Consider the following 113232-nt stretch of genomic DNA (forward strand, 5'->3'; position numbering starts at 1 on the left):
GATGTGGTCGGCATCTTCCCGGATCGGGCGGCGATCATCCGCCTCGTGGGCGCAGTGCTGGCCGAGCAGACGGATGAGTGGGTGGAAGGGCGTCGTTACATGGGCCTGGACGTGCTGGCCAAGGCCCGGCTCCGGGTAATCGACGGCGACACGCCCGCTCAAGACCCACTGCCGCGAACCCTTACCGCTTAACCTGGCGGGCAGGATCACGCGCAGGCTGTTTCATACACCACCTCCGTGGACGTGACCTGGTCCGGTGGCAATGGTGCCGAGCAGGCCGAGCAGCGTGTGGGCTCCGTGGCTGGAAGATCAGGGGCGTCTTACGCGCGTGTGCCCCGACGATGCCGGGCATTTGTGGCGGCGATGCGGGAGTGGGACCTGCCGCGACGTTGTCGCGGCGCGGCCATCACGACAAGCAATGTGATCGCGGCCAGGACGACTACGGGGAAGATCAGTACGGGTACGCCTCCGGCGGCCAGGCCCACGACGGTGGCGGAGAAGAGCAGTGCCCAACCATGCATGATCATTACAGTGCGTCGGTGGGAGTGGCCGATGTCGAGGAGGCGGTGATGGAGGTGCCCGCGGTCGGCCGCGAACGGCGACATGCCGTGGGATGTGCGGCGTACCAGTGCGGTGAACAGGTCGATGAGGGGGACGGCCATTACGCCGACCGGCAGCAGAAGTGGCAGGACGACCGGGAATCGGTTCATGCTGTCGATCGCGTAAGGGTCCACTCCCGAGGTCACCGAAATCGTGGCGGTCGCGAGGACCATGGCGATGAGCATCGACCCGGTGTCGCCCATGAAGATTCTGGCGGGGTGTGTGTTGTGGGGCAGGAATCCGGCGCACACGCCGATCAGCACGGCGGAGATGATCGCGGCGGTGGCAATTCTCTGCCCGGTGAGGTGCTGGGACAGGATGATCGAGTAGCTCCACATCGCCATCGCGGCGATGCCGACGATGCCGACGGCCAAGCCGTCCAGACCGTCGATGAAGTTGATGGCATTGATGACGATGACGACCACCAGAATCGTGATCACCGTGCTGAGCCCGCTGTCCATGCTGGCAGCGGCGCCGTTCGGGAGTGGGAGCCAGGGCAGTGCGACGCCAAGATTGACGAGCACTCCGGCTGCGGCCACCTGGCCGCCTAGTTTGATCAGGGGATCGATTCCCCACCAGTCATCGAAGAAGCCGATGATGACGAGGATTCCGCCGGAAAGGATCACGGCGATGACGGTGTCGCTGTGCGCGAGCAGTCCGCCCGTGTGCGGAAGGGAGTTCGCGAACAACAGTGAGGCGACGAGTCCCACGTAGATGGCGAGTCCGCCGAGACGGGGGGTGGGAACGGTGTGCACATCGCGTTCGCGGACTTCCGGTGCCGCGCCGATCTTGATGGCGAAGTACCGTGCGATCGGGACGAACAGGTATGTCACGGCCGCGGCGATGAGTGCGGTGATCAGGTACTCGCGCAAGAGACCTCCGGGCACCGTGTGCGCCCCGCGATATGGCGAGGTCAGGTGTGGCACTACTTTGCCACACCTGACCTCGTTCGTCGGTTAATGCAGTTGATTCGAGTAAGCTATGTGAGTTGTTCCGCTGGCGGGCCCGTGATCCTATGGTGATTGCTGGAGAAACCGCCTGGCCGGATGCTTCAGAAGACCGTTTTTGTGCAGCCCGCTCCGGTCCTCACACCAGCCCAGGAGCGGAAGCCGAGTGAGACCCTAATGGTGGAGGTCTGGGCTGGCGAGGAGTTGAAGTTGAACGATCGGCCGGTGTGTTCCTGGCGGTGTACCGCCCCGGAGGAGCGGGCGAACTGCACGATGGTTCCTACGTCCGGGTCCCCACTCATATTGCCGGTTATGTAGACCCTCCCTCCGTTGGTTGAGACATTTCCTGAGCCGCGCAGCGTGATTCCGTCCAGGCGGCAGCGGTGACTCCATTCAGCGAGTACGGGAGGCGCGCTCAGCATGATCAGGGCTGACGCCCATAGCATGCCGATGAGCAAGCTTTTGAGTCGGCCGATCATGTAGACGCCTTCGGCATCACAGATGTGGCCACGGGTGGGGAGAGCCCTGCGAAAAGCCCCCCGCCCGTGGCTCATGACAGTTGAGTACACTGCCATGCCGCCGTTTGGTAATTCAAGTACTTGACATGCGTGGCAGCCCCGTTTAAGCGGTAATAAAGATTTTCTCCGGCATGTTCTGTAGTGGCGGAAATACGCCTGCCAGTGGAAATCCAGCGGCAGTCGCATAACCGCTGGTAAGCGAGTCTCAGGTACGCTTGCCTGGGGCTGCTGAAGGGGTGCGGCCAAAGCTACGGATCGCTGTGGGTGCTCTGCGGGCCACTAATTGTGGCAATTCTGGAGTGTGTTGCGGCGAAGAATATCGGTAAGCATCCCCAGTCTGTTGTGATCGTTGACCGTTGCTGACGATCTCGCGGTGGGTGCAGGGTCGGGACAGACCTGTCCCCCCGTCTGACTGGGAGATCGCCATGCCCGAGCTTCCGGTCGATCCCGCCCCCGGCGCCCTGGAGGACCCTCGCCGCGCCGGCCGACGCCGAGCCGGTCACCGGCTTCACGCCCGCGCAGGAGTGATCAACTCATGCGGCGGCGAGCTCGGCACCCTCAACATCGCCCTGACCAAGGGCGTCGGAGTCAACCTCTGCCTACCGCCCTAAGTCCCGGATCAACGATCACAACAGATGAAGGATGCTTACGAAACCCAGTGAGGATGCTCATGGTGTCGCGAGAAACAGGGCGGTAGCCGCTCGCTTCGCCGGCCGTTTGTGCGATGGTATCGCGCTAAGATCGCGTCCCGTGCTTTCGGGTAATTTATGGCGGTTTGTTAGGGCCGGAGTAGTCGGCCTGGTTCTTGTCGCGGTGGTCGTGGGGCTGGTGCTGGGGGACCCCTGGCTCTGGGTGGCCGTCGAATGGTCGTCGCCGGGCTTTATGAAGTTCTATATGCCCGACGGGCTGGACGGTCCGACGGTCGTGGTGTTGCTCATGGCCGCCGTGGTGAAGGCGGCGTTTCTGTGGGTGATTCTGCGCCGGCCCGCGCCGGGGGCGCTGGATCGCCGGGCGAAAATGTTGCGTCGGCTGCTGTATCTGGCGGTGGCGTACACGCTGGTGCTGTGGTTCCCGCTGGGCCTGGTTCCCGATGAGGTCGGGGCGGCGTTCTTGCTCGGGCTGTGGACCGCGATCGACGTCCTCTACCTGCTCGTCATCCGCTGGCGGTCGCGCGGGCTGCGGGTGGTGGCCGGGGTGCTGTTCGGCGTCGAGCTGGCCGGGATGGTCGGCGAGCTGCTCGACGAGCTGGACGTGCTGGAGTTCGACCTGGGCGGCGTCCTCGAATTGGGCCTGAGCCTGGGCGGGGTGGCGGTGACCCTCATCACGGTGGTCGGGCAGTCGCGCGACGGCCGGTGGAGCCGGGGCACGCTGGCCGCTGGGTGGGCGTCGGTCGGTGTGCACATGCTGGTGCTCCCGCTCAACATCTTCTTCGGGACGATCCCCAGCGGCGGTCTGGTGATAGAGATCGTGATGGACGCGGTGGGGCTCGTCGGCGTCGTGTGGATGGCGGCGACCGCCCGTGAAATGCCCATCGAGAACCGCTTGGCGGACCCTTCGCCCGCGCGGCAGCGGGTGGCCCGCGTCGGGGTGGTGGCCGTGGTCGTGGTGCCGGTCATCGCGTTGATCCAGCCGGAGCAGTCTCCGCGCGTCGCCTACACCGGCTGGTCGGGGAACTGCTACGACCGGCCCGCCTTCGGCGACCTGAAGCCGGCCGAACGCGACGCCACGTTCCTGTGCCTGGCGCGGAGCACGTCGGACGGGGTGCCGCCGATGTTCCCGGACGAGCTGTCGGACGAGGCGATCCTCGCGTACGCGCGGACGCTGTGCCGGGCGAAGGACCGCGAGGAGCGGCAGGCGATCCTGATGCGGGCCGGAAGCACACGGGCCCTCTCGGGCGTGGACTCGTCGGACCTCGTCTACGTGTGCCCGGAGATCATCGGCGCGACCCAGCCGGAGCTGCTGTACTCGACGAAGGAGGCGAATGAGGCGGGCGCCGCCTACCTCGCCGAGGAGAACGCGAAGTGCCGCGATCCGTGGCCCCGGACGAAGGGCGTCGTCCAGGCCACGGCCGTGTACTACCTGTTCCCCGACGGCGATCCCGGCTATTCGGTCCACGACCCCGACGACGAGGCGCCGGTGCGGGAGGAGGAGTACGACGGAAGTACCCTCACCCGGCTGTCCCGCAGTTCGGTGCTCGTCGGGCACATCGAGGACATCATCGATCTGTGCCTCACCGTGAAGGCCTTCCGCACCGCGCCGCCACGGCGGGCGGCCGGGTGGGATCTGGTCGACGAGGTGCCGATCGTCAGCCGCAGCGGCCGGCTCACCGTGCCGGAGCTGACCGAGGGCGATGGCGTGGGCGCCGGCGCCCCCATGCCGAACCTGGCGATCGCCGGAAAGGGCCACTACCGGCTCCGCGTGTACGTCCGGACCGACGACGCGGCGGAGGAGCACCTGGTCGTCGTGTTCCCGGGCGCGTCCCGGAAGAGACTCAGCCTGAAGCCTTGAGAAGGCTTTCGAGCTGGCCCATCTTGGCCACTTCCAGCGCATTCTTCCGTGCTCTCCGCTGCGTTAGTCTTCATCCAGCGGCCGGATTTCACGGCACCCTCGCCGGAATCAATGGAGTCGATTAGCGACAGCTGCTCTCGACTGAGTGCGTACCTTTTTACCGGCCGATCTGATCTGTAAATCAGTCAGCGAAAGAAGCTACTCACGCGGAGGGACCAAATGAATTCCCGAAAGAACGCCATGCGCTTATCCGTCCTGGTGGCGATGATCTGCGCGCTGTGCGCCGGTCTCATCGCCGGGCCGGCCGGCGCGGACCGCGCCCCGTCCACGCCGTTCACCCCCGAAGGCAAGAGCAGCCCCTGGAAGGGCTACAAGCGCACGTTCAGCGCAACCCTCCGCCGGACGGCCGCGGCCGTGTCGAAGGACGGCCAGGCCCTTCCGGATGTCATCTACTGCAGCGGGGGCATCACCAACCCGAGGGTGGACGGCGGATACATCGTCGCCGACGCCATCGCGCAGTGCGACAAGCTCGTCGACAAGATCGACCTCGCCGGCACCTTCACCGTCAACGGGACCGGGCAGCCCTGGCAGATCGTCTCGGCGCTCAATGTCCTGCAGCTCGGAATGTCCGCGACCTACGCGTGTCCGGGAGGGGCGCGCACCTACCGGTCTCTCGGCGCCGCTCAATTCACCAAGGCCGGTTATGAGAATTCACCGCTCGTGATGAGCGGCGGGTCCGGGGATCACTCACTCTCCTGCTGATTCTCATTCGACGTGCCTTGACGGGGCGATGGCCGCGGTGTTCCCCTTTTAAGCGAGAAGCAGGAGGGGAGGTGACCGAAATGACCATCGAGCGTGTGTACGAGGAGGGCCTCGTTCAGGAGTGGCACGGTAACGTCATCTGATGGCGTGGCCAGGCGTTTGGTCCGTGGCGGGAGTGCGTATTGGCTCCCGCCGCGGACGATACGGACGAAACGGGCGGCGGGGAAGGGAGGAATAGGTGCAGAGGCCCAGAGTCAAGGAATTTCTCCGTATCTACCACATTGCGGATGAGCCGCATCTCTATATCGGGATCGGGCCGGAAAAGTTCAGGATCATGAATCCCACCGGGGAAATGGTGTCGTTCGTGATGGCCCTGGACGGGTCGGCCACCCGGCAGGAGTTGCGCGGGCGGTTTCCGGAGACGGATTCCTGGCTGGAGGTCCTCGCGGCCGAGGGCGTCCTGGACGACGCCGCCGACATCCCGCCGCTGGACGCCGAAGACCTGCGGCGGTGGAGCAGGCAGATCAACCACCTGCGGCTGTACGACCGCGAGGGCTGGGACGGCTACCAGGGCATGAAACGCCTGCGTGACGCCCGAGTCGTGATCATCGGGACGGGGGCGGGCGGCACCACGCTGCTGCGGCTGCTGAACGCGGCCGGGATCGGCACGCTGGAGGCGGTGGACTTCGACACCTTCGCCGAGGAGAACTTGCCGACCCATCCGACGTTCGACGAGCAGGACGTCGGGATGCCGAAGCTGGACGCGCTGAAACGGCACCTGGAGCTACAGAATTCGCGGTCGAAGTTCGTCGCGCACCACACCCGGATCGAGTCCGCCGACGATATCGTCGAGCTCGTGCGGGGGGCCGACTTCTTCTTCAACGCCTATGACCGGCCGCGCAACCACGCGATCCGCTGGTCGAACGAGGCGAGCCTGCGCACCGGCGTGCCGTTCGGGCAGATCGGCATCACCAACAAGGGCGCCAGGGTCGGCCCGACGATGATTCCCGGCCGGACTCCCTGCATGGAATGCGTGGGCATTCGCGACCTGGACGTATTGCGCCCGGAGACATCCGGCAGCCTCACCGGGACCCTGGTCGCGATGGTCGCCGGAATCGCCGTGAACGAGGTCATCGGCCTGGTCTCCGGTGCGAAAGAGACATCGCGTACGGCCGGGCAGAGCCTTTATGTCAACGCCGACACCCTCACCTTCGAATTCACCCCCTTCGAGTTCCGGAAGGACTGCCCCTGCCGGACGTGAGCGCGACGCGCGAGGACGACCTGAGCGGGGGAGCGCGAGTCCGGGCCCTCGCCCGCTCCTGGGTCCCGACCGCCTTCGGCTCCTCGCTGCTGGCGTGGGAGATCCCCGTGGTCGCGGCCGTCGTGACGAGGATGCCGCAGGGGCCTTCCGCGCTGGCCGCCCTGGGGGCCGGGCTGTCGGTGCTGTTCGTCGTCAACTCCCCGGCCCTGGCCCTGGCCCCGCTGGTCGTCGTGGCCCGCGCGGGGCACGGCCTGCCGGCGCTGCTGCGGCACGCGCTGCTGACCGGGATCGTGGGCAGTGCGGTGATGCTCGGGCTGGCGGCCCTGCCGGCCGTCCCGGCGGTGATCGGCCTGCCGACCGGCCTGCACGACCTGTTCCAGGTGTGCCTGCTGTCCTTCTGCACGGCCCCACTGGCCGTGGCGCTCCGCCGCTACCTGCACGGACGCCTGATCGAACGAGACCGCACCCGCCCGATCGCGGTCGCCACCGGGGTCCGCATCGTCGTGACGATCGCCGCCGCCCTTGGACTGTGGCGGGCCGGACTCTCCTCGGCCGCGGTCGGCGGAGTCGCGCTGTCGGCGGGCGCGTGGGCGGAGGCGGCGTACCTGAGCACCGCGGTCCGCCGCCTGGCGGTCACCGACGACGTCCGCGGGAGCGCGGGGCGGCTGCTCGCCCAGCACGCCCGGCTGACCGTGACCATCCTGCTCAACATGAGCCCCGCCCTGATCACGACGGTCGTGCTCGCCCGTTCCGGCGCGGCCGAAGAGTCCCTGATCGTCTGGCCCGCCCTCTACGGGCTGCTGTCCCTGGGCACGATCCCGCTGTCCGACTTCGAGACGGTCGGCGCGGCCCTCCTGCGGCGCACCGGTGACGTCGCCGTGCTGCGCCGCTTCACCGTCCTGCTGGCCGGGACCCTCCTCGCGGCCGGTCTGCTGGTCGCCTGCACACCCCTGACCCATCTGTACCTCACCGGCTTCAGCAACGTCCCACCCGGCCCGGCGTACCTGGGCGAGTCGTGGGCGGCGGTCCTCGTGGCGGTCCCGGCCCTGTGGGCGGTACGCGGGCAGGCCCGCGCGTGGATCATCGCCGCCGACCGCACCCCGTTGCTGCTCCGCGCGGCCCTCGCGCACGTGGCCGGGATGCTGGCCTTCGGCCTGCTCCTGCCGCTGACCCGGCTCCCCGGGGTGGCCTGCGCGTCCATCGCGCTGCTCGGCGCGCTCGCCGCCGAGATCGTCGTGCTGCGCGCCGGCGGTCAGCCCGCGAGAGGCGGCCGGAAGGTGCGGCGGTAGGTCGCGGGGGAGACGCCGATCGCCGCGTTCAGGTGCTGCCGCAGCGAGGCGGCGGTGCCGAACCCCACCTCGGACGCGATCCGGTCCACCGGCAGGTCGGTGGATTCGAGCAGCCGCCGGGCGCGTTCGATCCGCTGCTGGATGAGCCACCGCCCCGGGCTCATGCCGGTCTCCGCGCGGAACCGGCGGGCGAAGGTCCGGCTGCTCATTCGCGCCTCCGCCGCGAGTTCGGCGAGCGTGACGGGCAGGTGCAGGTGTTCCAGCGCCCACGCGCGGGCCCTGGCCGGGCCGCCGGACGAGGGGGCCGGGACCGGCCGCTCGATGTACTGGGCCTGGCCGCCGTCCCGCCAGGGCGGGACCACGCACCTGCGGGCCACCTGGTTGGCGACCTCGCTGCCGTGGTCCCTGCGCACCAGGTGGAGGCACACATCGACCCCGGAGGCGGCCCCCGCCGAGGTCAGGATGTCGCCGTCGTCCACGAAGAGCACGTCCGGATCGACCCTGACGCGGGGGAACAGCCGCCGCAGGAGGTCGGCCTGACGCCAGTGCGTGGTCACCGGCCGCCCGTCCAGCCAGCCGGCGGCGGCCAGGACGAAGGCGCCCGTGCAGATCGACACGATGCGGGTGCCCGGGATGATCTGCGCGAGCGCCTTGGCCGCCTCGGGGGAGAGCCGGCCGTCCGGCGTGACCGGCCCCGGGATCGCGAACGGCGGGATGATCACCGTGTCGGCGGTGGCCAGCGCCTCGGGCCCGTGCTGTACGTGGACGGCGAAGTCGGCGGTGGTCGCCACCGGCCCGCCGTCGGCGCTGCACGTGATGACCTCGTACCGGTCACCGGCCGCGCCGAAGATGCGGGTCGGGATGCCCAGCTCGAACGGATAGACCCTGCCGAGCGCGAGGACGACGACGCGATGCATGGCACGATTCTATCGAGGAGCCGCCATCAGGCCATCAGAGCGGGAGGGCGTCACCGAGCATCCGCCAGTACGGCATCGCGGACGCGCCCGGCTCGACCCCGAGCACCTGCACCGCCACATGGTCGGCGCCGGCCTCGACATGGGCGTGCAGCCGCGCCGTGATCGTGTCCAGGTCGCCCCAGACGACGAGATCATCGACGATCCGATCCGCGCCGCCGCCCCCGATCTCCTCCTCCGAGTAGCCCAGCCGCCGGAACTTCGCGATGTTGTAGGGGCTGTTCAGGTACAGGCGCAGGTGCTCGCGCGCGATGGCCCGCGCCTTCGCGGGGTCCGGCTCGAACAGCACCGCCTGTTCGACGCCGAGGAAGACGTCCGGCCCGATGATCTCCCGCGCGTTCGCGGTGTGCTCCACGTTGACATGGTACGTGTGCGCCCCGTCGGTCCGCTCCCCGGCGAGGGCCAGCATCTTGGGCCCGTACGCGGCCAGGATCCGGCGCACCGGCACGTCCGGCGCGGGGTTGGGGGTCTCCAGCGAGTCCAGCTCGTCCAGGTAGTCGCTCATGGCCGTCAGGAGCTTGGTCCCCGGCTTCGGCCGGCCGCCGACGCCCAGGCCGAAGACGTACCGCCCGGGGTAGGCGTCCCCGAGCAGCCGCGCCGCGCCGTGCGCCGCCCACGCGCCCCGGAGCCAGATGTTCGCGATGGCGTTGACGATCCGCATCCGCCGGGTGGCGGCCAGCAGGAGACCGGCGTGGGTGAACGCCTCGCGCCCGAAGACCTCCGGGAACCAGAACGAGCGCCACCCCAGGTCCTCAAGCTCCTGGACCGCGTCCCGCATCCGCGCGGCCGGCAGGTGTTCGAAGTCGAAGGTGTAGATCCCGAACCTTCCCAGGTCCGTGAATGATCGCTGAGTCTCGGCCATACCCTCAGTCTGCCTGCGGAATCACCGAGGGAAAATGGCCGGATTGCCACTTAGCGATGGGATCAGGCCACGAGTCAGCCCGGACCGCGCATCCGCTGCCCGACCAGTTCGGCGAACTCGATGACCGGCGGATCCAGGTCGGCCCACGAGCGGGCCGCCCACCCCGCGGTCGGCGCGGGCAGGTCCGGGATCGGCACCAGCCGCAGCCCGGGGTGGATCGAGGACGCGAAATGCGGGACCGTCGCCACGACCGCCCGGTTCACCCCCAGCTCGGCGAGCAGCAGCGCGGTGTCCCAGTCCGAGACGGCCTGGGTGGGCAGCGCGCTCTCGCCGAGCACCGCGGTGAGCCGCCCACGCGAACTCGACGACGTCGGCAGCACGATGTCCGGGATGTCGGCGAGTTCGGCCGCGCTCAGGCTCGCCCGCGAGGCCAGCGGATCGTGCTGGTTGACCGCCAGCGCCCAGCGCAGCTCGATCAGCGGGCGCAGCTCGACGTCCGGGATCGGGCCGCTGATCGAGATCAGCGCGATGTCGGCGCGGTTCGCGGCCAGGTCGGTCAGGCAGGCCCGGCTGGTCGGCTGGGTGCGCAGCGCGATCTGCACGCCCGGGTACCGGCGGCGCAGCGTGACGATCGCCTCGGGCATGAAGTGCCGGACGGTGGCGGCCCCCGAGCTGATCCGTACCTCGCCCGCGCCGCCCGCCGCCAGCGCGCGCAACTGCTGCGCCGCCGCGTCGATCCGGCCCACTCCCGTGAGCGCCGCGTCCCGCAGCAACCGCCCGGCCGCCGTGGGCGACACGCCGCGCGGACGCCGTTCGAGCAGGCTGAGCCCGAACTCCCGCTCCAGCCGGCGCACGTGCTGGCTCACCGCCGACTGACTGCACGACAGGGCCCGTGCCACCGCGGTGAAGCTGCCCCGCTCGCACACCTCGATGAACACACGCAGGTCGTCCAGGGTCACAGCTAGAAGCTAACACTTATGGGTCTGCAACAAAACCCGAGAATTGACTTCTCCCAAACGAGAGATGACGATTCTGAACCACGCCGCGTACCTCTCCTCCGCGGCCGGCTCTCCCCCCGCCGCTCAGGACGCGGGCCGGAGCACCGCCCCCTGGGCTATGGCGACGGAAGGAGACCGCCATGTCCGAAATCCCCACCCGCACCGACGAACCCCCACAGCACTTCCACCGCGTGATGACCTGGCGAGACGCGTTCTCGCTGGCCATCACGCTGCCCGCCAGCGCGTTCGCCGTGGTCGGCTACTGGACCGGCGCGCTCGGCGCGTGGGCGGCCGTCACGCTGCTCGCCGTGTCCGGGCTGCTGGCGATCTGCCAGAACTTCGTGTACGCCGAGATGGCCGCGATGTTCCCCGACAAACCCGGAGGCATCGCCCTGTACGCCTCGGCCGCCTGGCGCGGCCGTGCCCGCCCGCTCGGCGCGCTCGCCTCCGCGGGCTACTGGATCGGCTGGTCGTTCGGCCTGGCCGGGAACGCCCTGGTGATCGGCGAGCTGGTCGCCGCGCAGTGGTTCCCCGGAGCGGGGGCCCTGCGGGTCGGCCCGCTGCACCTGGGCGGCGCGCACGCCGTCGCGGTGGCCTCGCTCGTCCTGGTGTGGCTGCTCAACACGGCCGGCATCCGCCCCGCGGTCCGGCTCAGCACGCTGGTCAACACCCTGGTGCTGGTCCTGCTCGTGGTGGCCGCCGCGACCGCGCTGTTCACCGGCAACCTGCGCCTGGACCGCCTGACGTGGGGACTCGGCGGCGACGGCCAGTCCGCGTTCGTGGTCGCGTGCGTGTGGCTGTTCCTGATGGGCTGGACCGTGTACGGCACCGAGATCGCCGCCACCTTCACCCCCGAGTACCGCAACCCGCGCACGGACGCCCCCCGGGCGCTCGTCTCCTCGGGCATCGCCGGGCTGGGCGTGTTCGTGCTGATGCCGATCCTCGCCGCGGGCACCACCGGCGAGGAGGCCATCACCGCCGAACCGCTCGGGTTCACCGTCCTGATGTTCAAGAACCTGTTCGGCGACGCGGGCTGGCTCGCCGTGGTCGTGCTGTGCCTGGCCATGCTCAACCTCATGTCGGTGGCGACCGCCGACAGCGGGCGGGCCCTGCACGGCATGGCGGTCGAGGGGCTGACCGTGCGCGGGCTCGGCGTACTGAACTCCGCGGGCATGCCCGCCCGCGCCATGACCGCCGGGCTGCTGGTCAACATCGGCCTGGTCGTGTTCATCGGCAACCTGCTCGGCGTGGTGTTCGCCTCGAACATCGGCTACATGATCGCCGTCGTGATCGCGCTCAGCGGCTACGTACTGCTGCGGCGCGCGGACACGACCCCCGGCCGGGCGTTCCGGCTGCCCGGGTACTGGCTGCCGATCGCCGTCGTCCTGGCCGCGATCAACCTGCTGCTGCTGGTGGTCGCCGTGCTCAACCCGGAACTGACCGGCTACGGCGGCTGGCGGGACGAACTCATCGGGTTCGGCGTGCTGGCCCTCGCCATGACCCTCTACGCCGCTCGCCGCCTCGGCGATCGGTCCCCGACCCACAAGAACCCGAGGTGATGAGCATGTGGCAACCGTCCATCGCACCCGGCGCAGTCGATCGGATCGCCTGCGTGGGAGCCGGCGTGATCGGCGGCGGCTGGGTGGCCCACTTCCTGGCCCGCGGCCACCGGGTCACCGCCTGGGACCCCGCGCCCGACGCCGAAGAGCGGCTGCGCCGGATCGTCGGCGCCGCGTGGCCCGCGCTGGAGTCGCTGGGCCTCGCCGAAGGGGCCTCACCGGACCGCCTCACGGTCGCGGCCACGCTCGAAGAGGCCGTCGCCGACGCCGAGTTCGTGCAGGAGAGCGCGCCGGAGAACCTGGAGCTGAAGTCGGACCTGCTGGCCCGCATCGACGCCGCCGCGCCCATCGGCGTGGTGGTCGGCTCCTCGACGTCCGGCTACCGGATGACCGACATGCAGGCCGCCGCCGCGCACCCGGAACGGCTCGTCGTCGGCCACCCGTTCAACCCGCCCTACCTGGTGCCGCTGGTCGAGGTCGTCGGCGGGGAGCGCACCGATCGGGCGGCGGTCGAGTGGGCCGCCGAGTTCTACACGCTGACCGGCAAGAGGGTGGTCCTGATGGACCGCGAGGTGACCGGGTTCATCGCCAACCGGCTGCAGGAGGCGCTGTGGCGGGAGGCGCTGCACATGATCGCGGAGGGCGAGGCCACCGTCGCCCAGATCGAGACCGCCGTGACCGCCGGGCCCGGACTGCGCTGGCCGTTCCACGGCCCGTCCACCACCTTCCACCTGGCGGGCGGTGAGGGCGGCATCGCGCACGCGCTCGACCACTTCGGCGTGGACGGCCCCTGGACCCGGCTGGACAGCCCGCCGCTCACCGACGAACTGCGCAAGGCGCTGGTCACGGGCGCGGCGGAGGTCACCGGCGGCCGGCCCGCCGCCGAACTGATCGCCGAACGCGACCGCCGCCTGATCGCGGTCCTGCGCGCGCTGCGGGAGGCCGGGGCATGACGGCCGTGCCCGCTCTGCACCGGCCGGTGCGGGACGAGTGGATCGACGCCAACGGGCACCTCAGCGAGGCGTACTACGTGCTGGTGTTCGGCGAGGCCACCGAGCACGCGCTGGCGCACCTGGGGATGACGCCGGCCTACCGCACCGAGACCGGCTGCATGGTGTTCACCGTCGAGGCCCACCTGCGCTATCTCGACCAGGTGCTCCCGGGCGAGCGGCTTGAGGTGCGCACGCAGGTGATCGGCGTGGACGCCAAGCGGCTGCTGCTGTGGCACGAGATGTCCGCCGGGGGGCGGCTGCGGGCCACGGCGGAGGTGCTGGGCGTGCACGTGTACATCCCGGGCGGCCGGTCGCGTCCCTTCACGGACGACGTACGCGCCGCCGCCGAAGCGCTGCTGCGGCCTGTGCCGCCGGACGCGGGCCGGACGGGCCGCCGATGAGACTGCTCACCGCGACCGACGTGCACGCCCTGCTCGACCCGGACGCCGCCATCGCGACCCAGCGGGCCGCGTTCACGGCCCTGGCCACGGGCGACGCCTGGCAGCCCGACAAGATCGGCGGCGGCCCCGGCGGCGTGGACTCCACCGTCTTCTGCTACGCCGCCCGCCTGGGCGCGGCGACCGGGCCGGTGTCGAAGTTCGGCAGCGTCAACCCCGGCAACGCCGCGCTGGGCCTGCCCTCGATCCACGCGGTGCTGGTGGCGCTGCACCCGGAGACCGGCGTGCCCGTCGCGGTACTGGACGGCGGAGCCGTCACCACCGTGCGGACGTCGGCGGCCAGCGCGGTGGCGGTCGCGGCGCTGGCCCGGCCGGGCGCGTCCCGGCTCGCGGTGCTGGGCGCGGGCACCCAGGGACGCGCGCACGTCCGCGCCATCTCGCGGGTGCTCGCCGTGAAGGACGTGGCCATCTGGTCGCCGATCCCGGAGGAACGCGAGTCGGCCGCCCGTGAGCTGGACGTCCGCGCCGTCGCCGACGTGGCGGACGCGGTGGCCGGGGCCGACGTCGTGGTCTGCGCGACGCTCGCCACCGAACCGATCCTCACGCCGGACCTGCTGCGCCCGGGGGCCACGGTGGTGAGCATCGGCTCGTTCGAGGAGCACCGCCGCGAGATCGGCACGGACCTGCTGGCGGCGAGCGCCGCGGTCGTCGTCGATCACGTGCCGACCGCCCGCGCCCACTCCGGGCCGGTGGTCGCCGCCCGGCGGCCGATGGAGCTGCTGGCGCTCGGCGACGTACTGACCGGGCGCGCGACCGCCCGCCGCGACCCGGACGACCTGGTGACCTACCTGAGCGTCGGCCTCGGCGTACAGGACGCCGCCGCCGCGTGGCACGTCGTCGAACGCGCCGAGGCCCTGGACATCGGCCAGGAGATCGCCTGGTGATCCGGGCGCACCGGCCACCACGAAATCGGGGAAGGACACGATGGACGAACTGCACCACCTCTCGGCGACGGAAGCGCTGCGCGCCTTCCGCGCCCGGCGGCTGTCGCCGGTCGAGCTGACCGAGGCGGTGATCGCCCGGGCCGAGCGTACCGAGCCGGTCGTCAACGCGCTGTGCCACCGCTTCTTCGAGGAGGCGCTGCGGCAGGCCGAGCTGGCCGAACGCCGCTACGCGGGCCAGGGCGAGCCGCCGCGGCCACTGGAGGGGCTGCCCACCGTCGTCAAGGAGGACGAACCGGTCACGGGCCAGCCCTGGACCCAGGGCTCGGTGCGCTACCGCGACGCCGTCGCCGGGCACACCTCGGTGTTCGTGCAGCGCGTGCTGGACGCGGGCGCGATCGTGCACGCCCGAAGCACGGCGTCGGAGTTCGCGTCCGCCGCGTTCACGCACTCGGAGCTGTGGGGCGTCACCCGCAACCCGTGGAACCCGGAGTTCTCGCCCGGCGGCTCGTCGGGCGGCTCGGCGGCGGCGCTGGCCGCCGGTTCGACGGTGCTGGCCACCGGATCGGACACCGCGGGCTCGATCCGCGTGCCCGCCTCGTTCAGCGGGGTGGTCGGCTTCAAGCCGCCGCACGGCCGGGTACCGGTGGACCCGCCCTACCACCTGGACACCTACGTCCACTCCGGGGTGCTGGCCCGGACCGTCGCCGATGTGGCGCTGATGCAGAACGTCGTGGCCGGGCCGCACCCGGCGGACGTCGGCTCGCTGCGGCCCCGGCACGTCCTGCCCGACCCCGCCGAGCCGGGCCGCGACCTGCGCGGGATGCGGATCGCGCTGTCCGCGGATCTCGGCTGGGCGGTCGATCCGGAGGTCCGCCGCAACACGCGGGAGTACGGCGAGCGGCTGCGGGCGGCGGGGGCCCAGGTCGAGGAGGTCGGGATCAGCGTGCCGCGCGCGCAGGTGATGCGCGCGGCGGCGATCCACTTCCACTACGGGTTCGGCGCGGTCATCGCGGCCGAGGGGCCCGGCATCACCCCGTACGCGGAGGCGTTCGCGCGGTGGGCGGCCGAGGAGGCCGCCGGGGCCGGAGTTCTGGACGGGTACGCCATCGAGACCGAGCTGTACCGGCCGGTCGGCGAGCTGTTCGAGCGGTTCGACGCGCTGGTCTGCCCGACGGCGGCCACCCGCGGGCTGGTGGCGGGCGAGGACTACGTCGGCCACGGCCCTGAGGTGGACGGCGAACGCCTCGGGCACTACCTGGAGTCGCTGCTCGCGCTGCCGTTCAACATCATGAGCCGCTGCCCGGTACTGGCCGTGCCGTCCGGTTTCGCCCGCAACGGGGTGCCCACCGGGGTGCAGATCGTCGGGCGCCCGTTCGACGACGACACGCCGTTCCGGATCGGCGCGGCGGCCGAGCGGCCGCAGCACTGGCCGGAGGTCACGCCATGAGCCCGCGCAACGCCGACGCGGCCCGGGTCGCCGGTCGCCCGTTCGGTGAGGACACACCGTTCCGGATCGGCGCGGCGGCCGAGCAGGCGCGGCGCTGGGTGGGGGGTGTGGCGTGAGCGGGCGGGAGGCCGATGTGGTGATCGTCGGCGCGGGTGTGATCGGCGCGTTCGCCGCGTACTACCTGGCCCGCGCGGGCGAGCGGGTCGTCGTGCTCGACCCCGACCCGGGCGGCGGCGCGTCCGCCGGGAACGCCGGGCTGCTGGTCCCCAGCTACAGCCGCCCGATGGCGCACCCGCAGGCGCTGGCCGAGGGGGTGCGGGCGGTCCTGGGCGGGGGCCACGACATCACGCTGCGCCGCCCGCTGCGGGCCGGGACGCTGGCCTGGATGGCCCGGTTCGCGCTCGCCGCCCGGCCCGGCCGGGCCTGGCGCACGGCCCCCCGGCTGGCCGCGATGGCCGCCCGCAGCCTGCGGCTTTACACCGAGTTCGCGGACGCCGAGCGCCTGGACATCGGCCTGCGCGACGCCGGGCTGCTCGCGGTGAGCCGCGACCGCCGCACCCTGGACGCCCAGCGGCGTACCGCCGAACGGCTCGCCCGCCTCGGCGTCGCCGCAGAAGTCCTGGACCCGGCCGCCGTCGCGGACGCCGAACCGGGCCTCGGCCCGGTGGCCGGCGGCGTCCGGTTCCCCGGCGACGCGCTCCTGGACCCGCTGGACGCCACCCGGGCCGCGCTGACCGCGGCCGAGCGGCACGGCGCGGTCCTGGTACGCACCGCCGCCCGGCGGATCCGGCACGTCAACGGCCAGGTCACCGGCGTGGACACCGAGGCCGGGCCGGTCGCCGCCACCACCGTGGTCCTGGCCGCCGGTACGTCGAGCGTGGCGCTGGCCCGCTCGGCGGGCGTCCGGCTGCCGGTGGAACCCGGCCACGGCTGGAGCCTCACCCTGCCCGTCGCCGAGCCGCTGCTGCGCCACGCCGTACTGGACCTGGACGCGCACGTCGTACTCGCCCAGCGCGCCGACCGGTTGCGCCTGACCGGCGGCATGGAACTCGGCGGCCCGCCCGCGCCGCCCACGCCCGAGCGGTTCGCGTCGCTGCGCCGGACCGCGGCGGGCCTCCTCCCCGGGGCCGCCCTCGGCGAACCAGGCGACCAGTGGCACGGGGCCCGCCCCATGACCCCCGACGGCCTGCCCATCGTCCGCAGGACCAGGCCCGGACTCGTCGTCGCCACCGGCCACGGGCAACTCGGCATGACACTCGCCCCCGCGACCGGCGAACTGATCGCCGCCGACCTCACCGCAAGGAGCCGAGGATGAGCCCCCCACTGCACGGCGTCCGTGTCCTGGACTTCGGCCAGTACGTCGCCGGCCCCGCCGTCGCCCTGCTGCTCGCCGACCTGGGCGCCGAAGTGATCCGCATCGACCCTCCCGGCGGCCCCCGATGGGACTCGCCCGCCGCCGCCGCGCTCAACTCCGGCAAGAAGAGCATCGTGCTGGACCTCACCGACCCGGCCGACGCGGCGACCGCCCGCCGCCTGGTGGCCACCGCCGACGTCGTGGTGGAGAACTTCCGGCCCGGCGTGATGGCCCGGTTCGGGCTCGGACCCGAGGACACGCTCGCGCTCAACCCGCGTGTGATCCACCTGTCCATGCCCGGCTTCTCCGCCACCGACCCCCGCGCCGGCCTGCCCGCCTGGGAGGGCATCGTGCTGGCCGCCACCGGCGGCTTCACCGACATGGGGCTGAACCGGATCTTGATGGGCGTCGATCCGTCGTACACGCCGCTGCCGCTGGCCTCGGCGTACGCGGCGGCGCTCGGCGCGCTCTCGGTGGCGACCGGGCTGGTCGCCCGGCGGCGTACCGGCCGGGGCGACGCCTTCGAGGTGCCGCTGGCCGAGGCCGTGCTGGAGGGGCTGGCGTTCAACTCGCTGGCCGTCTCCGGCCTGCCGCCGCGCTACCTGTCGCTGCGCGAGCACGAGATCGCCCGGCGGCGGGCCGCCGGCGAGCCGATGGACCTCACGTACGAACGGTTGCAGGAACTCCTCGACCCGTTCTACCGCAGCTACCCCTGCCAGGACGGCCGGCTTTTCTACCACTGCTGCCCCGCCCACCGCACCCACGCGATCCGGTCGCTGAAGGTGCTCGGCCTCTGGGAGACCGTACGCGCCGAGGGCATTCCGACGTTCGACCCCTACCTGTCCACCGACCACTGGCCCGAGGACGCCGACTGCACGCTGCTCGCGTACCCGCTGTCCGAACACTGGACGCAGCGGCTGTCGAAGCTGATCGCGGAAGCCTTCCTGCGGCACCCGGCGGAGGAGTGGGAACGGCGGTTCGACGCGGCGGGCATCCCGGGGGCCGCCCACCGCAGCACGCTGGAGTGGCTGCGTTCTGAGCATCCGCGCGCGGCCGGGCTGCTCGCCACCGTCGACGATCCGGTCCACGGCGAGCTGACCGTCCCCGGACCCGTGGTGTGGACCGAGGAGACGAAGCCCGGCCGCAGGCCCGCGCCCGCGCCCGACGCCGACCGGGCCGCGATCCTCGCGGACCTGCCCGGGGAGCCGTCGCCGGTCGCCCCCGCGGCGACGCCCGGCGGGCTGCCGCTGGACGGGGTCCGCATCCTGGACCTCACCAACGTCATCGCCGGGCCGATGATCGGCGCGACGCTCGCGCGGTTCGGGGCCGAGGTCATCAAGATCGATCCGCCGACGCCGGGCTTCGACCCGTACCACGCCGTGGTCATCGGCACCCACGCCCAGCGCGGCAAGCGCAGCGTGCTCGCCGACCTGCGCACTCCCGCCGGGCGCGACGTGCTCGACCGGCTGCTGCCCACCGTGGACGTCGTCACGTTCAATGGCAGCGAACGCCAGCTCGGCGCGCTCGGCCTGGACCCTGAGCGGCTGCGGTCCATGCGGCCGGAGATCGTGCTGGTCCGGGTGGACGCCTACGGCGGGCCGGGCGAGGGGCCGCGCAGCCACGCGGCCGGTTACGACGACAACGTGCAGGCGTGCACCGGGATCATGACCAGGTTCGGCGGCGGCCCGGACACCCCCGAGGAGCACGCGCACCTGGGCACGATCGACGCCCTCGCCGGGTTCTGCGGGGCCTTCGCCGTCGTCGCGGCGCTGGCCGGGCGTGGCGAGCAGGCCCCGGTGATGCGCACGTCCCTCACCGCCGCCGGGCAGTTGCTCCAGATCCCGTTCCTGTACGACGGCGCGGGCCGCGATGACCTGCGGGAACCGTCCGGGCGCGAGGTGCTGGGCGAGCACCCGGGGTACCACTGCTACCAGGCCGCGGACGGCTGGTTCTTCCTCGCGGGCCCGGCCGGCGCGGCACAGGAGCGGTTCCAGGAGCACACGATCGAGGAGTGGGCCGAACTGCTCGGCCCGCGCGGAGTCGCCGTCCACCGCATCGAGCACATCGCCGACCTGCGCGCCCGCGGGCTGGTACGGGAGAGCGCCGGGCCCGTCCCGCTGCGCGACTCGGCGGTGTTCGTCCGCCACGACCGGCACCCCAGCGGCCGGGAGGTGGACCTGATCGCCCCGCAGGCCGTCCGGCCCCGGAACGCGCGGGTGCGGATGCCGTCCGACGCTCCGCGCTACGGCGCGCACACCCGCGAAGTGCTGGCCGAACTCGGCTTCACGCCCGCCGAGATCGACGCGATGGCCGCCGACGGCTCGATCGCCGACTCCTGGACCGCCGACCACGGCTACCTGCCCACCTGAATCACCCTTTGTTAGGAAAGGAGCGCCCGATGCGCGCGCCGTACGACCCCATCGCCATCACCGCCGCCGTCACCGGAGGCGACGTACTCCCCAGCCAGAGCCCCGCCGTCCCGTGCGGCCCGGAGGCGATCACCGAGGCGGCCGTGGCCGCCGCCCGCGCCGGGGCCACCGCCGTCCACCTGCACGCCCGGGAACTCGACGGCCGCCCCACGGGCTCGGCCGCGATGTTCAAGGAGATCGTCACCGGCGTGCGCGAGCAGTGCGACGTCGTGATCAACGTCACCACGGGCGGGTCCGTGGACATGACGCCCGACCAGCGCCTTGAGGGCGTCGTCGCGGTCGCCCCGGACATCGCGACGCTCAACCTCGGCACCATGAACTTCGAGGGCTTCCCGACGCGTTCCCGCTGGCCAGAGGTGCGGCACGACTGGGAGCGCAGGGTCTTGGAGCAGTCGGGTACGGTGGTCTTCACCAACACGCTCGCCATGATGCGCCGGTTCGCCACGACGTTCCGCGAGCTCGGGGTGACCCCGGAGTTGGAGGTGTACGACCTGAGCCACCTGTCGATGGCCCGCTTCCTGATCGATGAGGGCACGCTCGCCGCCCCGGTGCGCGTGCAGTTCGTCCTGGGCGTGCTCGGCGGCGCCGGGAGCAGCCCGCACGACCTGTTCGCGCTGCGCGAGGCCGCCGGCCGCATCCTCGGGCCCGACCTCGCCGCCGTCAGCGTCGCCGGTGTCGGCTACCCCGCCGAACTGCGGCTCGCCGCCATCGCCGCCGCCTCCGGCATGGACGTCCGGGTGGGCATCGAGGACAACCTGCGCATCCGCCGCCGTCGCCAGGCCGCCGACTCGGCCGAGCTGGTCGCGGCGGCGGTGACGATCGCCGACCAGTTGGAGCGCCCGATCGCCACCCCGGCGCAGCTTCGCGCCGAACTCGCCGCGGCGCACCGATCATGAGCTCGTTGCGGATCGCCTGCCTGCAGAGCGCGGGCCACGGCCGGGACGTCGAGGCCAACCTGGCCGAACTCGGCTCGGCCGCGGCCACCGCGGCGCAGGCGGGCGCGGAGCTGCTGATCACCCCGGAGATGTTCGTGACCGGGTACGACGTCGGCGACCTCGCCGACCTCGCCGCCCTGCCGCTGACCGAGCGGGTCGCCGCCATCGCGGCGGCCCACCGGATCTCGCTGGTCGCGGGCCTGCCCGCCGTCCTGCCGGGCGGCGGCGTCGGCAACCTGGCGGTCGTCGTCGACGAGGCGGGCCGGCCGCTGGCGAGCCACGTCAAGGCCCACCTGTACGGCGAGATCGACGGCCGGTTCCGCGCCGGGGACGCTCCCATGACCGTGTTCGACCACCGCGGCGTGCGGTGTGCCGTCATGATCTGCTTCGACGCGGAGTTCCCCGAGTCCGTCCGGCTCGCGGCCCTCGCGGGGGCGCACGCGGTGCTGGTCCCGACCGGCAACATGCACCCGTACGGCGCGATCAACGAGCACATGATGTGGACCCGGGCCTGGGAGAACCAGGTCCACCTCGCCTATGTCAACCGCTGCGGCACCGAGCGCACCACCGCGTACGTCGGCCGCACCCGCGTCATCGCCCCCGACGGCACCGAACTCGCCGCCGCGGGCACCGACCCCGGCCTCGTCTACGCCACCATCGACACCAAGGCCGTCACCCACGCCCGCGCCGGCTTCGCCTACCTGCCCACCCGCCGCCCGGAACTCTACGGCCCGCTGGCAGGGGCTTGACCACTGATCGAGGCGACCGTCTCGCGGGCGCGGGGCAGGGCGACGCCCACTCCGACCAGGACGGCGACGGCCGCGCCCGGGCCGGTGTCCTGCCACAGGCCCTTGTTGACGCTTTGCAGGAGTTCGAGCAGCAGCCCGCCGACTCCGGCGGCGAGGACTTCGGGCGGCAGGTGGTCGGCGAAGACGTGTCCGGCCTGGCCCTGGCGGAGGATCTTGGCGCAGTTGCGCATGGCCGGTTCGGACAGGTCCTCGAACCAGCCGTCGCGCAGGCTCTTGTAGCCCAGCGCCAGCAGGGTCCGGTAGCGGTCGCCGACCTGCCACAGTTCGATCGTGTGCCGGGCCAGCGCCTGCGCGGGGGAGTCGCCGGGGACGGTCGCCGCCGTGATGGCCGCGCGGATGGCGGCGGCGGCCTCGTCCGCGATGGCCTCCAGCAGCGCGAGACGGCCGGGGAAGTGCGCGTACAGCGTGCGGCGGACCACTCCCGCGGCGCGGGCGATCTCGTCGATGGTCGCCTCGGGGTTGGCGCTCAGCTCGCGCCGCGCCACGGCCAGGATCCGCGCCCGGTTCGCGCGGGCATGGCTGCGCATCGGCGGCACGGCGGCAGCCGGGCCAGCAGGCCCAGAAGGCCCGGCCTTCGGCCCTCCGGCGGCGTCCTTGGTCACGGATGCACCCTATCTACTCTCGCGAAAGTTGCACATTACTGTGCAACTAACTAATCTCCCTGTCCGTGTCGTCCTTTTTGTACCGGCTCGGTGGTAAGGCCGCCCGCGCCCGTTCGTTCGTGCTCGGAGCCTGGGTGCTCGTGCTCGCCCTGGCCGGTGGCGCGATGGGCCTGTTGCAACAGGGCACCGACGACGCCTTCACGATCCCCGGCTCGGAGTCCCAGGACGCCCTGGACCATCTGAGCCACGTCTTCCCCGAGGTCAGCGGCACGTCCGCGCGCCTGGTGATCGTGCTGCCCGAAGGCGGCCGCGCCGACACCCCCACCGTCAGGCGCGCGGTGGACAAAGCCGTCCGCGACCTCGAACGGGTCGATCAGGTCGCCGTGGTGACCGGCCCGTTCGACGAGAACGTCAAGAACGCCGTCTCCCCGGACGGCAGGGCGGCCATGATCGCGCTGCCGCTCGACGTCCCGCAGGCCGAGACCGAGCCCGAGACCCTGGAGCGCCTTGAGGAGATCGGCGCCGAGCTGGCGAAGGACGCGGGCGCGAAGGTGTACGCCGGCGGCGACGCCTTCTCCAATCCCGTCCCCGGCCTCACCCCGACCGAGGGACTCGGCCTGGTCATCGCCTTCCTGACGCTCTTCCTCGTCTTCCGCTCGCTGGTGGCGGCGGTGATGCCGCTGGCCACGGCGGTGTTCGGGGTCGGGGTCGCGGTGGCGTTGATCTTCATGGCCACGGTGTTCGCGCCGATCTCCTCCACCGCGCCGATGCTCGCGGTGATGCTCGGGCTGGCCGTGGGCATCGACTACGCGCTGTTCATCCTGTCCCGCCACCGCGACCAGCTCCGCGAGGGCCTGGAGGTCACCGAGTCGATCGCCCGCGCCACCGCCACCGCCGGGTCGGCCGTGGTCTTCGCCGGGCTCACGGTGGTGATCGCGCTGCTCGGGCTGGCCGTGGCGAACATCCCGTTCCTCACCACGATGGGGGTGGCGGCGGCGTTCTCGGTGTGCGTCGCGGTGGCCGTGGCCGTCACCGCCACGCCCGCGCTGCTGGCCCTCACCGGCGAGCGGCTGCGTCCCAGGCCCGGCCGCCGCCGTCCGGGCCGCAAGGCGCGGGTGCCGCTGAGCCGCCGCTGGGTACGCCTGGCGACCAGGCGCCCCCTCATCACCATCGCCGTCATCGTGGCCGCGCTCGGCCTCTCCGCGATCCCCGCCGCCGACCTGCGCCTCGCGCTGCCCAACAGCGGCACCGAGGAGGAGGGCACCCCGGCCCGCGACACCTTCGACATCATCGCCGAGCACTTCGGCCCCGGCTACAACGCGCCGCTGATCGTCTCGGTGGACGTGCTGAACAGCACCGACCCGGTCGGCGTCACCAAGGACATCGCCGCCGAGATCGAGCGGCTGGACGGCGTGGCCGCCGTTCCCGTCGCCACCCCCAACCGCAAGGGCGACACCTCCATCATCCAGGTCGTACCGGACTCCGCGGGCGACTCGCCGGAGACCGAGGCGCTGGTGCAGCGGCTGCGGGAGCAGGCCCCGCACTTCCAGCGGGACTACGGCGTGACCACCGCCGTGACCGGCTTCACCGCCATCGGCATCGACGTGTCGGACCGGCTCGCGGGGGCGCTGGTGCCGTTCGGGCTGGTGGTCGTGGGGCTGTCGCTGGTGCTGCTGGCCATGGTGTTCCGCTCGATCGCAGTGCCGGTCAAGGCGGCGCTCGGCTACCTGCTGTCGGTGGGGGCGGCGTTCGGGGCCACGTCGTTCGTGTTCCAGCAGGGGCACCTGGCGGGGGCGTTTGGCGTGGGGCACACCGGGAGCGTGATCAGCTTCCTGCCGATCATCCTGATGGGCGTGCTGTTCGGGCTGGCCATGGACTACGAGGTGTTCCTGCTGTCGCGGATGCGGGAGGACTACGTCCACCACCGCGACCCGCACCGGGCGATCGAGTCGGGGTTCGTGTCGGCGGCGACGGTGGTGGTGGCCGCGGCGGTCATCATGTTCGCGGTGTTCGCGGCTTTCGTGCCGGAGGGCAGCGCGACCATCAAGCCGATCGCGTTCAGCCTGGCGGTGGGCGTGTTCGTGGACGCCTTCGTGGTGCGCATGACGCTCGTGCCCGCCGTACTGGCGCTGCTCGGGCACCGCGCGTGGTGGCTGCCCGGATGGCTGGAACGCAGGCTGCCCGTCTTCGACGCCGAGGGGGAGGGGCTGACGCACGAACTGCGGCTGGCCGCCTGGCCGGGCACCCCCGAGGTGGTCAGCGCCGAGGGGCTGACCGTTCGCGACGACCGCGGCGTGCCCGTGTTCTCCGGCGTCGCGGTCCACCTGCCCGCCGGGCAGGCGCTGCTGGTCCACGGGCCCGGGGCCGCCGCCCTGCTGCACACGCTCGCCGGGCGGGTGACCAAGGTCGAAGGCGACCTCAAGGTCGGCGGCCACCTTGTTCCCCAGTACGCCAGGGCCGCCCGCCGGGTGGCCGCGCTGATCCCGTGCCGCACCTCCCGCGACCCCGCCGCCGAGGCCGCGACGGCGCTGGCGGACGGCGCGCGGCTGCTCGTGCTCGAAGACCTCGACGCCGTCGTACGCCCGGAGCGGCGCGCCGCGCTCGAAGCCCTGCTCGCCGGGCTCGGCCCGGCCGCCGCCGTCGCCTCCTGCCACGATCCGGCCCTCCTCCGGGACCTGCTGCCCCCGGACACCACCGACCTGTCCCTCGACCGCACCTCCGCCGGAGTCCGCTGATGCCCGCCTCGCTGCTCCGCGCCCTGCAGGGCGCGTTCCCCGGTACGTCCAGGCCGCGGACGTGGCTGGGCCTGGTACTCGTGCCCGTCCTCGTCGCCGGGCTGCTCACCTGGGCGTTCTGGTCCCCGCTGACCAACCACGGCGTCGCCGCGGCGGCCGTGGTCAACCTGGACGAACCGGTCAAGGTCGGCGAACAACTCGTCCCGCTGGGCCGCCAGCTCGCCGACAACCTGGTCAACGGCGACGACAAGCGGTACCAGTGGACCCTCACCGACGAGGAGGACGCCCGCGAGGGGCTGCGGGACGGGAAGTACGCGGCGGTCGTCACCGTGCCGCGCGCCTTCTCCGCCCGCGCCACCTCCTACGCGACCGCAGAACCGATGGACGCCACGCAGGCCACCCTCCAGGTCGAGACCTCGCCCAGCGCGGGCCTCGCCGACCCCCGCGCGGGCCGGGACGTGGCCGACGCCGCCGTCAAGGCGCTCAACACGCAGGTCGTCCGGACCTACCTGGACAACGTGTACGTCGGCTTCGCCACCCTGCACGAGCAGATGGGCGAGGCCGCCGACGGCGCGGACCGGCTCGCGGACGGTACCGGCGACCTCGCCACCGGCACCCGCAAGCTGGCCACCGGGGCCCGCGGCCTCGCCGGCGGCCTGGGTGACCTGACCACCGGCAGCGCCCAGCTCGCCCAGGGCACCGGCCAGGCCGCCACCGGCAGCGCGCGACTCGCCACCGCCGCCGGGCAGCTCTCCACCGGGGCCAGGCAGCTCGCCAACGGCACCGGACGGCTGGCCGACGGAGCCACCAAGCTCGCGGGCGGCCTCGGCAAGGCCGCCCGCGACACCCGCAAGCTGCCCGCCGCCACCCGCAAGCTCGCCGACGGCGCTCGGCAGGTCGCCAACGGCAACCGCCGGCTCTCCGACACCGCGGGCCCCATCGCCGACCGGATCATCGACGCCATCGACGACCTGCCCTCCGCCGACTCCGTCAGCGCCGAACTCAACCGCCTCGCCGAACAGTGCAGGCGGAGCGACGAGACCGAAGGCGACGACTTCTGCGCCGGGCTCTCCCAGGCGGCCGACCGGCTGTCCGCCATCGCGGGCGACATCGACGGCATGAAGGCGCGCGCCAGGAGCGGCGCGGCCGAGATCAAGCAGTCCCTCGGGAAGCTGGCCGGTGGCGCGGAGCAGGTCGCGGACGGCACCGCGCAGCTCGCCACCCAGTCCAAGGCCCTCGTCGGCGGCATCGCCACGGCGGCGACCGGCGCCAAGCGGCTCGGCGACGGCATCAAGGAGGCCGGTACCGGAGCCCGCAAGCTCTCCACCGGCGCTTCCGCGCTCTCCCAGGGGGCCACGACGCTGGCGTCCGGCGCGTCCCGCCTGGACGCCGGGGCGCGGCGGCTCGCCACCGGCGCGGCGCAGGCGGCGCAGGGCGCCAAGGGCCTGGCCACCGGCGCGACCCGGCTGTACGGCGGCGCGAGCCAGGCCGAGGACGGCGCGACCGCGCTCGCCAAGGGCCTCACCGACGGCCTGGACCAGGTCCCCGACTACGACGAGACCGAACGCCGGCACCTCTCCGAGGTCGCCGCCACGCCGGTCGCGGCCCCCGCCGCCGCCGGCGACGAGCTGGGCGGGCCGGTCGCGGCGGCGTTCTTCCTGGTGTTCGCGCTGTGGGCGGGGGCGCTGGCGACGTACCTGGTGATCCGGGCGGTACCGCCGTTCGCGCTGACCTCGCGGCTGTCCACCTGGCGACTGGCTGGGCAGGCCGTCCTCCCGGGGGCGACGGTGGCCCTGGTCACCGGCGCGCTGCTGGCGCTGGGCCTGGCCCCCTTCCTGGACCTCGGGCCCGGCGCGGCGCTGGCGCTCCTCGGCGTCACCCTGCCGGCCGCGCTCAGCTTCACGCTGCTCGGCCAGGGTCTGGTGGCGCTGCTCGGACGTACCGGCCACCTGATCGCGCTGGCCGTGCTCGTGCTCACCCTCGCCACCGGCACCCTGTCGTCGATCCCCGCCCCGCTCGCCGCCCTGCAAACCCTGCTGCCCACCCACGGCGCGGTGACGGCGCTGCGCGCGGTCGTCACCGGCGCGGACACCGGCCTCGCCGCCGGGCTGGCGCACCTGGTGCTGTGGCTGCTGGTGGGCCTGGCCGCGACGATCTTCGCCACCGAACGCCGCCGCACCCTCAGCCCCCGCCGCCTGCGGCTGGACTCCCGCGACCTGGAGCCGATCTAAAGATCGAGGACGAGCCGTTCGGTCAGACTGCGGGAGACGCAGACGAACATGCAGGTGTTCGCCGCCCGCTCGGCGTCGCTGAGGAGGGTGTCCCGGTGGTCCGGTACGCCCGCGAGGACGTCGGTCTCGCAGGTGCCGCAGATGCCCTCCCGGCAGCTCGACGGCACGGTCACGCCCGCCGCCTCCAGCGCCTCGATGATGGCCTGGCCCGGCTCGACGCGTACGCTCCGGCCCTGCCGGTGCAGCACGACGTCGAAACCCGTCGCCTCGCCGGGGTCGGTGGCGGTCGCCTGGAAACGTTCCACGTGGAACGAAGCCTCCGGCCAGTGCCGCGCCTCGCGCTGTGCGGCGGCCAGCAGTGGCTCCGGGCCGCAGCAGTAGATCGCCGCGCCGGGCCGGGGGCGGCTGAGGAATCCGGGCAGGTCCAGCAGGCCGGTCTCGTCCTGCGGCGCGATGGTGACCTGGGGGCCGTACCGGCTCAGCTCCGGCAGGAACGCCATGCCGGCCCGGCGGCGGCCCCCGTACAGCAGCCGCCAGTCCGCGCCGCTCGCGGCCACGGCGGCGATCATCGGCAGGATCGGCGTGATGCCGATGCCGCCCGCGATGAAGTGGTAGGTGGTGGCCGGTACCAGGGCGAACCGGTTGCGCGGGCCGCCGGTCCGCACCCGGTCGCCCACCGACAGGGACCGGTGGATGGACTCCGAGCCGCCGCGTCCGGCGGGCTGCCGCAGCACCGCGACGCGCCACCGGGACCGCTCGCCGGGGTCGCCGCACAGCGAGTACTGCCGCAGGTGCCCGCCGGGGGTGCGCAGGTCGATGTGCGCGCCCGGCGTCCAGACGGGCAGGTCCCGGCCCGCCGGGTCGGACAGTTCGACGGCCATGACGTCGTCGGCGATGGGGGCCGCGGCGGAGACCACAAGGGTCCTGATCGGCAGGGCGGGGGGCGGCATCTGCGCTCCTCTCGGCTGGGGGACCAGCCCAGTGTGCGGAGCGGTGAATCACCCGGTCATCGCCTGAAACGGGTGGTTCAGAGCAGTCCTGCCGACTGCGCGGTCCTGACCGCCGTCCGCCGGTTGGGTGCGCCGAGTTTGCGGTAGATGCTCTTGAGGTGTGCCTTGACGGTGTTCACCGAGATGTACAGCTCGGCGGCGATCTCCGGGACGGTCAGCACGCCGGGCAGCAGGCGCAGCACCTCCACCTCCCGGGCCGACAGCTCCGGCCTCGGGCCTGGCCGGGCGGCGACCGGTTCGGTGCCGAGCCGGGTGGCCGCGCGTACCGTTTCCAGGTATTCGTCCAGATCCGCGTCAGGCTCCTGGTGGGCCGCCAGCAGAGCCGCGACCGGCACCCGGATGAAGGGCTGCACGAAACGTTCCCGGCGGCCCAGCCGTACCGCCTGCCCGAGCAGGGTGTCCGCCGTCGCCGACCGGCCCAGCCGGGCGTTGGCCAGCGCGGCCAGCAGGTACGCCTGAATGCGCTCCTCCAGGAAGCCGTCCGCCGCGCCGCTCAGCGCGGGCCGCAGGGTGTCCAGCGCGCCGAGCGGGTCGGCCTGGGCGAGCCGTACTTCGGCCTTGGCCAGCAGCAACGGCAGCGGCCACGGGTCGTCGGCAGCCACCGTCTCGGCCAGTAGGCGGGCCGCCGCGTCCGGCCGCCCGCCGGCGCAGCGCAGCCGGACCAGCTCCGAGTCGATCAGGGTGGCGAAGGTGGCCGGGCTGCGGGCCCCGGCCGGGACGTCCCTGGCCTCGTGCAGCGCGGCCAGCGCGCCGCCGACGTCGCCCCGGGCGGCCTGGACCAGCGCCTGGTCGCAGCGGATCGTGGCCTGCTCGGCCGCGCCGCCACGGCGGGCGGCGTCCTCGGCGCGGTCCAGGTACCGGTCGGCGGCGTCGAGATCGCCCCACAGGTAGTGGCTCCAGCCCAGGACGTGCCAGGCCATCGCCGCCTCCGCGGTGTGCGTCCAGCCGCGGCGCTCGGCCAGATCCAGGCCGCTGCGGGCGATGTTCGCCGCCTCGGACGGGCGGTCCTGCCCGCCGGCCACCGCCGCGAGCTGACTCAGGCAGCCCAGCATGATGTACTGCCGCCCGCTGCCCCGGGCCAGCGCCAGCGCCTCTTCCAGCCGCCGCCGGGCGGCGGGGCGGTTCTCCGCCCACAGTTCGGCCGCGCCCAGGTGCAGGAAAACCAGGGCCTGTAGCTCGACCGGCGGGTCCGGCGCGGCGAGCAGCGCGGCGGCGGCGTCCCGGGCGGCCCGTACGTCCCCGGCCAGCCGGGCCCGGTGCAATCGGACCAGCTCCAGCGGCACCGAGGGCTCTGATACCTCGGCGGGCAGGCAGCGTACGGCGTTGGCCAGGTCGCCGGTGGCCAGGTGGAGCAGCGCGCGTACGGCCCGCCGGTCGGTACCGGACCGCCCGTCGTCGTCAGGGAAGCGGGCCACCATCCCGGCCAGCGTCGAATGATCACCGCCCAGGTAGAGCGGCAGCCAGAGCCGGTCGAACCAGTGCGCGGCCCGGTCCCGGTCACCCGCTTCGGCGGCGTGCCAGAACGCGTCCCGGTGGTGTCCGTGCCTGCCCAGCCAGTCACCGGCGGCCCGGTGCAGCCGCCGCGCCTCGCCCGGGTCGGAGCGTTCCAGCCGCCCCCGGAGGAACCCGGCGAAGATCGGATGCAACCGGAACCACGCCCGGTCCGGGGTCACCGCGGTGATGAACAGGTTGCGCCGGTGCAGGTCGGCGAGCAGCCGCCCGGCGTCGTCCTCGCCGGTCAGATGGGCGGCCAGGCCGGCGTTGACCGTCCGGCACACCGAGATCCGCCGCAGCAGGTCCTGTACCTCGGCGGGCTGCCGCAGCAGCACCTCCGACAGCAGGTAGTCGGCGACGAAAGGCGCGTCGGGCCCGAACCGGGCCACCTGCTCGCCGGGGTCCGGGGCCGCCCGCGCGGACAGCGCGGCCATCCGGAGCCCGGCCGCCCAGCCCTCCGCGTGCTCGTTCAGCGTGGAGATCCGGTCCGCGTCCAGGTCCAGCCCGGCCCCGGCGAGCAGTTCGCCCGCCTCCCCGGTGGTGAACGCCAGCGCCGCCGCGCCGATCTCCCGGAACCGCCCGGTGCCCCGTACCCCGGCCAGCGCCGCCTCCGGCACGAAACGCCCGGCCAGCACCACCCGGAGCTGCGCCGGAGCATGCCGCAGGAGGAACCCGAGCTGGTCCAGTACGTCGGGCGCGCGCAGTTCGTGAACGTCGTCCAGTACCAGCACCACCGGAACGGGCAGCGTGCTCAGCGCGTTGACCAGCAGCGCGACGAACACCCGGCCGTCGGCCCCGCGCCCGCCCGGCGCGGACAGGGAGAACAGCGGCGGGCAGGTGTCCTCGTCCACCGCCGCCCGCAGCGCGGCGAGCAGGTAGTTCCAGAACGGCGCGGCGTCGTTCTCCTCCGGCCCGACCGACAGCCACCCGATCGGGCGGTCCGCCGCCCGGCGTTCCAGCCAGGAACCGAGCAGTACCGTCTTGCCCCAGCCCGCGGGCGCGACGACGGTGCACACCGGGCCGCCGACGGCGTCGTCCAGCTCGTGGAACAGCCGTGGCCGGGCGACCACCGGGCTCGGGCTCAGCGGTGGACCGATCTTGCTCAGCATCAGGAGCCGGGTGTCCGGCGACATGCCCGCGATGGTAGCTTCCACCGGAGGTTTCCGCAGGTCCTCAGCGTGCGGTGACGCTCACGTACAGCTCCTTCGGGGCCCGCATGGTGAAGCCGCGCACCCGCACGGGCTTGTGCTCCACCGGGTCCAGCCCGGCATATCGGGCGGTCAGCTCGTCCAGGGTGATCCGGGCGACCTCGCGGCCGAAGTTGCGTCCGGCGCAGACGTGCGCGCCGATGCCGAACGAGACGTGCGCAGGGGCGTCCCGGTCGAGGTCGAAGACGTCGGGGTGCTCGACGTGTGCCTCGTCCCGGTTCGCCGAGCCGACGCAGACCTCGATCAGGTCGCCCTCGGCGATCTCCCGGCCGCCGAGCACGAGGTCGGCGGTGGCCTGGCGATCGACGATCGGCAGCATCGCCTCCCAGCGCAGCGCCTCGTCCATCGCGCGCGGGATCAGGCCCGGGTCGGCCAGTACCCGCCGCATCTGCTCGGGCCGCCCGAGCAGGCCGTGGACGGTGGTCCCGGCCAGGTGGCCGGGCTCCTGCGCGCCCCCGGCGATCACCACCAGGATGGAGGAGTGGATGTGCGCCCGGGGGCGCGGGTCGCCCGGCGGACGCCCGGCGTACAGCATGTGCGCGAGCATCCCGTCGTCCGGCTCGTGCTCCAGCCGGTCCAGCAGCGGATCGACCGCCGCCCGCATCTCCTGTATCGCCCGGTCGGACTCGCCGAACGGGCCGGGGAGCATGGCGACGTTGGCGATGCCACCGGCCAGGCTCTGAAACCAGCGGCGCAGGGTCGGCCCGTCCACGTCCAGGCCGACCAGCCGTGCCACCGCCAGGCAGCTCACCAGCTCGAACGTCTCCATCAGCTCGACCTCGCCGGAGTCCGGCAGGGCGCCGACGGCGGACGCGGCGATCGGCCGGATCAGGTCCTCGGCGTACGCCGGCACCGCCTTCGGCAGCAGCAGCGGATCGATGGCCGCGCGCAGGTCGGTGTGCGCCGGGCCGTCCACCATCAGCACGTTCGGCATGCCCAGGGTGCGTTCCATGCGGGGCAGCGCGGTCGCCACCCCGATCTGCCGCATCCGGCGGGTGGCGAGGACGTCGTCGCGCCGGGTGACGAACCAGCCGCCGACGGCCGGGACGTACGCCACCGGCGCCTCCCGCCGCAGCCGGGCCCAGATCGGGTACGGGTCCGCCTCCAGCTCGTCCAGCGTGATGTCATCGATCCAGGTCATCCGCGTCTCCTCCGTCGCAGGGACACCCCTGGCGGGAGCCTGCACGGCCGGAGCGGATGTGCGCATCGCCCGAAACGGGTGATTGCGGGTCAGTCGTTTTCGGGTGGGGTCAGGCCGGAGGCGGCCTGGACGATGCGCCTGGTCATCGGGTCGCCCCAGGACCGCGGCGAGAGCAGTTCGATCCAGAGCGCGCGGGCGGGCTCGGCGGCCGGGTTGTGCCAGGAGTAGAGCGTGCGGGACGGCAGCGAGATGGCGTCGCCCGCCTCGACCTCGACGAGCCTGCCCTCGGTGTCGTGGTCGTTCTTGCTGCCGCCGATCCGGAAGCTGATTTTTCCCGACATGACGTACGCGAAGGTCTCCCCGGGGCGGGCGTAGGCCCCGCCGCTGGTCGCGTGCGGGGGGATGGTAAGCAGCGCCGGTTCGAGGTCGCGTCCGGGCAGGACCAGCTCCTCCCACTGGACGTTGCCCTCCAGCACGATGGTGGCCCGCTCGTGCTCGCGTACCACGGTGGCGTCGGCGGCCCGGAACGCGGCCAGCCCGCTCATCGGTATCCCGAGGGCGTCGGCGACCTCGGCGATCAGCCGGGTGGAGGCCCGATCGACGCCGCGCTCGATGGACGACAGGTGGGACGCCGAGAAGCTGGTCCGCTCGGCCAGCTCGTCCAGGGACAGGCCACGGGCGAGCCGGGCCCGGCGCAGCCGGTGCCCGCTCGGCGGCGGGCCGGCCGGACCGTCGCCGGAGCCGGCGGCCGCCTCCAGGGTGGTGCGGATGGCCGCCGGGTTCCAGCCATGGCTCTGCCGCAGGTCGGCGATCCTGCGGGCCAGTTCGACGTGTTCGGGGCGGTAGCGGCGCTGGCCTCCGGCGGTGCGGTCGGGCACCAGTAACCGCTGTTTCTCCCACACTCGCAGCGTCTGGGGGCTGACGCCCACCTCAGCGGCCACGTCTCCGATGCTGCGCCCGGTCATGCCGCCGATCCTACGGAAGCCGATGTCACTCTCGACAAACCTACAAGAGCGTTGTAGCTTTCTGCGCAGCGAGCCGGTGTGCGACAGCACACAGCGACACCGGCGGAAGGAGCCGGCGGATGAAACTGTCCGCGCAGCAGACCCACACCGAACCCGGCCTCACCGGCAGGCAGCCGTTGCAGGTCGAGGCCAGGTCCATCGACTACGTTCCCCTGACCGAGCGCCACGGCAAGGTCTGGCATCAGGGGCTGTTCTGGTTCACCGGCCAGTTCGTGCCGACCACGATGGTGGTCGGTTTCATCGGCCCCGCGATGGGGCTGTCCATCGGCTGGTCGGTGCTCGCGAGCGTGCTCGGCGTACTGATCGGCACCTGTTTCATGGCCTTCCACGCCAACCAGGGCCCGGCCATGGGGCTGCCGCAGATGATCCAGTCCCGGGCGCAGTTCGGGGTCCGCGGGGCGATCGTCCCGATGCTCGCGGTGGTCTTCGTCTACGTCGGCTTCAGCACGTTCGGCGTACTGCTCGGCACCCAGGCCATCCAGACCGTGCTCCCCGGGCCCGGCTGGCTGTGGGGGCTGGTGATCGTCGGGCTGGCCACCGTACTGGCCACCGTCGGCTACGACCTGGTCCACCTGGTGCTGCGCTGGCTGCCCTACGTGGTGGTGCCGATCTTCGCGGTACTGACGGTGCTCGCGCTGGCCGACCTGGAGCCCGCCGCCGCGGCGGCCCCGGCCGGGTTCACCGGCGCGGCGTTCCTCGCGCAGTTCACCGCCGCGATCGGCTACCAGCTCAGCTACGCCGTCTACGTCTCCGACTACTCCCGCTACCTGCCCCGGACGACCCCGGCCCGCAAGGTCATCGGCTACACGTACGCGGGGGCGGCGCTGTCCGCGCTCTGGCTGATGCCGCTCGGCACGTTCATCGCCGGGTCGGTCCCCGCGGCGGACGCGATGAGCAACCTCCGCGACATCGGCGACGGGCTGTTCCCCGGCTTCGGCGCCGCCGCCGTACTGATCCTGCTGGCGCCCACGGCCATCGCGCTGATGAGCGTCAGCCTGTACGGCTCGATGCTGTCCGGCATCAGCATCGTCCACTCGTTCCGCCCGATCCCGCTCAACCGGACGGCCCGCGCGGCCGGAATCCTCATCACGGCGGTCCTCATCTACGTCGTCTCCCAGGGCCTCCCGGTCGAGTACCTGGGCAGCTACAACGACTTCATCACCCTGATGCTGCTGGTCCTGGCCCCGTGGACGGCGGTCAACCTGGTCGACTACTACTTCGTCCGGCGCGGCCGGTACGCCATCGCCGAGCTGTTCAACGCGAACGGCCTCTACGGACGCTGGGGCACGCGCGGACTAGTGTCCTACGCGGCCGGGGTGGTCGCGCTGCTGCCGTTCGTCACCACCAACTTCTACACCGGGCCGATGGTCGCCGTGCTCGGCGGCGCGGACATCGCCTTCCTGGTCGGCCTCGCCGTCCCGGCCCTCGTGTACGCGGCCCTCACCCGCGGCTTCGACCCCGCCACCGAACTCCCCGCCATCACCGCCAGCCGCACCCTCCTCGACGGCGACCCGGCATGACAGGTGCCGGACTGGTCCGCCGGGGGGCGCCGGAGGCTCCGGCGGTGCTCTTCATCCACCCGGCCAACCTGCGGGCCGCCTGCTGGACGGCGGTGATCGAGCATCTGCCCGACGACTGGAACTGCGTCGCCATCGACCTGTCCGGGCATGGCGGATCGGCGCGTACCACGGCGTACAGCGTGCCCGGCTGGGCGGCCGAATGCGCCGAACTCATCCCCACGCTCGGCCTACGCCCGGTACACGTCGTCGGCGCGTCGGCCGGCGCCCCCGTGGCCGTGGAGCTGGCACTCGCCCACCCCGGCCTCGTGGCCACCCTGACCACCGTCGGAGGGGCCTTCGAGGCGCTGGGCGAGGCGGAGATCGGTGAGCTGGCCGAGCTGATCCTGGCCGGTGGCGGCAGTTCGGCGCTGGCCGCGGTGATCGCCGCCGAGCCCGGCCTGGACGAGGCGGCCCGGCGGCGGGTGATGGCCGACGTCAGCGTCAACGACGCCGCCGAGACCATCGCCATCTGGCGCACGGCCGGGCCCGCCGAGGGGCTGTCCAAAGCCCATCGCCTGTCCTGCCGCACGCTGGCCGTCGTCGGCGAACTCGACGCCGGATGCCCGCCCGCCGGTTCGGCCGCCTTCGCCAACGCCACCGGCGGCCGGCTCGCGGTCCTGCCCGGCCACGGCCACCTGCCGATGTACTCCGCCCCGGCCGAACTCGCCCACCTGATACGAGAGCACCTTTCAGAAGGGAAGTAGATGTCCACCCAGGACCCCCGGACGGCCCCCGCCGCCGACATCGCCGAGATCACCCGGCTGCACCGCGAGTGGTGGGAGGCCAACGTCGGCTTCGACATCGACCGCATGGTGAAGGTCTTCCCTGAGCCGGGCGACGAGTACCTGATGTTCAACTTCAACGGCCACCCCTACTTCGGCATGAAGGAGAAGGTGGCGCTCTGGCGCTGGTACAAGGAGCGGATCGCGCAGACCGGCGGCCTGGTCACCCGCATCATGCGGCTGGAGGTGCGCGGCGACACCGCCTGGCTGGCCTGTGAGTTCAGCATCGAGGCCGAGCAACTGGACGGCGGCGAGTGGACCGTCGACTCCGTGGACGCCGCCCACGGCCGGGCCACCGAGATCTACCACCGCGACGACGGCCAGGGCCGCCCGGAATGGCGGATGTGGCACACCCAGATCACCGCCCTGCCCGACCTCACCGAGGCGCGGCCCGGCTTCGACGACTCCACGGCGAGCCGCGGCCTCGGCTGGGTGCCCTGGGAGGCCCTTCCCGCCGCAGTGGAGGGCACGGCATGACCGCCCGCCCCCGGCTCGGCGTCGTACTCGGCAGCTCGCAGTCGCCCGCGCAGGTCGTGGCCGCCGCCCAGGCGGCCGAGTCGGCGGGGTTCGACGAACTCTGGGTCGGCGAGGACTACTTCTTCACCGGTGCCATCGCGACCGCCGGAGCCCTGCTCGCCGCCACCGAACTGCCGGTCGGCATCGGCATCGTACCGACCGCCTCCCGGCACCCGGCGCTGCTGGCCATGGAGATCGCCACCCTGGCCGGGATCTACCCGGGCCGCCTGACCGCCGGGGTCGGGGTCGGGGTACCGGACTGGCTGGACGCGATGCGGATCAGGCCCACGGCACCGCTCACCGCCGTACGTGAAACCCTCACCGGCCTGCGCGCCCTGCTCCAGGGCGAGTCGCTGACCACTGAGGGCAGGAGTTACGCGGCCGACGGCATCCGGCTGGAGCACCCGCCGACCCCGGTCCCGCCGCTGTACGCCGGGGTCGGCGGCCCCAAGGCGCTGCGGATGGCCGGGGGCACGGCCGACGGCACGGTGCTGTCGGTGCTGGCCGGTACCGAGTACATCCGGTGGGCGGTCGCCCAGCTCCAGGCGGGCGGCGCCGGGCCGGACCACCAGGTCGTCGCCTACGCGCTGTGCTCGGTCGGCCCGGACGCCGCCACCGCCCGCGACCGGCTGCGCGAACTGTTCGGCCTGTACCTGCTGACCGGCCCGCGCAACCCGATGACCGAGGCGCACGGCATCGCCGACGAGGCCGCCGCCCTGGCCGAACTGGACTTCGCCGACGCGGTGGCCAAGATCCCCGACGCCTGGCTGGACGAACTCGCCATCGTCGGCACCCCCGCCGACTGCGCCCGCCGGTTGACCGGCCTGGCCGCCGCCGGGGCCGACTCGGTCGCGTTGTGCCTGGTACCGGACGACGACGGCGGCCTGTCCCAGCTCCGGGCCATGGCCACGGACCTGCTCCCGCTCCTGCCCGAAGGCACGACGAGATGACCTTCTCCATCCTGAGCCACGACCCGCGCGACGGCTCCATCGGGCTGGCCTCCCAGTCGCACTTCTTCGGCGTCGGCAGCGTCGTCGGGACCGCCGAGCCGGGCGTGGGGGCCGTGGTGAGCCAGGCGTTCGCGAACACCGACTGGCCGCCCGCGGCGTTGGCCGCGCTGCGCGCGGGCCGGACCCCGCAGGACATCGTGGACGAACTGGTCCAGGGCGACCCGTGGGCGGCGTACCGGCAGGTCGCCGTCATGGACGCCACCGGGCGGCACGCCACGTTCACCGGCGGCCGGTGCGTACCGCAGACCGGTACGGCCACCGGGCCGGGCGTCGTCGCGGTCGGGAACATGCTGGCCGACCCCGGGGTGTGCGCCGCCATGGTCGCCGCGCACGACGCGTCGCCGGGCCCCGCCGAACGGCGGCTGGTCGCCGCGCTCGCGGCCGGTGAACGGGCCGGTGGCGACGCCCGCGGGTCCCAGTCGGCGTACCTGCGGGTGGTCGGCGGCGCGCGTACCGACCGGCCGTGGCGCGAGGTCCGCGCCGACATCCGGGTGGACGACGCCCCCGACCCGATCGGCGAGCTGGCCCGGCTGCTGCCCATCCAGCACGGCTTCCGCGCCGTCGGCGCGACACTGTTCACCCCGGGCGTCGTCATCGGCACGCCCGGCGAACTGGACCCCGCCACCGACCCGGCCGGCTTCGTGGACCTGCTGACCGAAGCCGTACCGGACCTCGGCGACAACCGGGAGGCGGCCCTGTGGCGCGCGGTCGTCCTGCTCCGCTTCAATGAGCCCGAACGCGGCGGACGGGAACTGGCCGCGCTGCTCGCCGACCGGCCCTCGCTCGGTCCCTTCGTCCGGGCGCTGGCCGAGGTCGGCATCCTGGCCGCCGCCGACGTCCAGGACGGTCCCGGATGACCGGGCACGTCTCGGCCGGACGCGTGACGGCGCTGACCGCCGAACTTGTCCGCGTGGACACCCAGAACCCGCCCGGCAGGGAGGCCGCCATCGTGTCGTCGGTGGCGGCGGTACTGGAGTCGTCCGGCTGCGAGACCAGGATCTTCGAGTCCCCGTCCGGACGCCCGTCGGTGCTGGCCCGGTACTCCTGCGGAAGACCGGGCGCGCCGACGCTGCTGTTCAACGGCCACCTCGACGTCGTGCCGGTGGCGGCGGCCGACTGGTCGGTGCCGCCCTTCGGCGGGATCGTGCGGGACGGCAGGGTCATCGGGCGCGGCGCGGCCGACATGAAGGGCGGCATCGCCGCCGCCATCGAGGGCCTGCGGGCCTGCCAGGACGCCGGGCTGCCGCTCGCCGCCGACGTGGAGTTCCACCTGGTCGCCGACGAGGAGACCGGCGGCGCGCACGGCACCGAGGCGCTGCTGGACGCCGGGCTGATCCACGCCGACGCCTGCATCGTCCCCGAGCCCACCGAACTCCGCGTCGCCGTCGCCGAACGCGGCTCGTACCAGGCCAGGATCGAGGTCACCGGCGAGTCCGGGCACGGCGGCGAACCCGGCCGCTCCCGTTCGGCCATCGCCGACGCCGCCCGGCTGGTCGGCGCGCTGCACCTGGCCACCTTCCACGACGAGGCCCATCCGCTGCTGGGACGGCCCAGCTGCAACGTGTCGATGATCCAGGGCGGCCTGGCGACGAACGTCGTCGCGCCGCACTGCGAGTTCGTCATCGACCGCCGCACCCTGCCCGGCGAGACGGCCGGCGACGTACTCGGATCGGTGGTCCGCAAGGCCCGGGAGACCTGCCCCGACGTGGACTTCACCGTCCACCCGGCGTTCTTCTGCGAGGCGTCGGAACTCCCGCTGCCGCACCCCTTCGCCGACCTCCTGCTCGACGCGGCCGGTGCCGGTTCCACCCCGGTGGGCCTCTCGCTGGGCACCGACGCCCGCTTCCTGCGCAACCGGCTCGGCATCCCCACCGTGGTCTACGGCCCCGGTTCGATGCGGCAGGCCCACGCCGTCGACGAATGGGTGTCCGTGACGGACCTCACGGCCGCCGCCCGTACGTTCGCGAAGGTCATCGCCTCCTTCGGCCAATAGGGTCGTTGGACATGACCCACACCGAGACCGAGATCGACGCCGAGCTGATCCGGGACCTGCTCCGCGACCAGCACCCCGACCTGGCCGATCACCCCGTGCGGCTCGGCGCGCAGGGCTGGGACAACCAGTTGTGGCGGCTCGGTGACGACCTCGCCGTCCGGCTGCCCTGGGTGACGGATGCCGAGGACACGCGGCTGCGCGAGGAGCACGCCTGGGTGCCCGGTCTCGCGCCGCGGCTGCCGCTGCCGGTCCCCGTGCCGCAGCGGCTCGGTGAGCCTTCCGCGCGGTTCCCGCGGCCGTGGATCGTCACCACCTGGGTGCCGGGCGAGCCCGCCGACCGCGCCCCCGTCACGCGCGCCGCGGAGGCGGCCGGCGTCCTGGCCGCCTTCCTGACGGCGCTGCACCGGCCCGCCCCCGAGGACGCGCCCCCCGGCCGCTTCGGCCGCGGCGGCCCGCTGGCCGGGCTCTCCGAGGGTTTCGCCGGGCAGCTCGCCGCGGCCACCGGACTGGGGCTCGTCCCCGACCCGGACGCCGTACGCGCCGTCTGGGACGACGCCGTCGCCGCCCCCGCCTGGACGGGCCCGGCGGTGTGGCTGCACGGCGACCTGCACTCGGCCAACGTCCTCACCGCGGACGGCGCCTTCTGCGGCGTGATCGACTTCGGCGACCTCTGCTCGGGCGACCCGGCCTGCGACCTCGCCGCCGCCTGGACCCTGCTGCCGGACGGCGCCATCGACCGCTTCCACGCCGCCTACCGCCCGGCCCCGGACGCCGCGACCCTGCGCCGCGCCCGCGGCTGGGCGGTACTGGTCGCGCTGGTCGGCCTCCAGGTCGGCGACGCGGGCGTCCACGGCCGCCCCGGCGGCAAGGCCACCTGGGGCCCGCCCGCCCGCGCCGCGCTCCGCCGCCTCGTCAGCCCCGCAGCCGGTACCGGATCGGCAACCGCTTGAGGCCGCCGACGAACGTGGTCGCGACGTGCTCCGGCCGGCCGGCGAGTTCGATCGTCTCCAGCCGGGACAGCAGCTCCTCGAAGAAGGCCCGCACCTCGATCCGGGCCAGCGCGGCACCCAGGCAGAAGTGCACCCCGAACCCGAACGCCAGGTGCTTGTTGGGGTCACGGCCCACGTCGAAGCGGAACGGTTCGTCGAAGACCGCCTCGTCCCGGTTCCCCGACGGGTAGGACAGCAGTACCGACTCGCCCTCGCGGATCGTCACGTCGCCCAGGCGGTAGTCGCGGTTCGCGGTCCGCATGAACTCCTTGACCGGCGTCACCCAGCGGATCATCTCCTCGACCGCCAGCGGCAGCAGCGTGGGATCGGCGCGCAGCCGGTCGAGCTGGCCGGGGTTCTCGATCAGCGCGTGCAGCCCGCCGGAGATCGTCGAACTGGTGGTGTCGTGCCCGGCGGTCGCGATGATCACGTAGTAGGAGGTGGTGTCGAGGTCGTTCAGCGGCTCGCCGTCCACCGTGGCGTTGGCGATCGCCGAGGCCAGGTCGTCGGTCGGGTGGCGGCGGCGGGCGGCGGTGAGCTCCTGGAAGTAGCCGAAGAAGTCCAGCAGGACCGCCATCTTCTCCTCGGGGGTCTCCCCGCGGCGCATGTCGCCGTCGTCCCCGCCGAACATCTCCTGGGTGAGCTTGAGCATCCGCCCGAAGTCCGACTCGGGCAGCCCGAGCAGCGACAGGATCACGTACAGCGGGTAATGCGCCGCCACCTGCTGGACGAAGTCGCAGGTCCCGCCGAGCGCGGCCAGCCGATCGACGTGCCTGCGGGCCAGCTCCCGAATGCGCGGTTCCAGGGCGCGCATCGCCTTCGGCCGGAACCAGTCCGCCCCGATGGCCCGGGTCACCCGGTGATCCGGGTCGTCCATGTGGACCAGCGTGCGCAGCGCGGGGGCGCCCTGCTCGACCTTCCGCCTGACCTCGGCGTCGAGGGCCGCGGGCAGCAACTGCGGGCGGGGCGCGTTCAGGAAGATCTGGTGGTTGCGCTCGATCTCCATGATGTCGGCGTGCCGGGTGATCGCCCAGAACGGACGGTAGTCCTCGGGTTCGACCCAGTGCACCGGGGCCTCGCGGCGCAGCAGCGCGAGCGCCTCGTGCAGCCGGTCGTCGTCGGCGTACGCCTGCGGATCGGCGAGCGCGCGGCCCGCCTCCTCCACGGTCAAGCTCATCCCGGCCCCCTCAAGATCGTCACATGTGCCGGAGACCACTCAATCACGGGGGTTCTCCGGTCCCGATTCCGGCACTCTCGATCCCCCGGAGGTCGTACGGGGCGGGCGGCTCGCCCCGTACGAGACGCGAAAGGCGTCAGAGCAGCGAGAGCGCTTTGGCCACCCCCGGGTCGCGTCCGGTGGCCAGGTCGAGGGCCGTCATCGGGGCGTGGTGGTCGACCGGTACGCCGACCGTGTCGATGATCTCGCGGGCGGGCCCGAGGTGCCGGACCTGGGGGAGCAGCAGGACGCTGCCGTCGTCGAGCAGGTACGCCTTGCCCGGGCCGGAGACGGCCCCGGCGGTGCGGGTCCCGATGAGGGTGCCCAGGCCGTTGTCCTTGACCGCCGCGCTGAAGTCCTCGCAGGCCGAGGCGCACGCGCGGTCGGTGAGGACGATCAGCCGCGAACCGAGCAGCGGCACGCTGTCGTCCGTCCGGTTGGGCACGCAGTCCCCCTTCAGGGGACAGAAGTAGCTGGTGATCTTGCCGTGCGCGAACGCGCCGAGCAGCCGGGTCACCTCGTGGGGCGACCCGCCGCCGTTGCCGCGCAGGTCCAGGACCACGGCCTTCGGCTTGTCCCGCAAGGCGGCGATGACCTTGTCGGCGGCGCCCTTGAAGAAGCCGGGCAACCGGACGTAGGTGGCGTCGCCGGGCAGCGGCTTCGTCGTCACCTCCGAGGGCTGCCGGGTGAGCGGGCCCTGCTTGATGCTGACGGTCCGGGTCCGCCCGGTCGTGGGGCGCTTGAGGGTGAGCCGTACCGTTTCGGCGGCGAGCAGGCCCGGAACGCCCTGGTTGATGGTGTCCCCGATGAACGTCGGCACGCCGTTGACCTTGACCAGGATGTCGCCGGGACGTACGTCCGCCTTGGCGGCGGGGCTGCCGGGCAGCACCCGGGTGATGTACAGCGGCGGCCGGGCCGCCGGGTCCAGCCCGTCGCCCTGCTGCGCCGACGCGCCCACGATGCCCGTCCCGGTCGGCCCGCCCGCAGGCGGCGGGGGCGGTGCGATCCAGCGGGCGTGGTTGTCCTGGAGCCCGGCGACCATGCCGGTGATCGCGGCGCGCAGCGCGCCCGGGTCGCCGGTGCCGAGGGCCTTGGCGAAGGCGGTCCAGTCGGTGTCGCGGTTCCCGGTCAGCGCGGGCAGCCGCAGGTCGGCCCGGTCGGTGCCGTACCGCAGCAGGTGCCGGGTGTAGGCGGAGAGTGCGCTCTTCAGTAACCCGGTGGAGTCCATGACCGGGCCGCTGTAGTAGTTGTCCAAGATGCAGGAGTACGCCTGGCGCAGCGTGTCCACCGAGGTCGGCGGCGCCGAATCCGGTGGCGGAGCCGTGGCCGGTACGCAGTCGGCGTTCGGGGCGGGGGCCGCCGCCGCGGGGGCGGTCATGGCGCAGGCCGTCACCAGGACGGCGGCGCAGATGGCTTTGATCATGGCCGCCAGCATGGCGGGGGGCGCGTTTCCCGGCTGTGAACGCGATGGTTAACGCGGCTGTAACCGCGATTGGTGTATGCACGTCGGCATGCGGGTTCTGGTGGCCGAAGACGAACGTGACCTCGCCGATCTCGTGGCGGTGGGGCTGCGCCGCCACGCCATGGCCGTTGACGTGGTGTACGACGGGCTCGCCGCGGTGGAACGGCTGGCGGTGCACGACTACGACGTCCTCGTACTGGACCGGGACCTGCCCGAGATGCACGGTGACCTCGTCTGCCGCGAGCTGGTCGCGCGCGGGAGCCGTACCCGGATCCTGATGATGACGGCGGCGGCGTCCGTTCCCGAGCGGGTGGCGGGCCTGGGGATGGGCGCGGACGACTACCTGCCCAAGCCGTTCGACTACGCCGAGCTGGTGGCCCGCGTACGGGCTCTGGGGCGGCGCAGCCGGCCGCACGTACCGCCGGTGCTGACCCGTCAGGGGATCGTGCTGGACACCCACCGGATGCAGGCGTCGCGGGACGGGCGGCACCTGCACCTGTCGCTCAAGGAGTTCGCCGTGCTGGAAGTGCTGATGCGGGCCGACGGCGCGGTGGTGAGCGCCGAACGGCTGCTTGAGGAGGCGTGGGACGAGCACACCGACCCGTTCACCACGGTGGTGCGGGTCGTGGTCAGCCGGTTGCGCGGCAAACTGGGCGACCCGCCGTGCATCCACACCATTCCCGGCGCGGGATACCTGCTGTGACGACGATCCGGGTACGGCTCACCCTGATCTACTCCGGGCTGTTCCTGCTGACCTCGGTCGTGCTGCTGATCACCGTCAACCTGCTGCTGCGCCAGGCGCTGGACGCGCGGATCGCGCGGCTGCCCGAGGAGGCGGTGGCCCCGTCCGAGGTCGGGCCGCGGCCCGACCGCCCGCTGCGCCCGCCGCTGCCCGAGCTGGTGAACGACGTGATCGGCTACCACTGGGAGGTCACGTGGTTCACGGTCGGGGCCCTCACGCTGGTGTCGCTGATCGTCGGCCGGTTGGTCGCCGGGCGCATGCTGCGGCCCGTCCACCGGATCACCGCCACCGCGCAACGGCTGTCCCTGTCCACCCTGCACGAACGGATCGCGCTGTCCGGGCCGCAGGACGAGCTGAAGGAACTCGCCGACACCTTCGACGCGATGCTCGACCGGCTGGAACGCTCCGTCGCGGGGCAGCGGCGGTTCATCGCGAACGCCTCCCACGAACTGCGCACCCCGCTGGCCGTCCAGCGGGCGGCGATCGAGATCGGGCTGCCGGAGGACGTCGGCGAGATCCGCCGCACGCTCCTGCTCAACAACCGCCGCGCGGAGCACCTCATCGACGCCCTGCTCGTCCTGGCCCAGGCGGAACACGGCCTGGACAAGCGCACCCCGGTGGCCCTGGACGAGGTGGTACGGCTCGTCCTGGCGGAGAAGGTCTCCGACGGCATCACCGTGACGGGCAGGGTGGAGCCGTTCGTCGTCGATGGGGATCCGGTACTGCTCAACCGGCTCGTCACCAACCTCGTGGACAACGCGATCCGCTACAACCACCCCGGCGGAACCGTCGAGGTGACGCTCTCCCGTGGCGTCCTGACGGTACGCAACACCGGCCCGCACGTCCCTCCGGAACGTTTCGGCGATCTCTTCGAGCCCTTCCGGCGGCTTGAGACCACCCGCACCCAGGGCGCCGGACTCGGGCTGTCGATCGTCGCCTCGATCGCGAAGGCGCACGGGGCCGACGTACGGGCGAGCCCCAATCCGGGCGGCGGCTTGGAATTCGTCGTGCAATTCAACCGGATTCCGCGTTCTGCCAGACGAGCGTGAACTGCTCGTGGAAATGGCCGAACCACTCACCGTCCCGGGCCCGCTGGACGCTGAACGAGGGCCGTAGGTCGTAGTCGCCGTGAAAGGACATCAAACGCAGGTCCATACGGCCGTCCGGGAGCCCGGGGTCGTAGGCGTAAAGGGTGTAGGGCGGCAGATAGTCGATCTGGCGCAGGCATAGCCCGGGGAATTCGGCTTCGAGCCCGTGCAGGATGTCCAGGTTGTTGTCCAGGGCCTCGCGCAGCCGCCCGATGTCGGAATCGGCCGAACGGAACGCGGCCATGGTCATCGCCGCCCCCGCCCGGGTGATCAGCAGCACCCTGACCCGGACTCCCCGGGTGAGCGCCTTGTGGACGAAGGGCCGCAGGAAGGGCAGGTACATCGGCAGGACCGCCCCCCACAGCCACACCTCCTCCCGCGCCTGCCCGATCCGGGCGGCGACGTCGTTCACGTCCTGGCGTTCCGCGAAGAACCGCGCGGCGGACTCGTCCCTGCCACGCCCCCGGTCGCCCGCCACCCGCTCCAGCGCTTCGAGCCACACCCGTACCTGCCGCTCGTCATGGACCTGGAAGGCCGCGAGCAGGTCCCTGAGCAGGGACGGCCGCGGCGGCCGGACCCCCTTCAGCACGTCGTGCACGGTCGAGGTCGGCAGTGGCCGCCGATGACCCATGCCCCACTGCTCCAGCTCGCGCAGCGACAACGGCGGGTACTGGGAACGCCGCAGCTCCGCCAGGCACTCCGCGAGTTCTCCGGCCGTCCGGACGGCCGCCACCCGGGCCAGAAGCTCATCGCCGCGCACCTTTTCCACGCTAACCGTCCGCGCCGGGTGCGGCCGTCCGGGCGGGACACCGGACGAACGGGGATTGCCGGACAGATCGCCGGACTGAGCCACTGGGAGGGATCACCCGCAACGAGGAAGGGTTCGTCATGACACATGTGGTCGTCATCGGTGCCGGTCTCTACGGCGCGGCGGTCGCCGCGGGGCTGGCCAGGCGGGGCGCGCGGGTCACGGTCGTGGACGGCGGCGCTCCGGGGCAGGGTACGTCCGGGGCGACGTTCTCGTGGATCAACTCCTGCGGCCGGAAGCCGGAGGTCTACCACCGGTTCGCGGTGGCGGGCGTACGGGCCCACCGCAGGCTGGCGGCCTCGGCGCGGCACGGCGACTGGTACCACGAAACGGGCGATCTGGCGTGGGCGACGGACCCGGCCCAACGCGAGAAGCTGCGGCGGAAGGTCGCCGACGGCCTGGCGCAGGGCGAGGAGGTGCGGTGGCTCAGCCGGGCCGAGGCCCTGCGCCTGGAGCCCGGCCTGGACCCGGACCGGCTGCCCGCAGAAGAGATCGCGTACTTCCCCCGCGAGGGCTGGATCGAGCCGGCCCGGTTGATCGGCCACCTGCTGGCGTACGCGCTCACCCGGGGCGGCGAGCTGGTCCGCGACGACCCCGTCACCGGCCTTGAGGTGGCCGGTGACCTGGTACGCGCGGTCCGCCTCGCCTGCGGACGGCGGTTACCGGCGGACGCCGTGGTGAACTGCGCGGGCCCGCAGGCGGCCCGAATCGCCGAACTCGCGGGCCTGGCCCTGCCCATGCGCAACACCCACGGCGTCGTGATCTGCACCTCGCCGGTGGCGGTGTGGATATCGCACGTCGTCCACGCCCCGGACGTCCACCTGCGCCCGGACGGCGGCGGCCGCCTGCTGCTGCACGCCCCCCGCATCGACGGCCCGGCCGACGCCGTACTCGCCGCCGCGTCCGCGCTCTACCCGGCCCTGACCGGCGCCACCGTGGAAAGCGTCCGGGCAGGCGAACGCCCCATCCCCGCCGACGGCCTCCCCGTTCTGGGCCGGGCACGCACGCTGCCCAACTTCCACTTCGCCGTCTCCCACAGCGGCGCGACTTTGAGCGTCCACGCGGGCGACCTCGTCGCGGCAGAAGCCCTCGGCATTCACCAGGACACGGCCCTGGCCGCTTTCCGTTTCGAGCGATTCCTGCCTCGATCGGCGCGATAATGACCGGATGAGGGGGTGCTGATGTATTTGGTTTATCGGTCGTGGGAAGAAAGCCCGCTGGGCAAGGTGGTACGGCATTTACCTCAGCCGACCGTCCTTTCCTGGGTACGCGGAATGTGGGCCGAGGCCCCGGAGGACGATCCCGATGCGGATCCGCCGGGGGCTCGGCAGAGTCCAGGAGTCACCCGACGGCTATGAGGTGCTGGAACTCCACCAGTGCGGATGAACGGGTCACATCGCGATGAGGTAGCCGACGACTCCGACCAGGGCGAGCGGTACGACCAGCGCGAGGCTTTCCAGCCGATGGCGGTGCGTACGCCCCAGCGCGAGGGGCACCAGCAACGCGACCGCCGTGAGGATCAGCGCCGTGGACCACCCGAACGTCCCCGACAGTACGTTCTTCAGCGCCTCGGCGATGAACACCCCGCCCAGCGCGGCGAGCCCGATGTTCGCCTGCCACCTGCGGCTGCTGCGGTACCAGGCCCCGGCGATGCCGAAGACGACGCCCGCCACGACGCCGAAGCCCATCCAGATGAAGGCCACCGGGCTGTAGAACGTGGCGCTGTCATCGCCGAGAAAGACGACGGCCGAGGCGTAGTAGCCCTCCACGGCGAGTACGAGCAGAAGCGCCCCGGCCACGGACACCCGCACCAGGCCCTCGACGCCCCACGCGCCCACGGCGAACGCGGCGACGGCCCACACGGCCGGGGAGTTCGCGAGGTTGGCCCACGGGTAAGGCAGCGTCACCTGGCCCAGCAGGTCGACGGGCCCGAGAAGCAGCCCCCCGGCCGTGGCCACGGCCATCAGCACCCACGTCGCGGGAACCGCGTTCCGCGACGGCGCCGACATCACGGTCCCTCCTCCGGTGGCGTGGGCCGTGGCCAGGTGACGGCGGAGAACACCACCGAGCAGGCCAGGAACCCGGCGCACATCGCCGCGAAGCCGGACCAGAACGAGCTGAGCGACGTACCGAGGTCGATCCCGAGCAGCAACGCCGTGACGAGCCCCGCCGACACCCCCGCGACCAGGCCGGGGACGTACCGGGGCGGCTTGTGCGCCACGGCCCCGGTGAGCGGCAGCACCAGCGGGAACAACGCCACGGCCCACCCCGCCCTCGGCTCCCCGGACAACGCGAGCCGCACGGCCGTCACGACAGCCGACACACCGACCGCCACCACCGTCCAGATGACGAGCTTGAGCGGGTGATAGCGCCGATTGTGCTCGGACGCGTAGGCGTCAGGACCGAACGTCCAAAAGGTAAGGAGTTCTCCGATCATGTCGCCTATATGCGACCTGTCATCCTCACGTCCCATTCCTAAACTCGCCACATCCATCCCCCACGCCTCGTATGCACTGCCCCGGCGAGTTGTCAAAGCCCGGATCGGCATGGCCGTCCTGAGCCGATCGCGGTGTGCCGCCCCGTGAACACCGGCACTATGGGCGCTCATGCTACGCGCCTCCCGGGGTCGAGACGGTGATGACCATGAGCACAAGTGACGAAAGGGCGGCGGTGCTCGCTCTCACCAAGGCCACCCGCGACCGGCCCTGGCACCACACCGCCCGAGCCATCGCCATGGCCGGCAGCGCCCTGAGACTCCTCGATGGCGAACCGAGCGAACTGGACGCACTGGACGCACTGGACGACGACGACAAAGCTCACGTAGCGGCCATCCGGGGCAGGCTCCAGCACGGCGACGTGGCCTGGGCGCGCGACCTCATCGCCGCCATGCGGTCGCACGGCCACCGGCTCATCACCGTGCTGGACGACGCCTACCCCGGCAACATGTTCTGGACGAACGACTACCAGCCGTTCCTGTGGACGCACGGCCACCCGGCCTTCACGGACGATCGGTCCGTCGCCATCGTCGGCGAGGACGATCGCGATCACGCCGCCGCCGTCGCCCGCGCCGTCGCGGAGGCGGGATTGACCGTGGTCGCGCCACTGCGCACCCGGCTCGATGCGGCCGTCCACGAGAGCGCCATCGCCGCCGGTGGCCGCACGGTGGGAGTGCTGGACGGCGGAATGGGCGAGCGTACGACAGGCGGCCGGTACGCGAGTGTGGCCCGGCGGGTAGTCGAGCACGGCGCACTGGTCTCGCAATTCTGGCCCGATACCGTCTCCACCGAGCGGACGGTAGCGCTCACCTGCATTGTGACCTGCGGATTAGCCGCCATTACCTATGTGGTCGACGGCCGAAGCGGCGGTTTCAGCTCGCCGCATGTGACGAACTCCCTCAAGACGGGCAAGCCCGTATTCGTACCTCAGCGGCTTCACCAGGAACAACCGTGGGTCGCCCAGGCCGGTTTCCGGGGAGGCATCACTGTCGTCCAGGACATTGACGACTTCTGCAAGCCGGCGGTCAATCTCGTAGATATGAGCTCCCAACCGACCATGTTCTGATCATGGGTGACGCCAAGGCGCTCACCGACTCGGTCATTTCACTTTTCAGGAACGTTCCGGCGGTACGCCCCGGCGTCTGCCGGATCTGCTTCGCCGGGCCCAACGACAGGCCCAACGGCGAGCCCTACGAGGTCTGCTCAAGCTGTGATCGCACCACGAAGCACGTTCGCCGGCATGTGGAGCCCGTGGTGTCGATCTCGCTGGCCGTCGAGAAGGGCGACGACAATCAGCTCTTCAGAATGGTGGCTCGCAAGGAGGCCATCCCCCGCGGCGGACGACCAATGAGGCCGGACAACTTGATGGCGGCCACCCTGTCCCGCTTTTACGAGGCTCACAAGGCATGCCTCACCGGGCTGGCCGGAGGCCCGTTCACCATGGTCACCACGATCCCGAGCACCCGGCTTGACCGCCCGGCCCAGGCGTTCCACATCATGCCGCGGGTCGTCGGCATGGTCGACGCGCTGAAGCACCTGTACAAGCCGCTGCTGCTGGCCGATGAGACGCACGCCAGGGTGCTCACCAGGCGCCGATCACACCCGAACGCCTTCCGGACCATGGGCGTGCCGGAGGGCGGCCAAGCCCTCAGCGGCGAACGGGTGCTCCTGGTGGACGACCTGTTCGTGTCGGGCGCCCATGTGCAGAGCGCCGCGTCGGCACTCCTCGAAGCCGGAGCCGAGGAGGTGGTCGCCCTCGTCATCCTCAGGCTGATCGTCCCGGCGCCCTGGCATGCGAACAGGACGAACATCTGGCAGGAGGCCGGCGCGCGGCCGTTCTCCTTCGCCCGCTGCTGCCTCTGCGATCCGACCACTGCGGGCGACCAAGGAATCCACTAGGGCCTGGCCGGCTCTGGGACGACCCCCCACATCAATGTGGAGCCCTTCAACAGCCGTTCTGTCGGCCTGATCCCGGTCAGGTGCTCGACGAGCAGGAAGGCGGGGCCGTCATGGGGGCGGACGAGCGGTGGGTAGAGCCGGTCGATCTCGGCCATCGTGGGCGCGAGTTCGGCCGGAGGGTCCATCGGGTATCCCTCGTCGTGCTCGAAGCAGAACCTGATCTCGCCGTCCTCGCACCAGTAGAAGTAGTCGATGCACTTGACGCCGAGGGCGGCCTGGGAGACCAGGCGGGTGCCCTTGGAGAGTTTCCTGATCACGTTGGGGTCGGTGCCGAGCCAGTCGGTGTCGAAGACGAACGTCCAGTCGCCGATCGCGGTGACGCCCAGTGGCCCGTCACGGTCCGGGTAGTCGTCGTCCGGGTCGTCGGGGAAGGGGCCCGGCTGGAAGCCCGCCCAGTGACCGCCGAGGCGGGCGACCACCTCTTCCGGTGTGGCACGAACGTAGATGAAGGAGTAGTGGTCCTCGGAGTATTCGCCGCAGAGCCAGGAGACGTCGGGGGGCTGCATGGTCATGGTCGTCATGCTGCCAGCGGCCACCGACAATCAGATGCCCATCGCAGACCGCGATCTACTTGATCGGAGACCATCGCTTTTCACGATGAGCCGGCGTGGCGGCCCGGACCTGGGCCGGGCGGGGGGTTCTTCGCCGGCCGCGCCTCCGCGACGCACTCACGGGCGGCCGTGGACGCCGACCTCGCCCGTCTCGTCCACGACCGGACGGCCGCCCTGCTCGGACTGCCGTAGGGCACGGTTCCGGCGGCCGCCGGCGCGGTGGCGGCGGACGTCGCCGAGGTCGGTGACGTCCGCCGCCTCCAGTTCGACCCGGAAGTTCGCCCGGTACTCGCGGGGCGACATCCTCTTGAGTTCGCGGAAACGCCGGTTGAAATTGGAGAGGTTGGCGAAACCGGAATCCGCGGCGACCGTGGACACCGAGCGATCCGTGTCCCGCAGCAACTGGCACGCCCGGTTGACGCGGACGAGGTTCACATAGTGCGAGACGGTGAAACCGGTACTCCGGGCGAACAACCGGCTGGCGGCACTGGCGTGCATGTGCGCCGCCGCCGCGATGTCCTCCAGCGTCAACCGCGCCGTGTAACCGGAATGGATCGCCTTCATCATGGCCTGGATCCGCACCGCCGCGCCCTGATGGAGAACCGACGGGCTCCGGCCCGTCGCCAGCAGGATGTAGGGCTCCCGGCTCAGCGTGACGAGGATGCGCAGCAGTTCGACCGTCCGCTCCGGGGGCGCGAGCCTGCTCAGGTCTTCGAGCGGCGGCAGCGCGCCGGGAAAGCGGATGCCGCGCAGGGCGTCGTCGAGCATCCGCCGCACGTTCCCGAACACCGGCGAGCCGAAGAACTCCGGCCCGAGGAAATCCCGGGCGAAGTGGACGACGATCGCCTCGATCGGCTCGCTCTCCGGCGTCGTCACATACGTGTGCGGCAGATCAGGGCCGAACAGCGCGAGGTCTCCCGGCCGGTACTCCTCCACGGAATTACCGGCGAGCCGGGTGCCGGTCCCGTGCATGATGTACGTCAGCTCGTATTCGGGATGGAAATGCCAGTACGCCTCCAGCCGGTGCTCCCGGAACCGCGTGTAGCGCCAGTTCACCGGGAACTCCGGTTCGAGGTGTTCGTAGAGGATGCGCATCGGCGGTGTTCTCTCTCTCGCGCAGCCGGGCCCCGTGTTCACCACTCAGCGTAGCCGCGGAGGCGTTTCCGCTTGTCGTGGCGTCAGGCGTACCTCCCGGCCGCCGATGACGTACTCGGTGAGATAGATCGAGCCGTCCGGCCCGACCGTCACCCCGTGCGGGCTGTTCAGCGTTCCCGCCACCAGCTCGGGGCGCTTCAGTGTGTCACCGCGCCGATCGTTCGGCCAGCCCTCGCGTTTCCCGGCGGCGGGGAACGGGATGATGTGCCGCAGCGCGCCCCTCTCCAGATCCACCGCGGTCAGCGCCCCGTCGAGGTCGGTGACGATGAGTTCGCCCCCGCGTACGGCGAGGCAGCTCGGGGCCCGCAACCGGGCGTCGGTGAAACTCCCGCGATGGTCGCCGTCCGGGCCGAAGGTCATCAGCCGCCGGTTGACCCGGTCGGCCACGACCAGTTCCGGGCCGCGCTCCGATTCGGCGATCGCCACGCCGTGCGGGCACGCGAACGCCTTTCCCGACTCGGTGCCGTCGATGGTCTTCTCATGGCCGCGCTCGCCGTAGATGTGGACGAGGCTCGCGCCATAGCCGTCCGCGACGTAAACGGCGGGGCCGTTGATCGCGATCGACGTGGGCCGCCAGGAATCGCCCGCGTACGCCGGATGCGACGGCGGGCGCAACGCGGTGAACTCGCGCGTCGCGAGGTCGAACCGGCCCGCACACCCCTGCCTGGCCTCGAAATCGTAGTCCGGCGGGCGCGCCTTGAAACCGGGGTCGGCCAGCCACAGCGCACCGCCGCCGCTCGGATCGTAGGTGATCCCGTGGATTTCCAGTAGCGGCACCTCGATCCGCTCGACGTCGCCGTCCGGCGCCCGCCGGACCAGCAGCGCCCCGCCGCCGGGGTGCGCCCAGTACAGGTTCCCCTCCGAGTCCAGCGCGATGCCGGAATGCGACCATTCCAGGCTCCCCGGCACCCCGGGCGGAAGGGTGTCCCAGCGCTCGCCGTCCGTCACGGCCGTCACCTTCCCTTCAAGTCAACGAGTTGTGCCGGCCGCCCGACATGGACCCGGGCGGTGCGAAAGTCGCGCGGCATGTTCCAGCCGACGACCGCGGTGACGATTCCGTCCCGCTGGACGGCGGCGACGAACCGCCCCGATTCCGGGTCGCCCGCGATGGTGTCGAGCGAGGTACCGCCGCCGTGCCCGTACACCTGGATCTTGGTCCCGTACAGGTCCGACCAGAAGAACGGCACCGGCGGCGCGGCGGGCACGGCTCCCGTCGCGATGGTCCGGGCCACGAGCCGCGCCTGTTCGGCGGCGTTGAGCTGGTGTTCGACCCGGACCGGGACGCCCGTGCGCGGATCGGTCCAGGCCGCGACATCGCCCGCGGCGAAGACGCCCGGCGCGGCACGTCCCGCGAAGTCGCAGACGATCCCGTCGGACACGTCGAGCCCACTCGACGCGAGCCACCCGGTGTTCGGGACGCAGCCGATGGCCGCGACCACCAGGTCCGTCTCGACGACATCGCCGCCGGACAGCACCGCGGCCGTCACCCGGTCATCGCCGCGCAGCCCGATGACCTCCTCGCCGAGCCGCAGCTCGACGCCGTTCGCCCGGTGCAGCCGCGCGATGAGCGGCGACAGCAGCGCGCCCGCCAGACCGAGGCGCAGGTGCCGGGACCGTCCGGCGAGGGTCACCGCGACGCCGCGTTCGCGCAGCCCGGCGGCGATCTCCGAGCCCAGCACGCCCGCCCCGGCCACGACGGCACGCCGGGCCGTGGCGAGGCCGGCCCGCAGGGCGATGGCGTCGGCCCGCGTACGCAGCAGGTGCACCCCGCCGAGGCCCGCGCCGTACGCCGGGCGGCGCGCCGACACCCCGGTGGTCACCACGAGGGTGCCGTAGCGCAGGTCATCGCCGGACGCCGTGGTCACCACCCGCCCGGCGGGATCGAGGGCCGCCGCCGCCGTACCCCGCAGCAGCCGGATCCCGAGCCGGTCCAGGTCCGCCTGGGTGCACAACGCGGACTCCCCGGCCGCCCACTCGCCGGTCAGGATCCGCTTGGACAGCGGCGGCCGGTCGTACGGCAGCGCGTCCTCCTCGCCGACCATGGTGATCGTGCCGGCGAAGCCCTCGTCGCGCAGCGCCCGGGCCGTGCTCAGCCCCGCCACCGACGCGCCCACGATGAGCACGTCCGACCGCGTACCGGAGTCCATACCGCGCTACTCGGCGAGCTTGATGGCGTGCGACGGGCACAACGCGGCGGCCCGCCGCGCGGCGGCCTCGTCGGCGGGGCCGATCTCGCTCTTGAGCATGATCACGATGCCGTCGTCATCCTGGTCGAAGAGATCCTCGGCGACCAGGGCACACTGACCCGCGCCCACACAGGCCGGTTTACTGACGGTGACTTCCATATCGAATCCCTCTCCATGCGCCCACGATCCCGGAGCGCGACGCCCGCGGAACGTTGATGCAGGCTCCTGTCCAGCACGGATGAGCATCGTGCGCGATGTCATCGCAACCACGATCGCCGAGCCGTACGTGCGGCGGCCACGCCGCTTTTGACCAGTTCCGGTACTTTAATGACATTTGCTGGATTCCGTTGGCCGCAGGATCGATGCTCACGTACTGTGAGCGCGCCGACGCCGGCCTCGGGGGAAGCGATCAACGGCTCGTGCGCGATCACCACGTCTGAGCGGCGGCCCTCATCGGCACGCCCGGCTCAGAGCCGTGCCGTGAGAATAGAGGAACGCGCATGACCGCCTTGCCCGCCCCCGCACCCCGCACCGAGAACACCGCCGATACCCCGCGCCACGGGCGCGTCGGGTCCCTCCTCGCCGCGATGTTCCTGGTGAACGTCTTCGGCTACGCCGCCAACGTCGCCGCCATCACCGTGCTGCTGCCCTCGCAGGTGCGGGAGGCCGCCGGGGACGGCGCCGTCGCCGCCCTGGCCCTGGTCAACGGCGTGAGCGCGATCGCCTCGTTCGGCATACCGCCGCTGGTGGGACTGATGTCGGACCGCACGCGGACGCGCTGGGGGCGTCGATCACCCTGGATCCTCGGTGGCGGCGTCGCGACCGCGGCCGCGCTCGTGCTCACCGGGGCGGTCTCCGGCGTGACCGGCCTGATGATCGGCTGGTTCCTGGTCCAGGCCACGATCAACGTCGGCCTCAACATCATCCTGGCCACGATTCCGGAAGGCATCCCGGCCAGGCGGCATGGCCTCGCCAGCACCGTGCAGGGCGTCGGCGTTCCCGTGGGCGGCGTCATCGGCGTCCAGCTGGGCGCGGCCCTGGTCGACTCCGTCATGGTCGCGTACGCGCTCCTCGGCGGCCTCTTCCTGATCGCGTCCGTCATCTCCGCGGTGCTCATCCGCGACCGCTCCGGCGCCGCTCTGGACGATCCGGGCCAGGCGCGCCCGCCCATGGGGCGGCAGTTCATGGCGATGTTCAGCAGCCTGCGCGACCGTGACTACCGGTGGGTGTTCATCTCCCGGGCCGTCATCTACCTGGGCTACAACACCGTCTTCGGGTTCAGCCTGTACATCCTGCAAGATCACATCGTGCTGCCGGACGGGCTCGCGCCCGCCTCCGCGGTGGCGACCTCCCAGACGATCAGCATCGCCTTCCTCACCGTCGCCACCCTGATCTCCGGGCCGCTGGTGGACCGGGTGGGCAGGCACCGGGGCTTCGTGCTGACCTCGTCGCTGCTGCTGGCGGCCTCGATCGTGCTGCCCCTGTTCTCCCCGAGCTGGACCATGTTCCTCGTCCAGGCGGGGCTGAGCGGATTCGCCCTCGGCGCGTTCCTCGGCGTGGACCTCTCCCTGGCCACCATCGTGCTGCCCAAGACCGGTGACGCCGGCCGTGACCTGGGCGTCTTCCACATCGCCCTGAACGCCCCCCAGGTCGTCGCGCCCTTCTTCGCCGCGCTGGCGGTGGAGCGGCTCGGCGGGTATCCCGCGCTCTTCATCGTGGGCGGCGTGTTCGCGTTCCTCGGGTCGCTCACCGTACTCCGGGTCAGGCCCCAGCGGGTGTCCGAATGAACGCCCCCGTCCACGACGAGCCCAGCGCACGCGCTGGGAGCTGTGGTTCGCCGAGCTTCGCGGCGGACTGGCTGGAGTCGGACATCGAGTTTCCGGCGCTGCCGTCCGGTGATCCGGCCGCCGCGGCGACCGCCGTACTGGGCTTCGCCGGACGTGTCCGGCGGTCCATCGAGGGCGGTGGTGGCCCGGCGGGCTCAGCCGGGTAGGTCGCGGGGGTGGGGCGGTGGGGTGGCGCCCTGGGCGACGTCGATCGCGGCGGCGGCGAGGGCCAGCACCGGGAAGATCGCGTGCGCCGGCACCCGATAGACCCCGCGCTCGGGCTGTTCGACCAGCCCGGCCGAGGCCAGCGTCTTGAGGTGGTGGTAGAGCCGGCCGGGAGAGGCCAGGGCCAGCTCCGTCTGCAGATCCGCCACCGGTTTGGGCCCGGCGACCAGTGACTGCAGGATCTGGAAGCGCGCCGGGTGCCCGGCGGCGGCCAGTACCGCGGCCAGCGGCCCCGACGGCTGCCGCAGCAACCACCCGGGGCTGCGCCGCACTTCCCACAGCCACTCGTACCCGCCGAGGCTGGCCTGACCGCCGTAGGTGATCAGACCCGTGCCGTCGCCGGCCGCTGTCGGCTTGGGCGCGTCGAGCGCCGCCTCAAGGGCGGCGACCCGCGCCTCAAGGCTCTCCAGCCGGTCGTCGGCACTGCTCAGCGTCGCCTCACTTCAATGCTGCACGAACCTTCGCGAAGAACGCCGAATCGGTCGCCATCCGCACAATGAACTGCTGATGAGCATAGCTGCGCAGCCCCGACAGCCAAGTCGATGTCGGCAGGCGCCGCAGTACGAGTACCGTCTCGCGCGGCTTCTCCCCAGGCTGGACGGTGTACATGGCCTCGCTGATCACGCCGGGCAGCGCGCCCCCCTTCGTGCCGATGCGCAGCGTGTCGGGGTCGGCGCCGGGCTGGCGCATCGGCCACTCCAGGTGCCTTCGCGCCATCTTGTCCTTCTGGAGGTCGCTGAGCACCGCGCGAAGTACGCCGGGCTTGATGTGGGTCACCTTGGTGGCCCAGGCGGCCTGCTCCTCGATGGCGGGGAGCTTGAGCTGGACCGGCTTACCGGCCTTGACGTAGTTCTGCAGGCAGGCGTCGGCGGGCAGCGCGCAGCCGCCGAACCCGTGAAGCATCTCGCCGTTGATCGTGCCGACCGGGGTCCGCGCGAACTTCTGCAGCGCGGCGGGCCCGAGGCGGTCGCGCACCAGGTCGGCGGCGGCGTTGTCGCTCTCCTCGATCATCGCGGAGACGACCTGGTCGAGCGTCACGTTCGCGCCGGGCTTGAGCCGCTTGAGCGCCGCCTCGTGCGCCCCGCCGTCCGTGCCGGGCAGGTGGTAGGCGTTCCAGCGGGCCACGGGCACGCGTTCGCCGGGCTTGACCTTGCCCTTGCGCACGGCGTCCACGTAGGCGGCGAGGTGGGTGATCTTGATGGCCGAGGCCACGGACGTGAGCCGGTCGGCGTTGTGGCTGATGCCCTTCGTCACCAGCGCGACGTCACCCGGGTGGGCGCGGATGTAGGCGAGCACGGACTCGACGTCCTTCAGATCAGCGGGGGCGGTAACGGTCGCCGGGGTGGCCACGGCGGCGGTCAGCAGCATGCTCAGGATGGTCTGCATGCCACGATTTAACCATAAAATCGAAATTCCGGATTAGCGGAGTATCGCAAGCCGGGGGCGGCGATGCGCCTGCCCGGGCCGGGATCAGGTGCCGGGGGCCGCGTCCACCCAGCGCAGGTAGGCGTCCATGTCGACGTTGCCGCCGCACACGATGGTGGCCACCCGCCGCCCCGCGAAACGGGCGCGGTCTTCGAGGATCGCCGCGATGCCGAGCGCCGCCGAAGGTTCGGCGACGAGGCCCGCGTGGCCGAGGAGCATCCGCATGCCGGCGATGATCGACTCCTCCCTGACCAGGACGGCGTCGTCGGCGACCAGCAGCAGGTCCGCGAGGACGTCCGGGATGGGGCACCGCCCGGCGACGCCGTCGGCGATGGTGTCGGTCGAGTCGGTGGTGACCACGCGCCGGCGGTGCCAGGAGTACGTCATGGCCGGTGCGCCCAGCGGCTGTACGCAGATCACCTCGACCCCGGGGGCCAGGGTCTTCAGCACATGCCCCACGCCGGTGGCCATCGCGCCGCCGCCGAGCGCGATCAGCACGGCGTCGAACGACGGCACGGCGTCCGCCAGTTCCAGGCCGATGGTCGCCGCGCCCTCGCAGGTCTCGATGTCCAGGCTGTCCTCGACCAGCCGTACGCCGTCGCGCCGGGCGATGGCCGCCGCCCGCTCGCGGGCCATGTCGAAGTCGCCGTCCACCAGTTCCAGCCTGGCGTCCAGGGCGCGGATGCGATCGAGCTTGGCCGCGGGCGCGTGGCGGGAGGCCACGACGGTGACGTCGAGCCCCCGTCCGCGCCCGGACCAGGCGAGGGCCTGGCCGAGGTTGCCCGCGCTGGCGCACACCACGGCCCCTTGGCCGTCGTCGGCGAGCAGGCTCGCGACCAGTTCGGTGCCGCGGCCCTTGAAACTGCGCACCGGATTCGCCGTTTCGAGCTTGATGTTCACCGCGCATCCGAGTGCGGGTTCCAGCGCCTCGCAGCGGTACAGCGGGCTGTTCAGGAAAACCGGGTCGATCACCCGGCGGGCCGCCCGGATCCGGTCGATGTCCAGACGCGTTTCCGGCATGGCTCAGCAGCCTAGCCGCCGTACGCGGATGGAGCCCCTATTCATCAGGGAATTGAATTAGATTGCCTGCCATGTCGCTTGCCGTGATTCCCCCGCCGCCCGCAGAGGTATGGCACCTCGGGTGGATTCCCATCCGCGGCTACACCCTTTGCGTCATGCTCGGCATCGTCGTGGCCGTCGCCTTCGCGGAGTACCGCTGGCGGGCCCGTGGCGGAACACCGGGGACCATGGTCGATCTGGCGGTCTGGGGAGTGCCGTTCGGGATCGTGGGCGGGCGGCTGTACCACGTCATCACCGACTGGCAGTTGTACTTCGGCCCGAACGCCCCCCATCGCCCCATCGACACCATCCTGATCTGGAGCGATGCCGGGCCGGGCTGGCGGGGGCTGGGCATCTGGGGGGCCGTCGCGCTGGGCGCGGTGGGCGTGTGGATCGCCTGCCGGCGGCGCGGCATCGCGGTGAGCGAGGTCGCCGACACGGTCGCGCCCGCGGTCGCGCTCGGCCAGGCCATCGCCCGCTGGTGCAACTACTTCAACCAGGAGCTGTTCGGCGGCCCCACCGATCTGCCGTGGGGCCTGGTGATCGAGGCGGGCCGCCCGGGCACCGTGCCGGGCGTCACCACCTATCACCCCACGTTCCTGTACGAGTCGCTGTGGAACCTCGGGCTGACGCTGGTCCTGGTCTGGGCCGGTCGCCGCTTCCAGTTGCGGCACGGCCGCCTCTTCGCCATGTACGTGGCGGGCTACACCCTGGGCCGGTTCTGGATCGAGGGCATGCGGGTCGATCCGGCCAACGTCATCTTCGGCATGCGGCTCAACCAGTGGACCTCGATCGCCCTCTTCCTCGGCGCGGTGGCCTACATCTACCTGGCCGGCCGCAGGTCCGCCCCCGAACCGAAGGACGCCGAACAGGTCCCCGCGTAAACGCGAAGGGCGGGGCCGGAGTACTCGCTTGCCGTAGGGCTGACCAATTGGTTAGTGTACTGACCATGCGGTCAGACAACAACGATGACCTCACCGCGCGGGCCCGGATCAGGAACGCGGCGCTGGAGCTGTTCGGCGCCGAGGGGGTCGGGCGGGTCAGCCTGCGGGCGGTCGCCGCGCGGGCCGGGGTGTCCCATGCGCTGGTGCTGCACCATTTCGGCAGCAAGGAGGGCCTGCGCAGGGAGTGCGACGGGTACGTGATCTCGCTGGTCCGCGGCGGTCCCGGCCTGGAGGCGCTGAACGACGCGCCCGCCCTGGGCGCGCTGCTGGAAGCGGGCACCGCCGTACGCCGTTACCTGGCCCGCGCCTTCCTGGACGGCACGCCGGAGGCCGCCGCGCTGTTCGACGAGATCGTCGAGGCCACCGGGCGCTGGCTGGACCAGGGCGTACGCGAGGGATGGGCGCAGCCCGCCGACGACCCGCGGGCGCGGGCGGCCATCTACGTGACCTGGCTGCTGGCCCCGCTGACCTTCGGCGAGCACCTGTCCAGGGCGCTGGGCGTGACCGACCTGCACGGCACCGACGCCACCCTGCAGTACTCCCGGGCCGCCATCGAGATCTTCACCAGAGGCGTGTTCGCCGACGACCGCGCCCTGACCGCATGGGACGCGGTCCGCAAAGAGCGCGACCAGCGCTGAACTTCCATTGGCAGCGAGTTCTTCTGGAGTGAGCATGAGCGAAATCGCCGGTCTGCTGACCGCCCCCGACCGTGACGCGTACCTGACCGGCCTGGCCGAGGACGGCCCGGTCAGCCGCGGCACCTACGTGGACGGCACCCCCATCTGGCTGGTCACCGGTTACCCGGAGAGCGTCACGGTGCTGACCGACCCCCGTTTCAGCAGCGACATCACCAAACAGCGCAAGATCGACCTCGCCGCGGCGATCGGCCTGCCCGAGGACGTCGCGCCGTACCTGCTGCACACCCTCGGCGCGTACGACCCGCCCGACCACACCCGCCTGCGCCGCCTGGTCTCCCGCGAGTTCACCGCCCGCCGGGTGGAGCGGCTGCGCCCGCGCATCCAGGAGATCACCGACGCGCTGCTGGCGGGCCTGCCGGAGGAGTTCGACCTGATCGAGCGGTACGCCTACCCGCTGCCCATCGAGGTCATCTGCGAACTGCTCGGCGTACCCGCCGGCGACCGCGACACCTGGCGCACCTGGACCGCCGGCCTCGGCGCGCCCGACCTGGACCGGATCGCCGAAGGGGCCAGGGGCCTGGTCGGCTACATGCGCGACCTGATCGCCGCCAAGCGGCGCGCGCCCGGTGACGACCTGCTGTCCGGCCTGGTCAAGGTACGCGAGGACGACGGCGACCGGCTCAGCGACGAGGAACTGATCTCGCTCTCCATCAGCATCCTGATCGCCGGGCACGAGACCACCGTGGGCCTGATCAGCCAGAGCGTCCGGCTGATCCTGACCCGCGGCCTCCGGATCGACGACGTCGAGGCGGCGGTGGAGGAGTTCCTGCGGTTCAGCGGGCCCGCCGAGATCGCCGTCATGCGGTACACCCTTGAGCCGGTGGACCTCGGCGGCACCGCGATTCCGGCGGGGGAGGCCGTGCAGGTGGTGTACGCGGCGGCCAACCGCGACCCCCGCCGCTTCGACCGGCCCGGACTGCTCGACCCGCACCGCCCCGACAACGCCCATCTCGGCTTCGGCCACGGCATCCACTACTGCCTGGGCGCGGCGCTGGCCCGCGCGGAGGCGCAGATCGCGCTGACCGGCCTGTTCGACCGGTTCCCCGGGCTCACCCTGGCCGGGGAGGCCGGCTGGCAGCCGGGCATGAAGCGGGCGCTCACCGGCCTGCCGGTCCGTACCTCCCCGCCCGCCTGACGAGCGGGCGTCAGCGGCGGACGCGCGGCAGGATCGGCACGGCGGCCAGTACCAGCAGGCCGCCCGCCAGCGGGATCGCCGCCGCGCCCACGGTGGCCAGCAACACGCCGCCCAGCACCCCGCCGAGCGAGGCCCCGACGAACATCGCGCAGGTGGCCAGCGCCATCGCCGGTCCGGCGGCCCCGGGCGCCAGCGTGAACATCATCGACTGCAACGGCGGGTTGACCGCCCATCCGGCCAGCGCCAGCAGGACCGCCGCCGCGCCGAGGACGGCGATGGGCATCCCTCCGGCCCACGCCACCGCCGCGGTCGCGACGAGGAAGACCGCATATCCGGCGAAGGCCAGCACAAGGGTGCGGTACGGGCCGATTCTGTCCGAACCGCTCGTACTCCCGGTAGCCGTTCTCGTCCCGGCCGGGCGACAACAGCCCCTGCTGCTCGTAGTAACGCAACGACCGGGCACTGACGCCGGTACGCCGGGCGAGTTCGCCGATCCTCATCTCCGATTCCATGGGCATGCGACGGAAGCTATGCCCCTGACACTAGCGTCAAGGTCAAGCCCTCCGGCGGGATGGCATCAGACGTGGGCGATCAGGGCATAGCGTTCGTCGGTGACCGGGCCGCCCCACAGGTCGGGGTCGTGGCCGAGCGGCTGGACGTGTATGTCACTGACGAGTGGGCGCACGGCGGTGGCCAGGTCGGCGGCGGTGACCCCGCCGTTCCAGGGCAGTGTCCGGGCACCCGTCACGTAGGGAGTCTCGGGCTGTCCGGGCTCGCCCCACCGGCCCTCGATCAGCACCAGCCGGCCGTCCGGGCGCAGCCGGGAGACCCACTCGCGCAGCGCCGCGTGCGGATCGGGCAGCGTCCACAGCAGGTGCCGGGACAGCAGCAGGTCGAACCGCTGGCCGCCAGTGGGCGGGAGGGCGGCGTCACCGACCAGGAAGCGTCCGGGGAGCCCGGCGTCGGCGAGTTTGGCCCGCGCCTGTTCGACCATCTGGGGCGCCAGGTCCACGCCGGTCACCCGATGCCCGGACGCTGCCAGCAACAGCGACAGCGAGCCCGTCCCGCACCCCACGTCCAGGACGTCGGCCGGATCGGCGGGCGCCCACTCTTGGAGCAGGCGGTCCCAGGCGGCGCGCGTGTGATCGGCCCGCAGCCCGTGGTCGGGCTCGTCGTCGAACGTGCGGGCGGCGGCGTCCCAATAGCCGGTGATCGCCGACGTCAGTTCGGTCATGGTGACGATTCTGGCCGTCGCCACCGACAATTCGGTGGCCCTAGTCTCTCTGGCATGCCGGTACGTCTCTCGCCGCGCCTCGCGGCCGTCGTGAACGCGCTTCCCCTCCGCCCCGGCTCCCGGGTGCTCGAAATCGGATGCGGCCCCGGCGCGGCCGCGCGGGCGGTGGCGATGCGGCTCGACGGCGGGCACATCCTGGCCATCGACAGGTCCGCCGCCGCCATCGCGCAGGCCGAGGCGGGGGCGGCGGAGGAGATCGCGGCCGGGCGGATGAGCGTCCGCCAGGTCGCGGGGGAGGACTTCGTCCTCCAGCCGCAGGAGGAACCGTACGACCTGGTGTTCGCCGTACGCGTCGGCGCGCTGGACGGACGCCACCCCGAGACCGGACGCCGCATGCTGCAACGCATCGCCGCCGCCACCACCCCCGACGCCCGCCTCTTCATCGACGGCGGCACCCCCCTTCGCGAGCTGACCATCCCCCGCGCCTGAGCATCATGACCGCCCAGGGGTGAGTACCGCCGCTCAGGCGCCGTCGCGGCGGCGGTCATACGCTCCGAGGCATGTTCGGGAAACGAACGGCGGCCGGAGTATGGCGTTGCCGGACCGACGGCCGTTGGGAACCGGCGGCCCGCCAGAGGTCGCTCGCCTTCGGAAAGGTCATCGCCACCGGCGAGCACGACGCCTGGGCCTTCGGCTGGAAGATCGTGGGCATCAGCGCATGGATCCCGATGGCGGACGGCCCACAACGCCCCACGGCCTTCCGCTGGGACGGCGATCGGTGGAGGAGCGGCGCCCTTCCCGTCGAACACGGCACCATCGGCCCGGTCGCCGCGTCCGGCCCCGCCGACGTATGGGCCGTGGGGGATACCGGCATCCTGCGCTGGGACGGACGTAGCTGGGCGGTGGTCCACCGGTCGCCCGGCATGGTCGGGGATCTCGCCGTCCTCGCCGCCGACGACGTGTGGGTCTTCGGCGACCACCGGGCCTGGCACTACGACGGCGCCACCTGGTCACGGCGACCCCTGCCGTTCCGGGCCGCGCAGGTCAGCGCGCGTTCCGCCACCGACATCTGGGCTCTCGACGACGACGCCCTCCGCCTGCACCACTTCGACGGCGAGGACTGGCACCGCATCGACCCGACTCCGGCGTTGCCGGAAATTCCGCCCTCGACCTACCCGCCCGGCCCACAGCTCACCGCCATCACCGCCGACCCGACCGGAGTGTGGATCACCGGAGAGATCGGGATGTCGTCGTTCCTGCTCGTCCCGGCCGGTTCCGGCTGGCGCTACGAGGACACCTCCACGACAGCGGGGCGCATGATCCGTGACATTCCTCCCGTTCCCGACGGCGAGGGCGGCCACTGGTTGGTCGGCTCCACCGACATCAACGGCCACGACTCCGCCCTCGCCCACCGCGACCCCAGCGGCCACTGGACCACGATCCCGGCCGGCGGCGAACTGACCTCACTGTCGGCCACCCCCGGCGGCACACTCCTGGCCGCGGGGAGAATCAGCGTTATCGGCTGAATATTCAGATGTCAGGGGGCGAGTAATGCCCGTACAGTTATTCGCGTGACGAAGCTCAATCAGATCCTCGCGGTGGAGAAGGGCGTGAAGTCCGACGTCCAGCGTAAGGTGACCGACGCCTATCACCAGATTCAGAAGACCCCGCTGCTTTCTGGTATCTCGCGCGTCTACCAGCCGATCGACGACGAGGGTGAGCAGCTTCCGCCGGAGTCGACGCGCGTCCAGGTGCAGGCGGAGGCCGTGCTGAAGGGCGTTGGCGAAGTGCTCACGCGGCTGTTCGACGTGACCGCGACAAAGGACTGGGCGAACTGCGCCGCCAAGGCCGACGTGCTCGTGGACGGTTCGGTATTGCTGGCGGATGTGCCCGTCACCTATCTGCTCTTCCTGGAAAAGCAGCTCACCGACGTGCACGCGTTCATTTCCAAGCTGCCGACCCTGGACCCGGCCGAGACCTGGGCGCAGGACGAGCACACCGAGGCATGGCGTACCGAGCCGGTCAAGACGACCCGCACCAAGAAGGTGCCGCGCAATCACGTCCTGGCCGCGGCGACCGACAAGCACCCGGCGCAGGTGCAGGTGTACAACGAGGACATCGTGGTCGGCTACTGGACCAAGGTCGCGTTCTCCGGTGCGCTGCCGCAGCGCCGCGTCAACGAATTGCTGGCCCGGGTGCAGAAACTCCAGGAGGCCGTCAAATACGCGCGTGAGGAGGCCAACGGCACCGAGGTGGTCGATCAGAAGATCGGCCAGAAGGTGTTCGGCTATCTGTTCGCCTGACCCCACAGACCCCCTCGCCTACGGGTGAGGGTGCGCGAGGAGCGCAAGCTGAGGCTGAAGCCTGAGCCTGATTCACGGGCCCGCTGGGCCGATCAAATTCAGATTCTCGCTCCAGATTCAGCATTGACCGTCGGATGCCGGACCGACCGAAGGCGGACGGAGATTGTTGAGATGCCGGTTCGAATCCGGCCCGGGCCTCCACTCGTGGCCCGGTGGCTCAATGGCAGAGCGCACATCGACCAGGACTGATCCGTCTTCTTAAACGCCGCCGGCACCACATGTGACGGCAACTTTCAGGCCCCCCGGCCATGGGTAGTCCGGGGGGCCGCTCCTTTTTCCGGTGGCACCCTTCCCGCGGGACCGTCTACTACGCGCCGTAGTATGACGCGCTGTAGTAGGACCGGGAAGGGGATGCGATGCGGAGCTCGGCGCGGTTGGTGATCTTGGGTGCGGTGTTCGTGGATCTGCTGGGGTTCACGCTGGTGCTGCCGGCGTTGCCGTTCTACGCCGCGGAGCTGGGTGCGACCGGGGTGTGGTTCGGGGCCCTGGTCAGTGCGTACGCCGTCGCGCAGTTCGTGGCGGCTCCGGTGCTGGGCAGGCTGTCCGACCGGTACGGCAGGCGGTCCGTGCTGCTGATGGCGCTGGCCGGGTCGGCGGTGTCCATGGCGCTGACCGGGATGGCGGGGTCGCTGGGGGCGTTGCTGGCGTGCCGGGTGCTGGCCGGGGCGAGTGGCGGGAGCATTTCGGTGGCGCAGGCGTACCTGGCCGATGCCGTGCCCGCCGACCGCCGTACCCAGGCGATGGCGCAGATGGGGGCCGCCATCGGGATGGCGTTCATGATCGGGCCGGCGATCGGCGGGGTGCTGGCGCCGTTGGGGTTCGCCGTGTGCGCGTACGTCGCGGCGGGGCTGGCGGCGGTCAACCTGGTCGCCGCGCTCGTCTGGCTGCCCGAACCGTCCCGCCACCGCACACCGGAGGAGCCGCCCGGTGCGAGTCAGGAAAAGTCCGGACGCGCCCCGGTGGCGCTGCTGGCCGCGACCGGCTTCCTGGCGATGACGGCCTTCGTCGGCATGGAGACCACGCTCGCGTTCCTCGGCCGGGACCGTTACGGCTGGGACGCCACCGCCATCGGCCTGGCGCTCGCCGCGGCCGGGCTGGCGCTGGTGATCGTGCAGGCCGGGCCGGTGTTCCTGCTGGCCCGCCGCTGGGGTGACGCGCGCGTGGCGGCGGCCGGGGCGGTGATCATGGCAGCGTGCATGGCGGCGGTCGCGGTGTCGGCGACCTGGTGGCAGTGCCTGGCCGCGGTCTGCCTGCTCGCCGCCGGGCACGGCCTGCTCACCCCGACGGTCTCCAGCCTGATGGCCGTCGCGGGCTCGCCCGAACGGCGCGGCGCGCGGCTGGGCCTCGGGCAGTCCGCCGAGGCCGCGGCGCGCGTCGCGGGTCCCGCCGCCGCTGGACTACTGTTCGATGTCGGGGCCGCGCTCCCGTACCTGGCCGGAGCCGCGTCGGCGGTGCTCGCGGCGGTGACCGTGCTGTCCGTACCGGCCCGCGAGCCCGTACCGGAGCCGGAGCCGGAGCCGGAGCCGCGCGGCGCGGAAGGAGGGGTGTGAACAGCCTGGGTGAGCTGGAACGCTCGATCATGGACGTGCTGTGGGGCACCGACGCCTGGCTGACCGTACGCGAGGTCGTCAACCGGCTCAGCGACCGCGACAACGCCTACACGACCGTCATGACCGTCCTGAACAGGCTCGTCCGCAAGGACTTCGTCCGCCGCGAACGCGACGACGACGGCCGCACCTGGCGCTACCGCCCCGCCGCCGGGCGCGAGACGTACATCGCCGAACTGATGCTGGCGGCCCTCGGCGAGACCGGCGACCGCCTCGCCGCCCTCGGCCACTTCGCCCGCTCCGTCACTCCTGAGGAGGCCGAAGCCCTCCGCCGAGCCCTCCCGGAGGGCGGGGCACCGTGATCTATGTGGTGCATCACCTCATCACTCTGCCCGTGGCGTGGGGAGCGATGGCGATCATGCTGCGGTCGCGGTGGGCCTGGCGGGCACCGCGGACCTCGCTGGCGATCTGGCAGGCGATCGGGGCGTGCCTCGTGCTGTCCGGGATCGGTACCGCGCTCGCGCTCGGCCTGGCCCCCTACCGGCTGGGGGTCGTGCCCGCGCTGGCCGCCTTCGCCGGTGATGCGGCCAGGGGCGATCTGCCCGCCGCGCTCACCCCCGTCCACCTCCTGCTCACCGCCTGCGGCCTGGCCGCGACCGGGTGGCTGGCGTTCGCCCTGGTGCGCAGCGCTCGCGCGGTGGCCGCGTTGCGGTGCAGGCAGCGTACGCTGCTGGCCCTGATCGCCCGCCCGCACCCCGTCCAGCGGGACGCCCTGGTGGTCGAGCATCCCGCCGTGACCGCGTACTGCCTGCCGGGCCGCCGGGCCGCGATCGTCGTCAGCACCGGCAGTCTCGACCTGCTCAGCGGCCGGGAGTTCCAGGCCGTACTGGCCCACGAGCGCGCCCACGCCCGCGAACGCCACGACCTGGTGCTGCTGCCCTTCGCCGCGCTGCACCGCGCCTTCCCCGCCGCCCGCCGGATCAGGGCCATGCTGGACGCGGTCGCCCTGCTGGTCGAGATGCGCGCCGACGACCGGGCCGCCCGCGACAACGACCGGCTGACCCTGGCCACCGCCCTCCGCCGCTTCCGCGCCTGCGAACGCCTCCCCGCCCCACCCGGCACCCTCGCCGCCACCGGCCGCGACACCGAACGGGACCTCGACGCCCGCATCGCCCGCCTGGCCACCCCACCCCGCACCTCCCGCCCGGCGCGCGTACTGCTCCTGCTCCTCGCCCTGACCGTGGCGAGCACTCCGCTCAGTTTGTTCCTTCTTCCGCTGTAGGCGAAAAAATCCCGGCCATGTCGAATTGGGTCCGCGATTTCTGGCGCTAATGGCGGGTAGCTAATGGCCCGCCCTGTCTCGGAAATAAAAATATATGAGCAGAATCGGCTCGCCGATCGATCGCCGGGCGACGATGGCCTTACCGCCCGATGGACCGTGCGATGCGGGAGCGGCGAAATTCGGATCGGATCGTGGATCAACGGCCTGACGAGTTCCATCTGGAACCGCACCGGATACACGGTTTGTTTCTATGAGCACATAAACGCCAGCGGCCGGGAACTTATCAGGATCGGCCCCGGCGGCTGGTCGAACAATGTCGGCAGCGGCGCCAACGACAAGATCTCTTCGTACACATTCTGCTGACGATTCGTTCGTCAGCGCTCAACGAACGGCCTCGTGGCGGCAGGATACGCGACCATCCCCGCCACGGGGCCGTTCCGGCGATGTCATTTGCGGTCGGTCCAGTTCTTCAGCATTCTTTTGAGCGCGCCGGGGGCCTCGGTGGCGAGGAAGGTGGCGCGCATCATGCCCTCGTAGACCGGGCGGGGGAGGGAGCCGAAGCCCTGGGCGATGTAGCCGCGGACCACCTCGCCGTGCCAGAGCGGGTGGATCTTCTGCAGGCCGCGGGTGGCCTGTTTGATCATTTCGGCGGCCTCGGGGTCGTCGCTGAGCGAGACGCGGGCGATGCCGAGTTGCATGAGCGACGCGAGCGTTTCCGGGTGCTGCTCGCCGAGCACGATGAGCCGGCCGTGGTAGGCGCGGGAGGCGTACTCGGCGCTCGTCTCGAAGTCGTGGAGGTTCATGGCCGCGCCGCTCAGGCCGTACTGGATGCGCAGCCGGATGGGGTGCCGTTCGCCCAGCGCCGCCCGGGCATCCTGGTCCGCGGCCTCCAGGATGGCGCGGCCCGTCCGGCCGTCCTGCCAGCCCGCGACGCTGATGCCGTACGCCACGCGGGCGCTCAGCGTGAGCGGGTTGGCCGGGCCGAGGCGGCGCTCGTACTCCTCGCACACCTCCCGCATCCGGACGAGCTGCTGCCGGTCCATCTTGGTGAACGGGTTCGGGGAGCGGGCGAACGCCGAGAGCTTGGCGTCCACCAGGGCCACCGCGGCCTCGAAGGCCAGCGGGTGCTGCGCCAGACCGGCGCGCTCGAAGCCCGCCAGCGCCCGTTCCGCCGCGGCCATGGCGAGCCGGGGCCGCTGGTGCAGGCCATGGATCAGCGCCTCTTCCAGGTGGCGCTGCGGCAGGTCGGGGTCGGTGACCTCGGCGAGCAGGGCGGCGGCCTCCGGCAGGCGGCCTCGCTGGCGCAGCGCGCGGGCCCGGTCGATGCGTACCCGATCGGCGTGCTCGGGGGACATATCGGGAATGCGGTGTTCGAGGCGCTGCCAATGGGGTTCGGCCTCGCTGAACCGGCCCAGGCCGTCCAGACCGGCCGCGAGCCCGTGCAGGGCCTGCGCGGTGGCCTCATCGGAAGTGGGGTGAAGGGCCAGCCGGGCGAGCTCGGTGGCCGCGCTGTAGTCGGCCACGGTGACCAGGGCCAGGGCGGCGGCGGCGGCCGCCTGGCGGGTGCGGGCGTCCTCGTCGCCGTACCGGTGGCGCAGCCGGGAGACCAGGCGCTGCGCGAGCCGGGCGGCGGACAGGTGGCTGGCGGCCCGTTCGTCGATCGCGACCAACTCGGTGAGCAGGGAAATGGCCAGGTCGTCGGGCAGGTCAGGCCCGGTGACCAGGTGCCGGGCGTGCGCCACGGTCGAGGGCGCCGGGGCGTCCGGCCCGGTCAGGTACTCAGCGACGGCCGCCCCCACCGCCGGGAGCAGGCCGGACGCGGCTCCGGGTGGCAGCGCGCGGACCACCCGGGGGTGGACGAACACGCCGTCGCCCGCCGCCGAGACCACGCACATGCGGGTCAGTGACGTAAGGGCGGGCAGCAGCCGATCCCACGCCTCCCGCTCGGTCCAGCCGTGCCGCGCCTCGGCGGTCCGCCGCAGGACGCCGCGCGGGATCGGGACCGGCGCCAGGAACAGGGCGGGCGCCAGCACCGACAGAGCGGAGGCGTCCAGCTCACGCAGGGTCTCCTGGAGGACGCTGTCCACCTCGTCCCTGATCTTCGCCCGGTACTCGGGCAGCGACACCAGCCCGCGGGCGGCCCGCAGCTTGGCGCCCGCGATGCGTAGATCCTGGGGATGTCCGCCGAGATCTCCCACCAGTCCCGCGGCCTCGGACTCCTCTCCGGTGTCGTACGCGTCTTCCAGGAGAGCGAGTCCTTCGGCCTCGGTGAGCCTGCTGAGATGGACGGGCGCGCCGATGTCGGTGTAGCGATGCTCCCGGCAGGTCAGGATGGTCCGCACCCATCGCGAGGGGACCAGCAGCTCGCGTACCACCTCGTCCGGCACCCCGGCAGGGACCTGATCGACGATCCACAGCACCGGCCGCGCCTGCCGCCCGAAGTGGTCGGCGACGCGGAAGCACAGGCGGTCGTCGTCGGCCCCGTCGAGCGCGATGCCGCGGTCCGCGGCCATGGTCCGCAGCGCGCGGCGGTAGTCGAGCAGCAGGTCGGGCCCGTCCTGGTCGGGGTCGAGCGTGAAGCGGTACACGCCCCCGAGGAAGGCCGCCGCGAACTCCTGCGCGTACTGCGCGGCCAGCGTGGTCTTGCCGGTACCGGGCAGCCCGGAGATCACCGCGACGCCGATCGCGGGACCCCGCTCGACGAGGCCGAACTCGCCCGCGTGCAACGCCGAGTGCAACTGCCACATCTCCGAGTAGCGGTGGATCATCCCCCGGTCGGGCAGCGGGTCGCCCGGCCACCAGCGGGCCGGTGGCACCGGGCCGGCCGCGCTCGGCGGGCCGGGCGAGCGGGCGACGTGCCCGGCCACGTCCTCGGCGAAACGCCGGTGGTCGGCGGCGGTGACCGGGCGCGGCCGGTACTTCAGGTCGCGCAACTGCACCGGCTCGATATGGTCGCCGGACTCCTCGGGATTGATCACGAGAATGCGGCCCGCCGCCGTGTCGCCGCGCTGGGCGAGCAGAAAGGCGAACGTCATTTCGAGCTGACAGGCCGGGCGCGTGGGATAGGCGCGGGAGTAATAGGCCAGGAAGACCGTCGACGCAAGGACGCTTTCGGTGATCCGTTTCGTGATGCTCTCGTGGTGGTCGATCGAGCGCTCGTCCCGGAAGACCCGCATCGGACGGCCATGGACCTTCACCCCGCGCAGGGCCTGCTCAAGCTCCCGGGCGATCTCCCGGTCGTCCCCGGCGTAACTGAGGAAAACGTCGTACTCGTCCGGCTCCATGACCGCCTGTTTTTTCGCGGTGGGTGGCGAATTCGCCCGCTGTCCGGATCATAAACGCGAATGCCCCCCGTGTGGGGGGCATTCCAAAAGGGCGGTCAGCGGAGCGGGCGGGGGAGGCGGATGGTGACGATGCGGCTGGGCACGCCACTGCTCACCAGCCGCCCGTCCGCGCCGAACTCACCGACGCCGAAGTCGTTGTCGTTGGCCACGACGAGGGTCCGCCGGTCGAGCAGGGCGATGCCCTCGACCTTGCCGGGCAGCGTCGGGACGACCTCGGGCAGGTCGGCGACCAGCGCCTTGGCCGGGAACCGCACGTCCTGCGGGGTGGCCTGGGCCTCCAGCGACGGCGCGGTGGCGGGGTCGTCGTAGCGTCCGCCGAGCAGGTTCGTCGCCTTGGCCAGGTCGATCTGGTAGATCCTGGCCACGTTGTCGGTGCGCTCGTCCACCAGCAGTTTGCGGCCGGAGACGTGCGCCAGGCCGGAGATCTTCATCTCGTCCTGCTCGCCGTCCGCCTTGGGGTCGAAGGTGGTGACGTCCTCGAAGCGGTAGGCGTACTCGCCGGTCACCCGCTCGGCGCGGATGTCGTACGTGAGGATGCGCCCGTTCCGCGATGATTTGGCCGTCTTCTTGTCCGGGTTCGCCAGCGGGCTCTGCACCGCGAGGTAGAGGGTGCCGCCGCCGATCGCCAGGCCCTCGAAGCCGCGGTTCTGCTGCCGGGAGGCGAGGATCGCGGGCAGGGTCTCCTTGACCGGGTAGTCGGCCCCGGTGAGCTTGAGGCCCTTGGGCACGTACCGGGCCAGCACCTTGCCCCGCTCCGAGACGTGCAGCAGCGACGGGCCGTACTCGTCCACCAGCCAGAAGTCCCCGCGCGGGCCGCGCACGATGTCCTCGGTGTCCACGCCGCTCGGGTTGTACGGCAGCGTGGTGCGCGCGTCCCAGGTGTAGGGCTCCTCGTCGTGGCCGGCCTGGTTGCTCAGGCCGGTGATCGGCTTGCCGGAGTCGCCGACCAGCGGCAGGTACTTCTTGATCTCGACTCCGAACCGGGTGGCCACCTGGACGATCGCCGGGGCGAACTCGGGGATCGGGAACGTCCGGCGCTTGTCGCCGTCCACCTTGACCTGCCCGTTCGGACCGCGGTCGGTGACCATCCAGTAGTCGCCGCGCCGCGCGGCCGGGAACAGGCCGCTGCCGATCCCGCCCAGCTCCACGCCGCGGTCGTCGGTGATGGACCTTTGCAGCTCGGCCAGGGGGACCGGCGGGATGCGCACGTCCTTGGTGACGACGGGCCGCCGGGCGGGGCCGGGCTCGGCGGCGGCGGGGGACGGTACGGCGAGCGTCACGGCGGCGAGCGCCAGGCCCGCGAGGACGGGACGGAACATGGCATGGCCTTTCATCGGCATGGCGTTCATTGATATTCCGCGCCTGTTGACGTCAACCAACCACATATTGACGCGCCGATGAACCCCCGCTGTCGAGCAGGCCGGTGACGGGCCTGCGACGTGCGGGTGGCACACCGGCGACGGGCCGGGTGCGATTGTTCGGTTTGGTTCATGTTCGGGGGTGAACGTCGGATGCCTGCTCCCGTGAAGGTTCCCCGGCCACCCGCGCCGGCCGTGTCCACGGGGCCGGACCTGCGCCGCCCGAACCCGCCGGCCGTGGTCCAGGCGCGGCGGGCGGCGGGCAACGCCGCGATGGCGGCGGCGCTGGGGGATCCGTCACGCGGTCCGATGCCGTGGGCGCGTGAGTCGCTGCTGGCGGGCCAGAACCTGGTCGGCAACCAGGCCGTGGCCCGCCGTGCGAGCGCGCCGAAGCCGCTCCCGGTACGCCCGGCCCGCGCGAAGAAGGCCGCCGCGCCTGACACCGAGCACCCGGCCGCGAAGGACACCTCCACGGCGGAGCGGCCGGACCGGAAGGCGGCGCGGGAGCAGGCCGGCCGGCGGTCGCCGGGAGCCGATCCGAAGTTCCAGGCCCTGAAGAAGGACGTCGGCGCGAAGAAACGCAGGATCGGTACCGGCCACCCGCCCGCGACCGCCGAAGCCGGGGCGGCGCAGGCCGCCGCCGTGCCGCCTGCCGACGATCGGGAGGCCCGGGGCAAGGCCGCGCACGCCGAGGACATGGACGCGGCCCGGCCGAAGGAGTTCGACAAGCAGGCGTTCATCGCCGCGGTGAAGAAGGCCGTGGCCGATCGCGCGCCGAAGAACCTGGACGAGGCGGACAAGTTCGGTAAGTCCGGCAAGGCCGACCAGATCACGCACGAGGTGCGGGGCAAGGTCGGCGAGGGCAAGGACGCCTCCGCCCGCGAGATCGCCGAGACCACGGCCCAGGTCCCGGCGCCTGCGCCGGACGCCAAACAGGTCGTCCCGCTGACGGCGGACCGGCCCCCGGCCCGTCCGCCCGCCCCGGACCCGGGCCAGGCCACCCCGGACCGGCTGCCGGCCTCGGCCACCGACCTGTCGGCGGGCCCCGCCCAGGTGGATCGGCAGATGGCGCAGGCCAAGGTCACCGAGCAGCAGTTGTCGTTCAGGAACTCCCGCGAGCCGTCCTTCGACAAGGCGGTGCGGGACAAGAAGTCGATGGAGGCGCATTCGGCGACCGCCCCCAGGAAACTGCGCGCCGGGGAGTCCCGGGAACTGGCCGAGGTGAAGAACACCGCCGCGGCCCGTGGGACGGCGGCGATGGCGGGCATGCACGGCGTACGCGTCTCCACCGGCAGGCAGGTCGGTACCGGCAAGCAGGGTGCCAAAGGCCGTGATGAGGACAAGCGGCGGCAGGTCACCGAAATCCTGCAGAAGGTGTTCGACGCGACCAAGGGCGATGTGGAGAAGATCCTCACCGGCCTGGATCGCAAGGTCGATGAGGAGTTCGCCGCCAAGGAGAAGCGGGCCAGGGAGCGTTTCACCGCCGATCACGAGGAGGGGATGCGGCGGTACAAGGACGCGCGGTACAGCGGGCTGAGCGGCAAGCTCCGCTGGGTGCGCGACCTGTTCGCGGGCCTGCCGGAGGAGGCGAACCGGATCTACGAGCGGGCCAAGGACACCTACCTGGCGGCGATGGACCAGATCATCACCGACATCGCGGGCACCGTGGAACGCGAACTCAAGCGCGCCAAGGACCGGATCGCCACCGGCCGCAAGGACCTTCAGGCGGCGGTGGACGGGCTCCCGGCCGACCTGAAGGCGATCGGCCGGGAGGCGGCCACCGAGTTCGCGGGCCGGTTCGACGAGCTGAAGGACACGGTCAACGACAAGGGCACCGAACTCGTCGACACCCTGGCCGCCAAGTACACCGACGCGGTCAGGTCGGTCGATGAGGAGATCGCGGCGGAGAAGGAGAAGAACAAGGGGCTGGTGGCCAAGGCGGCCGAGGCGATCGGCGGCGCGATCGAGACCGTCATCGAACTGGGCCGGATGCTGCTGGGCGTGCTGCGCAAGGCGGCCTCCGCCATCGGCATGATCTTGAAGGACCCGATCGGGTTCCTGGGGAACCTGGTCACCGGCGTGGGCGGCGGTCTGCGGCTGTTCGCCCGCAACGCGGGGCGGCACCTGCAACAGGGGGTGCTCACCTGGCTGCTCGGCACGGGGGCGGCGGCGGGGGTGCGACTGCCGCGTACGTTCGACGTGCTGGGCATCGTGACGATGATCGGCGGGATGCTCGGGATCTCCTGGCCGAACATCCGCGCCCGGCTGGCCCGCAAGGTCCCCGACCAGGCCATCGTCGCCGCCGAGACCGCCGTCCCGCTGGTGGCTCAGGTGAGACGGCGGGGCGTGGCCGGGATGTGGGACGACCTGAAGTCCTACGTCGGCGACCTGAAGAAACAACTGATCGACGATCTGGTGTCCTACCTGCTGCCGACGATCATCATCGCCGGGATCACCTGGATCGTGTCGCTGTTCAACCCCGCCTCGGCGTTCATCCGCGCCTGCAAGATGATCATCGACATCATCCGGTTCGTCGTGACCAACGCCCGCCAGATCATCGAGTTCGTCAACGCGGTCCTGGACGCGGTGATCGCCATCGCCCGCGGCGGCACCGGCGGCGTCCCCGCCCTGGTGGAACGAGCGCTGGCCCGCTCGATCCCGGTCCTGATCGGCGCGCTGGCGGCACTGCTGGGCATCGGCGGCATCGCGGGCAAGGTCCGGCAGATCTTCCAGAAGCTGTCCCGGCCGGTGAACCGGGCCATCGACCGGGTGATCGACAAGATCGCAGGCCTGGTCAAGAAACTCTGGGCCAAGATCAAGCCCAAGCCCCGCAAACCCGAGCGCCCGGACGCCCGCAGGCCCGGTCCGACCCGGCCCCGGCGTCCTGAGCGGCGTCCTGAGCGGCGTCCTGACCGGCGTCCTGACCGGCGGCGGGAGCCGTCGCGGCGGCCGGAGAAGGGCCCGCGCAGGCCCGAGCCCGCCCAGCCGCGGGACAAGGACCTGCAACACGTTCTCGACGCCGCGCTGCGCGACGCGCACGGCCTGGTACGCACCGGCATGCCGGTCGACGAGATCAGGCGGCGCATTCCAGCGGTCCAGCGGCGGCACCGGCTGACCGCGCTCTCGCTCGTCGTGGAACGGCTCCAGGGAGACCACCACGTCGTCCATTTCGTCGCCACCATCAACCCGTCGAAGGCGAGCCGGGCGGAGAACTCCCCGCTGAGCCGCAAGAAGGCGCAGGCCGAGTACGGAATCCTGGTCAAGAACAGCCGGAAGTTCCAGCGCTTCGCGGACCGGAACCAAGTGATCATCGATGTCCGGCCCACCAATCCCGACTCGGTGCGCCACCTCATCCGCGGCGCCTGGTACAAGCCCGTGGACATCAAGGCCAAGACGATCAACACGGCCGACACGTTCCTGAACATCGCGCCGGAGAAGAAGGGATTGGTCGGGTTCTTCGTCCATCCGGTGCCCGAACCGAAGGTGGCGAATCTCGCCGAGAAGGACGCCCAGACGGGCTGGAATCGATACCGTATGCGGGTCGACGAACGCGCCAAATACGGGCCGAAAATGCGGGCACTGGCCCGCAAGCCCCTGGGGCCCGGCAGATTCAATGTGATCGGACATGTCGTCCACGGCTATGACGAGTACAAACGCCCGCATCCCATCGCCGGCGACCACGACCTGTACGACATTCGCCGCCCGGACGGCAGCGAGATACCGCGCGACGAGTACGACCTCCTCATCGAGGACATGCGGCGAGGCAAGTTCGGCGTGATGCACGGCGCGGTCGCCCGCTGGGACCCGGAGCCGGAGGAGAGGGAGATGCGCGACAAGCTCGTGAGACAACACCAGCGCGGCGGCGATGAGGGCCTGGTGCGCTTCGCGCCCGGCCAGCCGATCAGGTTCGTCGTGGCGGAGACCCCGCCGTGGACCGACCCCAGGCCGTGGGTCCCGCCCGCGGGGAGGCCGGACCGATGACGACCGGCGATCCCCTCGCCGAACGGGTCCGGCTGATGGCCGAGAGCAACCGGATGCTCAAGCAGAAGTCGCCGGACATGAACCGGGTCCAGGAGGTCAACCGCCGCTACCGCGCGCTGCTGCCGGAGGTCACCGTCGCGCGCTGCCCCGACAGTGGCCAGGTGGTGCGCTGGCCGATCGACGTGTACGGCCTCGACGGCGCCTTCTGGGACTACGTGAGCCCCGTCCGCCGCCCGCCGCAGCCCCTGCCGCGCGGCTTTCTCGCCATGGCCGGGGCGATGCGGCTTGCCGAGCCGGTGGAGCACCCGCCGTTCGCCGTGGTCCCCGGCCCGGACGTGCCGTTCGTGCTGCCCCGGATCCTCGGCGGCCCGGGTGTGCGGGCGGTGATCGCCGAGGTGCCGGTGGGCGCGCACACCGGCTGGACGATCAGCTACTTCGGGCCCAGACCCGAGAACATCGAGCTGGTGAACCTCTGGGGATCCAACACCCACCCGGTGTACCGGGACGGCGTCAACAGCGGCTGGAGCTGGGTCGTGCCCGACACGGCCCATTACGACTTCGAGCTGACCGATTGGCTGCGCTCCGGCAAACTGCTGTGGCTGGCCCCCGGCGACGAGTCCGCCACCCTGCGCGAGGGCCCCGACGACTGCCCGTACGCCGGCCTGCCCGGCCGCCGCCGGATCACCCTCATCAGGAACGGCATGATCCAGCACCTGAAGGCATTCGCCGGCAACGGAGCCGGGTGACCGCGCCGCGTCAGCGGCCTGAGGTGCTTTCCTTCTTTGGGACGGCCATGGGGACCACGCGCATGGCGGCGCCTGCGACGGCGGCGTTGCCGACCTGGTCCTGGGCGGCGGCGAGGGTGGAGGCGAGGTGGGAGGGGGCGGTCTTGGAGTGGGAGTCCATGGCGGTCTTGGCGGCCTGGGCGTTGCCGATGACGGCGGGGACCAGGACGAGGGGCGTCTTGCCCTTGTCGGCCGCGGCGGCGGTGCGCAGCTCCTTCGCGGTGACCGGGGCGGCGGGCTGGTGTTGCGGCGGCGGGAGTTCAGGCATCGGTGGTCACCCCGGGGTCCCATTGTCGGCCAGTAATTCAGCATACGGGCCCAGCTCGGACGGGCGGAACAGCCGCGCCTCGCGCTGGAACTGCCGGGAGATGCCTTTCACCACATGACGCATTCCGATGGCCCCGCTTTCGTCGTCGGCCGCCGCCAGGGCCGCCGCGCGGGCGGCGGCGGTGATGCCCGCGCCGGTCATGTCCAGGCGGCAGAGGGCGTCCAGATCGACGTCTTCGGCCAGCGGGGCCTTCGCCGGGAACGCCTGCCGCCACAACGACCGCCGTTCCGGCACCCCCGGCCTCGGGAAATGCACCACGAACTGGAAGCGCCGGGTGAACGCCGGATCGATGTTCTCCTTCAGGTTGCTGGTCAGGATGATCAGCCCGTCGCTCGCCTCCAGGCGTTGCAGCAGGTAGCCGACCTCCAGGTTGGCATAGCGGTCGGTGCCCTGTTTGACCTCGCCGCGTTTGCCGAACAGCGCGTCGGCCTCGTCGAACAGCAGCACCGCATGGCTGTCCTCGGCCTGCTGGAAGACGATCTCCAGGTTCTTCTCCGTCTCCCCGACCCACTTGGAGACGAGCTGCGCCAGATTCACCTTCAGTAATTCCAGCCCCAGCATGCCCGTTATCACTTCGGCGGACATCGTCTTTCCTGTCCCCGGTTCGCCGGTGAAGAGCGCCTTTATCCCGCCGGTCGAGCGGCCCGCGAAACCCCAGGACTCGGCGATTTTCGGCCAGGCTCGAAAGGCCGAGACGATCTCCGCTATCTGGTGCAGTTGCGGGTCGGGGAGGACCAGGTCGCCGATGTCCCGGTCCGGGACGATCGACTGCACGGCGCTGCTGGTACGGCCCCGGGTCACCGTGGCGATGGCCGGTTCGACGTGATCGGCCGGCCGGGCCGGGCGGCCGTTGCCGGACAGGCGGGCGCCGACGTCGGCGACGGCGGCCACCGCGCGCAGTTCGCCGCCGGACAGGCGGTAGCGGGCGGCGAGGTCTTCCAGCGCGGGCCAGGCGAGGGCCGGGAACGCGGCCGACCACATCGCCACCCGCTCAGGGAAGCCGGGGGCCGGGATGGTCAGCTCGGCGTAGGCGCGGGCGGCCAGCAGCGCCGCCGGACGCCAGGGGGTCGTGCCGGTCAGGCACACCGGGACGCCCGATCGCAGCAGCGCCGGGTCGGCCTGGGCGGGAAGGTCGTCGGTCGGCAGCCATAGCACGGCGTCCAGGGCGGCGGCCATGCGCAGGTCGGCGGCGAGGTCCGTCGTGGTACGCCGCAACGGCCTGCCCGCCGCCTCCGCCAGCGCCTGCGCCACGTCGAGCTGGGCGTCCGGGCGGCACCCCCACAGGCCCACCAGGTCGATGTCCCCCGAGGCCAGGGCGCGGCCGAGCCTCGGCAGGCGTTCGTCCGACAGGTACGGGGCCACGACCTCCGGTTCCGGCCGCGGCACCTCGCCCGGGTCGTGGCCGATCAGCCCGATGTCCCCGCCCCAGCCCATCAGGAAGTCGAAGACCCCGGCCGCCAGCGTCAGTTCCTGGGCCTGCTCGGCGGGGGCCTCGCCGTACGCGCGTACCAGGCCGAACCTGCGCAGCCGCCCGGCCGGGCCCACCGCCCTGCGCAGCGCCAGGCGGGCGGACGGCGTCGGCCCGCACACCGTCACCAGCAGTTCGACGCAGGGGGTGCGGCGGTTCAGGTTGTCCACGATGTAGGCGTAGACGCGCTCGTAACCCGGGTCCAGCTCGGGGGCCGCGACCAGCAGCAGGGCGTCCTGTTCCGGGCGGGTCAGGCCGAAGCGGGCGGCCAGCGCGTCCAGCGGCAGGGTCACGCCCCTGGCGGCGGCCAGGCGGCGGAGCCGCTGTTCCTGATCCACTTCCGCATGGGGATCGGGCGGTGGCTCGGACATGGACGCGGCGAAGGCGTCCACCTGGTCGAGCAGTACGCCGACCTGCTCGTCCGTCACGCAGAACGGGGTCAGGTCGGGGCGGGTGAGCCGCGCCGCCGCCTCGGCCTGGCGGGCCACCGCCAGGCGCAGCGCCCGGTGTACGCCCGCGAGGCGTACGCGCAGGTGCTCGACGGCCGGTTCGGTCATGTCAGCCGCCCGAGAAGGTCAGGGTCCGGCCGCCCAGCCAGACCACGCCGGGCACGTCCGTCAGGGCCCCGCCGCGCCACAGGTCCGCGTGGCGGCGGCCGAGCGGAAGCTTCACGCTGACCGTGTCGCGGGAGTACCGGACCGTCGCGGAAAGGTCGGCGAACCTGGTCAGGGCCAGTACCGGATCGGGCGTCTCGCGCTCCCGCCAGAGCATCCACGCGAGCATCCCGAGGGCCAGCGACGCGGCCAGCCCCACACTGCGGTCCAGCGCGCGTTCCGGAGCGAGCGGCGCGGCGCGGCGGGCCTCGAACAGGGCCCGTGCCAGCTCCGCCGTACGCCCGGCGAGCACCGGGAACTCCGCGGCCAGGCGCGGCCCCACGCCGCCGGTCGTCCACAGCGGCGTACGCCACGGCAGGCGGGTCAGGGGGTCGGCGCGGACCGGGCGTACATCGGTGACGAACCGGACCCCGGCCGCCGCCAGTTCACGCAGGCATGCCGGAGGCAGCGGGCTGTCGCGGACGAGCACCGGCGGCCGGCCGCACGCCTGCCAGTGCGGGATCAGGCCCGCCGCTTCGGCCGCCCACGCGATCGGGAAGGTGCCCTGCCCGTCCACCAGCAACAGGCCGTCGTCCACGCCCGTCACCACCAGCGGGTCGGCGGGGTCGTGGCCCCGGCACAGCGACAGCGCGAGCACCCCGTTCAGCAGCGGCAGCGCGGGGGAGACGCGGCGGGCGAAGCCGGTCAGGTCCGGCGCCGACGCGAGTCCGGCGAACGCGGCGGCGGCCACCTGGGCCTCGCCGGTGCGCCGCCAGCCCCGTTCGGGGGCGTCCAGGACCTTGTAGGCCAGCGCCGCCGCGAACAGCGGCGCCTCCTCCAGCAGTTCGACACCGGCGAGCGCGGGGCCGATCGCGTCCAGGTAGCCGGTACGCGACAGCGGGCCGGCCAGCAGGAACGGAAGCGCCGAGCACACCGTGGTCTCCGCCGTACGCCAGGCCCCGACCCCTGGTGACGGTGGGTCGAAGGTCGTCCGGGGCAGGGGGCTGGTCGCCTCGGGGGCGGTGTCGTCGTCGTGGGTCACGGACGGCCTGCGGGCCAGTTCGGCGGCCAGCGCGCCGATCGGCTCCTCCGCCCTCGAATGAGCGGCGGAGGAGGCGGCGGCGGTGCGGAGCACCCGCAGGTACGTCCGCAGGGTCTCCTCCGGCAGCAACGCCAGCACCGCCGCCAGCTCACCGCGCTCGGCCAGCTCGCCGAACAGGTCGGCGGGCGTGGCCTCGACCTCCTCGGCCACAACGGGCGCGTGATCCGGTTCGGACGGCGCACCAGGCGGCCCGGTCTCCGGCGTGGTACCGGACAGCGGCCGGGGTACCGGCCCAGAATCCCTATCAAAACTGGCGAAACCCTGCTCGACGGCGGAAGCGGGGCCGGGCTCGATCGCGAAACCCGCTCCGGCCGTCAGGACGCTCCCGGCCCCGCCGGAGGGCAGGGCGGACAGCCGGACCGTCAGCCGTACCGGCTCGGTGATCTCCATGTCCGGCCCGTCGCCGGTCAGGTGCTCCTCGAAGTGCCCGGCCAGCAGGTCCGGCAGCGCCTCCAGCGCCCGCTGCACCAGCCCCCGCGGATCGGGCCCCCAGCTCCACCCCCCACGCCGCACGATCCGCACCACGCAGCGGTGGACGGTGATGCTCACGACTTGGTCACCGCTCGCAGGGCGGCCGTCCAGCCGGTGACCAGGGCCAGGACGCCGTAGGTACCCGAGGGCACGGACACCGGGAGGGTGACGGTGTCCCGGCCCGCCGGGATCCGGCCGGCCAGGACGTGGACGTCCGTGCCCTCGGCGACCAGCGCGAGCACGGGGGTGTCCTCGCTCACGCTGGTGGCCGTGAGCGTGATGACGAGACCGCTCGCCGTGAAACTCAGGTCCTGATCCGAGGTCCGCAGCCGTACCAGCGCGGGCCTCGGCCGTTGCCCCGGGACCTGCCGGACGCCGTAGCCCAGCGGCTCGGCGAACACCCGCGGCTCGTCGTCCGCCTCGTGGACCGCGAGGTCCCTGGCGGGCAGCGGGAGGGTGGCGATCTCCCCCACGCCGACCGGCACGCGCAGCGGCAGCGCCGCGCCCACCAGCGGTTCCGCGCCCGCCTCGACGTCCACCGGCGCGGCCCCGGTCGCCGCGACCGCGCCCACCACATGACCGGTGTCCGGCACGTACACCACCCGGAGGCTCATCCCGCGCCACCCCCATTCGCCGTCGGGACCGTCGCCAGTACGAGGAAGTCGACCGCGCCCGGACGTTCGGTGACCTCCCCGGGCTCGCCGATCGGGTCGTAGCCGCGCAGCCGGCAGCGCACCCGCCGGTCGGCGTCCACGCCCGCCTCGGCCGGGACGATGAACCCGGCCTCGGCAGGCGGGATGCGCGGCGTCACGTACACGTGCAGGGCCACCTGACCGGCGGCGACCTCCTCCGCCGACACCCCGGACGGCAGCGGCAGCAGCATGCCGTCCGTGGCCGTGCCGGACACGACCAGGACGCTGCCCGCCGAGATCCGTCCGGAGAAGCTGCCCTCGATGCTGAGGTTCCCGTTGGCCGCCACGGTCATCAGCGGGCTGACCGAGCCGTTGCCCTGGTACAGCCCGAAGACCAGGCTGGGCGGGTCCTCGCCGGACAGCACGAGCGCCGGCTCGCCCTCCCGCGCGGTGAGCCGGGAGCGCAGCGCCAGGGTGCCCGACCGCGCGGCCACCGTGTCCGCCCGCACCCCGGCGTACCGGGGGCGTACCCCGCGCGCGTCCGCCCGCGCGTCCGTGAAGTGCCCGTCCGTCCACTGGACGAACCCCAGCAGGACCAGCCAGCGCACCGGCGGATCGGCGGGCGCGGCCCCGGCGTCGGGGGGACTCTGGTCGGCGACCAGCCGTTCGTCCCCCAGCCGCCCGAAGAGGATCTGGTAGGTCTCCTCCACGCGGGTCGACTCGCCGCCGCCCGCGCACGACGCGGGTCCGGTGGCGGCCTGCGGCCGGTCCACCGCGGTCAGGAACACCGGATACGGCTCGGTGGTCCGTTCCGCGCCGTTGACCTCCGCGAAGCCGGCCTCCGACAGCACGACCGGCGCGTCGACCACGATCTCCCGGCCCGTCCCGTCGATGGCCAGTCCGGGCGACACGGTGACCTCGACGTACCGGGCGTCGGTCGCCGGGTCGGTGCGGCTGCCGGTGACCAGCGCCAGGCCCTCGGCGATGCCCCATTCGTGCAGGTGGCGGGCGTGCCGCGCGGCGCTCGCGCGGGCGTGCCCGACCGTCGCCGCCAGGTCGGCGGCGGCGAGCACCTGCCCCTCGTGAAAAGCGGGACGCAGCGGACCGGTCACGACGACTCACCCGACCGCGGCTTGCGCGTCGACGACGACCGGGTACGCCGCGGCTGAGTACCGCCCTCGGAGGACCCGCCCTCGGCGGACTCCAGCTCGGCGAGCCGGTCGCCGAGCCGTTCCGGCAGTTCCTCGCGCACCTGCGTGACCTGCTCCCTGGCCTCGTCCAACTGCGCGCGCAGCGCCGTCAGGCTCGCGGTCAGGTCGCCGACCTGGGCCCGCAGCGCGCCCAGTTCCTGGAGCCCGTCGGTGACCTCGCTCGGCACCGTGTAGATCCGCTCGTGCAGCGGCTTCGGCACGGTCTCGCCGGGCGCGGGGGTGACCAGCAGGTTCCACATGTCGTCCAGCGGGCCGCCGCGCGGCCAGTCGCCGAGCAGCCCGGCCACGTACGGCCGGCGCGCCGGGCCATCCGCCGGTACGTCGGGGCGGCGCGGGACCGGCACCGGCACGCAGCACACCTGCTGGGCCAGGTGGCGGAGCTGGTAGAGCTTGGGCAGCCACTCGCCGTACGCCGACCCGCCCGGCAGCACCTGCTCGCGCGTCGCCGCGCACACCCGGGTCACGTCGCAGTCGTCCAGCTCCAGGTGCGCGAGCAGGACGTCGGTGCCGGCGCAGTTCGAGCACGGCGGGTTCAGCGTCGAGCAGGCCGCGTCGGCGACGAACCGCCGCACGTACACCGTGAGCCGCCCGGCCGCGTCCGCGATGTGGTCCAGTTCGGCGATGGTCAGCCGCTGCGACGGGTCCGGTTCGGGCGTGGGCAGCGGCTGCGGGATCGCCGTCTTGCGGACGTCGTCGCGCAGCGCGCAGTCCCCGAGCCCGGGGGTGCGGTCCAGCCGGTTCAGCAGCCACTCGCGCAGCCGCACGATGTCGGTGCGGAACTCGGCCTGCAACACGTTGCTCACCGGAACGCCCTGCGCGAGCAGCCGCACCTCGATCGGCGCGTCGGGGTCGGGGGTCACCACGCGGGCGGCGGCCTCGGCGACCACGGCGACGGCCGCCGAGCGGTGCGCCCGGTCCGGCCACACCTGCTCGGGGTCGGTCGCGGCCAGCCGGTCGCAGGCCGTACCGAGCACGCCGCGAGCCGCCTGGACGTCGCCCAGCTCGTGCTCGCCGCGCAGCCGTTCCTGCCCGGCCGCGTCGTAGGTGTCGTACCGGGCCAGGGCACTGGCCAGCGCCCGCACGTGCTCGGTCATCTCCTGTGCCACCTGCGGCGAGGTCACCGGCCCCTCGCCGCTCTCGCTCAGCCAGGCGCGGCTGCGGGAGTAGCGGGCGGCGTCGTCGGCGGTGAACTCGATCGGCCGGGCCCCGGCCGCCCCGGCGGCGAACAGCGCGTCCACGTACAGCCCGAACCGCTGCCCGAGGACCCGCACCGGCTCGTACCGGTCGGGGTGGCCGACGGCCGCCAGCAGCCGGGTGACCGGGTTGTACCGGTGGTCCTCCGAGTCATCGCATTTCACAATGAACCGGAACCCCTCCTGGATCCGGGACGGCACGCACCCCGGAGCCGGGCACGGCTCCTCGGTCGCGTACGGCGCCACCGGATCGACCGGCGTCTCCTCGTACCGCACGTACAGGCCGTAGCGCCGCCGGTCGTCCTCGCACGCGTCGCCGCAGTCCACGCCCAGCGAGGACACCCGCAGCTCGCGTACCAGCGCCCGCACGTCCACCTTCTCCGCGCAGGACAGCACGATGTCGTTGCCCCGGGCGTCCAGGGCGTGCCCGGGGCGCACGACGACCGTCCCGCCGCCGCACGGGTCGCAGCTCACCTCCAGGCCGCACACCACGCCCGGCCCGAAAAGGGTCCGGTTGCGCAGCCGGGACTTGCCGGTCAGGTACTCGACCAGCAGGGACAGGTCGTCCTCGGTGAGCAGTTGCCCCGCGAAGAACCGCGGCCGGACGAACGCGGCGGGCCCGTCCGGCAGGCCGCCGCAGCCGCAGCCGCCACCGCAACCGCAGTTCTTGCTCATCGGCGCTCCTCGGACACGAAGAACCAGCTCTCGAACACGTCCCCGCCCGCGCCGCTGCCCGACGTCCACGGCCCGATCCCGGACGGCGGCAGCACGCACCCGTCACCGGTGTCCAGGTCGGCGTCGGTCTCCTCGGCGTCGGCGGTGGGCCCCGGCCAGGCGTCCGGGGTGCCGGAACGCGGGCGGATGAACGGCACCTTGCCGCCCACGTTGGTGCCGTCCACCGGGCGGCAGCACTGGTCCAGGATGAACGCCGTGCGCACCGTGACCAGCACCCGGTCCCCGTCCTGTAACGTCTCGCGGGTGGTCTGCCGGTACCGGAACCGCCGGGTGTACTCCCCGCCGTCCGGTTCCTCGAAGGTCCCGCCCATGTACCAGGTGTCCGCGCTGCGGCCCGCGCCGCCCTCGATCACCTGGATCTCCACGACGCCGGGCTTGAGCGTGTCCACCCGCACGTCGTCGGAGAACCGCACGACCAGCCCGCCGGTCTGCTTCTGCGTGCCGAGCAGTTCCTTGACCTCGCTGACGGTGTAGGTGTGGCCGTGCCGCCAGTTCACGCCGGTGATCACGGTCGGCACCCGCCTGCCGAACGGCCTGCGGACGTTCTGGTGGATCTGCCGCGCGCGCACCGGCCGGTGCCGGTTCACGTCGTCGATCCTGGCCAGCCACAGGACCTTGTGGTCGCAGCGGGAGCAGCAGGTCTCGCAGCGCTCGTCCTTGGGCGGCTCGCGGGTGGTGACCCGCACGACGTAGCTCTCCTCGGTGTAGCCGAACTCGCAGTCGGAGGTGTCGGCGCAACTGGAGTTGAAGACGGTCCGGGTCGGCTCGACGGCCCGCTCGGCGTACTCGACGCCGATCCACACCGGCCTGCCCTCGGACCGCTCCTCCTCCGGCAGCGCCTCCCACAGGTCCACCGCGCAGCTTCCCGGCACGACCACCTCGTGGCCGTCGCAGTCCACGCCCAGCCCGGACGTCAGGCGCACCTTCGCCCTGCGCGGCCCGCCCGCCACCTCTTCGGTCTCCGCCGCCTCGGTGGGGGCGTCGTGCGCCGGAACCGGCTCCACGTACAGCCCGCACACCACGCCGTAGCCGAGCAGGCAGCGCATCCGCAGCTTCAGCTTCTCGCGGAAGTACTCCTGCTCGCGCTGGAAGTCGCGGGCGGTGAGCGTCTGGCCGTGGAAGTACCGCAGCCGGCGGAACGGGGACTCCTCGAAGTCCCCGCGCTCCGGGGGCTGCTCGGCGGGCCGTGTCGATATCTCGGTCATCTGTTCCGTCCTCTCAGGACACTCGCGTGTGGACCCCGACCGCGGACACCACGCCCACGTCCACCCCGTGGCGGGCGCCTCGCGGCCCTGGCCTCAGTACTCCGTCGTGGTTCAGCCGCACGGACCCGAGCACCGGCGGCGGGAGCGGGGCGAACGCGGTGTCCACCCCGACCGCCGAGCGCGCGCCGACCACGAACCCCGTTCCTCCGATGCGGACCGTCCCGCTGGTGTGCGCGGGCGCCTGCCGCCGTACCAGCCGCCGCAGCGCCTTCTCGTCGGCGGTGCCGCCGGGCAGCAGGACGCGGAACCGGTGGGCGTGCTCGGCGAGCGGGTCGGTGTCCGGGTCGCCGAACGCCCGCAGCGGCGCGGCCCCCAGCCCCGATCCGCCCAGCCGGAACCGGCTCGCCGAGCGGCCGAAAAGCCGCACCGAACCGAGTCCCCGCGCCCCCGTGGGCCCCGCGATGGCCCGTACCTGGGCCCAGTGGCGGTCATCGGCCAGTTCGTCGATGACCGGCGCGGCGCCGAAGACGATGCGGATCGCCTCCGACAGCGCCCACGGCGTGCCGCGCCGCCGGTACAGCTCCGGGGCGCGGGCGATCAGCTCGCGCCGGGTGGCCGCGTCCCAGCCCGCCTCGAACGACAGGCCGAGCAGCCCGGCCAGCCACGGCAGCGCCGCGTCCGGGACTCCGGCCGGGTCGAGCAAGGCCGGGTACCGCTCGATGACCTTGTCGATCTCGTCCAGCGTGGCGTCGAACAGCGACAGGAACCGCTCGGTGAAGTCGTCGGCGGCCGGGTCCTGCCGGAACGCGGCGGGCAGCAGGTCCGCGCTGGTCGCGCGGGGGAAGTCCAGCCGGACGCGGCGCAGCGCCGGGGTGGCCAGGGTGTCGCCGGACAGGCGGACCCGGGCGGTGAGGTACCGGCCGGGCGGCTGGTCGATCAGGAGGTCGGTGACGCCGGGCGGGGCGGTCTGCCAGTCGGTGTCGGCGTACTTGCCGTCCTCGGACACGACCACCGCGACCGACACCGCCGTGCCGGGCGGCACGTCGGCCGACACCCGCACCCGGTGCCAGCGGCAGCGGGAGATCCCGCTGTCGATCGGCTCGGTGGTGAACTCGCCCTCGGGCACGTACGGGCCGGGGCCGGGCGGCGGCTCCGGGCGCGGTTCGCCGCACCAGTCGTAGCAGGAGGTGACCTCGCCGTCGGGACCCTGCTCGCGCAGGCAGAAGCCGTCCTCGCCGGCCGCCACCAGCGTGCTCGGCGGCAGCGCCGCCGCCAACTCCGCCAGGGTGGCCTCGGCGAACCGGCCGTCCGGGCCGCCCCGGTGGATGCGCAGGATGCCGTGGTGCTCGGTGAGCAGCCAGATCGCCCGGCCGGGTCCGGTGCGCAGCCCGATGATCCGGCCGCGGACGCCGGTCTCGACGCCGCCGCAGGGCCGCCCGTCCGGCCCGTACCACGACAGCCCGGTACGCCCCTCCCGCGACACCAGCACCCGCCCGTGCGGCGCGAGCGCGACCAGCTCCGCGCCCGGCACGTCGATCACCGCGACGAGCCGGTCACCCTCGTTGCGCCACACCAGGACCTGTCCGGAGTCGGCCACCGCCACCCGGTGCCCACGGGACGCGACCGCCACCGGCTCGCGCAGCAGCCCGGGATCGCAGCGCCACAGCGGACGCCAGCCCGCCGAGCACGCGTCCCGGTACAGCAGCCGGTCCCCGGCGAGCAGGTACCACGCGCCCGCCCGGCACCCGGGCGCGAGCCGGGGGCCGGGGAACCACGGCAGCAGTTGTTCCCGGGTCGGCCCCTCCGGGGACGGCCCGGCCAGGGCCAGGCGGACGCCCGCCGGATCGGCGAACCCGACCACGCCGTCCCATCCGGCCTCGTCCCACCCGACCACGTCGTCGAGCAGCCGGAACGTCGCGGCGGCCGGGGCGCACGTCATGATTCCTCCACGGGGATCAGCAGCGGGCGTTCCGGCCAGATCAGGTCGTCGGCCGGGATCGCGTGGTCCGTGCAGGGCGGCAGCCGCAGGCCGTCCACGGTGAGCGCGAGCCCGGACACCGCGCGCACGCCATCGACGGCCAGCAGGCGGCGGACCAGCGGCGTGTGCCGTACCGCGCCGCCGAACGGCCAGCCGCCGCCGTCCTCTCCGCCGCGCAGCGGGTCGAGGTGGCCGGTGACGGCGTCGGCGGCCCTGGCCAGTACGGCGGCCCGGTCCTGATCGGGGTCGAGCACGACCCGCGCCTCCACGGCCACCCGCCGGTAGGCGACCGGCCCGGTGACCACGGTGACCCCTGCGGGCGCGACCTCGCGGGACAGGAAGTCCGCCACCGCCCGCAACGTGGCCGCGTCCGCCACCGGCGGCTCATCCGTGACCAAGAGGCGCGGTACGACGAGGACGCCGACCACGCCGGGGATGGGCTTGCCGCGGAAGTCCGGGTGCAGGCCGGGGACGCCGTGCGCGCGGGCCACCGAGGCGCCGGGCGCGCGGACGGCCAGCAGGCCGTAGTCGGCCGGGGCCACGGCACGGCCCCGGGAGCGCAGTTCGCCGACCCCGCGCCGGATCACCTCGGCGTCCGGTTCGGCGTCGGTCCCGCCGGTGGCCGGGAACGGGTTGTTCACGCCGGTGACGAACGGCAGCGCGGTGACCACGCCGTTGACCGCCCCGGACGGCACCGCGCCCGCCCGGCCGCCGCCCACGCGGTACCGCACGGCTCGTACGTTGCGAAAGCCCGGCGGCACCGCCGCGCCGTTCACGCCGTCGCCGAAGGTGACCTCGCCGGTGGCGTGGTCCACCACGAACACCCGGTCGTCCGGCCCGTACGCGGCCAGGCTGGAAACCTCCCGCCACCGCGCCACGGAACTCGCGGTGACCCCGAAGAGGTCGCCGCCCGGGTCGTCGTCCACCTCGATCACCACGCTGCCCGCCAGTATCGGCGTCTGGCTGAGCCGCATCCGGCGGCGGGTGCTCTCCCGCGCGTCCTGGATCGGCTCCAGCGGCTCATCGCGGATCGTGCGGGCCGCCGTGGCCGCGACCATGTTCAGCCGCAGCCCGGTGACCAGCGGCGGCGCGGCGGTGAAGACGCCGTGCGCGACCTGGAGCCGCAGCCAGCGCAGCACCGGGCCCGGCCGGGCGGACGGCGGCGCGCCCGGCGCCCAGCCGCGCGGCACCCGAAGCTCGACCGTCCCCGAGGCGCGCAGCCCGCCGGTCTCGTCCCGCAGCACCTCGGCGGGGCGGAACCGGCCGCCGTCCAGCACGTCCCAGCGCAGCAGCGGGCGCGGGGCGGTGGGCGGCGGGGTGAGCCCGCCGGCGGCGGCGGGTGCGGGCGGCACGGCGGCCAGCACGAACCCGAGCGACAGCGAAGGGAACGGGTTCGCGGCCCCGGCGAGGCCGATCCACAGCGCGTCGCCGGGCCGGGGGTCCGCGCCGAACGGCGGGAACGGGCGGCCGGGGCCGTTCGGTCCCAGCGGGAGGGAGGCCAGCCCGCCCGCCCGCTGCACGGCCATCGCGCCGATCGTGGCGGGCGTGGCGTACAGGTCCCGGTCGGTCTCGTAGATGATCTGCCCGCCGGTCCCGGACGCGGCGGCCTGGAACCCGGCGGGGACGAGGACCGACGCGCCGTCCGGCGGCGTCACGGTGAACTCCAGCAGCGCCGCCGCCGCGGTGGCCGGTCGCCGTCGCACCCCGGCGGTGCCGAGGTGTTCGGCCAGCACCTTCTCCGGCAGCCGGTTGACCCGGGCGAGCACGGGTTCGGCCTGGGTGCCGAACAGCCGCACCAGCGCGACCCCGGCGTCCTGCCGGTCGGGGTCGGTCCAGTCGGGGGTGTATCCGGGGATGCGGTCGCGCACGGCGGCGCGGACCGCCTCCCGCGTCGCCTCCACGAGTTCCGGCTGAACCCCGGACGGCCCCGGCCCAGGGACGATGCGCCCCTCTTCGTCCGAGTCCCGCGCCCACCACACGTCGCCGGTCATGTCAGGCCCTCCCTCTGGTCCGCGGCGGGCACGATCCGTGTGCGGATCTCCCGCGCGACGGGAAGTTCACCGGGCCGCAGGGCCTGGTCGCCGCAGGCGTCGGCGGGGTCCGCGCCGTCCAGGCCGATGGCCACGCCCGCGACGTCCGCGAGGTCGCCCAGGGCCCGCTGCGCGGCCCGCAGCAGCGCGGACGGCCGCAGCGCCGCCCCGAACGGCCAGCCGGTCCCGTCGTCGCCGCCCGCCAGCGGGTCCAGGTACCGGCGCAGCGCGTCGGCGGCCAGCGCCGACACCCGCGCCCGGTCGGCCGGACGCCCGGACAGATCGACGCGCAGTCGTACCTCCCGGTACGCCGGGCCGCGCACGAACACCTCGGCGGTCAGCAGCCGCGCGCCCGCCAGCCGGTCGGCGACCTCGCACAGCAGGCCCGGATCGGGCCGCGGCGCGAGCACGCCACCGGGCACGGCGGGCACCACATGGACGCTCACCGCGCCGGGCACCCGCGCGCACGGGAAGCCCGGGTGCTCGCCGACCGACGCGTACGCCCGCCCGACCGCCACCCCCGGGGTCGTCACGGCCAGCGTGACGTGGTCCTCGGCGGTGACCGCCCGGGTCACCTCGCCCAGCGTGCCCGCCGCGCGCTCCCGCGCCTGCGCCACGGTCTCCGGGTCCGCGCCGCCCTCGGCCTGGACCAGGTTCGCGCCGCGCACCGCGACGGGATCGGCGACCGGCAGCCAGTTCCCGGTGAGCCCGCCGTTCCCGGCCCGGCCGCCGCCCAGGTCGTACTCCACCCGCACGTCCTCGCTGCGACGCGGCACCCGCCCGGTGAGCCCGTCGCCGAACACCAGCGCCCCGTCCGCCCGGTCGAGCAGGAACACCCGGTCGCGGGAGCCGCCGAAGGCGAAGTCCGCCACCGCGTTCCACCGCTCACCGCCCAGATCGAGGGTCGCGCCGAGCAGCAGGCCCGCCGCCTCCGGCAGGGTCAGCCGCTGGCCGGGCAGCTTCAGCCAGTGGTCGATCTGGCCGGACAGTTCGGCACCGGTCGCGACGCGCCGTTCCAGGTGCCGGGCGGCCGACACGTTGACCGCGAGCCGCAGCAGCCGGGGCGGCGCGGCGTACGTCGCCGCGCGCGTGGACACCAGCACGCCGCAGTCGTCGGTGGACCAGCCCTCCGGGAGCAGCAGCCGGACCACGCCGGACCGCCGCAGCCCGCCGGTGCCGTCCTCGACCCGCGCGAACGCCCCCGAGACGTCGGTCCCCGGCCGGAACCACGACCAGGTCAGCTCGGCGGGCGGGCGCACGTCCCGGACCGCGCGCGGCGACCAGGACGGCGGCACCGGCGAGTCCAGCTCCACCAGCAGCGACAGCGCGCCCGGCGCCGGGTGCCCGCCGGCGAGCGGCAGCGTGAACCGCGCCGAGGCCGCCGAACCGTCGCCCGCCAGCAGCGCGACCCCGCGCCGGGCGAGCAGGTCGGCACTGCGGTCGCGGTCGGTGTGCACCGCCACGTCGCCGCGCAGCGGGAACACCGCCACATCGCCGTCGAGGGTGAACCTGATCCGGCCCGCCGGATCGCGGGACATGACGGTCCCCGACGGCACGAACACCGGGCCGGGCCCGTCGGCGGTCAGGTGCAGCACGGTCGCCGCCGGGCGCGCGGGCCGCGGCGGGTCCAGGCCGAGCAGGTTCAAGATCGCCACGACGAGTTCGTCGGGCACCTGGTCCAGCCAGTACAGCCGCTGTTCCAGCAGGTAGGCGAACAGTTCGAGGAGCGTGACGCCCGGGTCGGCGGGCGCGTGCAGCGTCCACGCGCCGCCCGACTCGGCCGGGATGCGGCGGCGGATCGCCGCCATCATGTCGGCCCAGGTCAGGTCGTCCAGCTTGGGCGCGGGCAGGCTCATCGCTCGCCCCCCGTCAGCCCCAGGTAGAACGGGAACACCAGGTTGGCCTTGGTGTTGGTGCGCCTGATCCGGTACTCGACCGAGACCGTGACCCGCGACTCGTCGGCGGGGTCGGCCTCGGCGCGCACGGCGTCCAGCTCGACCCTCGGCTCGTACGCCCGCACCGCGTCCGCGATCGACCGCTCCAGGTCGCGCAGGTTCTGCACGCTGCCCGGCGCGAACACCGACTCCTGCGCCCGGGTGCCGAAGTCCGGCCGCATCACCCGCTCGCCCGTGCCGGTGAGCAGCAGCGCGCGCAGGCAGTGCTCGATGCTCTCCTCACCGGTGGCGTACCCGAGCCGCCCGGCCTCGTCGGGCAGGATCGGGAACCGCCAGCCGGTACCGAGGAACGGCTCGCTCATTCGACCTTCACTTTCGCCGAAAGGGCGCTGCCCGGCAGGGGCAGCACGGGCGGGCTCGTCGGTGCCCCGGCCGTGGCGGACGTGTGGGTGTGCGCGTCGAAGGCGGCCTTGAGCGCGTCGCCGAGCACCGCGGCCTGGGTGGCGCCGCCGCCGAGGTCGATGGCGTCCGCCTCGACGGTGACCTTGCGGGCCTTCAGCCTGATCTCGCCGGTGGCGGTCACGGTCACGTCGCCGCCGTCGGCGGTGGTGATGCGGATCAGCTTGGCGGCGTCGTCGAACAGCACCTCGTGCCCGGCCTTCGTCCGGATGATCTTCTGGTCCCGCCCGCCGGTGGGTGCCGTGGGCGGTTTGTCCACGCCGTTGTAGAGCCCGCCGAGCACGATCGGGAAGCGCATGTCCCCGTGGACGAACGCGACCAGCACCTCATCGCCCACCTCCGGGACGAACAGCGACCCGTAGCCGCCGCCCGCGTACAACTGGCTCACCCGGCACCACTCGGTGACCGTCGAGCCGCCGTCGAACCACGGGAACCGCACCTTGACCCGGCCCTCGTCGTCGCCCTGGTTCTCCACGACGAGCGCCTCCACGACGCCGTAGAAGCGGCGGTCGGTACTGCGCGCCCGGGGCGCGGTCCGTGGCATCACACGCCTCCCTGGTGGATCCGCCGGCCGGTGAACGTGGTGAAGAAGCCGCTGCTACCGAGCGTGTGCTCGACGCGCTTGACGAAGTAGGTGCCGGAGAAGCGCCGGCCGAGGCCGAAGATCTCCACGTTGTCGCCCGGCCGCAGCTCCGGCAGCCCGGCCACCCGGCCGGTCGCGGTGATGAACTCATAAGACCGTTCGCGCAGCAGCGCGATGGCCAGCTCGCGGGCCTCCTGCCGGCTGGTGACAGGGGCGTCCACCAGCACCTCCTGGCGGCCCCCGGCCGCGCTCTCGGCGGCCTGCGGGCCGCTCTCGCCGTCGGCGGTGTTCTGCCCGGCGGGCAGGTTCTCGGCGGTCGCGGTGAACGCCAGCTCCTGCTTGGTACGGGGGTCCCAGCCGCGTACGGTCAGCTTGCTGACCTGCTGGGACACGGTCAGGGTGGGGGTGAAGTCGAGCAGGTTGGGCACCAGGCCGGCGGGCAGCGCGGCCGGGCCGGTGGTGAGTCCCGGCTGGTAGGTCAGCCGGAACAGGCGGATCGGGCGGCCGTCCCTGCCGTCGGTGGGCCGGATGAAGTACAGGGTCTCCTCGCCGGTCTCCGGGTCGGGCAGGATGAAGCAGTCGAAGTCCAGCCGCTTCGCCCGTTCCATCAGGAAGGCCGCGTCGTCCTGGTTCTTCTGCACCACCAGGTCGTGGACCGGCCCTTCTTGGGTGGTGACGACCCGCAGCCTGTTGCGCCGGGCGATCCGCTCGGCGATCTGCCAGTCGGCCATCCGGGCGAAGGTCTTGTCCTCTTCCTTGGCCGGTTTGCGGTCCTTGAGGCGCAGCATCCCGTCCACCCCGCTGATCGAGACGGTCGGTGACGCGCCGTCGGGGAACTTGGGGGCCAGCGTGCTGATCGTGCCGGTCGCGACGGTGAGCAGCTTGTCGGCGTACCCGAGCCGCACCGACACCCGCGAGCCGAGCCGGAACCGCCGCGAGTCGCTGTGCTTGAACTTCAGGCCGACGTCGTCCCAGTTGTTCAGCTCCAGGTCGAAACCGGACATCTCATCGATGTCGCGGTGCACCTTGATGTCCAGGATGTCGTTCTTGGTGGTCGGGTCGGCCTCGACGCCCTCGATGAACACCTCGAACTCCGGGGCGTACCGGTCGGGGTCGGCGATCTGCGGTTCGGCGGCGGGCAGTGTCATCGTCTCGCCCCCTTCACGGCAGCCGGGGCACGGTCAGCACCCGTCCCGGCCGCAGGTCGCGTGGATCGGTGATGCCGTTGGCGCGGGCCAGCTCCCGCCAGGCGTCCGGCCTGCGGTACACCGCCGCCGAGATCCCGGCCAGCGTGTCGCCACGGCGTACGACGTAGCTCTTCTCCACCGTCGGCGAGGACCGCGGCGGGTCGTTGACCTGCTGGGCGGCCGGGCGGAACTCCTTGAGCGTGATGTCGAGCTGCGCCCGCAGCGGTACGCCGTCCTTGCCGAACAGCACGTAGTTGACGTCCAGCTTCTCCAGCACGCCGGTGAACACGGCCTCGTCCCAGACGAACCGCACGACCGGCGGCGCGTGCTCCCGGCTGTCGGGCCGCATCAGCTTGCGGACGGCGTCGACGTAGGCGGTCCGGACGTTCTCCAGCGTGTCGGAGGTGTCCACCAGGGCCTGCACGGACAGCGTCTCGCTGCCGCCCCGGACGTACTGGATGGGCGGCGTCTCCAGGCCCGGGATGGTGATCTCGGCGAAGGTGTTGGTCTTGCTCAGCTTGTAGTCGGTCGGATTGAACCGCAGCGGGATGCGCCGGCTCCGCTCCTCGGCGATCACCGGCCGGATGATCTCCAGGCGGGCCAGCGCGCCCTGGCCCGCGAAGGACACGGGGGTGACGCTCACCGGTGGTCCTCCATGTCACCGAGCCGCCGCTCGCTGTCGGAGTGCTTCTGGCGGGCGCACTCCTGCTCGTACAGCCGCGCCCACGCCTGGATGTGCTTGTTGAACAGCCGGGTGAACACGGCCCCGTCGTCGCCGTCCACCTGCAACCGCACCTCAAGGTTGTGGATGATCAGGTTCTTGGGCACTGTCTCTCCTACAGGACGTTGGTCAGGCCCTCGTGGGCGATCTCCAGGGATTCGATGGCCACCGCGTTCTGCTCCGCGTGCAGGTCGGGGCCGCTCCACTTGGCCGCGAGCCCGCCGTGGAAGGCCCAGGCCATCGCCGGGCGGCCGGACGCGTCCAGCACGATCACCGCGCCGTCGCGGCGCGCGCCGAGCGAGTCGGCCAGGCCCGTCTGGTACCACGACCACAGCAGCCGGTCGCGGACCACGCCGCGCTTGAGCGTGATCCGGTTCCACGAGTGCCGCAGCGGGAGCTGGCGCACCGAGTCGTTGCGCCCGCCCTCGGCGTAGTTGACCACCTCCAGTTGCGCGCCCAGCCCGGTGACCTCCTGGAACGCCCCCGCCGCGACCAGCGGCAGCAGCAGCGCCTGGGCGGGCGGCAGGTAGGCGTCGCCCGGGTCGAGGGTGACGATGAACCGGTACTTGGGCAGCGGCTCGGCCGGGTCGAGCAGCCGGTCGGCGGGCGTGGTCACGTCTCGATCACCTCCAGGCCGCGGTCCTGGCCGAGCACCAGGCGCAGCCGGACGAACTCCATCGGCACGGCGGGCGCGACCTCGACCTCGCACACCAGCAGGCCGGGGTCCTGTTCGGGCGGGTTGTTGGTGTCGTCGCAGACCACCCGGAACGCCTGCTCCGGCCGGGCCCCGGCGAGCGCGCCGGTCCTGAACGTCTCCAGCAGCACCGAGGTGATCGCGCGGACCAGGGTGAGCCGCAGTTCCGGCGTGTTCACGTCGAACACCAGCGGCCCGGCGACCCGCCGGATCGACCGGACCAGCAGGTGGACCAGCCGGCGGTGCGCGACGTAGCGGCGGCGGGGGTCGGCGGCGAGCGTACGCCCGCCCCAGACCACCAGGCCGCGGCCCCGCATGCACCGGACCAGATCCACGTTCTCCTCGAACAGGCGGACCTGCTGCGGTTCGGGGTATTCGACGTCCAGGTCCACCGCGTCCAGCAGGGTCGCGTTGGCGGGGGTGTGGTGCGCGCCGCGCTCGCCGTCCAGCCGGGCGACCAGCCCGGCGACGTGCCCGCCGGCGGGGACGGTCCGCAGCCCTGTCGCCAGGGGGTCCGGAGCGCGCAGCGGCGGGTGGTACACGGCGGCGGCGGACAGCAGCGCGTCATCGCCCAGGTCGCGCAGCGAGCGCACCCACGTCAGCACGTCGTCCGCCGTCGATCGCGTCGGCGGCACGTCCAGCAGGACCAGCCGGTCCAGCAGGGGAGCGCACGTCGTGAGCAGGGCGAGCACGAGTTCGGTGTGATCGTCGCCGCGCAGGTCGCCGCCCAGGTCCGGGAGCGCGACCAGGGCCGGTTCCGGGAGTTCGGCCTGCGCCGACACCGCCGCGACGTACTGGGCGCGCGCGGGCGGGGCGTCCGTGCCGCCGGTGAGCGTCAGGTCCCACGACCGGGAGATCGCGCCGCCCGGCGGGATCGGCCCGCCGGGCTCCCCGGGGGTCAGCCGGATCAGCCGGGACGCGGCCAGCCGGTCGCCCAGCTCGCCGGGCGCGAGCCCGGCGAACGTCTCCGGCGGCTCGCCGGGCACACGGACCCGCACGGTCACGGCGGGCGGCCCGGCGATGCTGCTGGCCTGGTACCGGATCGCCACCCGGCCGCCGTTCGCCCAGCTTCCCGGGCTGGTCGCGGTGATCCGGTACCCGTTCGACCATTCCGCGTCCGCCGTGCCGGCCGGCCCGGACACCCGAAGCGCCCACGCGGTGCGCCCGCCGTTCTCGAAGAACCCGCGCAGCGCGTACGGCATGGCCGCCGAGCCGTCCGGCGGCCCGAACACGGCGGTGACGTCGCTTCGGCTCTCCACCCGCACAGGGGTGCCGACCGGGCCGCGCCGGGCGCGGCCGATGAACGCCGCCACGTCCGTGCGCAGCGGCTCGATGCCCGAGCCGCCGGGCACGACGGTGAGGGAGACGCCGGGGAGCGCCGCGCTGGTGGTCATCTCGGCCGGCTCATGCGTCGATCAGCAGGCTCTCGACCGCCAGCACGAGCGTCTCCATGGCGATCTCGTTCTTGGTGGCGTTGAACGACGGGCCGGTGTACTTCGTCGGCCAGGCCCGGTCGAAGTTCCAGCGCATGACCTCCTGGCGGTTCTCGTCCAGCATCACGATCGAGCCGGACGTGCGGCGCACCCGGCCGTTCAGCGCCTCGTTGATCCAGTTCCAGAACCCGACGTGGCCGGTGACGCCCCGCTTGAACGTCAGCGCGCTCGGGAACTTCTTCAGCCCCACGAGCTTGCGCACGGTGATGTCCTCGCTGCCGGTGCGGTACTCGATCACCGGCAGCTCCACGTCCAGGCCGCTGGCCTCGGTGAAGGACCCGCTCACCGCGACGCCGTCATCGCTGACGTTGGTCACGATGACCAGGAAGTTATATGCGGCATACGGGTCTTCCCGCGTCACAGGTGGCATGTCCGCCGCCTCTCAATCGATTCAGGCGAGCTGGGGCTCGCGGGTCGTCTGCTGGATCCGGAAGATCACGAACTCCGCCGGGAAGACGGGCGCGACGCCGATCACGCAGATGAGCCGGCCGTTCGCGATGTCGTCGTCGGTCATCGTGGAGCGGTCGCAGGTGACGAAGAACGCCTCGTTCGCGGTCGCCCCGGCGAGCGCGCCGCTGCGCCACACGGTGGTCAGGAAGTTCGTGATGGTCTGCCGGACCAGCGCCCACAGCGACTCGTCGTTCGGCTCGAACACGACCCACTGGGTGCCCTCGTCGATCGACTCCTCCAGGAACAGGAAGAGCCGCCGGACGTTGACGTACTTCCAGGTGGTGTCGGAGGACAGCGTCCGCGCGCCCCACACCCGGTGGCCGAGGCCGGGGAAGAAGCGCAGCGCGTTGATCCCCTTGGGGTTGAGGATGTCCTGCTGGCGCTTGGTGATGTCCTGGGCGATGCCGTCGGTGAGCCGGATGCCGCGGATGACCACGTTCGCGGGGGCCTTGTGGACGCCGCGCTCGTTGTCCACGCGGGCGTAGATCCCGGCCAGGTGCCCGGACGGCGGTACCTCCACGAACCGGTTCGCCGACGGGTCGTTGACGACCAGCCAGGGGTAGTACAGCGCGGCGTACCTGGTGTCGAACGGCTCGCGGAACGCCTGGATGCGTTCCATGTCCAGCCCGTCCTGCGGGTCCAGGATGGCGAACCGGTCCTTGAGCTGTTCGCAGTGGGTGACCAGCGCCGACTCGACCGTGCCCGACCAGACGCCGGGCACCGCGCAGATCGCCACCTCGTCGATGTCCTCCAGCGCCACGATCCCGGTGCGCCTGCCGCTGCCGCCGTCGGTGCCGACGAAGTCCGCGACGCTCAGCGTGCCGTGGCCGTCGGACCCGCCGTCCAGCGGCAGCGCGGTGCCGCGCGCCGGGGTGGGGAAGCGGGTGAGGTCGTCGAGCGCGCCTCTGACGGTGACCCGGGCCAGTTGGGAACGGCCCGCCAGGGCGGCCGTCACGCTGGACGGGCCGTCGCCGCTGAGCCGCAGATTGCCGAAGCTCTCGGTGACCGAGCCGCCGCCCGGGTCGTCGAAGGCGGTGTCCACCCTGCCCTCGATCAGGTAGAGGCGGTCGCTCTCGAAGACGTCGGCGGGGGTCTCGGCGGTGAAGGTGACCTCGTCGCCGGTGATCGACCGGACGTACAGGGTGGTCAGCCGCCCGCCGGTGTCGAGCTGGGCGACCGCGCCGGTGTAGAGCCGGTTGACCGCGGCGATCCGCAGCCGCGCGGTCGCGCCCGCCGGGTTGGCCCGGCGCACCCGGCGTACCGGCTCGCCGGTGGACCAGGCGGGGTGCTCGGCGTCGCCGAGGGTCAGCGTCACCGGGCCACTGCCCGGCCGCTCCACCGCCGTGACCTCGTACCGGGCGTTGTCGATCACGATCCAGAACGGCGTGGCGAGGCCGTCGGGGACGGCGTTCACCTGGACGGCCGGGCTGTCGGGGTCGGCGGGCGCGGCCAGTTGGGTGACGAACAGCTCGCCCTCGTCCGGGTCGGGCAGTACCTGGAGGGTCGCGCCCACCATCGGCGAGACCCGCACCCGCACGCCCCGCCCCCAGGTGCCGGGGCTGGCCGCGGCGAACTCCAGCGTCGCGTCCGCGGTACGCGCGCCGACCTGCACATAGTCGCCGCGCGAGACCTTCACCTCCGCCGCCAGCCGGGCGCTGAGCACGACCCGGCCGGTGGCCGCGTCGTAGCCGGTGATGGTCGCGGCGCTGATCTCCACGTCGTCGCCGCCGCGTACCACGCTGATGGCGTCGTCGCCGCGGAAGCCGATCAGGTGGGCCAGCTCCAGCGTGGTCGCGCCGGCGGGCGCGTCGCGGGTGATCGGGCTGACCAGCCCGCGCCCGAACGTCCCGGTGGCCGGCCGCGCGTCCGCGCTCACGACCCGCTTGACGTACAGGCGCTGCCCGCCGTTGTCGAAGAACCCCTTGACGGCCAGCGGGAACAGCCACCACCGGCCGCCCTCGGCCGGGTCGCGGGCCCACGCGTCGCGCACGGTCGGGTCCGGCTCGGGCAGGAAGCCGCCGAACGTGGTCTGGAACTCCAGGAAGTTGGTGACCAGCTTGGGCTTGCCGGTCGTCGGGCCGCGCTGGGTGACCCCCACCATGCCCGCCGTACTGGTGCTCACCCCCGCGATCGGCCGCGGTCCCGCGTCTACCTCCTCGATGTAGACGCCGGGGCTCAGATACTCGGGCATGGCTCTGGCTCCTTCGCTCTCACTGCTCGCGCTGACGGTCCGGCCCGGCGACCTCGATCACGTGCCGGCGGTCGCGTCCGGCAGGCAGCCGGACGTCCAGTGACCCGGTGCGGCCCGGCCGCTCCGTGGCCTGGAGGTGGAACACCTGCTGGGCGGGCGGCCCGGGCACCCGCTCGCCCTCCCACCGCAGGGCGAGGCGGAACGCGCCGCGCGGGTCGGTCAGGGTGCGCTCGTGCCAGGCCGCCAGGTCCGGGGTCGTCGTGCCGCGCGCCTCGACCAGCGCGTTCGCCACCGGAGTTCCGGTGCCCGCGGCCCGCACCACGCCGTACACCGTGCGGACGCCCGGCCCGTACGGGAACGCGACGCTCGGCAGCAGCCGGACCAGCCGCGGTTCGCTGAGCACCGCGGGCGGCCGGGTGTCGTCGTAGGGATGGGCGACGAACTCGACCCCGCCCAGCGCCGCGTCGAACGGCTCGCCGTCGGCCGGGTACAGCGCCTGGTACCCGACGGCCTCGAACCGCACCCGGTAGCGCTCCGGGCGGGCGTCCGGCCCGGCCCGCCTGCCCAGCTCCGGGTAGGCGATGGCGGCGCTCGGGGTGCGGATCGCCTGCGTGTCCTGCGGTTCCCAGGCGTCGCGGTCCGGGTCGTACCGGTCCAGCCCGGTCGCCACCCCGGCCGTCTGGACCCGCCGGGCGAAGTCGTCGAAAGGCACGAACCACGCCGCGCTGTACAGCACCGACGTCTCGACAGGAAAGTATCGGGTCATGGCAGCGGCGTCCCGTTGATCGTGCGGCTGCGCACCAGGTGCAGGTCCGCGACGTCCAGGGAGTCCAGGTTGACGACCCGCACCTCGTAGTTGAGGGACAGCCGGTACGGCTTCTGGATCGCGTACCAGATCCACGACTTCTGGTCGAGCGTCAGCGGGGTCAGCGTGAACTGCAACGCGTCCGCCGTCCCCGCCAGGCTGCCGGTCAGCTCCTCCCCGGCCCAGATCGCGTCGTCGTAGAAGACCTGGAGGGCGCGGCCGATCATCTGGTGCTGGGTCTCCTGGTTGCCGCCCCACGGCGTGATCAGGTACCGCAGCAGCAGCGCCATCGGCGGCTTGCGCGAGGTGGGCGCGGCCGGTGGCAGCGTGCGGACGTGCGGCCGGTTGCGCGACGTCGGGTCCTCGGCGATCTCGTACAGGAACACGGTGAGCTTGGCCTGATCGACCTGCACCGGCTCGGACAGGTCGTTCAGCTCCGCCGTCACCGGTCCGGGCCGTACGTCCGCGAGGGCCCGCCGCAACCGGTCCACGATGATCGTCGAAACGTCGGCGACCACCCCGAAGTCACCCATGTACGTCCCCCTTGGCACGCCGGTTCAGGTGGCGTCGGCGTGTGTCCGAACAATGACAGGGGCCGCGTGGCGGGTCCGCCATCCGGCCGTCGCCGTGGCGTGACGGCGGCGTTTCACGCGAAGGGCGTTGACGGGCGGGCACATGCGGCGGCGACGCGGCAGTGACAGGGGCGCGCGCATGCTGCTTTCGTGGAGCCACCCTTTGCGCAGTCACCCGAGGAACGCGCCGGCAGCATGGTCCTACGCGCGTGGCTGGAGGGCGGGCGGCCGGACCGCCTGCGGGTGCGCATCCTCTCCTCGATCGGCCCCGACCAGTCGCCCCCGCTCGCGGCGACCTCTCCGGAGGAGGTTCACGCGGCCGTCCAGAACTGGCTGGAACAGCTGTGGAGCGGTAACGATGACGTTCCGGTGACGCCGGGTTGACGCTGCGGCGTCGGCGGCTACCGTAACGTGCAACGCCTGGTTCGCGAAGTTATCTGTGGGGGCGAATCGAGTCGGTGCGGACGCAGCCTGGGGGGCCGATGCGCACTGAAATATCGCAGGCCATGACCTTGCGACTGCTCAAGGGTTTCGTGTTGCTGGTGGGAGATCACCGAGTGGCGCTGTCGTCCAGCGCGCAGCGGCTGCTCGCCTTTCTCGCCTTACAGGACCGGCCGCGTACGCGGACGTACGTGGCCGGGACGCTCTGGCCGGAGGCCACGGCCGCGCGCGCCAACGCCAACCTGCGCTCGTCGCTGTGGCGCGCGCTGCGCACCGGGCACCGGGTCATCGAGGCGTCCGCGCACGAGATGGCGCTGGCCACCAACATCAACGTGGACATCCACGACGCGGTGACCCGCGCGCACCGGCTGCTCGACAAGTCCAGCCTGTGCGACGACATCCTGGACCGGCGGACCCGCGACGACCTGTCCGCCGACCTGCTGCCCGAGTGGTCGGACAACGAGTGGGTGCTGATCGAGCAGGAGCAGTACCACCAGCTCCGGCTGTACGCCCTGGAGGCGATGGCCCGGCGGCTCACCGCGGCCGGCCGGCACGGCGAGGCGGTCGCCGCCGCCCTCTCGGCGGTCCGCGCCGAGCCGCTGCGCGAGAGCGCCCACCGCGTCCTCATCGACGCCCACCTCGCCGCGGGCAACCGCGCGGCGGCGCAACGCCAGTACGAGCAATGCCGCCGCGTCCTACTCGACGAACTCGGCCTAGAGCCCTCCGACGCCCTCCGCCACCTCGTACCGCATCCCACCACCCACTGAAAGCGATCATTCCCGTCGGTCCACCCGGATAGGGTTCGTGATCATTTGTCGTGATCCCCTGGAAGGCGGGCCGCCGTGCTTTTCGTGCCGATCCGTGGGCTTCGGCCGGTTCTGCCGGAGTTCTGGTGGTGGGTGGCCGCCGCGTACGCGCTGTGGGAGCCGGTCGGGGAGATGCTGTGGCCGCCCCGGTGGGTCTGGTGCGCGGGGAGCCGCGAGTTCCACCCGGTCGGTCCCGTCCGCGAGGCCGTCGCCGAGGTGGCCGAGCGGATCGGCGACGAGGTCTGGGCGGCGGGGCCGTTCCTGCTCATCGTGATCGCCGTGTTCGTGCGCAGGCACCAGGGCGTGCGGGTGCCGCTGTGGATCGCCGTGCTGGGCTTCGGGCTCATCCTGCTGCCCGACGTGCTGCTGGCCGTCGAGGAACTGCTCGACCCGCCCCCGTCACCGCCGCCTGGGTGCCTGCCCGAGCCGAGGCCGCTCTGGATCCGCGTTCCGTCGATCGCGCTGTCATGGGTGCTGTCCCCGCTGACGCCCGCGCTGCTGGCGGGCATGGCGGGCGCGGGCGTACGCCCTGACCGGGGGGCGCTCTGGCGGCTGGGCGCGGCCACCGTCGTGGTCCTGCTCCTCGCGCAGGCCGCGCGGGTCGTGCCGGCCTGGCTGGCCGGGCCCCCGGTGGCGGACGACGGCACGCCGCGCTACGCGGTGCTCGCCAACGGCTGGCCCGAGACGCTGGACCTTTCCACCGGGCGGACCGTCCATGACGGGCCGCTCCTGCCGGGCAGGGGCCGGGCGCCGCTCCAGGCGGTGGCCGCCACCGGGCGGCCGGGGGAGTACGTCGCGAGCGTGGAAGTCCGCAGCGGCCGGGACGACTGGTCCCCTCGCGGGGTCATCTCACGGCTGCACCGCCTCACCGTGGACGCCGGCGGCCGGGGCAAGCTGGGCGAGGCCCTGACCGGCAGGCTGAAGGGGGCCATTGACCGGATCGTGGTCTCGCCGGAGGGGCGGGTCGGCTACGCCCGGAGTACCGAGGACCGCGACCGGCAGCAGCGATCGTACGCGGGCGTGCTCGGCCCGCACCGGGAGTGGCCCGCCAAGTCGTACCGGCTGTACTGGAGGGACGCCCACACCCTGGCCCTGCCGGACGAACTCGGCGTCACCTCGTTCGTCCCCGGCTCGCCGACCGGCCCCTACTTCTGGTGGGAGGCGGCCATCGACGTGCGGCTGCCCCCGTCGGACCCGCGCTCGCTGAAGGGCCGCGTCCTCGCCCCCCAGGAGGCCGGAGCCCACACCCTGCCCCTCCCGCTGCCCGGCGGCCGGACCCTGCGGGTGCGCGGGGGCGGCTACCAGGACCCGTCACAGGTGCTGCTGTACGAGGGCGCCAGGAAGGTCGCCACGGTGCTCACGCTGCCGTGCGGCGACGTCATCTCCATGGCCGCCGACCCCACTGGCCGGAACGTCCTGGTCGGCAAGGACAACGGCAACGGGCGGGGCGCCGGTGAGAGGCCCTGCGGCGGCACGAACTTCGAAGTCCTCCGCCTCGGCCTCACCCCCGGGTACCCGCACAGGACCGTCTGGCGCGGCGCATCCTCCGTCCACGACCTCACCTGGTGACGCGGGCACAGGTGGGTGGCTCGTCCGGCGGATAGTCAGAAATCGGACAGTTAACGGACTGTTGAGTGGCGGGCAAGTCCATAGAAGATACGCGTGACAGACAATCCGCCCAGCAGCCATGAGGCGCGGCGACCCCGCGCATGCCCGGCGATTTCCGCGCGCCCCCCGCGTACCCCCCGCGCCGCCAAGGCCCCCCGATCCTCGTGGCCGCCGCTGGGCGTATGCCCACATGACCCCGAGGAGTGGCATAACCATGCAGAGCACGCCCGACGCGAAGACCGTCGCGGACGCCATCGCCGCGCTCCAGGCCCGGATTCCCGGCGAACGGGTGCTGGTGGACGGGCCCGGGTACGTGGCCGCGACGGAGCTGTGGAACGGCGCGATCCGGCGGCGGCCCGCCGTGGTCGTCCGGTGCGCCGAGGTCGCCGACGTGCAGGCGGGGGTCCTTGTGGCCCGTGAGTACGGGCTGCCGCTGTCGGTGCGCGGGCCGGGGCACGACTGGACCGGCCGGGCACTGACCGACGGCGGGCTGACGCTGGACCTGACCGGCCTGAGCCAGGTCCGGATCGACGCGGAAGGCCGCCGCGCCCACGTCGGCGGCGGCGCGACGGCGAACGACCTGCTCGGCGCGGCCGAGCCGGCCGGGCTGGTCGCCGCGTCCGGCACCGTCGGCTCGGTCGGCATCGTCGGCCTGAGCCTCGTCGGCGGGTACGGCCCGCTGGCCGGGCGGGCGGGCCTGGCCGCCGACAACCTGCTGGGAGCGGAGGTCGTGCTGGCCGATGGTTCGCTGGTGCAGGTGGACGCCGAGAGCGAGCCCGACCTGCTGTGGGCGCTGCGCGGCGGCGGCGGCAACTTCGGCGTGGTGACCTCGGCCACGATCCGGCTGCACGAGGTGCCGTCGGTGGTGGCGGGCATGATCATTTACCCGTGGGCGCAGGCCGGGCGGGTACTGGGCCTGCTGCGCGAATTCCTGCCGTACACCCCGGACGAACTCACCGTGCAGACCGCCGTGGGCGCGGGCCCCGACGGCGCTCCCATGGTGATGCTGCTGCCCACCTGGAGCGGGGATCCGGCCCTCGCCGCCGCCGAGCGCGGGCCGCTGCGCTCGCTCACCCGGCTGGGCGACCCGCTGGTGACGCAGCTCGAAGCGGTGTCCCTGGCCACCCTCGTGGCCCAGCGGGACCAGATGTTCCCCGCCGGGCGGAACGTCGTGATCCGCACCCGCTCGGTGTCCGGGCTGACCGCCCCGGTCGCGGACGTGTTCACCGAGTCCGGCGGCGCGCTGCCCTCGCCGCTGTCCGCGCTCTCGCTGCACCACTTCCACGGCGCGGCGGCCCGGGTGCCGGTCGCGGACACCGCCTTCGCGGCCCGGGAGCCGCACCTGATGGCCGAGATCATCGCCATCTGGCCCCCCGAGGACAACGACGGCGAGCGGCACCGGGCATGGGCCCGGTCCGCCTCGGACGCCCTCGCCCCGCACGCGCTGCCCGGCGGTTACGTCAGCTTCCTCGATTCAGAGGACGAGGACCAGGTCGCGAACGCCTACGGCCCCAACACCGCCCGCCTGCTGGCCATCAAGTCCGCCATCGACCCGGACGACGTCTTCTCGGCCACTCCGCTGCCCAGCAAGATCGCCTTCTAGGTCAGCCTCCGCCGGAGCGCCTTCGCAGCGCGAAGAACGCCGCCACCAGACCGGCGACCACCACGATCGGGCCGATGATCGCCCAGGTGGTGTCGCCGGTCATCACGCTGCCGCCGACGACGCCGACGCCCTGGAGCGTCCAAAGGCCGCCGAGCAGGATCAGCAGGACGCCGGCGATGGCGAGGATCCACGACTTCATCGCTCACCTCATTCCTCACCGACCATCAGACCACACAATCGCCGGTTTGCAATTCCTGGAAATCCTGAATGCCGGGCGCGGTCTCGGCCAGCCGGCGATAGGACGGGCAATGCGTGAAATCGTCCGCCGTGCAGCGCATGAGGTGTTCGATCAGCGCCTTGGAGGCCGTTATCTCGGCGAGCCTGCGTTCCAGTTCGTCGTGGTGACGCTGCAGAAGGGCCTGCCGTTCGGCCCGGCCGGAGACGGTGATCACCTCCCGGATCTGCTCCAGGCTCATCCCGGCCGCCTTGGCGCGGATGATCGTCAGCACGCGGATGACGTGGTCGGCGGTGTAGCGGCGGCGGCCGTTCACCCGGGCCGCGGGGGCGAGCAGGCCCATCGACTCCCAGTGCCGCAGGACGTGCGGCGCGAGGTCGAACCGCTCGGCGAGTTCGCCGATCCGCATGATCTCGGTTGACTTCATGTTGACATTAACTTGCGGACCTGCCGCCACGTCAAGCGCCGTCCGCCAAGGAGGCGGGCGCGGGGGCTGGGGGCGCGGCCCCGCGCACGATCGCCTGCCAGGTACGTTCGTGCGCGGGGGCGCGTTCCGCGCGTGCCGCGGGCCGCGGGAGCGGCACGCGCACCGGCCGCCGGGGTCTCCGGCTCAGCCGATTCCGGCGACGATGCGGGCGACCTCGCCGGGCATCGACAGGAATGGGGAGTGCGAGGAGTCGAGCGTGGCCGTGGCTGTCGGGTCGCCGGGGAAGGCGGCGTCCGCCTCGGCGATGAACCTCTCCTGGAGGGCGGGCCGGACGGCCATGTCACGCGCGCACCTGATGTAGGTGCGGGGCACCGACCCCCAGCCGCCGCGGGTCAGGGTGGTGGTCTCCACGCCGATCCCGACCGGGCTGTCCGGGGTGAGCAGCCCGAGCGCGGCCTCGGCGGTGACCGGGTCCACGTCGGCGCAGAACGCCTCGCGGAGCAGGTCCCGGTAGGCCCGGTCGCCGGACAGGACGTCGAGCCGCAGCACGCCGGTCGCGCCCGGGTCGCCGAGCAGCGCCGCCGGGACCAGGTTGCCCTCGCTCTCGGGCATCCGCGTGTAGTCGAGGGCCGGGACGCCCGACGCCGGCATGTACGCGGTCAGGTACACCGCGTGGGCCACCAGCTTGGGCGCCTGCTCCGCGGCCCGGGTGAGCACCGCGCCGCCCATGCTGTGCGCCACGACGGTCACCGGCCTGCCCCGGCCGAGCCGTTCGATCTGGGCCACCAGCAGGTCACCGGCCTGGTCGAGGCCGATCCCGGCCATCGGGGAGACCTCCTCGGCCAGGTCCCGCGGCACGAAGGGGCGCTTGTTGATCGACTTGGGCCACCGGGCGCGCAGGCCGTGGCCGGCCATGTCCACGGCCAGGGTCGTACGCCCGGTGTGGGTCAGGTGCGCCTGCACCTCGCTCCAGCACCAGGAACCGTGCCAGAAACCGGGCAGAAAAAGCAGGGGGGTGGACATCGGTGGCTCCTTTGGTAAGGGTGGGACCGGCCGAGTGGCGTGCTTCCCGGCCGGTCCTCCCTTTGAAAGGACCGTACTCCCCGGCGTTACCGGCCAAGTCAGAAATAGCGAGACGACACCAGTGACTTTCCTCACGGTCGGACGCCCTTTCCGATAAACCCGGGAAAAGGAAATCCTGATAAACGGAATTCCGCCTTTTAGTGAGCGCCGGCCACCCGTCCGGGGGGCCTGGCCGGGCCGGTCCCGCCCGAGGTAGGGTAATAATCGTACGCGTACGAAACCCTGATGGGAGGGCCATGAACCGCAGGCCGTCGCCGGACCCCGCCCCCGTGGCGGGACAGAGCATGGCGAAACTGCTGCGCCCGCACGCCTGGAGCTTCGCCGCCGTCATGGGCCTTCAGGTCATCGGTGCCGTCGCGGGGCTCGCGCCGCTGCTCGCCGTGGCCGAGCTGGGCCGCGCCCTGCTGTCGCCCGGCCCGATCGACACCGGCCGGGTCTGGACCGCGGTGATCGTGGGCGCGGCCGGGCTGCTGGTCAGGCTCGTGTTCACCGCCGCGTCGTCCGGGATCGGGCATCTGGTGGACGGCCAGGTCCAGCTCACCCTCCGCAGGCACCTGGCCGAACGGCTGGGCCGGGTGCCGATCGGCTGGCTGTCCCGCCGCCGCACCGGCGAGCTGGCCAAGGTGGTCGGCGAGGACGTCAGCGCGGTCCACCCGTTCATCGCGCACGCCCCCGGCGAGCTGGTCTCCGCGTTCGTGGTCCCGCTGGTCTCGCTCGTCTACCTGCTGTCCATCGACTGGCGGCTCACGCTGATCACGCTGATCCCGGTGGCGCTGGCCATCGCGCACGTCCCGCTGCTGATGCTGCCCGCGCGGGCGCGCGAGCAGGAGGAGTTCGACGCGGCGATGGGCCGCATCGCCGCCTCGGTGGTGGAGTTCGTGCAGGGGATCGCGGTGGTCAAGGCGTTCGGCGGCGGGGAGCGCGCCCACCGCGCCTTCCGCACCGCCGCCGACGACTTCGTGGCCGTCTTCTCCCGCTGGGTGCGCGGCATGTCCCTGGTCGCGGCGGGGATGCAGCTCGCGCTGTCGCCGCCGTTCGTGCTGCTGGTCGTACTGATCGGCGGTACCGCGCTGATCTCCGGCGGCGGCCTGGCCCCGGCCGGCCTGCTGCCGTTCCTGCTGCTCGGGCTGGGGCTGACCGCGCCGGTGGCCGCGCTCGGCCACGGCTTCGACGACCTCCAGGCCGCCCGCCGCGCCGTCGGGCGGATCAAGGAGGTGAGCGGCGTACCGCCGCTGCCCGAGCCCGCCGCCGCCTCGATCGCCCCGCACGGGCACCGGGTGGAACTGCGCGGGGTCCGGTTCGGCTACGACGACGACCGCGAGGTGCTGCGCGGGATCGACCTCACGCTCGAACCGGGCACCGTCACCGCCCTCGTCGGCCCCTCGGGGAGCGGGAAGTCCACGCTGGTCCAGCTCCTGCCGAGGTTCTTCGACCCGGCCCACGGCTCGGTCCGCATCGGCGGCGTGGACCTGCGCGACCTGCCCGCCCGCGACCTGTACCGGATGGTCTCCTTCGTCTTCCAGGACGTCCGGCTGCTGCGCGCGTCCGTCACTGACAACATCGCGCTGGCCGTCCCGGACGCCGATCCCGAGGAGGTCGTCCGGGCCGCCCGGCAGGCGGGCGTCCACGACCGCGTCCTCGCCCTGCCCTGCGGCTACGACACGGTGATCGGCGAGGAGGCCACGCTGTCCGGCGGCGAGGCCCAGCGGATCGCCCTGGCCCGCGCACTGCTGGCCGACACCCCCATTCTGGTCCTGGACGAGGCCACCTCCTTCGCCGACCCGCAAACCGAACACGCGATCCGCCACGCCCTCGCCGCCCCCGCGGGCGACCGGACCACCCTGGTCATCGCCCACCGCCTGGAAACGGTCGCCGACGCCGACACCGTGGTGCTGCTCGACGAGGGGCGCATCGCCGAACAGGGACCCCCGGCCGAACTGCTCGCCAGGGACGGCAGGTTCGCCGCCTTCCGGCGATCCCACCGATCGGCGATCACCGCCGAACCACTGAACCTTTTTCAACCTCAGATTCCCTGGTCAGAGGCGGTAAGCGAGATGCCGTATCCGCGTGACCAGGCGTCCTGCCAGGACACCAGCCCCGGTCCGATTTCGGCGGAGGCACCCCTGACCTGGTCCAGGCGACCGGTTGAAAAAGGTTCACTAGGAGGACAGGCCCGATGATCCGGACTCTGCTGCGGGTGCTGGGCCAGCAGTACGCCGGGCCCATGCGCCGCACCATCGCCCTGATGACCGCCACCGCGGTCGTCGAAGGGCTGCTGTACGCCCTGCTGGTCCCGGTGCTGCGGGCGCTGTTCGGCGGGAGCCCCGCCGACGCCCGGCCCTGGCTGGTCGCCTTCGGGGCCGGGGTGGCGGCCTACGCCGTGCTGCGCTACTTCAGCGACCTGTCCGGCATGCGCGTCGGCACCACGATGCTGCGCGGGATGTACCACCGCCTCGGCGACCACCTGGCCAGGCTGCCGATCGGCTGGTACGACGCCGCCCGCGTCGGCGAGGTCTCCGTCATGGCCGGGCGCGGCCTGCTCCAGGCCATGGGCGTGGCCGCGCACCTGCTCGCCCCCTTCATCGCCGCGCTGATCACCCCGCTGACCATCGTCGCGGTGATGCTCGCGTTCGACCTGCGGATGGGGCTCGCCGCGCTGGCCGCCGCCCCCGTCGTGGCCCTGACCGGCGTCTGGACCGCGCGTGCCATGGCCGCCACCGACGCCGAACGGCACGAACGCGACCACCAGGCGGGCGCCCGCGTCATCGAATACCTCCAGGCCCAGCCCATCCTGCGGGCCGGTGGCCGCACCGCCGAACGCTTCGGCCTGCTCGACGACGCGCTGCGGCAGGTCCAGCGGGCCTCCCGGCGTACCACGCTGGCCGCGCTGCCCGGCGCGATCGGCCTGACCCTCACCGTGCAGGCGATGTTCACCGCGCTGCTGGTCCTCGGCACCCACCTCGCCCTGGGCGGGGGCATCGGGGCCGCGGAGGTGCTGACCATCCTGGTCCTGGCGGCCCGCTGCGCCGACCCGCTGCTGTCCCTGGCCGACATCGGCGGCAGGCTGCGCGGCGCGCGCGCCGAGATCGACCGGCTGGACGCGGTACTGCGCACCGAACCGCTCCCGCAGCCCGCCGAGCCACGCGAGCCGCGGGGGCACGGGCTGGAATTCGACGCCGTGACCTTCCGGCACGGCGACCGCACGGTCCTTTCCGGCCTGTCGCTGTCGGTCCCCGAGGGGCGGCGGGTCGCCATCGTGGGGCCGTCGGGGGCGGGCAAGAGCACGCTGCTCCAACTGGTCGCGCGGTTCTACGACGTGGACGAGGGCGCGGTACGCGTCGGCGGCGCGGACGTCCGCGCGATCGGCACCGAGACGCTGATGTCCCGGATCGCCGTCGTCTTCCAGGACGTCTACCTCTTCGCGGGCACGATCGAGGAGAACATACGCCTGGGCCGCCCGGATGCCACCGACGCCGAGGTCCGCGCGGCGGCCACGGCGGCCCGCCTGGACGAGGTCGTCGAACGCCTGCCCGGCGGCCGGCACGCCGACGTCGGCGAGGGCGGCGCCCTGCTGTCCGGCGGCGAACGCCAGCGTGTCTCCATCGCCCGCGCGCTCCTGAAGGACGCCCCCATCGTCCTCCTCGACGAGGTGACCTCGGCCCTGGACCCGATCAACGAGGCCGCCGTCCACCAGGGCATCGAACGCCTGATGGCGGGCCGCACGGTCGTGATGGTGGCCCACCGCCTGCGTACCGTCCAGCGCGCCGACCACATCGCCTTCCTCGAAGGCGGCCACATCGTGGAACAGGGGTCCCACGACACCCTCCTCCACCAGGGAGGCCGCTACACCGACTTCTGGACCGCCTCCGCCCGCGAATGAGCCGGGTCAGAGGAGGCCGTTGATGATGGCGGTCAGGGCCTGGCGGTGGGTGTCGCGGGCGTTGAGGGCGGACCAGCGGGGGGCGACCCGCGCCAGGTTGGGGTGGGTGCCGCCGTCGACCTCGGCGATGACCTTGTTCTCGGGGGTGGGGCCGGTGGCGCGGCTGCGGCGGCGTTCGCCGTGCACGCGGATGATCAGGTCGCCGACGATGTAGAACCAGATCGTGCGGTAGATGTAGACGGCCTGTTCGGGGGTGTGGCCGCAGGCGATGGCCGCGCCGATCATCTCGTCGACGAACCACAGGGCCGAGGGGGCGGTGAGGTCGTCGGCCGTGAGCACCTCGACGATCCAGACCCGTTCGGCGAGGAGTTCGTAGAGCGTGATCGCCACCGCCACCAGCCGGTCGCGCGGGTCGTCGGGGAACTCCGGGCGGGGGATGCGCCGGGCCTGTGCCTCCATCAGGAGGAGCAGCAGCTCGTCCTTGTCGCGTACGTGGTAGTACAGCGCCATCGGCGCGCTGCCCAGCTCGCTCGCCAGCCGGCGCATCGACAGCTTCTCCGGCCCTTCGGACTGCAGAATGCGCTCCGCCGCGGCGATGATCGCCTCCAGGGACAGGCGCGGCGGCCGGCCGGCGCCTTTCGCCCTGGGACCTGCTGCGGGCATCTCTTTTCCTCCACGCCCATCGATCACCCGAGCTTAGCGCGACGGGCGGACGAGGTCGTTCTCGTAGGCGGCGATGACAAGATGGACGCGGTCGCGCGCCCGGAGTTTGCTCAGCAGGTTGCCCACGTGCGTCTTCACCGTCTTGATCGAGATGGTCAGGCTCGCCGCGATCTCGTCGTTGGACAGGCCGCGCCCCACCAGGGCCAGGACCTCGGTCTCCCGCTCGGTGAGCGCCGCCAGGCCGCCCGGCCGCTCGCCGGTGGGCCGGGCCAGGTACGCCTCGATCAGGCGGGTCAGGACGCTCGGCGCGAACAGCGACTCGCCCCGGTGGACCCGCCGGATCGCGTCGAGCAACTGGGCGGGGTGGGAGTCCTTGAGCAGGAAGCCGCTCGCGCCCGCCCGGAGGGCCGTACGGACGTACTCGTCCAGCTCGAACATCGTCAGCACGATGACCTTCACCGCCCCGGCGGGCGCGTCCGCCACCACGCGGCGGGTGGCGGCGATGCCGTCCGTGCCCGGCATCCGGATGTCCATCAGCACCACATCGGGCCGCCGCTCGGCGCAGAGCCGCACGGCCTCCTCCCCGTTGCCCGCCTCGCCGACCACGCTCATGCCGTCGTCGGCGTCGATGATCGCCGCCAGGCTGTGCCGTAGCAGCGGCTGGTCGTCGGCGACGATGACACGGATGCCAGTCAAGGCCGGGCCTCGGGTACGCGGGCGGTGACCCGGAAGCCGTTGCCCGCCTGTTCGGCCTGGAAGGTCCCGCCCAGCGCGGTGAGGCGTTCGCGCAGCCCGGCGATCCCGTGCCCGGCTCCCGGGTGCGGGGTCCAGCCGGGCACCGGGCCCTCGTCGTGGACGCTGGTGACGATCCAGTCGCCGTCGCGGCGGACGTACACGCTCGCGCCCGTAGGCCCCGCGTGCCTGGCGGTGTTGGTGAGGGCTTCGCGCACCACGAAGCAGATCGCGAGCTGCGCGCCCGGGCTGACGCCGTCCACGTCGTCGAGCCGGAGCGTGACCGCCGGGCCCGCCCGCCGCGCGTCCTCGATGATGGCGGGCAGGTCGTCCAGGGTCTCGGCGGGCCGCAGCGGCACCGCGGGCTCGGCGGAGGCGGAGTCGCGCAGCACGTTGAGCATCCGGCGCAGCTCGGTCGTGGTCTGCCTGCTGATCCGCTCGACGTCCGACAGCGCGCCGGCCCGGTCGTCCGTGCCGCCGAGGTGGCGGGCCGCGCTCGCCCGGACGGTGATCAGCCCGAGCCCGTGGGAGACGATGTCGTGCAGCTCGCGGGCGATGCGCAGCCGTTCGGCCTGCGCCGCGCGCTCCCCGGCCCAGGCGGTCAGCCGTGCCTCGTACGCGATCCGCTGCCGCCGCGCCCGAAGCACCGCCCACCCGGTGGTCAGCGCCGCCAGCGCCACCACGACCACCGGGACGATGATCGCCGCGCCGCTGTCGTGGCCGACCGCGAGCAGCGCGAACAGCAGCACCAGGTGAACCGCGACGGCCGCCGGCCACACCGGCCGCCGACGCCTCGGAATCGCCTGGTCACCGCCCACCCGTGCGATTCTAAGGACCGCCCCCGGGCGGCGCATCGGCCCTGGGTCCGAGGGACCTGAGTCCGAGCCGCGCCCCCCAGGTACCGCCCCCGGCCCGATGCGCGGGCGGTCGCGCGCCCGGTTCGCTGGAGCCCATGGTGACCATCGACGGCCTCGTCAAGCGGCGCGGCGGCAAAGAGATCCTGCGCGGC

General features: G+C 72.7%; 103 protein-coding genes and 1 pseudogene (1 of these 104 only partly in view). 50 read left to right on the top strand and 54 right to left on the bottom strand.

The annotated features are described in order from the left end of the window. Positions 1 to 192 (top strand): transposase (locus DP939_RS37620; RefSeq protein ID WP_199565674.1); only part of this gene is annotated, 192 nt, incomplete at its 5' end. A gap of 128 nt (positions 193 to 320) precedes the next feature. Here the strand turns inward: DP939_RS37620 and DP939_RS37625 are convergent. Continuing rightward, positions 321 to 1472 (bottom strand): glycosyltransferase family 4 protein, encoded by a 1152-nt coding sequence (locus tag DP939_RS37625; protein ID WP_113985615.1) that lies wholly within the window; start codon positions 1470 to 1472, stop codon positions 321 to 323. Positions 1473 to 2490: 1018 nt separating this feature from the next. Between DP939_RS37625 and DP939_RS37635 the strand changes: the two genes are divergently transcribed. The 5 genes from DP939_RS37635 to DP939_RS37655 all read left to right on the top strand — a co-directional run bounded on the left by DP939_RS37635 (position 2491) and on the right by DP939_RS37655 (position 7885). Then, positions 2491 to 2676 carry a hypothetical protein gene (locus tag DP939_RS37635; protein WP_113985617.1) on the top strand — a complete coding sequence of 62 codons (186 nt, stop codon included), beginning with the start codon at positions 2491 to 2493 and terminating at the stop codon, positions 2674 to 2676. Between the two features lie 202 nt (positions 2677 to 2878). After that, the gene (locus DP939_RS37640) at positions 2879 to 4573 is read left to right on the top strand and encodes a hypothetical protein (RefSeq protein WP_147268294.1); all 1695 of its coding nucleotides are present in this window, start codon (positions 2879 to 2881) and stop codon (positions 4571 to 4573) included. 219 nt (positions 4574 to 4792) lie between these two features. Next, positions 4793 to 5335 carry a hypothetical protein gene (locus DP939_RS37645; RefSeq protein WP_147268295.1) on the top strand — a complete coding sequence of 181 codons (543 nt, stop codon included), beginning with the start codon at positions 4793 to 4795 and terminating at the stop codon, positions 5333 to 5335. A gap of 334 nt (positions 5336 to 5669) precedes the next feature. Continuing rightward, on the top strand, positions 5670 to 6596 hold the full coding sequence (locus DP939_RS37650; RefSeq protein ID WP_147268296.1) for a HesA/MoeB/ThiF family protein: 927 nt from the start codon (positions 5670 to 5672) through the stop codon (positions 6594 to 6596). After that, on the top strand, positions 6593 to 7885 hold the full coding sequence (locus DP939_RS37655; protein ID WP_113985621.1) for a hypothetical protein: 1293 nt from the start codon (positions 6593 to 6595) through the stop codon (positions 7883 to 7885). Before DP939_RS37650 ends, DP939_RS37655 begins: the two co-directional genes overlap by 4 nt. On the opposite strand, the gene DP939_RS37660 is transcribed toward DP939_RS37655, so the two are convergent. The 3 genes from DP939_RS37660 to DP939_RS37670 all read right to left on the bottom strand — a co-directional run bounded on the left by DP939_RS37660 (position 7849) and on the right by DP939_RS37670 (position 10680). Next, a complete protein-coding gene (locus tag DP939_RS37660; RefSeq protein ID WP_113985622.1) occupies positions 7849 to 8802 on the bottom strand; it encodes a GlxA family transcriptional regulator in 954 nt (317 codons plus the stop codon). The two genes, DP939_RS37655 and DP939_RS37660, sit on opposite strands and share 37 nt — an antisense overlap. Before the next feature lie 34 nt (positions 8803 to 8836). Continuing rightward, positions 8837 to 9721, bottom strand: a complete 885-nt coding sequence (locus tag DP939_RS37665) for a TIGR03620 family F420-dependent LLM class oxidoreductase (RefSeq protein WP_113985623.1) — start codon at positions 9719 to 9721, stop codon at positions 8837 to 8839. A 74-nt stretch (positions 9722 to 9795) separates the two neighbouring features. Then, positions 9796 to 10680: a LysR family transcriptional regulator gene (locus DP939_RS37670; RefSeq protein ID WP_113985624.1), complete on the bottom strand. Its 885-nt coding sequence runs from the start codon at positions 10678 to 10680 to the stop codon at positions 9796 to 9798. Positions 10681 to 10859: 179 nt separating this feature from the next. Between DP939_RS37670 and DP939_RS37675 the strand changes: the two genes are divergently transcribed. The 9 genes from DP939_RS37675 (at position 10860) to DP939_RS37715 (ending at position 21526) form a co-directional block, all read left to right on the top strand. Next, a complete protein-coding gene (locus DP939_RS37675) occupies positions 10860 to 12278 on the top strand; it encodes an APC family permease (RefSeq protein WP_113985625.1) in 1419 nt (472 codons plus the stop codon). 5 nt (positions 12279 to 12283) lie between these two features. Continuing rightward, positions 12284 to 13231 carry a 3-hydroxyacyl-CoA dehydrogenase NAD-binding domain-containing protein gene (locus DP939_RS37680; protein ID WP_113985716.1) on the top strand — a complete coding sequence of 316 codons (948 nt, stop codon included), beginning with the start codon at positions 12284 to 12286 and terminating at the stop codon, positions 13229 to 13231. Beyond that, complete coding sequence (locus DP939_RS37685) at positions 13228 to 13671, top strand: thioesterase family protein (RefSeq protein ID WP_113985626.1); 444 nt, start codon at positions 13228 to 13230, stop codon at positions 13669 to 13671. Before DP939_RS37680 ends, DP939_RS37685 begins: the two co-directional genes overlap by 4 nt. Next, the gene (locus tag DP939_RS37690; RefSeq protein WP_113985627.1) at positions 13668 to 14612 is read left to right on the top strand and encodes an ornithine cyclodeaminase family protein; all 945 of its coding nucleotides are present in this window, start codon (positions 13668 to 13670) and stop codon (positions 14610 to 14612) included. The genes DP939_RS37685 and DP939_RS37690 overlap by 4 nt, the downstream gene beginning before the upstream one ends. A gap of 40 nt (positions 14613 to 14652) precedes the next feature. Continuing rightward, on the top strand, positions 14653 to 16059 hold the full coding sequence (locus DP939_RS37695) for an amidase (protein WP_113985628.1): 1407 nt from the start codon (positions 14653 to 14655) through the stop codon (positions 16057 to 16059). Positions 16060 to 16171: 112 nt separating this feature from the next. Continuing rightward, the gene (locus tag DP939_RS37700; RefSeq protein ID WP_158578925.1) at positions 16172 to 17374 is read left to right on the top strand and encodes an NAD(P)/FAD-dependent oxidoreductase; all 1203 of its coding nucleotides are present in this window, start codon (positions 16172 to 16174) and stop codon (positions 17372 to 17374) included. Then, positions 17371 to 19782 (top strand): CoA transferase, encoded by a 2412-nt coding sequence (locus tag DP939_RS37705; RefSeq protein ID WP_113985630.1) that lies wholly within the window; start codon positions 17371 to 17373, stop codon positions 19780 to 19782. Before DP939_RS37700 ends, DP939_RS37705 begins: the two co-directional genes overlap by 4 nt. A 29-nt stretch (positions 19783 to 19811) precedes the next feature. After that, positions 19812 to 20738: a BKACE family enzyme gene (locus tag DP939_RS37710; protein ID WP_113985631.1), complete on the top strand. Its 927-nt coding sequence runs from the start codon at positions 19812 to 19814 to the stop codon at positions 20736 to 20738. Next, on the top strand, positions 20735 to 21526 hold the full coding sequence (locus DP939_RS37715; RefSeq protein ID WP_113985632.1) for a nitrilase-related carbon-nitrogen hydrolase: 792 nt from the start codon (positions 20735 to 20737) through the stop codon (positions 21524 to 21526). Before DP939_RS37710 ends, DP939_RS37715 begins: the two co-directional genes overlap by 4 nt. On the opposite strand, the gene DP939_RS37720 is transcribed toward DP939_RS37715, so the two are convergent. After that, positions 21502 to 22188 carry a TetR/AcrR family transcriptional regulator gene (locus DP939_RS37720; protein WP_199565675.1) on the bottom strand — a complete coding sequence of 229 codons (687 nt, stop codon included), beginning with the start codon at positions 22186 to 22188 and terminating at the stop codon, positions 21502 to 21504. The two genes, DP939_RS37715 and DP939_RS37720, sit on opposite strands and share 25 nt — an antisense overlap. Positions 22189 to 22253: 65 nt before the next feature. On the opposite strand from DP939_RS37720, the gene DP939_RS37725 reads away from it, so the two are divergent. Together DP939_RS37725 and DP939_RS37730 are read left to right on the top strand one after the other, a co-directional pair. Then, positions 22254 to 24923 carry an MMPL family transporter gene (locus DP939_RS37725; protein WP_113985633.1) on the top strand — a complete coding sequence of 890 codons (2670 nt, stop codon included), beginning with the start codon at positions 22254 to 22256 and terminating at the stop codon, positions 24921 to 24923. After that, positions 24923 to 27154, top strand: a complete 2232-nt coding sequence (locus DP939_RS37730; RefSeq protein ID WP_113985634.1) for a YhgE/Pip domain-containing protein — start codon at positions 24923 to 24925, stop codon at positions 27152 to 27154. The genes DP939_RS37725 and DP939_RS37730 overlap by 1 nt, the downstream gene beginning before the upstream one ends. Here the strand turns inward: DP939_RS37730 and DP939_RS37735 are convergent. The 4 genes from DP939_RS37735 to DP939_RS37750 all read right to left on the bottom strand — a co-directional run bounded on the left by DP939_RS37735 (position 27151) and on the right by DP939_RS37750 (position 32972). Beyond that, a complete protein-coding gene (locus DP939_RS37735; RefSeq protein ID WP_113985635.1) occupies positions 27151 to 28104 on the bottom strand; it encodes a PDR/VanB family oxidoreductase in 954 nt (317 codons plus the stop codon). The genes DP939_RS37730 and DP939_RS37735 overlap by 4 nt on opposite strands. Positions 28105 to 28181: 77 nt before the next feature. Beyond that, positions 28182 to 30791 carry a LuxR C-terminal-related transcriptional regulator gene (locus DP939_RS37740; protein ID WP_113985636.1) on the bottom strand — a complete coding sequence of 870 codons (2610 nt, stop codon included), beginning with the start codon at positions 30789 to 30791 and terminating at the stop codon, positions 28182 to 28184. Between the two features lie 40 nt (positions 30792 to 30831). Beyond that, positions 30832 to 32007: a cytochrome P450 gene (locus DP939_RS37745; RefSeq protein WP_158578926.1), complete on the bottom strand. Its 1176-nt coding sequence runs from the start codon at positions 32005 to 32007 to the stop codon at positions 30832 to 30834. A gap of 89 nt (positions 32008 to 32096) precedes the next feature. Then, complete coding sequence (locus DP939_RS37750; RefSeq protein WP_113985638.1) at positions 32097 to 32972, bottom strand: MerR family transcriptional regulator; 876 nt, start codon at positions 32970 to 32972, stop codon at positions 32097 to 32099. Positions 32973 to 33091: 119 nt separating this feature from the next. Between DP939_RS37750 and DP939_RS37755 the strand changes: the two genes are divergently transcribed. From DP939_RS37755 to DP939_RS37785, 7 genes are read left to right on the top strand one after another with little or no spacing between them, the layout of a single operon-like run. Then, positions 33092 to 34552: a purine-cytosine permease family protein gene (locus DP939_RS37755; protein WP_113985639.1), complete on the top strand. Its 1461-nt coding sequence runs from the start codon at positions 33092 to 33094 to the stop codon at positions 34550 to 34552. Further along, positions 34549 to 35295 carry an alpha/beta fold hydrolase gene (locus DP939_RS37760; protein WP_113985640.1) on the top strand — a complete coding sequence of 249 codons (747 nt, stop codon included), beginning with the start codon at positions 34549 to 34551 and terminating at the stop codon, positions 35293 to 35295. Before DP939_RS37755 ends, DP939_RS37760 begins: the two co-directional genes overlap by 4 nt. Next, positions 35296 to 35850, top strand: a complete 555-nt coding sequence (locus DP939_RS37765) for a YybH family protein (protein ID WP_113985641.1) — start codon at positions 35296 to 35298, stop codon at positions 35848 to 35850. Beyond that, positions 35847 to 36839, top strand: coding sequence for an LLM class flavin-dependent oxidoreductase (locus DP939_RS37770; protein ID WP_113985642.1), 993 nt, complete (start codon positions 35847 to 35849; stop codon positions 36837 to 36839). The genes DP939_RS37765 and DP939_RS37770 overlap by 4 nt, the downstream gene beginning before the upstream one ends. Then, positions 36836 to 37756, top strand: a complete 921-nt coding sequence (locus DP939_RS37775; protein WP_113985643.1) for a DUF1028 domain-containing protein — start codon at positions 36836 to 36838, stop codon at positions 37754 to 37756. The genes DP939_RS37770 and DP939_RS37775 overlap by 4 nt, the downstream gene beginning before the upstream one ends. After that, on the top strand, positions 37753 to 38892 hold the full coding sequence (locus tag DP939_RS37780; protein ID WP_113985644.1) for a M20 family metallopeptidase: 1140 nt from the start codon (positions 37753 to 37755) through the stop codon (positions 38890 to 38892). Before DP939_RS37775 ends, DP939_RS37780 begins: the two co-directional genes overlap by 4 nt. 11 nt (positions 38893 to 38903) lie before the next feature. Then, on the top strand, positions 38904 to 39842 hold the full coding sequence (locus DP939_RS37785) for an aminoglycoside phosphotransferase family protein (protein WP_113985645.1): 939 nt from the start codon (positions 38904 to 38906) through the stop codon (positions 39840 to 39842). Here the strand turns inward: DP939_RS37785 and DP939_RS37790 are convergent. Beyond that, positions 39805 to 41058 (bottom strand): cytochrome P450, encoded by a 1254-nt coding sequence (locus tag DP939_RS37790; protein WP_113985646.1) that lies wholly within the window; start codon positions 41056 to 41058, stop codon positions 39805 to 39807. The genes DP939_RS37785 and DP939_RS37790 overlap by 38 nt on opposite strands. Positions 41059 to 41194: 136 nt before the next feature. After that, positions 41195 to 42520: a S41 family peptidase gene (locus DP939_RS37795; RefSeq protein ID WP_158578927.1), complete on the bottom strand. Its 1326-nt coding sequence runs from the start codon at positions 42518 to 42520 to the stop codon at positions 41195 to 41197. Positions 42521 to 42608: 88 nt separating this feature from the next. Here DP939_RS37795 and DP939_RS37800 point away from each other — a divergent pair, with 88 nt between their 5' ends. Both DP939_RS37800 and DP939_RS37805 read left to right on the top strand, forming a co-directional pair. After that, the gene (locus DP939_RS37800) at positions 42609 to 43262 is read left to right on the top strand and encodes a response regulator transcription factor (RefSeq protein WP_113985718.1); all 654 of its coding nucleotides are present in this window, start codon (positions 42609 to 42611) and stop codon (positions 43260 to 43262) included. Next, on the top strand, positions 43259 to 44350 hold the full coding sequence (locus tag DP939_RS37805; RefSeq protein ID WP_113985648.1) for a sensor histidine kinase: 1092 nt from the start codon (positions 43259 to 43261) through the stop codon (positions 44348 to 44350). Before DP939_RS37800 ends, DP939_RS37805 begins: the two co-directional genes overlap by 4 nt. On the opposite strand, the gene DP939_RS37810 is transcribed toward DP939_RS37805, so the two are convergent. Beyond that, the gene (locus tag DP939_RS37810; protein WP_147268298.1) at positions 44316 to 45149 is read right to left on the bottom strand and encodes a hypothetical protein; all 834 of its coding nucleotides are present in this window, start codon (positions 45147 to 45149) and stop codon (positions 44316 to 44318) included. The two genes, DP939_RS37805 and DP939_RS37810, sit on opposite strands and share 35 nt — an antisense overlap. A 128-nt stretch (positions 45150 to 45277) precedes the next feature. On the opposite strand from DP939_RS37810, the gene DP939_RS37815 reads away from it, so the two are divergent. After that, positions 45278 to 46357 carry an NAD(P)/FAD-dependent oxidoreductase gene (locus DP939_RS37815; RefSeq protein WP_113985650.1) on the top strand — a complete coding sequence of 360 codons (1080 nt, stop codon included), beginning with the start codon at positions 45278 to 45280 and terminating at the stop codon, positions 46355 to 46357. Positions 46358 to 46588: 231 nt separating this feature from the next. On the opposite strand, the gene DP939_RS37820 is transcribed toward DP939_RS37815, so the two are convergent. Both DP939_RS37820 and DP939_RS37825 read right to left on the bottom strand, forming a co-directional pair. Beyond that, a complete protein-coding gene (locus DP939_RS37820; RefSeq protein WP_113985651.1) occupies positions 46589 to 47206 on the bottom strand; it encodes a DUF6518 family protein in 618 nt (205 codons plus the stop codon). Continuing rightward, a complete protein-coding gene (locus tag DP939_RS37825; protein ID WP_113985652.1) occupies positions 47206 to 47634 on the bottom strand; it encodes a hypothetical protein in 429 nt (142 codons plus the stop codon). Before DP939_RS37825 ends, DP939_RS37820 begins: the two co-directional genes overlap by 1 nt. 200 nt (positions 47635 to 47834) lie before the next feature. Between DP939_RS37825 and DP939_RS37830 the strand changes: the two genes are divergently transcribed. Together DP939_RS37830 and DP939_RS37835 are read left to right on the top strand one after the other, a co-directional pair. Next, positions 47835 to 48758 carry a DNA-processing protein DprA gene (locus DP939_RS37830; RefSeq protein WP_113985653.1) on the top strand — a complete coding sequence of 308 codons (924 nt, stop codon included), beginning with the start codon at positions 47835 to 47837 and terminating at the stop codon, positions 48756 to 48758. 2 nt (positions 48759 to 48760) lie between these two features. Further along, positions 48761 to 49591, top strand: a complete 831-nt coding sequence (locus tag DP939_RS37835; RefSeq protein WP_113985654.1) for a hypothetical protein — start codon at positions 48761 to 48763, stop codon at positions 49589 to 49591. Here DP939_RS37835 and DP939_RS37840 read toward each other — a convergent pair. The 5 genes from DP939_RS37840 to DP939_RS37860 form a co-directional block, all read right to left on the bottom strand. Next, entirely contained in the window at positions 49588 to 50163 is a 576-nt protein-coding gene (locus DP939_RS37840; RefSeq protein ID WP_225878733.1) for a DUF6461 domain-containing protein, read from the bottom strand. The genes DP939_RS37835 and DP939_RS37840 overlap by 4 nt on opposite strands. A gap of 156 nt (positions 50164 to 50319) precedes the next feature. Continuing rightward, a complete protein-coding gene (locus DP939_RS37845) occupies positions 50320 to 51297 on the bottom strand; it encodes an AraC family transcriptional regulator (RefSeq protein ID WP_113985656.1) in 978 nt (325 codons plus the stop codon). Positions 51298 to 51342: 45 nt separating this feature from the next. Continuing rightward, positions 51343 to 52305 (bottom strand): NHL repeat-containing protein, encoded by a 963-nt coding sequence (locus DP939_RS37850; protein WP_147268299.1) that lies wholly within the window; start codon positions 52303 to 52305, stop codon positions 51343 to 51345. 5 nt (positions 52306 to 52310) lie between these two features. Further along, on the bottom strand, positions 52311 to 53504 hold the full coding sequence (locus tag DP939_RS37855) for an NAD(P)/FAD-dependent oxidoreductase (protein WP_113985658.1): 1194 nt from the start codon (positions 53502 to 53504) through the stop codon (positions 52311 to 52313). Positions 53505 to 53510: 6 nt separating this feature from the next. Then, the gene (locus tag DP939_RS37860; protein ID WP_113985659.1) at positions 53511 to 53702 is read right to left on the bottom strand and encodes a ferredoxin; all 192 of its coding nucleotides are present in this window, start codon (positions 53700 to 53702) and stop codon (positions 53511 to 53513) included. 341 nt (positions 53703 to 54043) lie between these two features. On the opposite strand from DP939_RS37860, the gene DP939_RS37865 reads away from it, so the two are divergent. Both DP939_RS37865 and DP939_RS37870 read left to right on the top strand, forming a co-directional pair. After that, positions 54044 to 55330 (top strand): MFS transporter, encoded by a 1287-nt coding sequence (locus DP939_RS37865; RefSeq protein WP_113985660.1) that lies wholly within the window; start codon positions 54044 to 54046, stop codon positions 55328 to 55330. Continuing rightward, positions 55327 to 55536, top strand: coding sequence for a hypothetical protein (locus DP939_RS37870; RefSeq protein ID WP_113985661.1), 210 nt, complete (start codon positions 55327 to 55329; stop codon positions 55534 to 55536). The genes DP939_RS37865 and DP939_RS37870 overlap by 4 nt, the downstream gene beginning before the upstream one ends. On the opposite strand, the gene DP939_RS47290 is transcribed toward DP939_RS37870, so the two are convergent. The 3 genes from DP939_RS47290 to DP939_RS37885 form a co-directional block, all read right to left on the bottom strand. Next, complete coding sequence (locus tag DP939_RS47290; RefSeq protein WP_199565676.1) at positions 55525 to 55845, bottom strand: ArsR/SmtB family transcription factor; 321 nt, start codon at positions 55843 to 55845, stop codon at positions 55525 to 55527. The two genes, DP939_RS37870 and DP939_RS47290, sit on opposite strands and share 12 nt — an antisense overlap. A gap of 187 nt (positions 55846 to 56032) precedes the next feature. Next, positions 56033 to 56980: a serine hydrolase gene (locus DP939_RS37880; RefSeq protein WP_113985663.1), complete on the bottom strand. Its 948-nt coding sequence runs from the start codon at positions 56978 to 56980 to the stop codon at positions 56033 to 56035. 84 nt (positions 56981 to 57064) lie between these two features. Then, entirely contained in the window at positions 57065 to 58039 is a 975-nt protein-coding gene (locus DP939_RS37885; RefSeq protein WP_113985664.1) for a threonine ammonia-lyase, read from the bottom strand. A gap of 71 nt (positions 58040 to 58110) precedes the next feature. On the opposite strand from DP939_RS37885, the gene lgt reads away from it, so the two are divergent. The 3 genes from lgt to DP939_RS48255 all read left to right on the top strand — a co-directional run bounded on the left by lgt (position 58111) and on the right by DP939_RS48255 (position 60855). Then, positions 58111 to 58962 (top strand): prolipoprotein diacylglyceryl transferase, encoded by an 852-nt coding sequence (gene lgt, locus DP939_RS37890; protein WP_113985665.1) that lies wholly within the window; start codon positions 58111 to 58113, stop codon positions 58960 to 58962. Between the two features lie 65 nt (positions 58963 to 59027). Further along, the gene (locus DP939_RS37895; RefSeq protein WP_113985666.1) at positions 59028 to 59660 is read left to right on the top strand and encodes a TetR/AcrR family transcriptional regulator; all 633 of its coding nucleotides are present in this window, start codon (positions 59028 to 59030) and stop codon (positions 59658 to 59660) included. 34 nt (positions 59661 to 59694) lie between these two features. After that, positions 59695 to 60855 carry a cytochrome P450 family protein gene (locus DP939_RS48255; protein WP_113985667.1) on the top strand — a complete coding sequence of 387 codons (1161 nt, stop codon included), beginning with the start codon at positions 59695 to 59697 and terminating at the stop codon, positions 60853 to 60855. A 10-nt stretch (positions 60856 to 60865) separates the two neighbouring features. On the opposite strand, the gene DP939_RS48260 is transcribed toward DP939_RS48255, so the two are convergent. The 3 genes and pseudogenes from DP939_RS48260 to DP939_RS37910 form a co-directional block, all read right to left on the bottom strand. Then, positions 60866 to 61204, bottom strand: a complete 339-nt coding sequence (locus DP939_RS48260) for a hypothetical protein (protein ID WP_147268300.1) — start codon at positions 61202 to 61204, stop codon at positions 60866 to 60868. Positions 61205 to 61241: 37 nt separating this feature from the next. Next, a pseudogene (locus tag DP939_RS48265) lies at positions 61242 to 61355 on the bottom strand (MerR family DNA-binding transcriptional regulator); the annotation flags it as partial. Between the two features lie 77 nt (positions 61356 to 61432). Then, on the bottom strand, positions 61433 to 62089 hold the full coding sequence (locus DP939_RS37910) for a class I SAM-dependent methyltransferase (protein ID WP_113985668.1): 657 nt from the start codon (positions 62087 to 62089) through the stop codon (positions 61433 to 61435). Between the two features lie 54 nt (positions 62090 to 62143). On the opposite strand from DP939_RS37910, the gene DP939_RS37915 reads away from it, so the two are divergent. The 7 genes from DP939_RS37915 (at position 62144) to DP939_RS37945 (ending at position 67644) form a co-directional block, all read left to right on the top strand. Further along, complete coding sequence (locus DP939_RS37915) at positions 62144 to 62578, top strand: SAM-dependent methyltransferase (RefSeq protein WP_113985669.1); 435 nt, start codon at positions 62144 to 62146, stop codon at positions 62576 to 62578. Between the two features lie 71 nt (positions 62579 to 62649). Further along, on the top strand, positions 62650 to 63615 hold the full coding sequence (locus DP939_RS37920) for a beta propeller repeat protein (protein ID WP_113985670.1): 966 nt from the start codon (positions 62650 to 62652) through the stop codon (positions 63613 to 63615). Positions 63616 to 63660: 45 nt separating this feature from the next. Further along, positions 63661 to 64392 (top strand): DUF7873 family protein, encoded by a 732-nt coding sequence (locus DP939_RS37925; RefSeq protein WP_113985671.1) that lies wholly within the window; start codon positions 63661 to 63663, stop codon positions 64390 to 64392. Between the two features lie 416 nt (positions 64393 to 64808). Next, entirely contained in the window at positions 64809 to 66002 is a 1194-nt protein-coding gene (locus DP939_RS37930) for an MFS transporter (RefSeq protein WP_113985672.1), read from the top strand. After that, positions 65999 to 66361, top strand: coding sequence for a BlaI/MecI/CopY family transcriptional regulator (locus tag DP939_RS37935; protein ID WP_113985673.1), 363 nt, complete (start codon positions 65999 to 66001; stop codon positions 66359 to 66361). The genes DP939_RS37930 and DP939_RS37935 overlap by 4 nt, the downstream gene beginning before the upstream one ends. A gap of 5 nt (positions 66362 to 66366) precedes the next feature. Beyond that, entirely contained in the window at positions 66367 to 67281 is a 915-nt protein-coding gene (locus tag DP939_RS37940) for a M56 family metallopeptidase (protein WP_147268301.1), read from the top strand. Positions 67282 to 67344: 63 nt separating this feature from the next. After that, complete coding sequence (locus DP939_RS37945) at positions 67345 to 67644, top strand: peptidase inhibitor family I36 protein (protein WP_113985675.1); 300 nt, start codon at positions 67345 to 67347, stop codon at positions 67642 to 67644. 83 nt (positions 67645 to 67727) lie between these two features. Here DP939_RS37945 and DP939_RS37950 read toward each other — a convergent pair whose 3' ends face one another. Beyond that, entirely contained in the window at positions 67728 to 70565 is a 2838-nt protein-coding gene (locus DP939_RS37950; RefSeq protein ID WP_113985676.1) for a tetratricopeptide repeat protein, read from the bottom strand. Positions 70566 to 70660: 95 nt separating this feature from the next. Then, a complete protein-coding gene (locus tag DP939_RS37955; protein WP_113985677.1) occupies positions 70661 to 71944 on the bottom strand; it encodes an esterase-like activity of phytase family protein in 1284 nt (427 codons plus the stop codon). 192 nt (positions 71945 to 72136) lie between these two features. On the opposite strand from DP939_RS37955, the gene DP939_RS37960 reads away from it, so the two are divergent. Then, a complete protein-coding gene (locus DP939_RS37960) occupies positions 72137 to 75964 on the top strand; it encodes a phage tail protein (protein ID WP_147268302.1) in 3828 nt (1275 codons plus the stop codon). Continuing rightward, on the top strand, positions 75961 to 76710 hold the full coding sequence (locus DP939_RS37965) for a hypothetical protein (RefSeq protein WP_147268303.1): 750 nt from the start codon (positions 75961 to 75963) through the stop codon (positions 76708 to 76710). Before DP939_RS37960 ends, DP939_RS37965 begins: the two co-directional genes overlap by 4 nt. A gap of 10 nt (positions 76711 to 76720) precedes the next feature. Here DP939_RS37965 and DP939_RS37970 read toward each other — a convergent pair whose 3' ends face one another. From DP939_RS37970 to DP939_RS38065, 21 genes are read right to left on the bottom strand one after another with little or no spacing between them, the layout of a single operon-like run. Further along, positions 76721 to 77017, bottom strand: coding sequence for a hypothetical protein (locus tag DP939_RS37970; protein WP_113985680.1), 297 nt, complete (start codon positions 77015 to 77017; stop codon positions 76721 to 76723). Between the two features lie 6 nt (positions 77018 to 77023). After that, on the bottom strand, positions 77024 to 79102 hold the full coding sequence (locus tag DP939_RS37975; RefSeq protein WP_113985681.1) for an ATP-binding protein: 2079 nt from the start codon (positions 79100 to 79102) through the stop codon (positions 77024 to 77026). Between the two features lies 1 nt (position 79103). Beyond that, entirely contained in the window at positions 79104 to 80789 is a 1686-nt protein-coding gene (locus DP939_RS37980; protein ID WP_199565677.1) for a hypothetical protein, read from the bottom strand. Continuing rightward, on the bottom strand, positions 80786 to 81325 hold the full coding sequence (locus DP939_RS47300; protein WP_199565678.1) for a hypothetical protein: 540 nt from the start codon (positions 81323 to 81325) through the stop codon (positions 80786 to 80788). The genes DP939_RS37980 and DP939_RS47300 overlap by 4 nt, the downstream gene beginning before the upstream one ends. Then, positions 81322 to 82455, bottom strand: a complete 1134-nt coding sequence (locus DP939_RS37985) for a hypothetical protein (RefSeq protein WP_113985682.1) — start codon at positions 82453 to 82455, stop codon at positions 81322 to 81324. The genes DP939_RS47300 and DP939_RS37985 overlap by 4 nt, the downstream gene beginning before the upstream one ends. After that, on the bottom strand, positions 82452 to 84422 hold the full coding sequence (locus DP939_RS37990) for a coiled-coil domain-containing protein (protein WP_113985683.1): 1971 nt from the start codon (positions 84420 to 84422) through the stop codon (positions 82452 to 82454). Before DP939_RS37990 ends, DP939_RS37985 begins: the two co-directional genes overlap by 4 nt. Beyond that, positions 84419 to 85687, bottom strand: a complete 1269-nt coding sequence (locus DP939_RS37995) for a hypothetical protein (protein ID WP_199565679.1) — start codon at positions 85685 to 85687, stop codon at positions 84419 to 84421. The genes DP939_RS37990 and DP939_RS37995 overlap by 4 nt, the downstream gene beginning before the upstream one ends. 13 nt (positions 85688 to 85700) lie before the next feature. Further along, on the bottom strand, positions 85701 to 87626 hold the full coding sequence (locus DP939_RS38000; protein WP_113985684.1) for a phage tail protein: 1926 nt from the start codon (positions 87624 to 87626) through the stop codon (positions 85701 to 85703). Further along, positions 87623 to 89656, bottom strand: coding sequence for a putative baseplate assembly protein (locus DP939_RS38005; RefSeq protein ID WP_113985685.1), 2034 nt, complete (start codon positions 89654 to 89656; stop codon positions 87623 to 87625). Before DP939_RS38005 ends, DP939_RS38000 begins: the two co-directional genes overlap by 4 nt. Then, positions 89653 to 91551: a putative baseplate assembly protein gene (locus tag DP939_RS38010; RefSeq protein WP_113985686.1), complete on the bottom strand. Its 1899-nt coding sequence runs from the start codon at positions 91549 to 91551 to the stop codon at positions 89653 to 89655. The genes DP939_RS38005 and DP939_RS38010 overlap by 4 nt, the downstream gene beginning before the upstream one ends. Next, a complete protein-coding gene (locus DP939_RS38015; RefSeq protein WP_113985687.1) occupies positions 91548 to 91952 on the bottom strand; it encodes a GPW/gp25 family protein in 405 nt (134 codons plus the stop codon). Before DP939_RS38015 ends, DP939_RS38010 begins: the two co-directional genes overlap by 4 nt. Then, entirely contained in the window at positions 91949 to 92593 is a 645-nt protein-coding gene (locus DP939_RS38020) for a phage baseplate assembly protein V (RefSeq protein ID WP_113985688.1), read from the bottom strand. Before DP939_RS38020 ends, DP939_RS38015 begins: the two co-directional genes overlap by 4 nt. Continuing rightward, complete coding sequence (locus DP939_RS38025) at positions 92593 to 93780, bottom strand: phage late control D family protein (RefSeq protein ID WP_113985689.1); 1188 nt, start codon at positions 93778 to 93780, stop codon at positions 92593 to 92595. The genes DP939_RS38020 and DP939_RS38025 overlap by 1 nt, the downstream gene beginning before the upstream one ends. Before the next feature lie 13 nt (positions 93781 to 93793). Continuing rightward, on the bottom strand, positions 93794 to 94462 hold the full coding sequence (locus DP939_RS38030; protein WP_113985690.1) for a CIS tube protein: 669 nt from the start codon (positions 94460 to 94462) through the stop codon (positions 93794 to 93796). Beyond that, complete coding sequence (locus DP939_RS38035; protein WP_113985691.1) at positions 94459 to 94647, bottom strand: putative phage tail protein; 189 nt, start codon at positions 94645 to 94647, stop codon at positions 94459 to 94461. The genes DP939_RS38030 and DP939_RS38035 overlap by 4 nt, the downstream gene beginning before the upstream one ends. Before the next feature lie 8 nt (positions 94648 to 94655). Next, entirely contained in the window at positions 94656 to 95156 is a 501-nt protein-coding gene (locus DP939_RS38040) for a phage tail protein (RefSeq protein WP_199565680.1), read from the bottom strand. Next, entirely contained in the window at positions 95153 to 96628 is a 1476-nt protein-coding gene (locus DP939_RS38045; RefSeq protein WP_113985692.1) for a DUF2586 family protein, read from the bottom strand. Before DP939_RS38045 ends, DP939_RS38040 begins: the two co-directional genes overlap by 4 nt. A 10-nt stretch (positions 96629 to 96638) precedes the next feature. Further along, on the bottom strand, positions 96639 to 97097 hold the full coding sequence (locus tag DP939_RS38050; RefSeq protein ID WP_043622509.1) for a phage tail protein: 459 nt from the start codon (positions 97095 to 97097) through the stop codon (positions 96639 to 96641). A 21-nt stretch (positions 97098 to 97118) separates the two neighbouring features. Beyond that, on the bottom strand, positions 97119 to 99368 hold the full coding sequence (locus DP939_RS38055; RefSeq protein WP_113985693.1) for a phage tail sheath C-terminal domain-containing protein: 2250 nt from the start codon (positions 99366 to 99368) through the stop codon (positions 97119 to 97121). A 19-nt stretch (positions 99369 to 99387) separates the two neighbouring features. After that, on the bottom strand, positions 99388 to 100134 hold the full coding sequence (locus DP939_RS38060; protein ID WP_113985694.1) for a carboxypeptidase regulatory-like domain-containing protein: 747 nt from the start codon (positions 100132 to 100134) through the stop codon (positions 99388 to 99390). Beyond that, the gene (locus DP939_RS38065; RefSeq protein ID WP_113985695.1) at positions 100131 to 100706 is read right to left on the bottom strand and encodes a DUF4255 domain-containing protein; all 576 of its coding nucleotides are present in this window, start codon (positions 100704 to 100706) and stop codon (positions 100131 to 100133) included. The genes DP939_RS38060 and DP939_RS38065 overlap by 4 nt, the downstream gene beginning before the upstream one ends. Before the next feature lie 189 nt (positions 100707 to 100895). Here DP939_RS38065 and DP939_RS38070 point away from each other — a divergent pair, with 189 nt between their 5' ends. The 4 genes from DP939_RS38070 (at position 100896) to DP939_RS38085 (ending at position 105203) form a co-directional block, all read left to right on the top strand. Next, positions 100896 to 101129 carry a hypothetical protein gene (locus DP939_RS38070; protein ID WP_199565681.1) on the top strand — a complete coding sequence of 78 codons (234 nt, stop codon included), beginning with the start codon at positions 100896 to 100898 and terminating at the stop codon, positions 101127 to 101129. A gap of 122 nt (positions 101130 to 101251) precedes the next feature. Further along, positions 101252 to 101953: an AfsR/SARP family transcriptional regulator gene (locus DP939_RS38075; protein ID WP_113985697.1), complete on the top strand. Its 702-nt coding sequence runs from the start codon at positions 101252 to 101254 to the stop codon at positions 101951 to 101953. Positions 101954 to 102028: 75 nt separating this feature from the next. Further along, positions 102029 to 103561 (top strand): hypothetical protein, encoded by a 1533-nt coding sequence (locus tag DP939_RS38080; RefSeq protein ID WP_113985698.1) that lies wholly within the window; start codon positions 102029 to 102031, stop codon positions 103559 to 103561. Positions 103562 to 103814: 253 nt separating this feature from the next. Then, a complete protein-coding gene (locus DP939_RS38085; protein WP_113985699.1) occupies positions 103815 to 105203 on the top strand; it encodes an FAD-binding oxidoreductase in 1389 nt (462 codons plus the stop codon). A gap of 1 nt (position 105204) precedes the next feature. Here DP939_RS38085 and DP939_RS38090 read toward each other — a convergent pair whose 3' ends face one another. The 3 genes from DP939_RS38090 to DP939_RS38100 all read right to left on the bottom strand — a co-directional run bounded on the left by DP939_RS38090 (position 105205) and on the right by DP939_RS38100 (position 106888). Beyond that, a complete protein-coding gene (locus DP939_RS38090; protein WP_113985700.1) occupies positions 105205 to 105402 on the bottom strand; it encodes a hypothetical protein in 198 nt (65 codons plus the stop codon). Between the two features lie 25 nt (positions 105403 to 105427). Then, a complete protein-coding gene (locus DP939_RS38095; protein ID WP_225878734.1) occupies positions 105428 to 105865 on the bottom strand; it encodes a MerR family transcriptional regulator in 438 nt (145 codons plus the stop codon). A gap of 183 nt (positions 105866 to 106048) precedes the next feature. Then, positions 106049 to 106888, bottom strand: coding sequence for an alpha/beta fold hydrolase (locus DP939_RS38100; protein ID WP_113985701.1), 840 nt, complete (start codon positions 106886 to 106888; stop codon positions 106049 to 106051). A 296-nt stretch (positions 106889 to 107184) separates the two neighbouring features. Here DP939_RS38100 and DP939_RS38105 point away from each other — a divergent pair, with 296 nt between their 5' ends. Both DP939_RS38105 and DP939_RS38110 read left to right on the top strand, forming a co-directional pair. Beyond that, entirely contained in the window at positions 107185 to 109128 is a 1944-nt protein-coding gene (locus DP939_RS38105) for an ABC transporter ATP-binding protein (RefSeq protein WP_199565682.1), read from the top strand. Beyond that, positions 109125 to 110828 (top strand): ABC transporter ATP-binding protein, encoded by a 1704-nt coding sequence (locus DP939_RS38110; RefSeq protein WP_113985702.1) that lies wholly within the window; start codon positions 109125 to 109127, stop codon positions 110826 to 110828. Before DP939_RS38105 ends, DP939_RS38110 begins: the two co-directional genes overlap by 4 nt. A 6-nt stretch (positions 110829 to 110834) precedes the next feature. Here the strand turns inward: DP939_RS38110 and DP939_RS38115 are convergent, their stop codons facing one another. The 3 genes from DP939_RS38115 to DP939_RS38125 are packed head-to-tail and all read right to left on the bottom strand — an operon-like array spanning position 110835 to position 113041. After that, positions 110835 to 111491, bottom strand: coding sequence for a TetR/AcrR family transcriptional regulator (locus DP939_RS38115; protein WP_113985703.1), 657 nt, complete (start codon positions 111489 to 111491; stop codon positions 110835 to 110837). Positions 111492 to 111524: 33 nt separating this feature from the next. Further along, on the bottom strand, positions 111525 to 112187 hold the full coding sequence (locus tag DP939_RS38120; protein ID WP_113985704.1) for a response regulator: 663 nt from the start codon (positions 112185 to 112187) through the stop codon (positions 111525 to 111527). Beyond that, entirely contained in the window at positions 112184 to 113041 is an 858-nt protein-coding gene (locus DP939_RS38125) for a sensor histidine kinase (RefSeq protein ID WP_225878735.1), read from the bottom strand. Before DP939_RS38125 ends, DP939_RS38120 begins: the two co-directional genes overlap by 4 nt. 134 nt (positions 113042 to 113175) lie before the next feature. Here DP939_RS38125 and DP939_RS38130 point away from each other — a divergent pair, with 134 nt between their 5' ends. After that, positions 113176 to 113232, top strand: the beginning of a protein-coding gene (locus tag DP939_RS38130) for an ABC transporter ATP-binding protein (protein WP_113985706.1). Its footprint extends 648 nt past the window's final position; 57 of the gene's 705 nt are visible here — the first part of the coding sequence; it begins with the start codon at positions 113176 to 113178; the stop codon falls past the right edge of the window.

The organism is Spongiactinospora rosea (assembly GCF_003315795.1).
GTDB classification, from domain to species: Bacteria; Actinomycetota; Actinomycetes; order Streptosporangiales; family Streptosporangiaceae; genus Spongiactinospora; species Spongiactinospora rosea.

Excerpts from the sequence above, each read along its gene's own strand:
- DP939_RS38110 (WP_113985702.1), top strand. The coding sequence starts at position 109,125 with ATGATCCGGACTCTGCTGCGGGTGCTGGGCCAGCAGTACGCCGGGCCC.
- DP939_RS38010 (WP_113985686.1), bottom strand. The coding sequence starts at position 91,551 with ATGAGCCTGCCCGCGCCCAAGCTGGACGACCTGACCTGGGCCGACATG.
- DP939_RS37830 (WP_113985653.1), top strand. The coding sequence starts at position 47,835 with ATGACCATGAGCACAAGTGACGAAAGGGCGGCGGTGCTCGCTCTCACC.
- DP939_RS47300 (WP_199565678.1), bottom strand. The coding sequence starts at position 81,325 with ATGAGCCTCCGGGTGGTGTACGTGCCGGACACCGGTCATGTGGTGGGC.
- DP939_RS37705 (WP_113985630.1), top strand. The coding sequence starts at position 17,371 with ATGAGCCCCCCACTGCACGGCGTCCGTGTCCTGGACTTCGGCCAGTAC.
- DP939_RS38020 (WP_113985688.1), bottom strand. The coding sequence starts at position 92,593 with ATGCCACGGACCGCGCCCCGGGCGCGCAGTACCGACCGCCGCTTCTAC.
- DP939_RS37965 (WP_147268303.1), top strand. The coding sequence starts at position 75,961 with ATGACGACCGGCGATCCCCTCGCCGAACGGGTCCGGCTGATGGCCGAG.
- DP939_RS37950 (WP_113985676.1), bottom strand. The coding sequence starts at position 70,565 with ATGGAGCCGGACGAGTACGACGTTTTCCTCAGTTACGCCGGGGACGAC.
- DP939_RS37855 (WP_113985658.1), bottom strand. The coding sequence starts at position 53,504 with ATGGACTCCGGTACGCGGTCGGACGTGCTCATCGTGGGCGCGTCGGTG.
- DP939_RS37635 (WP_113985617.1), top strand. The coding sequence starts at position 2,491 with ATGCCCGAGCTTCCGGTCGATCCCGCCCCCGGCGCCCTGGAGGACCCT.
- DP939_RS37820 (WP_113985651.1), bottom strand. The coding sequence starts at position 47,206 with ATGTCGGCGCCGTCGCGGAACGCGGTTCCCGCGACGTGGGTGCTGATG.
- DP939_RS38085 (WP_113985699.1), top strand. The coding sequence starts at position 103,815 with ATGCAGAGCACGCCCGACGCGAAGACCGTCGCGGACGCCATCGCCGCG.
- DP939_RS37760 (WP_113985640.1), top strand. The coding sequence starts at position 34,549 with ATGACAGGTGCCGGACTGGTCCGCCGGGGGGCGCCGGAGGCTCCGGCG.
- DP939_RS37930 (WP_113985672.1), top strand. The coding sequence starts at position 64,809 with ATGCGGAGCTCGGCGCGGTTGGTGATCTTGGGTGCGGTGTTCGTGGAT.
- DP939_RS38115 (WP_113985703.1), bottom strand. The coding sequence starts at position 111,491 with ATGCCCGCAGCAGGTCCCAGGGCGAAAGGCGCCGGCCGGCCGCCGCGC.
- DP939_RS38000 (WP_113985684.1), bottom strand. The coding sequence starts at position 87,626 with ATGACGTGCGCCCCGGCCGCCGCGACGTTCCGGCTGCTCGACGACGTG.
- DP939_RS37765 (WP_113985641.1), top strand. The coding sequence starts at position 35,296 with ATGTCCACCCAGGACCCCCGGACGGCCCCCGCCGCCGACATCGCCGAG.
- DP939_RS38055 (WP_113985693.1), bottom strand. The coding sequence starts at position 99,368 with ATGCCCGAGTATCTGAGCCCCGGCGTCTACATCGAGGAGGTAGACGCG.
- DP939_RS37785 (WP_113985645.1), top strand. The coding sequence starts at position 38,904 with ATGACCCACACCGAGACCGAGATCGACGCCGAGCTGATCCGGGACCTG.
- DP939_RS37840 (WP_225878733.1), bottom strand. The coding sequence starts at position 50,163 with ATGACCATGCAGCCCCCCGACGTCTCCTGGCTCTGCGGCGAATACTCC.
- DP939_RS38090 (WP_113985700.1), bottom strand. The coding sequence starts at position 105,402 with ATGAAGTCGTGGATCCTCGCCATCGCCGGCGTCCTGCTGATCCTGCTC.
- DP939_RS37910 (WP_113985668.1), bottom strand. The coding sequence starts at position 62,089 with ATGACCGAACTGACGTCGGCGATCACCGGCTATTGGGACGCCGCCGCC.
- DP939_RS38095 (WP_225878734.1), bottom strand. The coding sequence starts at position 105,865 with ATGAAGTCAACCGAGATCATGCGGATCGGCGAACTCGCCGAGCGGTTC.
- DP939_RS38025 (WP_113985689.1), bottom strand. The coding sequence starts at position 93,780 with ATGACACTGCCCGCCGCCGAACCGCAGATCGCCGACCCCGACCGGTAC.
- DP939_RS38075 (WP_113985697.1), top strand. The coding sequence starts at position 101,252 with ATGACCTTGCGACTGCTCAAGGGTTTCGTGTTGCTGGTGGGAGATCAC.
- DP939_RS37920 (WP_113985670.1), top strand. The coding sequence starts at position 62,650 with ATGTTCGGGAAACGAACGGCGGCCGGAGTATGGCGTTGCCGGACCGAC.
- DP939_RS37835 (WP_113985654.1), top strand. The coding sequence starts at position 48,761 with ATGGGTGACGCCAAGGCGCTCACCGACTCGGTCATTTCACTTTTCAGG.
- DP939_RS37880 (WP_113985663.1), bottom strand. The coding sequence starts at position 56,980 with ATGCAGACCATCCTGAGCATGCTGCTGACCGCCGCCGTGGCCACCCCG.
- DP939_RS37650 (WP_147268296.1), top strand. The coding sequence starts at position 5,670 with ATGAATCCCACCGGGGAAATGGTGTCGTTCGTGATGGCCCTGGACGGG.
- DP939_RS37750 (WP_113985638.1), bottom strand. The coding sequence starts at position 32,972 with ATGACCGGGCGCAGCATCGGAGACGTGGCCGCTGAGGTGGGCGTCAGC.
- DP939_RS38045 (WP_113985692.1), bottom strand. The coding sequence starts at position 96,628 with ATGACCACCAGCGCGGCGCTCCCCGGCGTCTCCCTCACCGTCGTGCCC.
- DP939_RS38060 (WP_113985694.1), bottom strand. The coding sequence starts at position 100,134 with ATGACCCGATACTTTCCTGTCGAGACGTCGGTGCTGTACAGCGCGGCG.
- DP939_RS37960 (WP_147268302.1), top strand. The coding sequence starts at position 72,137 with ATGCCTGCTCCCGTGAAGGTTCCCCGGCCACCCGCGCCGGCCGTGTCC.
- DP939_RS37955 (WP_113985677.1), bottom strand. The coding sequence starts at position 71,944 with ATGTTCCGTCCCGTCCTCGCGGGCCTGGCGCTCGCCGCCGTGACGCTC.
- DP939_RS37745 (WP_158578926.1), bottom strand. The coding sequence starts at position 32,007 with ATGACCTGGATCGATGACATCACGCTGGACGAGCTGGAGGCGGACCCG.
- DP939_RS37740 (WP_113985636.1), bottom strand. The coding sequence starts at position 30,791 with ATGTCGCCGGACACCCGGCTCCTGATGCTGAGCAAGATCGGTCCACCG.
- DP939_RS37795 (WP_158578927.1), bottom strand. The coding sequence starts at position 42,520 with ATGATCAAAGCCATCTGCGCCGCCGTCCTGGTGACGGCCTGCGCCATG.
- DP939_RS37715 (WP_113985632.1), top strand. The coding sequence starts at position 20,735 with ATGAGCTCGTTGCGGATCGCCTGCCTGCAGAGCGCGGGCCACGGCCGG.
- DP939_RS37990 (WP_113985683.1), bottom strand. The coding sequence starts at position 84,422 with ATGAGCAAGAACTGCGGTTGCGGTGGCGGCTGCGGCTGCGGCGGCCTG.
- DP939_RS37825 (WP_113985652.1), bottom strand. The coding sequence starts at position 47,634 with ATGATCGGAGAACTCCTTACCTTTTGGACGTTCGGTCCTGACGCCTAC.
- DP939_RS37970 (WP_113985680.1), bottom strand. The coding sequence starts at position 77,017 with ATGCCTGAACTCCCGCCGCCGCAACACCAGCCCGCCGCCCCGGTCACC.
- DP939_RS37800 (WP_113985718.1), top strand. The coding sequence starts at position 42,609 with ATGCGGGTTCTGGTGGCCGAAGACGAACGTGACCTCGCCGATCTCGTG.
- DP939_RS37690 (WP_113985627.1), top strand. The coding sequence starts at position 13,668 with ATGAGACTGCTCACCGCGACCGACGTGCACGCCCTGCTCGACCCGGAC.
- DP939_RS37645 (WP_147268295.1), top strand. The coding sequence starts at position 4,793 with ATGAATTCCCGAAAGAACGCCATGCGCTTATCCGTCCTGGTGGCGATG.
- DP939_RS37730 (WP_113985634.1), top strand. The coding sequence starts at position 24,923 with ATGCCCGCCTCGCTGCTCCGCGCCCTGCAGGGCGCGTTCCCCGGTACG.
- DP939_RS37775 (WP_113985643.1), top strand. The coding sequence starts at position 36,836 with ATGACCTTCTCCATCCTGAGCCACGACCCGCGCGACGGCTCCATCGGG.
- DP939_RS48255 (WP_113985667.1), top strand. The coding sequence starts at position 59,695 with ATGAGCGAAATCGCCGGTCTGCTGACCGCCCCCGACCGTGACGCGTAC.
- DP939_RS37735 (WP_113985635.1), bottom strand. The coding sequence starts at position 28,104 with ATGCCGCCCCCCGCCCTGCCGATCAGGACCCTTGTGGTCTCCGCCGCG.
- DP939_RS37755 (WP_113985639.1), top strand. The coding sequence starts at position 33,092 with ATGAAACTGTCCGCGCAGCAGACCCACACCGAACCCGGCCTCACCGGC.
- DP939_RS37710 (WP_113985631.1), top strand. The coding sequence starts at position 19,812 with ATGCGCGCGCCGTACGACCCCATCGCCATCACCGCCGCCGTCACCGGA.
- DP939_RS37845 (WP_113985656.1), bottom strand. The coding sequence starts at position 51,297 with ATGCGCATCCTCTACGAACACCTCGAACCGGAGTTCCCGGTGAACTGG.
- DP939_RS37885 (WP_113985664.1), bottom strand. The coding sequence starts at position 58,039 with ATGCCGGAAACGCGTCTGGACATCGACCGGATCCGGGCGGCCCGCCGG.
- DP939_RS37780 (WP_113985644.1), top strand. The coding sequence starts at position 37,753 with ATGACCGGGCACGTCTCGGCCGGACGCGTGACGGCGCTGACCGCCGAA.
- DP939_RS38100 (WP_113985701.1), bottom strand. The coding sequence starts at position 106,888 with ATGTCCACCCCCCTGCTTTTTCTGCCCGGTTTCTGGCACGGTTCCTGG.
- DP939_RS38105 (WP_199565682.1), top strand. The coding sequence starts at position 107,185 with ATGAACCGCAGGCCGTCGCCGGACCCCGCCCCCGTGGCGGGACAGAGC.
- DP939_RS37790 (WP_113985646.1), bottom strand. The coding sequence starts at position 41,058 with ATGAGCTTGACCGTGGAGGAGGCGGGCCGCGCGCTCGCCGATCCGCAG.
- DP939_RS37995 (WP_199565679.1), bottom strand. The coding sequence starts at position 85,687 with ATGACCGAGATATCGACACGGCCCGCCGAGCAGCCCCCGGAGCGCGGG.
- DP939_RS37870 (WP_113985661.1), top strand. The coding sequence starts at position 55,327 with ATGAACGCCCCCGTCCACGACGAGCCCAGCGCACGCGCTGGGAGCTGT.
- DP939_RS37865 (WP_113985660.1), top strand. The coding sequence starts at position 54,044 with ATGACCGCCTTGCCCGCCCCCGCACCCCGCACCGAGAACACCGCCGAT.
- DP939_RS37895 (WP_113985666.1), top strand. The coding sequence starts at position 59,028 with ATGCGGTCAGACAACAACGATGACCTCACCGCGCGGGCCCGGATCAGG.
- DP939_RS38005 (WP_113985685.1), bottom strand. The coding sequence starts at position 89,656 with ATGACCGGCGACGTGTGGTGGGCGCGGGACTCGGACGAAGAGGGGCGC.
- lgt (WP_113985665.1), top strand. The coding sequence starts at position 58,111 with ATGTCGCTTGCCGTGATTCCCCCGCCGCCCGCAGAGGTATGGCACCTC.
- DP939_RS37945 (WP_113985675.1), top strand. The coding sequence starts at position 67,345 with ATGGCCCGCCCTGTCTCGGAAATAAAAATATATGAGCAGAATCGGCTC.
- DP939_RS37675 (WP_113985625.1), top strand. The coding sequence starts at position 10,860 with ATGTCCGAAATCCCCACCCGCACCGACGAACCCCCACAGCACTTCCAC.
- DP939_RS37685 (WP_113985626.1), top strand. The coding sequence starts at position 13,228 with ATGACGGCCGTGCCCGCTCTGCACCGGCCGGTGCGGGACGAGTGGATC.
- DP939_RS38050 (WP_043622509.1), bottom strand. The coding sequence starts at position 97,097 with ATGCCACCTGTGACGCGGGAAGACCCGTATGCCGCATATAACTTCCTG.
- DP939_RS37695 (WP_113985628.1), top strand. The coding sequence starts at position 14,653 with ATGGACGAACTGCACCACCTCTCGGCGACGGAAGCGCTGCGCGCCTTC.
- DP939_RS38015 (WP_113985687.1), bottom strand. The coding sequence starts at position 91,952 with ATGAGCGAGCCGTTCCTCGGTACCGGCTGGCGGTTCCCGATCCTGCCC.
- DP939_RS38065 (WP_113985695.1), bottom strand. The coding sequence starts at position 100,706 with ATGGGTGACTTCGGGGTGGTCGCCGACGTTTCGACGATCATCGTGGAC.
- DP939_RS37770 (WP_113985642.1), top strand. The coding sequence starts at position 35,847 with ATGACCGCCCGCCCCCGGCTCGGCGTCGTACTCGGCAGCTCGCAGTCG.
- DP939_RS37665 (WP_113985623.1), bottom strand. The coding sequence starts at position 9,721 with ATGGCCGAGACTCAGCGATCATTCACGGACCTGGGAAGGTTCGGGATC.
- DP939_RS37660 (WP_113985622.1), bottom strand. The coding sequence starts at position 8,802 with ATGCATCGCGTCGTCGTCCTCGCGCTCGGCAGGGTCTATCCGTTCGAG.
- DP939_RS37975 (WP_113985681.1), bottom strand. The coding sequence starts at position 79,102 with ATGACCGAACCGGCCGTCGAGCACCTGCGCGTACGCCTCGCGGGCGTA.
- DP939_RS37860 (WP_113985659.1), bottom strand. The coding sequence starts at position 53,702 with ATGGAAGTCACCGTCAGTAAACCGGCCTGTGTGGGCGCGGGTCAGTGT.
- DP939_RS37915 (WP_113985669.1), top strand. The coding sequence starts at position 62,144 with ATGCCGGTACGTCTCTCGCCGCGCCTCGCGGCCGTCGTGAACGCGCTT.
- DP939_RS37815 (WP_113985650.1), top strand. The coding sequence starts at position 45,278 with ATGACACATGTGGTCGTCATCGGTGCCGGTCTCTACGGCGCGGCGGTC.
- DP939_RS37680 (WP_113985716.1), top strand. The coding sequence starts at position 12,284 with ATGTGGCAACCGTCCATCGCACCCGGCGCAGTCGATCGGATCGCCTGC.